Raw genomic sequence first — 115343 nt, 5'->3', positions numbered from 1 at the left:
GCCGGGATCGTCCGTCGCGACCGCCCGCCGGGCCTGGAGGGGACCGAGGGAGGTCGAAGGGGGCCGAACCCGTTGTGAACGGGGGACACGCCGTCGTACGTGTGGTCTTGTTGAGAGGTGAACCGTTCGACGGTTGAGAGGTGGCGGAGGCTGTGGCTCACGGCATGCGGATGGACACCCGTTCCGGACAGGCGGACGGCGGCGGGGACTGGCGGGACACCGCCGCGCGGTACGCGCTGCTGCCGCTGCGCGTCTTCCTCGGCGTCACCTTCATCTACGCGGGGCTGGACAAGCTCACCGACAGCGCGTTCATGTCCGACGCCGGGGCGGGCTCGATCGGCGACGTGATGCGTGCGGTCCGTGACTCCTCGGCCGTTCCCGCCCTCGTCGACCTGTCCATCGAGAACCCCGTCGGCTTCGGCTACGCCATGGCGCTGGGCGAACTCGCGGTGGGCATCGGTGCCCTGATCGGCCTGCTGACCCGCCTCGCCGCGTTCGGCGGGGCCCTGATCTCCCTCAGCCTCTGGCTGACGATGAGCTGGGCCGCGGACCCGTACTACTACGGCAACGACCTCCCCTACCTCTTCTGCTGGGTACCCCTCATGCTGGCCGGGGCCTCCACGTTCTCGGTGGACGCCCTGCTCAGGAAGCGGCGGCGACACCTTTAGGCGGCACTTTGAATCATGGTGTCCGCCGGGAACATGTTTTCCGTCGGACAAGTGGGTCATGAAAGCGGAGCCATTCGTTTCCGAATTCGACGGCGCACGGGTGGTCACTTGAACGCGTGGCCCATTTGAACGCATGGCCCACTTGAACGCTTTTCCCCCTTCTTCGTCCTGCATTAGCATCCTCGTGACGAACAGTCGAACATCTGGAACAGAGCCTTCGACCGCTTATCGATATGAGGATGCGATGACGCCACTGGGCGCAATGAACACACTGCCGGAGGACGCCGAAGTCCTGGCGAAAAAAGACCGGTCCCGGCTGATTCACCCGCACCTGCCCGGTGGCGTCACCGACCGCGTCATCATGGTCGAGGGCGCCGGCTGCCGATTACGCGATGCGCACGGCCGCGAGTACCTGGACGCCACCGGCGGGCTCCTGCTCGGGCACGTCGGGCACGGACGGCGCGAACTCGCCGAGATCGCGGCCGGACAGATGGGGAAACTGGAGTACTACAGCAGCTTCCACGAGTTCAGCAACGCACCCTCGATCGAACTCGCCGACCGCCTCGTCGGCCTGGCACCCGCCCCGATGGAGCGGGTGTACTTCACCAGCGGCGGCGGGGAAGCGGTCGACGCCGCGCTGCGGATGGCCCGGCTCTACCACCACCGGCGGGGCGAGCCGGAGCGCACCTGGGTCCTCGCCCGCAACTTCGGCTACCACGGAGTCTCCTACGGCGGCGCCGCGGCGACCGGTCTGCCCATGTTCCACCAGGGCTTCGGTCCCATGCTGCCCCATGTCCGGCACCTGACCCCGCCGATGCCCTTCCACCCGGAGCTGTACGGGGGAGAGGACCCGACCGAGTTCTGCCTGCGGGAACTGCGGGAGACGATCCACGAGATCGGCGCGGACCGGATCGCGGTCATGATCGGCGAGCCCGTCCTCGGCGTGGCCGGTGTGATCGAACCGCCCGCCGACTACTGGCCGCGGGTGTGCGCACTCCTGGCGGAGCACGGGATCCTGCTCATCCTCGACGAGGTCATCACCGCGTTCGGCAGGACCGGGCACTGGTTCGCCGCCGGGCGGATGGGCGTCACGCCCGACTTCATCGTCACCGCCAAGGGGCTGACCTCGGGCTACTTCCCGATGGGCGCGCTGCTGGTGGCCGACCACGTGGCCGACGTCCTCGCCCGTGACGAGGGATTCGTCGGCGGGTACACCTACGGCGGGCACGCGACCGGCTGCGCGGTGGCGCTGGCCAACCTCGACATCCTGGAGCGGGAGAACCTGCTCGGGGCCGCCGTCGAGATCGGCGGCCACCTCGGCGACCGGCTGCGCCGGCTGGAGGAACTGCCCGGCGTCGGACAGGTACGGCAGGTCGGCCTCATGATCGGTATCGAGCTGACACAGGACCCGGACACCGGGAAGCCGCTGTCGGCCGACCGGGTGCCGCCCCTGGTCCGGGAGCGCCACGGGATCATCATCCGCAACAACCCGAACACCGTACTGATCAGTCCGCCGCTGGTGATGAGCCGCGAGGAGGCGGACCGGGTGGCGGCGGCCGTGACCGAGGTGCTCACCGAGTACACCGCCGGGTCCCGGAAGGGGGCGGCCGTGCCGACGGCCTCTCCGTCGTCTGTCCAGTCGTCGGTCCAGTCGCCGGTGCTCGACGCGCCGTGGGAACTGCCGCCGTCGATGCCGGAACTGCTCGCCGCCACCATGGAATGGCATTTCCACCCGAAAACCGGTTCCCGTTTCTGGCTGGAGCGAGCCAAAAGGCTGGATTTCGATCCGCGCAAGGACATCCGCACCGAAGCCGATCTGGCACTTTTCCCGAACGTCGTCGACGAATTGCGTGATGTCCGTGTGGAAGACCTGATCCCCCGCGGATACGGAGACGAACGCATTCCACTGGACATCTACGAGAGCGGTGGGACGACCGGTGCGCCCAAACGCATTGTCTGGCTGCCCGATCTGCACGAACAATTGACCTCGTGGCACTCCGGGGTCCTGGACGCCCGCGGTGTCGCCCGCGGGGTGAACTGGCTGATGATCGGCCCGAGCGGACCGCACATGTTCACCCCCATGGGCCGGGCGCTGGCGCACCGCCGCGGCGGTGTCCCGTTCACCGTGGACCTCGATCCGCGGTGGGCCAAGAAGTGCGCCGCGCAGGGCAGGCACGAGGACGCGAAGCGATACCTGGAGCACGTGCTCGACCAGGTCGGGGAGATTCTGCGCAGCCAGGACGTCGGCGTCGTCTTCACCACGCCGCCGCTGCTGGAGGCCCTGGCCGACCAGGAGGAACTGGCCGAGCTCATCGGCCGGAAGGTCCGCACCATCATCTGGGGCGGCGCCTCGATGGACCTCGACACCCGCGGTCTCTTCCGTCACCAGGTGTTCCCCGAGACCCGGCTGCTCGGCTTCTACGGCAGCACCATGGTCGGCGCCGGGATGTACGAGCGGGAGGGGCTCACCGACGACGAACCGTCCACCTTCGACCCGCCGTACCCGTTCATCAGCATGAGGGTCGTCGACCCGGACACCGGGCGGACGGTGCCCTACGGCGAGCGCGGCCAGGTGATCATGAACCATCTGAGTCGCAGCATGCTGATACCCAACAACCTGGAACGGGACACCGCGATCCGACTGGCGCCCGCCGCGGGCCTGACGGGCGATGCGGTAGCCGACATCAAGCCGGTCGTGACGTTCGGCGGCACCAAGGTCGTCGAGGGGGTGTACTAGACGATGTCCGGTTCTCCGGAACGGATCCACCTCGACGCCCTCGGCCCCGACGGGCCCTACCGGACGCAAGAGCGGGAGGTCGTCCCCGACGTCACCGGCCGGGCGGCCGTGGAGCTGAGCATGGTGCCGCGGCTGTACGCCCGCCGCTCCCTGGCGGCGCTGCGGCGGGCGGGGACGCTGCCGCCGGACGAGCGGACGGCCGCCCTGGCCGAGGCCGGCCGGCTGTTCGCCACCGCCACCCTCGGCGGCCTGTCCGTCGAGCGGTACCAGCACGCCGTCGCCCGGGTCAGCGGCCTGCCCGTCTCCCTGGTGCGGGAGGCCACCGGGGTCACCGGGGCCGACCTGGCCGGCGCGTACGGCTTCGCCGGCCAGGCCCGGCCGCGCGGCAGCCGCGACGCGCCGCACGGCACCGGCAACGCGGTGTGGATCAGGCGCGGCGATGTGCTCGCCGCGCTCACCGCCGGCAACCACCCCGGACTCCACGGGCAGTGGGCACAGGCGCTGGCGCTCGGCTACCGGGTCGCGGTACGGCCCTCGCGACGCGAGCCGCTGAGCGCCCACCGGCTGGTCACCGCCCTGCACGAGGCCGGGTTCGGCACGGACCGGGTCGTGCTGCTGCCCACCGACCACGGCGTCGCCGACATCCTGGTCGAGGGCGCCGACCTGGCCATGGTCTACGGCGGTGACGACGTGGTGGACAGGTACCGGGGCAGGACGACCGTACTGCCGCACGGGCCGGGCCGCGCCAAGATCCTGATCACCTCGGACACCGACGGCACCCGGCATCTCGACACGATCGTCGACTCGGTCGCCCGGCAGGCCGGCGCGGCGTGCGTGAACACCACGGCCGTCTTCGTCGAAGGGGACCCGGCGCCGGTGGCCGAGGCCATCGCCGGGAGGCTGGCCGGTCTTCCCTCGCTGCCGCCGCAGGACGACGGGGCGGTGCTGCCGGTCTGCCGGGTGGACACCGCACGGCACCTGGAGAAGTTCGTGCACGCCGCGGCCGACGGTGCCAGGGGCTGGCTCGGCGGTGACACGATCGTCGCCGAACTCGGCGACGGCTCGGCGGTGCTGCGCCCGGCGGTGTTCCAGCTGGACCGCGCCGACGCACCGCAGGCGCGCCTGGAGATGCCGTTCCCCTGCGTATGGGTCGCGCCGTGGAGCCGGGCCGACGGACTGGCCCCGTTGCGCGACACGCTCGTGCTCACCGCTCTCACCTCGGATCAGGAGCTGATCGGCCGTCTGCTCGACGCCCCGGCCATCCGGAACCTCCATGTCGGGGACCACCGGACCGACGTACTGGTCCCCGGCCTGCCGGCGGACGGCTACCTCGGGGAGTTCCTGATGCGGAGCAAGACGTTCACGAACGGGGCGCCGAGGGGGTTGGCGGCATCGACGGCGTGACGGCGTCGACGGCGTGACGGCGTGACGGCGTCGGCAGCGTGGCGGTGTCGATGGTGTGACGGTGTGGGGCGTCGACGGTTTGATGGTGTGGCGGCCTCGACGGTGTGACGGCGTCGCTCGTCCGAGGGTGGGCATCCGGATCGTCGAACGAGCCGTCCCCGGATACCGGCCCGGGGCCCCGCATCGCCCCGACCGGCCGCAAAGCCACCACCGGCATCGACGCCCTCGCGCCTCCGACCCTTCCAGCCCTTCCAGCCCCTCCAGCCCTTCGACGGTCCCACCCGACCGCGAACCGAACGGCCTTGACGACAGGGCCTAGCCCGGGGCGCCCGTGCTCTCCCGCGCAGGCGCCTCGCGGCGGCGGTGGCGGCGTATCCCGCGGGCCAGACCGCCCGCCACGGCGGCCCCGCACAGGCCCCCGACGACGAGCGGGACCACCGCGAACCACGGGGTCTCCCACAGGCCGCCCGCATCGCCGGCGTAGACGGCACCCGTCAGGGCGATGAAGAAGCCCCCGACGAGCCGGCCGGGCTGGAATTCATGACGTAGCACGGGTGACCTCCGCCTGTCCTACGCCGACCTCAAGTGTGAGGTCGAGCGTGCCGCCGTTCCTGCTGCCCTTCACGGGCACGAGGGTCAGTTCCTTGCGCTTGCCCGGAGCCACGTCCACGTCCTGTTTGTCGTCGCCCGGCAACTGGACGTCGCCGACTCCCACTTCGACGAGCAGTTTCACCGTCGCGTCCCTCGGCACGATCACCTTGAGCTGTCCCAGACCCACCTCGGCGTTGGTCGTCACGGTCTGTCTCCTGCCGAGGTCGAGCCGGCTGAGGTCGAGCGTGCCAACGCCCGCGCCGAGGTCGTACTGCTCCCGCACGGCGGCCGCCGTGCCCGGTATCCAGTCCGTACGCTCCCAGCGGGTGCCGATGTCCTTCGGCAGGACCGTCGCGCACACCAGCAGGCCCGCCGTGACGATGGCGAGGAAGACCGATCCCGCTCCCGTACGCCCGAGGAACGCGCTGACCGCCATGCCCAGCCCCAGGACGACGAGCGCACAGGCCAGGCCGGTCTGCAGGCTGGTGCCGAGCGTGTGGTCGTCCCAGGTCAGCCTCGTACCGAGCACGCCCACGACGAGGGCGAGCGAGAACACCCGGCCGCCGATCCCGCGGGGGCCGCGCGACCTGGTCTCCCGCGTCCGTATGTCCCGGCCTGCTCCGGTGCCACCGCCGCGCGCGATGGTGACCGCAGCCGCGATGTCGCGGTCCCGTGTGCTCCTGGGGCCCCACAGATAACCGGTGCCCCCCACATACGTCCCGTCCTTGACGATGGGCTCGCGCCACCAGGAGGGGAAGGCGGTGGGCACGGGGGGCGCCTGCGCCTCCGGCGGGGCGTCCGCGACGGCCTGCACGGCGATGGGGTTCCCCCGGCTCGACCGCGGCCGGGAGCGGGGGAGCGGGTCGGGGACGTCGGTGCCGCGCTGCCGCGACCAGTAGCCTGCGCCCGCGAGGAGCAGCGAGAGCGTCGCCGCGAAGGTCAGCACGCCGCCGTTGTTCAGCATGGAGAGGAAGACGCCGCAGCCCACCAGGGCGAACAGCACGCCCGCCAGGGCCTGGCCGTCGACGCGGCCGGTGAGGAGCTTGCGCACCTCGTTCTCCTCCTCCTCGTCGTACGGGACGAAGAGCCAGGCGAAGCCGTAGAAGATGAGGCCGAGGCCGCCCGTCGCCGAGAGCACCGCGAGCACGATCCGGAAGATCACCGGGTCCATGTCGCACTGCCGCCCGAGTCCTGCGCAGATACCACCCAGCATCTTTTGCCGCCGGTCGCGCCGGAATCCGCGCGGCACCTCGGGCGCCGACGGCTCCCCGGGCGCTGGCGGCTCCCCGGACGCGCCGGTCGGTCCCGGTGTGCGCGGTTCCCCGCCCGCCGGCGTCCGGGCACCGGTCGCGGGCACGGAGTCCCGCGGTGCGGCGCCCGGACCGGGCGCCGCACCCGTCGCGGCGTGCTGCTGATCGCTCATGCGTCCATGGTGACGGCCGCGGGGCCCCGGCGGCAGTCGGAACGACCCTGGCCGAACCCTGAATTCGATCCCGGAGCCGACCCTCATGCCGGACGCGAGGACCGGACTCGGAGGCGCGAGGACCGGGGCGCAAGGACCGGCCGTGAAGATCAGGGGAGTCTCGGGGGCCGACCCTGATGCCCGGCGGCGCCGCGCGTGTGAATATCGATGGCATGCCGGACGCCGCCACTCTGACCGTCGAGGACCCGCGGCCTCCGCGCAAGCTCTACCGCAGCAGCGACGGACGCTGGCTCGGGGGAGTGGCGCGGGGGCTCGCAGGGCATCTCGGCCTGCCCGTGACCTGGGTGCGGCTGGTCTTCGCGGGCCTGTTCATGGCGGACGGCCTGGGGGCGTTGCTGTACGCGTCGTTCTGGTTCTTCGTCCCGCTCGGCGTCGGGGGCGTGGACGCCGAGCGGCCTCCCGCGCTCGCCACCGAGACCGCCCCGGACGGCCGCCGCAGACTGGTGGCCCGCAAGCCCGACAAGGGGCAGATCGTCGCGCTGCTCGCGATGGTCGTCGTGGCCATGATCTTCGTGGGGAACGTCGATCTGAGCAGTGGCGCCAAGGCGTACCTCTGGCCCACCGTCCTCGTCGGTGCGGGCGTGGCGCTGGTCTGGCGGCAGGCGGACAACGCGCGACGGGCCCGCTGGATGGAGGTCGGCCGCCGCAAGCGCACGATCACGCTGTTCCGCTCCGCGGCCGGGGTGCTGCTCGTCGCCGCGGGCGTCTCGGGGATATTCGTGCTGCAGGGCTCCGCCGCCCACCTCGGTTCGGTCCTGCAGGCCGCGCTCGCCGTCCTCGTCGGGATAGCGCTGCTGGCCGGTCCCTATCTGGTGCGGATGACCCAGGACCTCTCCGAGGAACGCCTGATGCGCATCCGCGCGCAGGAGCGGGCCGAGGTCGCCGCACACGTCCACGACTCGGTGCTGCACACACTGACGCTGATACAGCGCAACGCGGAGAACGCGAGCGAGGTCCGACGCCTCGCCCGCGCCCAGGAGCGCGATCTGCGCAACTGGCTCTACAAGCCGGAGGGCACCGGCAAGGACGAGGCGGAGGAGCCCGACACCCTCGCCGAGGCCGTCAAGCGCAACGCGGCGGAGGTCGAGGACAAGCACGGGGTCCCCATAGAGGTCGTGGTCGTCGGTGACTGCCCGCTCGACGACAGGACCGGCGCCCAGATGCAGGCCGCGAGGGAAGCCATGGTGAACGCGGCCAAGTACGGTGGCGAGGGCGGCGCGGTGCAGGTCTTCGCCGAGGTCGAGGGGAGGACCGTCTTCGTGTCGGTCCGGGACCGGGGCCCCGGCTTCGACCTGGACTCGATACCCGCCGACCGCATGGGCGTCAGAGAATCGATCATCGGCCGCATGGAGCGCAACGGCGGTACGGCCCGGCTGCGGGCGGTACCGGACGGCGGCACGGAGGTCGAGCTGCAGATGGAGAGGGCGGAGACATGAGCGACGCGAGCGAACCGACCGGAGCGGCCGGAGCGGGTGCGACCGGCACCGGCGGGGCCGGGGACCCGACGGGGGCCGGGCCCGGACGGCGGGTGCGCGTGGTGCTCGTCGACGACCACCGCATGTTCCGTACGGGAGTTCGGGCGGAGATCGGCCAGACCGAGCGGACCGGCGTCGAAGTGGTCGGCGAGGCCGCGGACGTCGACCAGGCGGTCACGGTCATCACGGCGACCCGCCCCGAGGTGGTCCTCCTGGACGTGCACCTGCCGGGCGGCGGCGGGGTCGAAGTGCTGCGCCGCTGCTCGCCTTTGATGGCAGACGCCGAGCAGCCGGTCCGGTTCCTCGCACTGTCCGTGTCGGACGCGGCGGAGGACGTGATCGGTGTGATCCGGGGCGGCGCCCGCGGCTACGTCACGAAGACGATCACCGGTACGGACCTCGTCGACTCCGTCTTCCGGGTCCAGGACGGCGACGCCGTCTTCTCCCCCCGCCTGGCCGGCTTCGTCCTCGACGCCTTCGCCTCGACCGACGCCCCGCCCGTCGACGAGGACCTCGACCGCCTGACCCAGCGTGAGCGCGAGGTCCTGCGCCTCATCGCGCGCGGGTACGCGTACAAGGAGATCGCCAAGCAGCTCTTCATCTCCGTCAAGACGGTCGAGTCCCACGTCTCGGCGGTTCTGCGCAAACTGCAGCTGTCCAACAGGCACGAGCTGACGAGATGGGCGACGGCACGCAGGCTGGTGTGACCGGACGGCAGGACGGCAGGGCGACCGGTGTGACGGCTCGGCAGGTCCTCGCCCGGCGCGGCGCACATCCGTGACCCGTGACCCGGGACCTGCGACCCGCGATCCGCGATCCGCGACCAAACGCAGTGCGTGAAGCTCCCGCTCACGCCACCCGCGTCGCTCCCGCGAACGGCATCTCGCCGATCGGGGCCACCCGGACCGAAGCCGACGAATTGGGGGCGTGGATCATCCGGCCGTTGCCCACGTACAGGCCCACATGACTGATGCCCGAGTAGAAGAACACCAGCTCGCCGGGGCGGAGTTCGGACCGTGCGACGCGTCGGCCCGCGTCGATCTGCGCGTACGTCGTACGGGGCAGCGAGACGCCCGCGGCGCGGTACGCGGCCTGTGTCAGTCCCGAGCAGTCGAAGGCGTCGGGACCGGTGGCGCCCCATACGTACGGGCTGCCCAGCTTCCTGTAGGCGTACGAGACCGCGATCGCCGCACGGGAGGAGGGGGCCGTCACGGGGGAGCCCGCCACGAGAGCGCGTGGGGCGGTGGAGCGCGAGGCGCGGGCGGTGTCCGGGTCATCCGCGCCGGTGTGGGCCCGGTCCTCGTCCGGCAGCCGCGACAGCAGCCGGCGTGCCTCGTCCAGCTTCCCGGTGACCGTCCTCCTGTGCCGCTTCAGGTCCGCCTGCCGCTCCCTGAGCGTGGCCAGTTCGACGCGCGCGGCGCCGCGCAACTGCTCGATCTCCCGCAGCCGGTTGCGTACACGCGACACCGTCGCGGCCTGCCTGCTGCCCGCCCGCTCGGCGAACGCGGCCCCGTCCAGGTACTGATCGGGGTCCGCGGACAGCAGCAGCCCCAGCGAGGGGTCGACACCTCCGTCCCGGTACTGGGCGGTCGCCAGCGAACCGAGTGCCTCCCGTTCGGAGTTGAGCCGTTCCGTGCCGCGCGCGGTCCGGTCCTGGAGGGTGTCGATCCGATCGGCCGCCTTCGTGGACCTCTCCTCGGCCCCGTTGTACTTCTCGGTGGCGACCTCCGCCTCCCGGTACAGCCTGTCGGCCTCGGCCCGCACCCGCGCCGCCGTCGGGTCGGGCGCGGCGACCCCCGTCCCGGCCAAGCCTGTCGCACTCGCCGCGCCGGCGAGCGCGACGGTGAGGGCGGTGCGGGCCGTACCGCGGCCGAGCGAACGCCGTCCGGGCTTGCGGTGCGCTGCCACGTGCGATCCACGTTCCTTCCGGTTGCACGTCCGGCGGCGGCCCGCACAGGGGGAGCGGACCGCCGCCGGACCTTTCTGGCGGAGGTGCCGACCGCCGCCCCTGGCCCGGGCGGATGTGGTGGGGAGCCGGTCACCTGGGGAAGGACGCTAGACCTGACGCTGCGCCGACGGTAACGCCATGTACGGAAATGATGGCATCCGTCCATGGAGCGACCGGGTGCGACCGTGATCCGGGCGCGGCGCCACCGACCTGGCGTGGTGGAGCGACCGATGCCCGGGTTGCGGGGGAACGAGAGGCCGGGCAGTGCTATGGGCCGCGGGAGGGGCGGGGGTCAGCGTGGTTGGCGCAGTCCCGCCACGAGGAGCTCGACCATGCGGCGGGCGTCGTACCGGGCGTCGCTGTCGGCGCCGATGCAGAGATTGCCGACGCCGCGCATGAGCTGGTAGGCGCTGAGGTCGGAGCAGATCTCGCCGGAGGCGGTGGCGGCGTCGAGGAGCTGGGTGCACACCGGCAGGAGACGGTCGAGGAAGTAGGCGTGCAACGTCTCGAAGCCGGCGTTGTCGGTCTGCAGCGCGGCCGCGAGCCCGTGCTTGGTGACCAGGAAGTCGACGAAGAGGTCGACCCACTGCCGCAGGGCGGCGTGCGGCGTCGGGGCGGTCGCCAGCAGGGCCGGGCCTGCCTCGGCGCAGGCGTCGACCTGGTGCCGGTAGACGGCGATGACCAGATCGGCCCGCGTCGGGAAGTGCCGGTAGATCGTGCCCAGACCGACGCCCGCCCTGGCCGCGATGTCACGTACCGGCGCTTCCACGCCCGACGTGACGAAGACCGCGGCGGCCGCGTCGAGCAACGTCTCCTTGTTCCGCCGGGCGTCCTTGCGCTTGGACTGCGCCGCGGGCGCCGTGTCACGGCCGCCGTCGTTCACGCCCTCGTGCACGCTGTCGTTCGTCACGCCACTGCCTCCGCCGTCATCGGGCTTGCCGCCGCCCGGCTCGTCGCCCGACGTGTCACCACCGGGACGACACCTTAGGGCCTGCAAAATGGAACGGAGTTCCGATTGTCCATGATGGCAGAGCCGTGTCGCGAGGACGGCAGAGCCGTGTCACGAGCGGTGTTCTAGGCGGGCCGCACCACGCTGTGGACCGGCATGTAGTAGATCGACTCCTCGTGGACGTACGCACCCGGCCTGGGCGCGTGGATCATCATGCCGTCGCCGATGTAGATGCCGACGTGGCTGATGTCGTCGTGGAAGAAGACGAGATCACCGGGCTGGGCGCTGTCCACCGGGACCGTCGTGCCGGCTCCGGCCTGGTCCCATGTCGTCCGCGGAAGGGTGACCCCGGCGGCCTTCCAGGCGGCCAGGGTGAGCCCGGAGCAGTCGTACGAACCGGGGCCGCTCGCACCCCAGACGTACGGCCTGCCGATCTGGGCGCGGGCGAAAGCGAGCGCCTTGGCCGCCTTCGCGGTGGCAGTGGCAGCAGCAGTGGCGACGGTGGCGGGGTCGGAGCCCGGCACGCCCCCTGTGGCGGTGACCGTGCCGACGGCGGTGTCCGTGCTCCGCCGGGGCTGTGCCGCCGCCTGCCGCCGTGCCGGCTCGTCCGCCGTGCGCAGGGCCTCCTGCTGCTTCTCCCGCTCGATTGCGGCGAGCCGGGCCTGCTCCTCGGCGGTCAGCTTCGAGAGCAGAGCGCGTGCCTCGGCGAGCTTGCGCTGCACGTCCCGCTTGGACGTCTTCAGCGTGTCCTGCGTCGTGGTGGGCGTCTCCAGGCCCTCGGGTGCCTCCTGCCGCTTCCTCGTCTCGGCGGCACGCTGCGTCGCGTGGTCGTCGACGGCCTGCTTCTGGCGGGCGGTCAGCCGGTCCATCAGCCGGTTCATCAGCTGGGTCTGGTCGAAGTAGTCCTGCGCGTTGTCCGCGAGGAGCAGGGCGGCGGTGTCGGGGGCGGAGGCTCCCGCGCGGTACTGCGCGGAGGCGAAGGCTCCGAGCGCCCCGCGGGCGCTGCTCAGCTTCTCCGTGCGCTTCGCCACATCGTCCAGGAGGGTGCCGACGCGCTTGCGCTGCCTGTCCGTCCTCTCCCTGGCCGCGTCGTACTTCTCGGTGGCCGTACCCGCCTGCTGGTAGAAGTCTTCGATCTTCTTCCGGACTTCGTCCGTGCTCGGCGTGGACTCCGGGGCGGGTGCGGCCTCCGCCGTCTGGGAGAGCAGGGCCACCGAGGTCAGGGCCGCGGTGGCGAGAGCCGGCGTCCGCAATCCCCTGGAACCCGAGGACCGCGACTTGCGGTGTGGCGCCACGAAGGCGTCTCCTTCCGTCATCCGCCTACCGGGTTAGCTGTCGGGTTCGGGCGGGTGCTTCGGAAGGTTTGCCCTACGGCCCTGGTCCCGCGAGGGAGTCGGGCCGATTCACCCCAGGATCGGTGGGTCCCCGGTTCCGGCGGCCACGGGGGCACGCAGGATTCGGCGGAGTCCGCTCGGCCCGGCGTTGTTCGCCGGTGCGGGTCGAGCGGGCTACTCGAAAGTTAGCCAATTCGTGTGGCTCTTGTGAAGTTTGATGTGCGATATGCCCGATACATTTTCGTGACCTGGGTTTCGAGGGCTGTTCGGCGGCGTCATTTGTGCGTGATGTGACCGAATTGTCCGGAGTGGGATGTCATGGTGACAGCGCGTACCCGAGTCGTGGTCGTGAGTGAGGGGCCGATCCGGAGAGGGGGACGGATTCCGGCGGAGTTCCCCGGGCGGCCGCGGGGTGTCGGTGCGGGCGCCTAGACTCGGAGGGCGATGAGCAGCCTCTTTGATGACAGTTTCCTGGCGGACCTCGGGCCCCCGCGGGCCCCCGAGGAAGAGCCCCCGCCGCCCGAGGACGACGCGCCGGACCCGGTTCCGGACGATCTGTTCGGCGGGCGGTTCGACGCGCCCGCGAGCAGGGACAGCCACTACCGCGACGGCGCCCCCCGGCCGCCCGTGGACCCGGCGGCGCTCCTGGACGGGCTGAACGAGAACCAGCGCGCGGCGGTGGTCCACCACGGATCGCCGCTGCTCATCGTGGCCGGCGCCGGTTCCGGCAAGACCCGTGTGCTCACGCACCGGATCGCCCACCTGCTGGGCGAGCGCGGGGTGCATCCCGGCCAGATCCTCGCGATCACCTTCACGAACAAGGCCGCGGGCGAGATGAAGGAGCGCGTCGAGCAGCTCGTCGGCCCGCGGGCCAACGCGATGTGGGTGATGACCTTCCACAGCGCCTGCGTGCGGATCCTGCGCCGCGAGAGCAGGAAGCTCGGCTTCACGTCGTCCTTCTCGATCTACGACGCCGCCGACAGCAAGCGCCTCATGGCCCTGGTCTGCCGCGATCTGGACCTCGACCCCAAGCGCTTCCCGCCGAAGTCCTTCAGCGCCAAGATCTCGAACCTGAAGAACGAGCTGATCGACGAGGAGGACTTCGCGGCCCAGGCCGCCGACGGTTTCGAGAAGACCCTCGCCCAGGCCTACGCGATGTACCAGTCGCGGCTGCGCGAGGCGAACGCGCTGGACTTCGACGACCTGATCATGACGACGGTCAACCTCCTGCGCGCCTTCCCCGACGTCGCCGAGCACTACCGCCGCCGCTTCCGCCACGTCCTCGTCGACGAGTACCAGGACACGAACCACGCGCAGTACTCCCTCGTCCGGGAACTCGTCGGCACCGCCGCGGACCCGGCGGCGGACCCCGCCGCGCACCCCGGGGGCGTACCGGGGGACGTGCCGCCGGGAGAGGGTGACCTGCCGCCCGCCGAGCTCTGCGTCGTCGGTGACGCGGACCAGTCGATCTACGCCTTCCGCGGCGCGACGATCCGCAACATCCTCCAGTTCGAGGAGGACTACCCGAACGCGACGACGATCCTGCTGGAGCAGAACTACCGCTCCACGCAGACCATTCTGACCGCCGCCAACGCGGTCATCGAGCGCAACGAGTCGCGCCGCCCCAAGAACCTGTGGACCAACGCGGGCGCGGGCGCGCGCATCACGGGTTACGTCGCCGACACCGAGCACGACGAGGCGCAGTTCGTCGCCGACGAGATCGACCGCCTCACCGACGCGGGCGACGCGAAGGCCGGCGACGTCGCCGTCTTCTACCGTACGAACGCCCAGTCCCGTGTCTTCGAGGAAGTCTTCATCCGGGTCGGTCTGCCCTACAAGGTCGTCGGCGGCGTCCGCTTCTACGAGCGCAAGGAGGTCCGGGACGTCCTCGCGTACCTGCGGGTGCTCGCGAACCCCGAGGACTCCGTACCGCTGCGCCGCATCCTGAACGTGCCCAAGCGCGGCATCGGCGACCGCGCCGAGGCGATGATCGACGCGCTCGCGCAGCGCGAGAGGATCAGTTTTCCGCAGGCGCTGCGCCGCGTCGACGAGGCGTACGGCATGGCGGCCCGCTCGACCAACGCCGTCAAGCGGTTCAACACGCTGATGGAGGACCTCCGTACGATCGTCGAGTCCGGCGCGGGCCCGGCGACCGTCGTACAGGCGATCCTCGAACGCACCGGCTACCTCGCCGAGTTGCAGAACTCCACCGACCCGCAGGACGAGACCCGCATCGAGAACCTCCAGGAGCTCGCCTCGGTGGCCCTGGAGTTCGAGCAGGAGGAGGCCGGCGGCGAGGGCGACGGCGGCGAGGGCGAGGGCGACGAGGGCGGCGGCGGGACGCCCGTCGGGCTCGCGGCCTTCCTGGAGCGGGTGGCCCTGGTCGCCGACTCCGACCAGATCCCCGACGAGGACGAGGACGGCTCCGGCGTCATCACGCTGATGACCCTGCACACCGCCAAGGGCCTCGAATTCCCGGTCGTCTTCCTGACCGGCATGGAGGACGGCGTCTTCCCGCACATGCGCGCCCTCGGCCAGACCAAGGAGCTGGAGGAGGAGCGGCGGCTCGCGTACGTCGGCATCACGCGCGCGCGGGAGCGGCTGTACCTGACGCGGTCGTCGATGCGCAGCGCGTGGGGGCAGCCTTCGTACAACCCGCCGTCCCGTTTCCTGGAGGAGATCCCGGAAGCGCACCTGGACTGGAAGCGCAGGGGATCCATGGGGGCCGTGGCCTCCGGTCCCGCCGCCGGTGTGGCGGCGTCCCTGTCCTCCACCCGCTCCCGCTCGGCGGCCTCGGGCGCGTCCGGGTTCGCGACGCGGCGCGGCTCCGCGGAGAAGCCGGTGGTGTCACTGGCGGTCGGTGACCGGGTCACCCACGATCAGTTCGGCCTCGGCACGGTGGTCGGTGTGAAGGGCACGGGGGCCACCTCCGAGGCGACGGTCGACTTCGGCGGAGAGAAGCCGAAGCGCCTGCTGCTGCGGTACGCACCGGTCGAGAAGTTGTAGACGGATCTGCAGCTGTCTGCATCTGTTGCAGACAGTTGTAGACAGATGCAGAGGGGGACGTCGACTTCGCGGAGGGGGGCGGTCGGCTACGAGGGGTCCACACCGTGGCTGCGCAGCCACGAGAGCGGGTCGATCGCCAAACCGCCGCCGGGGCGCACCTCGAAGTGGAGGTGCGGGCCGGTGGAGTTGCCGGAGTTGCCGGAGTAGGCGATCGGGTCGCCGGCCTTCACGACGGCCCCCGAGGCGACCTTGTACGTGGAGAGGTGGCAGTACCAGGTCTCCGTGCCGTCCTTGGCCGTCACGACGATCATGTTCCCGTAGGCGCTGTTCCACTGCGTACGGACGGTCCCGTCGGTCGCGGCCATCACCGTCGTGCCGTACGAGACCGGGAAGTCGATACCGGTGTGCACGGACATCCAGTTGACGCCGGCCTGGCCGTACTGGGCGCTGAGCCCGTGCTGCAGGACGGGCAGGGCGAACTTCGGACGCAACCGCTCCTTGCGGGCCGCGTCCGCCAGCGCCTTCTGCTTCTCGGCGGCCTGCTGCGCCTTCAGATCGATACGTTCCTGCGTACGGCTCGCCCGGTCGGCGAAGTCGTCCGCGTCCGCGGAGAGGTTCTCGAGCTGGGTGTCCAGCTTGTTGTTCGCGACCGCCGGCTGCACGGTCCCCGCGTCGGGCGCGGCGGCTGTCGTGCGGACCTCGTCACCGCTCTCGCCACCGGTCACGGACGCGGCGGCGATACCGGCGACGCCCATCACGCACGCCGACGGCACGGCGATGGTCAGCAGTGCGGAACGCTTGGGCGCGGAGCGGCGGCGCGACCGCGAAGCGGCACGCCCCGCCGCGCGGGACGCGGCACGGGAGCCGGGGGCGACGGGAGTGATCTCCTCGACACCGTCGAGCAGCACGGGCTCGTCGTGAGCGTGGGAGTGGGCCTGGGTGTGGGCGTGCGTCTCGGTGTCCGCTTCGGCGATGTCACCGGTATCGGTGTCGGCATCGTCCACGTAGCCGAACTCGCCGTGTGCGGTGGCCTGTTCCTCGAAGGGAACCTGCTCGAACGTGCTGGTCGCCTGCTGGTCGTACGACTCGTACTCGGCCTGCGGCTGCGGGTGCTGCTGGGGGTGGAGCCGGGTCTGGGTCCGGGTCTGCGCCTGGTGGTGCTCGCCACCGTCCGAGTTCCACGCGGTGGCGTCGAACGTGCCCGTCTCGAAGGTCTGTGCCGTCCACTGCTGGGTGGGGTCGGCCTGGTCGGCCTGACGCCAGGCGTCGGCGTCCCACTGCCCGGTGCCGTCGGGGTGCGCGGCCTGCGCCGGGAGTTCACTGAGCTGCTGGTAACCGGCGTCCGGCCAGACACCGCTCGTGTCGTAGCTGCCGGTCTCGTAGGCGGCGTGGTGCTGGGCCGCGTACGGATCGTGGTTCAGCGTCCGGTGATCCGTCCGGTGACTGCCGGTGGAATCCACCCAGTCACCGCCGGAAGTGGCTCCGGTCGCGGCGTCGTACGAACCCGTCGTGCCGCCGCTTCCGTCGGTTCCGCTTCCGTTGCCGGGCAGATTGCCGAAGAGCGGGTCGGTGGCGAACGTGCTCGTCACGTAGGTGCCCGTCGTGTCGTAATCGGTCGTCGTTCCGTACGAATCGGTCGTGGCCGTTTCAAAACCGGTGGCGGGGTACCCGTCGTACATGGTGAAGTCGCCGTACTGGGGCGCCTGTCCGCCATGGGACGCGTGATGCGCCGAGGCGGCCTCAGGGGCCGGAGCCGGGGGAATCAGAGTCCCCGACGGGTGACGGTCGTTCACCAACTTCTCTTTCGCCTCGACGACAGGGGCTGGTAGAGCAGTGCGGCGACTGTACCCGGCGGTATGAGGGCGCGACAATCTTCAGCAGGTTTCCTCCTTGCCGGAAACGGGCATTCGGCCGCCTTTCGGCGGTGGATGGGCAGAGCTTTGGCCTGGCGTTCGATGACTGTTCGAAGAAACGGCGCCTCTGAAGTCGAATGGGGCTTCCGCTTACGGGGCCTCCCGTCGTTCCCCGTCGTTCATCTTCGTCCTGGTTCGGTCCGGATCGCAGTAGGACACCCTGTTCCGGCCGCATCCTTCCGGTTGATGCCGTTCCGCCGATTGAAGCCGTTCCGGTCACGCCACCGTGAGGGCGGCGGTGCGGGCGGTTCCTTCCTCGGCGTCCAGGGCCCGACGTATGCCGGCCACGACCGCCGGGTGCACCGGCAGGGCGAGATGCCCGATTCCGCTCACCCGTACGTTCTGCACGAGCAGGTCCGGGTGTTCGATGCGCGCTGTCTCCAGCGGGACCATCAGCTGGTCGAGGTCGCTCCAGAAGCTCACGAACCGCGTGCGGCAGTGCGGGGCCGGCTCGCACAGCTCCTTGAGCACGTCGGAACCCGGGCGCATCTGGCGGACGACCGGGTGCGCGTCCATCAAGGGCGCGACCCGGGTGCCCGTGTGCGGGGTGCCCAGGGTGACCAGTGTCCGGACGCGGACGTCGCCGCCCAGACGCTGTACGTAGTAGCGCGCGATCAGCCCGCCGAGACTGTGCCCGACGATGTCCACCTCCTGGTGGCCGGTGCGCTCGCAGATCTCCTCCAGGTGCCGGCCGAGCAGCTCGGCGGCGGTCCGGATGTCGCAGGTCAGCGGGGAGTGGTTGAGCGACTCGATCCGCTGCCGGCCGTGCTGGGCCAGGGAGCGGCGCAGCAGCACGAAGACCGAGCGGTTGTCTACGAACCCGTGCAGCAGGACGACCGGAGGACCGGTTGGTACGGGCAGCCGGGCGGCGTCCGCGGCATCCACGGCGCCGGCCGAGTCGGGGCCGGCGGTCGTGTCCGGGCCCGCGCCGGGGGACGGGCCGAGGTCCGCGGCCGAGGGCGGGCCGAGGTCCGTGTCGGGCAGGCTCGGCGAGGACCGCGCCGGGACCGGGGCCGGGGCCGGGCGGCGCTCCGGGGTGATGCCGGACGGGTAGAGGAGCAGATGGCCGGCCAGGATCGCGATCTCCAGGGCCGTCGCCTTCAGCAGGGTCGGGGAGAGTACGGCCGGCCTGGTGGGCAGCAGGCGCCGACAGAGCGGAAGAAGGGGCGGCAACGCCCTGGTGACCCTCATGGCCGACCTCCTGTCGGCGCACGGCGGGAGCCCTTCCGTCCCCCGTGTGCCCTCGTGGGAAGCCGGTGTGTGAGGACGGCGACGGTGCACGTGCGGTGCGGGTGACACCGGTGGGGCGACGGGCTGTCCGTCGTCGTGCGGTCGCCGATGCGCCGCACCACCCCGTCGCGCGGCTGACGGCGCGGAGGTGCGGTGATCCCGTAGCGGTCTCCCTCGCGCTCCTTCCGCCCGCGAGCCGTGTGCCGCGGTGTGCGGGGTCGGTGCGCTGCGAACTTGTCCCACTGTGTGATTTCCCCCTCGCTCTCCACCGTGAAACGGCCGGCTGCGGGATGCTGGAGATAACGTTCGTTCACCAGCGGCAGATCTCTGCAGATCGGGTGCAGTCGGTTCATGGAGGCAGTGATGGGTGTGGCAGCCGGTCCGATCCGCGTGGTGGTGGCCAAACCGGGCCTCGACGGGCACGACCGCGGGGCGAAGGTGATCGCGCGGGCGCTGCGGGACGCGGGCATGGAGGTCATCTACACCGGTCTCCACCAGACGCCCGAACAGATCGTGGGTACGGCGATCCAGGAGGACGCCGACGCGATCGGTCTCTCCATCCTGTCGGGCGCGCACAACACGTTGTTCGCCGCGGTGATCGAGCTCCTGAAGGAGCGGGACGCGGCGGACATCAAGGTGTTCGGGGGCGGGATCATCCCCGAGGCGGACATCGCACCGCTCAAGGAGAAGGGTGTCGCCGAGATCTTCACGCCCGGGGCGACAACCACGTCGATCGTGGACTGGGTGCGGGCGAATGTGCGGCAGCCGGCGTAAGGGTGCCGGGCGTCCGGCGGGGCGCGCGGGTCCCCGCGCCCTCGGGCGGGGGCGCGGCCGGGTCACGGGGCCGTGAACTCGCTCTGCATGGTGGCTCGCAGGCGCAGTGTGGTCAGCAGGCGCTGGAAGGATTCCGCCCAGTAGCTTCCGGCGCCCGGGGCCGCGTCCTCCGATTCGTCGGGGACGGCGGTCAGGGCTTCCAGGCGGACGGCCTCCGCCGGGTCCAGACAGCGTTCGGCCAGTCCCATGACGCCGCTGAAACTCCATGGATAACTCCCCGCGTCGCGCGCGATGTTCAGCGCGTCCACCACGGCCCGGCCCAGCGGGTCGGCCCAGGGCACCGTGCAGACCCCGAGCAGCTGGAACGCCTCGGACAGCCCGTGCACCGCTATGAACCCCGCCACCCATCCGGCCCGCTCCGTGGCCTCCAGTGTGCCGAGCAGCTTGGCCCGCTCGGCGAGGGACACCGCTCCGGGCCCGCCCGCCTCCGGCGCCGCCGGTGTCCCCAGCAGCGCTCTGGACCAGGAAGGGTCGCGCTGGCGTACCGCCGCCCGGCACCACGCGGCATGCAGCTCGTCCCGCCAGTCGTCGGCCACGGGCAACGCCACGATCTCCTCCGGCGTACGCCCCCCGAGCCGCCGTGACCACGTGCCGAGCGGCGCCGCCTCCACCAGCTGGCCCAGCCACCAGGAACGTTCGCCCCGCCCTGTCGGGGCCTTGGGCACCACGCCGTCCCGCTCCATGCCGGCGTCGCACTCGTGCGGCGCCTCCACCACTATCGCCGGCGTGTTCCGCGTGTGGTCGATCGCGACGCAGGATCCCGCCCGCTGCGCCATCCGCCCGGCGAGCGCCGAGGCGGGCAGTGCGGACAGCAGCTCCGCCGCCGTGGCCCGCACATTGCGGCTCCGGTCCGCCAGCGCCTGCTCCAGGAACGGCTCGTCCGCCCCGCACAGCCCCGTCCGCAGTGAGTCGAGGAACATCAGCCGGTCCTCGGCCCGCTCCGACGCCCACGTCGTGGCGAGCAGGTCCCGCGCGCCCGCCGCGTCCCGTGCCCGTACCGCGGACAGAAGGGCGACCCGCTCGGCGAACAGCCCCTCCTCCCACAACCGCCGGATCCGCTCCGGCTCCCCGGGGCCGGGCAGGGCCGCGCCGCCGCCCGGCGCCGACCGCAGCGCGAACCGCCAGTCCGCGTTCAGCCGGGCCAGCCACAGTGCGCGCGGACCCGCGAACGCCAGCACCGCCGGCCGGAGGTCCGTACGCCCGCGGGCCGCGTCCAGCAGGGCGGGCAGGGCCTGGGGAGGAGCCGCGTAACCGTGCCGGTTCGCCGTGGCGAGCCATTGCGGCAGCAGCTCCATGAGATCGGGGGCCGTGCCCCGGCGGCCGCCGCTTCCCGTCCCCGGCCGGTCGGCCAGCAGCATCGTCAGTCTGCGTGCCGCCGTCGGCGGCAGCGCGGGACGGGGATCCTCCGCCGCGGGTTCGAGCCGGGCCGCCGCGCGTCCCGGCCGCATTCCGGCCCGTCTGCGCACGGTCTCCACCGCCGCCGCGTCCAGCAGCGCCGTCGGTGCGTCCCGTCCGGCCGCCACTCCCGACGGCGCACGCCGCGCGGTCCCCAGCAGGGCCGCGGTCACGAGCTCCTCCCAGTGACCTCCACCGGAGGGCTGCGGGGAAGCGGGGGTACTGGTCATGAGCATCCCTTCCACGGGCTCCGTGGCCTCTGTGTCCCCTGTGGGATCTGTGTCCTCTGTGGGGTCTGTGGACTCTGTCGGTTCTGTGGAGAGGCGGGCCGGGCCGTCAGCACAGGGTCACCGCCTCACCCGGGCCCTCCGGCCAGGCGGTGAGGGGGGAGAAGCCGAGGTGGCCGCACTCCCCGAAGACCGTCACCGGCGCGCCGCCGGAGAGGGCGACCAGGCGCCACAGACCGGAGCGGGAGCGGGCGGACGGGGTGAGGGGCAGGGCGAGTTCCCCGTCGGCGTCCGCCAGCTGCCAGCCGTCGCCGTCCGGGACCGGTACGACGCGGCCGAGCGTCACCGGGCGGGACTCCAGCCACGGGTCGTCGCGGAGCGCCACGCCGTACTGGGCCACGGCCCGCGCCACGTCCACCCCCGGCGGCCGGAACTCCGTGGGTTCCGCGGGAGCGAACCGCTCGCCCAGCGCCACCCGCAGCTGCCCCGCACCCGGATACGCGGACACCTCGGCGTCGAGCGTCAGCCCGACGGGCAGGGCCAGCTCCGGGGCGCGCCCGGCGGCGCCGTAGGAGAGAAGCAGCGCCGTGCGCCCCGATCCGGTCCCGTGGAGCCAGATGCGGCGGGTCGTGAGGCGGCTGTCCGCGGTGTCGTACTGGGCCAGGACCAGCCACCGGTCGCGCACCGGCGGACCGTCCGCCGCGCCGGGCAGCCCGATCCGGGAACGGACCGTCGCCGCCAGACCGTCGGGCAGCCGCTCACGGCGCAGCCACCCCTGGTCGAGGAGGTGGAGCAGTGCGCACTCCTCCAGCAGCCGCACCGGCCAGCCGGGGCCGGACGACGGTATCGCCCCCAGCTCCCGCACCCGTGCGGCAAGACCCGGTGCCTGCGCGTCGACCATGCGGGCCGCGGTCTCCTCCCACAGCCCGTACCCCGCCTGCTCCGCCGAGGCCAGACCTCCCCGCAGCAGGTCCGTCAGCCGCTGCTCCAGCTCCGCCGCGCCCGCCGTGATCCACTCGGCCCGCCGCTCCGCCCTGCGCCGTGCCGCCTCCGGATCACCCGAGGGAGGGGAGCCGGAGGCGTCCGCCGCGCGTTTGTCGTCCGCGCGCTTCCTCCTGCCCTCGATCCACTCCCGCGCCCAGTCCGGAGCCTCCCCCCGCGGCACCGCCCCGTCCTCGCCCGCCCAGAGCAGCAGCAGCCCCAGCGCGTGCTTGCAGGGGAACTTCCGGCTCGGGCAACTGCACTTGTACGCGGGCCCCGTGGAATCCGCGGTGTCGATCACCGTCCGGTACGGCTTGCTGCCGCTTCCCTTGCACAGGCCCCACACCGTCCCCTCGTCCGAACTGCCCGCCTCCGACCACGGCCCGGCCACGCCGAGCTTGCTGCCCGCCTTGCGCGACGCGGTGTCGGGCGCCAGTGCCAGCACCTGATCCGCGGTCCAGCGCACCCCCTGCCGCACCCCCTGCTGAGTCATGCAAACGACGGTAGATCCCCCCACTGACAATCGGCTGCGGCGACCATATCCGTGCAGGTCAGAGACGATTGTCAGTGGCGTGGTGCACGGTGGAACCAGATCCGAACCGGCCGAGCCGCAAGGGGGACCGCTCCATGTCCGTGTCCGTCGACCCGACGTCCGTCGAGCCGAGCCAGCACCAGTCCGCGCCCGCACCCGCAGCCGGGGGCGAGGAGCTGCGGCCGCACGCCGAGGACGCGTTCGCCGCCGAGCTCGCCGCGCTGGCCGCGCAGGACGACCGCCCGCGCCCCGCCCGCTGGCGGATGTCGCCGTGGGCCGTGGCGACGTACCTGCTCGGCGGCACGCTCCCGGACGGCACGGTGATCACACCGAAGTACGTGGGACCGCGCCGCATCGTCGAGGTCGCCGTCACCACGCTCGCCACCGACCGGGCCCTGCTCCTGCTCGGCGTGCCCGGCACGGCGAAGACGTGGGTGTCCGAGCACCTGGCCGCGGCGGTCAGCGGGGACTCCACCCTTCTCGTGCAGGGCACGGCCGGCACACCGGAGGAGGCGATCCGGTACGGCTGGAACTACGCGCAGCTGCTCGCGCACGGTCCGAGCCGGGACGCCCTGGTGCCCAGCCCGGTCATGCGGGCCATGGCGCAGGGCATGACCGCCCGGGTCGAAGAGCTGACCCGCATCCCCGCCGACGTGCAGGACACGCTCATCACGATCCTGTCGGAGAAGACCCTGCCGATACCGGAGCTGGGCTCGGAGGTGCAGGCCGTGCGGGGCTTCAACCTCATCGCCACGGCCAACGACCGGGACCGCGGGGTCAACGACCTGTCCAGCGCCCTGCGCCGCCGCTTCAACACGGTGGTCCTGCCCCTGCCGGAGAGCGCCGACGCGGAGGTCGAGATCGTCTCGCGCCGGGTCGACCAGATCGGGCGCTCCCTGGACCTGCCCGCCGTGCCGGACGGCATCGACGAGATCCGCCGCGTGGTCACCGTCTTCCGCGAGCTGCGCGACGGCATCACCGCCGACGGCCGTACGAAGCTCAAGTCGCCCAGCGGCACGCTGTCCACCGCCGAGGCGATCTCCGTCGTCACCAACGGCCTCGCGCTGGCCGCCCACTTCGGGGACGGCGTCCTGCGAGCGGGCGACGTGGCCGCAGGAATCCTCGGCGCCGTCGTCCGCGATCCGGCGGCCGACCGGGTCATCTGGCAGGAGTACCTGGAGGCGGTCGTCCGCGAGCGCGACGGATGGAAGGACTTCTACCGGGCGTGCCGGGAGGTGAGCGCGTGAGCGAGCACGGCACGCAGGGCGGAGACGGCACGGGGGGCGGAGACGGCGCGGGGGGCGGAGACGGCGCGGGGAGCACGGCCCGCCGGGCGCCCGGGCCGCTGCTGCTCGGGGTGCGCCACCACGGCCCCGGCTCGGCGCGGGCCGTGCGGGCGGCGCTCGACCGGGCGGACCCGCGCGTGGTGCTCCTCGAAGGACCGCCCGAGGCCGACGGGCTGATCGCGCTCGCCGCCGACGAGGACATGCGTCCGCCCGTGGCGCTCCTCGCGCATGTGGTGGACGAGCCGGGGCGGTCGGCGTTCTGGCCGTTCGCCGAGTTCTCCCCGGAGTGGGTGGCCATCCGCTGGGCGCTGCAGCACGGGGTGCCGGCCCGTTTCATCGACCTCCCGGCCACGCACACGCTCGCGTGGGGATGCGAGGAGCCGGAGAACGAGAACGACGACGAGAACGAGGGGAACGAAAAAGAGGCAGCAGAGAAAGAGGAGAAGGGAGAGGCGGAGAAAGGGGAGCCGGACGGGCAGCGCTCCGAGCGCGCCCAGGACGTACGCATCGACCCGCTCGCCGTCCTCGCCGAGATCGCCGGGTACGACGACCCCGAGCGGTGGTGGGAGGACGTGATCGAGCACCGGGGGACGCTGGGGGAGGACGCGTTCGCGCCGTTCGACGTGCTCGGCGAGGCCATGGAGGCACTGCGCGAGGTCCACGGGGCGGGCGGCCACGAGCGGGACCTCGTCCGCGAGGCATACATGCGCCTCCAGGTGCGGGCGGCCCAGCGGGAGTTCGGGGACGACGTGGCCGTGGTGTGCGGGGCCTGGCACGTGCCCGCGCTGCGGCAGCGGACGACCGTCACCGCCGACCGGGCCCTGCTCAGGGGACTGCCCAAGGTGAAGGCCGACATGACCTGGGTGCCCTGGACCCACCGGCGCCTCTCCCGGACGAGCGGGTACGGCGCGGGCATCGACTCGCCCGGCTGGTACGGGCACCTGTTCGCCTCCGCCGACCGTCCCGTCGAGCGCTGGATGACGAAGGTGGCCGGGCTGCTGCGCGACGAGGACCGGCTCGTCTCGTCCGCGCACGTCATCGAGGCGGTCCGGCTGGCCGACACGCTCGCGGCGATGCGGGGCCGGCCGCTGCCGGGCCTGACCGAGACGACCGACGCCGTGCGGGCCGTCATGTGCGAGGGCTCGGACGTCCCGCTCGCGCTCGTGCACGACCGGCTGGTCGTCGGTGACATCTTGGGCGAGGTGCCCGAGGCGGCGCCCGCGGTCCCGCTGCAGCGCGACCTCGCCCGGCTCCAGCGACGGCTGCGGCTCAAGCCGGAGGCCCAGGAGCGCGAGCTGGAGCTCGACCTGCGCAAGGAGACCGACGGCGGACGCAGCAGACTGCTGCACCGGCTGCGCCTCCTCGGCATCGGATGGGGGGAACCGGTCGCGTCACGCGGCAGCACGGGTACGTTCCGGGAGACCTGGCGGCTGCGCTGGGAGCCGGAGCTCGCGGTGCGGGTCGCCGAGGCCGGGGTGTGGGGCACGACCGTGATCGCCGCCGCGACCGCGAAGGCCGAGGCGGACGCCGCCGGCGCACGGTCCCTGGCCGATGTCACGGGTCTCGCCGAGCGCTGCCTCCTCGCCGAGCTCCCGGACGCCCTCCCGGTGGTCATGCGGATCCTCGCCGACCGCGCCGCGCTGGACGCCGACGTGGGCCACCTCGCCCAGGCACTGCCCGCCCTCGTCCGCTCCCTGCGCTACGGCGATGTACGCGGCACGGGCACCCACGCCCTGGCCGGGGTCGCCGCAGGACTCGCCGAGCGTGTCTTCGTCGGGCTGCCCCCGGCTTGCGCCGCCCTCGACGCGGACGCCGCGGACGAGATGCGGGGGCACGTCGACGCGGTGCACGGCGCGGTGGGGCTGCTGACCGAAGGGGGCGAGGACGACTCCCGTGCCGGTATACGCGGCCGGTGGCACTCCGTGCTGGGCACGCTCTCCGCCCGGGACACCGTTCCGGGCGTCGTCCGGGGGCGGGCCGTCCGGCTGCTGCTGGACGACGGGGCACTGGGACAGGAGGAGGCGGCCCGGCTCATGGGGCTCGTCCTGTCACCGGGGACCGCGCCCGGTGACGCGGCGGCGTGGATCGAGGGGTTCGTCGGCGGGGGAGCCGGGGGCGGCATGCTCCTCGTGCACGACGAGCGGCTGCTCGGGCTGGTCGACTCCTGGCTGACCGGGGTGCCGGCGGACGCGTTCACCGACGTACTGCCGCTGCTGCGCCGTACCTTCTCGGCGTACGAGCCCGGGGTGCGCCGCACCCTCGGCGAGCTGGTCCGGCGCGGACCGCGGCCGCGCGGGAGCGTGGCCGCCGCCGTCTCCGGACCACCCGGTTTCGCGCCCGACCTCGACATGGACCGCGCCGACGCCGTACTGCCGGTGCTGCGTCTGCTGCTGGGGCCGGACGAGACCGAGCGCGCCGACAGAGCGGACAGCGCCGACAGCGCCGACAGCGCCGACAGCAGAGTTGCCGACGGCAGAACCGGCGGCAGAACCGACGACAACGACTTCGCGGGGGCGGGCCGATGAGTGCAGGAACGGCCGACCGGGCAGGTGGGCCCGATCAGACCGGGGCCGGCGATGAGCGGCTTCGGCGCTGGCGGCTCGTGCTCGGCGGGGAGGACGCGGACGGCACCGGTTGCACACTGACCGGGCGGGACGCGGCGATGGACGGGACGCTCGGCGCGCTGTACGGGAACGGGAAGAACGGCAGGGCGCGGGCGGGGCAGGATCGTGCGGCCGGGCTCGGCGGGTCAGCGCCGTCCGTCGCCCGCTGGCTGGGCGACATCCGGACGTACTTCCCGTCGTCCGTCGTCCAGGTCATGCAGCGGGACGCCATCGACCGCCTCGGTCTGTCCACGCTGCTCCTGGAGCCCGAGATGCTGGAGGCCGTGGAGGCGGACGTCCACCTGGTCGGCACCCTGCTGTCACTGAACAAGGCCATGCCCGAGACGACCAAGGAGACGGCGCGTGCCGTCGTGCGCAAGGTGGTCGAGGACCTGGAGAAGCGGCTCGCGACACGGACCCGGGCGACCCTCACGGGAGCCCTGGACCGCAGTGCGCGGATCAGCCGGCCGCGCCACCACGACATCGACTGGAACCGCACCATCGCGGCCAACCTCAAGCACTACCTGCCGGAGTACCGCACGATCGTGCCCGAACGGCTCATCGGCTACGGACGCGCCTCGCAGTCCGTGAAGAAGGAGGTCGTCCTCTGTATCGACCAGTCGGGTTCGATGGCGGCGTCGGTCGTGTACGCGTCGGTGTTCGGCGCGGTCCTGGCCTCGATGCGGTCGATCGACACCCGGCTCGTCGTCTTCGACACGGCTGTCGTGGACCTCACCGACCAGCTCGACGACCCGGTCGACGTCCTGTTCGGCACGCAGCTCGGCGGCGGCACGGACATCAACAGGGCGCTCGCGTACTGCCAGTCGCAGATCACGCGCCCCGCCGACACCGTGGTCGTGCTCATCAGCGACCTCTACGAGGGGGGCATCCGGAACGAGATGCTGAAGCGGGTCGCCGCGATGAAGGCGTCCGGGGTGCAGTTCGTGACGCTGCTGGCGCTGTCCGACGAGGGGGCTCCCGCGTACGACCGTGAGCACGCGGCGGCGCTCGCGGGGCTGGGCGCACCGGCGTTCGCCTGTACGCCCGACCTGTTCCCGGAGGTGATGGCGGCGGCGATCGAGAAGCGCCCGCTGCCGATACCGGACACGGGGAGCCCGGGGCAGTAGAGGCGTCAGTGGGGGAGCGGGCGGTGGGGCGGCGGAAAAAGCGGACACGCGTATCCATCGGTAACAGGGGACTTGCGCAACCTCCGGAGTCCCGTGCGAGGATCGGCGCGCCTGCGGGGGCGCGCAGCCTTTCGGCCGCGCCCCTGTTCGCCTCGACCCTTCGCCTTGACCTTTCGCCTTGACCCTTCGCTTCGACCCTTCGACCCGCTCCTTCGCACGGGAGGCCCCGCCGTGGCCCTGTCGGCCGCATCGTCCGGTGACGCTCCGCGTGGGACACGCGCAGTGTCGGGACGGCGTGTGCTGCAACTGGTGCTGCTGGTGGGCGGGTTGTTCGTGCTGGGGCTGCTCTGCGGGGAGCAGGCCCGCGCGGCGGACGGTGGCGCGGCGGCCCCGAAGCCGTCGTCCGCACCTGTCCCGTCCTTCGCCTCCGCGTTCTCCTCCGCCTCCGCGTTCTCCTCCGCCTCCGTGTCCGAGTCACCCTCCGGCTCCGGACAGGCCGGGCTCTCCGGACAGGCCGGGCTCTCCGGGCTGGTCGCGCCCGTGGCCGACGAGGTCCGGCGCGTCGTGCGGCCGGTCACCGAGCAGGTTCTACGGCCCGTCGGCGATCCGGTGGACCAGATCGCCGACGGGATCGCCGAGCGGCCGGACCCGCCGCAGTGGTGGCCGTCGCCGCCGGAATCGCCCACGCTGCCGGAGGTTCCCGGTGTCCCGGAGACGCCGGGGCTCCCGGACGTCCCCGGACTTCCGGACACGCCGGGACTGCCCCTCCCCCTGCCGCTGCCTCTGGTGCCCGACCAGACGTTGCCCGCCGGTACGCCGGCACCGGAGCAGCCGCAGGGCGGGACGACGGACCGGCACCCGGCCGCCGACCCGCACCAGACCGCCGACCCGCGGTCGGACGGGAAGCAGTCCGGTGCGAGGCGGTCGGGCGTTCGCAGCGCGGTGGTGGAGTACGGACCGCGGTTCGACGCCGACCCCGCCGTGGCCGACGACGTGCGCCGACCCGCGCGCACCCGGGTCGCCGGGGTCATACCGGCCGAGCGGGCGCCCGCGCCCCGGGTTCCCGGCAGTGAGCCCACGGATGCGGCGGCGCGGCACTCCGCGGCCGACAACGGTTCGCCGAGGCACGGTGACGCGCAGGCCGTCACGTCGAACGAGAGGCTCCGGCCGACGCTGGTGCCCGGTGCCGCCGCGGCCGTCACCGCGGCCGGGACCCGGGACCGTCACCGGGACGTTCCGGCGTCCCCCGGCTAGGTCCGGCTCTGCGCTGCCGGGTTCCGTTCGCCGTCCTGCTCGCCGTCCTGTTCGCCGTCCTGCCCGTCGTTCTGTTTCTTCGAGGGCTTCGTAACGGGTGACATTCAGCCGTTCGTGTGAGCCGTGGCCGACGTGGCCGGGGCCGTGACGCGGCCCGGCTGTCCGCCGTCCCGCCGACGGTCCTCGACTGTTCTCCACGGTCCTCGACAGCTCAGGCCTCAGACATCCGACGTACGGCGCCCGATGCCCGACGTCCGTCATGCGACTGCGTACGGCGTATGCCGTACGACCTGTCCCGTCCTGTCCTGTCCGTCCTCCGTCCCCGACCTCTCGAGACTCCGCAGGGCGCAGGCCCCGTACGGCCGAAAGCCGTTCGGCCGGTGCGGCCGAGACCCTGCGGTCGGGTCGGCCGGTCCTCATTGGGGTGAGGGCCGGCCGGTCCACGCCCCTCAGGTCGGTTTCAGGGGCTGATCGCGGGGCCTCACCAGGCAAACCCCAGCCTGGTGAGGCCCTTTCGGCTGGCATTCTGTGACCGTAATCACCGCCCAGGTGTGATCTGCGATTTACGGCCCCACCGCCTGCGGGGATAACCTGCGAGACGGACATGCCGCGTGTCGGCCACCGTGCTCACGCCCTCCTTGTGACCGCGCAGTCACGTTGCCCTCGCGGCACGCCCACGCAGACAACGAACCGCGAATTACCTGATAGGGACGGACGCGCGTGGACCTGTTCGAGTACCAGGCGAGGGACCTCTTCGCCAAGCACGGTGTACCGGTGCTGGCCGGTGAAGTCATCGACACGCCTGAAGGGGCGCGCGCGGCGACCGAGCGACTTGGCGGCAAGTCCGTCGTCAAGGCGCAGGTCAAGGTCGGTGGCCGCGGTAAGGCCGGCGGCGTGAAGCTGGCCGGCACCCCGGACGAGGCCGTCGCTCGCGCGACGGACATCCTCGGCATGGACATCAAGGGCCACACGGTCCACAAGGTGATGATCGCCGAGACGGCTCCGGAGATTCTTGAGGAGTACTACGTCTCCTACCTCCTCGACCGCACGAACCGCACCTTCCTCGCCATGGCCTCCGTACAGGGCGGCATGGACATCGAGGAGGTCGCGGAGAAGACCCCCGAGGCCCTCGCGAAGGTCCCGGTCGACGCCGTCGAGGGCGTCTCGATCGAGAAGGCGCGCGAGATCGTGGCGCTGGCGAAGTTCCCGGAGGAGGTGGCCGAGAAGGTCGCCGAGGTCCTCGTGACCCTGTGGGACACCTTCGTCGCCGAGGACGCGCTCCTCGTCGAGGTCAACCCGCTCGCCAAGGTCGCCTCCGGTGACGTCCTGGCGCTGGACGGCAAGGTCTCCCTGGACGAGAACGCCGAGTTCCGCCAGGCGGACCACGCGGCCCTGGAGGACAAGGCCGCGGCCAACCCGCTGGAGGCCGCCGCCAAGGAGAAGAACCTCAACTACGTCAAGCTCGACGGCGAGGTCGGCATCATCGGCAACGGCGCGGGTCTCGTCATGAGCACCCTCGACGTCGTCGCGTACGCAGGCGAGAACCACGGTGGCGTGAAGCCCGCCAACTTCCTCGACATCGGCGGCGGCGCCTCCGCCGCGGTCATGGCGAACGGCCTGGAGATCATCCTCGGCGACCCGGACGTCAGGTCCGTCTTCGTCAACGTCTTCGGCGGCATCACCGCCTGTGACGAGGTCGCCAACGGCATCGTCCAGGCGCTGCAGCTGCTCGCCGACAAGGGTGAGGAGGTCAGCAAGCCGCTGGTCGTCCGCCTCGACGGCAACAACGCCGAGCTGGGTCGCAAGATCCTCTCCGACGCCAACCACCCGCTGGTGCAGCGCGTGGACACCATGGACGGCGCGGCCGACAAGGCCGCCGAGCTCGCGGCCGCGAAGTAAGGGACGAGGGAAAGAACAGCCATGGCTATCTTCCTCAACAAGGACAGCAAGGTCATCGTCCAGGGCATGACCGGTGCCACGGGCATGAAGCACACCAAGCTCATGCTCGCCGACGGCACGAACATCGTCGGCGGTGTGAACCCGCGCAAGGCCGGCACCTCGGTCGACGTCGACGGCACCGAGATCCCCGTCTTCGGCACGGTCGCCGAGGCCATCGAGAAGACGGGCGCCAACGTGTCCGTCCTCTTCGTGCCGCCGGCCTTCTCCAAGGCCGCAGTCGTCGAGGCCATCGACGCCGAGATCCCCCTCGCGGTCGTCATCACCGAGGGCATCGCCGTCCACGACTCCGCCGCCTTCTGGGCGTACGCGAAGTCGAAGGGCAACAAGACCCGCATCATCGGCCCGAACTGCCCCGGTCTCATCACCCCGGGCCAGTCCAACGCCGGCATCATCCCGGGCGACATCACGAAGCCGGGCCGCATCGGCCTGGTCTCGAAGTCCGGCACGCTGACGTACCAGATGATGTACGAGCTCCGGGACATCGGCTTCTCGTCGGCCGTCGGCATCGGTGGCGACCCGGTCATCGGTACGACGCACATCGACGCGCTCGCCGCGTTCGAGGCCGACCCCGACACCGACCTGATCGTCATGATCGGTGAGATCGGCGGCGACGCCGAGGAGCGTGCGGCGGACTTCATCAAGGAGAACGTGACCAAGCCGGTCGTGGGCTACGTCGCGGGCTTCACCGCGCCCGAGGGCAAGACCATGGGCCACGCCGGCGCCATCGTCTCCGGCTCCTCCGGCACGGCCGCCGCGAAGAAGGAGGCCCTGGAGGCCGCCGGCGTCAAGGTCGGCAAGACGCCGACCGAGACGGCGAAGCTGGCCCGCGCCATCCTGGCCGGCTGACCCGGGACGTCCCGGTCGGCCGGTCGATGTGCCGACATGTCGACGGGCCCGCATCCCCACCGGGGTGCGGGCCCGTCGGCGTCCGGCGGACCGGGCGTCCTCAGCGGAGCTGCGGCAGGAGTTTCTGCGGGCCCTCGCCGAACATGGCCCGGAGCCTGGCGCGCAACTGCACGTCCTCCGTCGACAGCTGGAGGGGACCGGAGCGCGGGGGAACGCCCGGCACCGTCTTGGCCGGGGCCTGCGGGGCCTCGTAGTGGTCGGGGGCCGTGTGGAGCGTGAACGCGGTGGAACCGATGACCAGCACCGTGAGGGCGACGGCCGCACGGGTCCAGTGGCGGGCCCGGCGTTCGCCGCCGGTACGGACGGCGGCGGCTTCCGGGGCGGTCCGCAGCCGTTCCGTGTCACCGAGCTCCTTGAGCCGCCGCCGCAGTTCGTCCGTCTCCGCCAGCTCCGGAAGACGTGCGGCGACGGTCGCGCGCGCGTACATCAGGCGGTTCGCCGCCGCCGCGGTGCTCGCCTCCGTCTCGGCCGCGGTCTCCGGCAGCCCGAGTCCGAGCCCGTCGTGCAGGAGCAGGGTGCGCCGGTAGGCGGGTGGCAGACCCCGCAGTACGGACAGCAGCCGGCGGTCGTCCAGCGCGGCGGGCGGCGGCTCCGGCAGTCGCAGGCGCAGCCGCAGCCGGTGCCAGGGGGACATCGCGTACTCGTACGCCGCCGCCCGCACCCAGCCCGCCGGGTCCCGGTCGACCGCCACCTCGGGCCAGCGCTGCCACGCCAGCTGGAAGGCCCGCTCCACGGACTCCCGCGCCAGCTCACGCCGCCCGGTGAGCAGGTACGTCTGCCGTACGAGGGCGGGGGCGGCGAAGGCGTAGAGGACGTCGAAGGCCTGAGCGGGCGTCAGGGCGTCACCGGTCGCGGGGCCGTCGGCGGTCGCGAGGTCGGCGGCGGCAGGGACAGTGCTCTCCATCACCGGTCACCCCTTCGTACGTAAAAGCACATAAACGTATATTGAGCGACACATCCGAGGTTCGCCTGTTACGACGGGAAAGCGCGTGTCGTTGGGAGCATGACGGGCGTGACCCAGATGACCGATCGCAACCCGGACGGAAGTCCGGAGGGAAGTCCGCGCCGCCATCCGGACGGGAGGCCGTACCGCGGCCCGTCGCCGTCGATGTCGCCCTCGCTCGTCCGGCTGCGGGAGCGGCCGGGCGGACTGGCCGCCGGCCTGGTGGGAGGTGCGCTCGCGGCGGGGCTCGGGCTGGGGGCGTCCGCCGTACTGGTGATGGTCGTGTGGATCAGTTCGCCCTACCCGGACAGCGGTCCCCACGGGGCACTGCACGTGGCCGCCACGCTGTGGCTGCTGGCGCACGGCGCCGAACTGGTCCGCACGGACACATTGTCCGGCGTACCCGCACCCATCGGGGTGACCCCGCTGCTGCTGGTCGCCCTGCCTGCGTGGCTGCTGTACCGCGCGGGGCGCGACGCGGCGGACGGCGGGGACGCGTCCGGGCCGGTCTCCGCCCGCACGGCATGGGCCGGTGCCGTCGTGGGATACCTGACGGTCGGCGCCGCCGCCGCGGTGTACGCCTCGGGCGGCGAACCGCGCCCGTCGTGGCCGTCCGTCGCCCTGTGGCCGCCGCTGCTCGCGATGACCGCGGTGGGGGTGGGGGTCCGGGCGAGCCTCGGGCGACCGCTCGGACCGCTGCCGCTCCCGTCGCTGTTGCTGTCGCTGCGCCGGACCTCCGGCGGTCCGCCCGCCCCTTCTGCCGCTCCCTCCGCCGCCGGGTCCCGGCTGCCGGTCGCCGCGCGTGCCGCGGCCGCCGGTGTCGCGGCGCTCGTGGGGGGCGGGGCCGTGCTCGTCGCGGTCTCGCTGATGTGGCACGGAGGCCCGGCGCGGCAGTCGTTCCTGCAACTCACGGAGAGCTGGTCGGGCCGGTGCGCGGTGCTGCTGCTGGCGCTGGCCCTCGTCCCGAACGCCGCGGTGTGGGGAGCCGCGTACGCCCTCGGCCCCGGATTCGCGCTCGGGGCCGGGCACGCGGTGTCGCCGTTCCTCTCGGACCCCGGCCGGCGGCTGCCGCCCTTCCCCCTGCTGGCGGCCGTTCCGGACGCCGGGCCCGGTACTCCCCTGAACTGGGCGGCCGGAGCCGTGCCCCTGGTGGCCGGGGTCGTGGTGGCCTGGTTCACGGTCGGGGCGACCGGGGCGACCGGGGGAAGGAGCGCGGCCTCCGCGGCCTCCCGGCGCGCCGCCGCCTGGTCCTGCCGGCGGATCGCCGAGACGCTGGCGCTCGCGGCACTCCTGTGCGGCTCCGCCCTGGCGGTGCTCGTCGCACTGGCGGGCGGGCCCCTCGGGGTGGCCGCCCTGTCCGACTTCGGCCCGGTCTGGTGGTGGACGGGGTCGGCCGCGGCGGGCTGGATCGCGGGGGTGGGACTGCCGACGGGGCTGGCCCTGCGCGCGTGGCGGCTGCGCGGACCCGGACGTGGGCGCCGCGTGTACGGCCTCCCGACGCACCTGCGCTCCGGTGCTGGGACAGGGGCAAGGACAGGGACAGGGAAAGGGACAGGGATCAGGACCGGGCCCGGAACCGGAACCGGACCCGTGGGAAGCGGCCGGTTGGGGAGACGGCGCCCGGGAAAGCGGCCTCCGGGGCACGGGGATTCCGGGTGCGGGGACTCCTGACCCGGTGGGTGGCACCGGACCGGGCTGCCGCCCCCGCGGACCCGCTCGACCGCCCGGACCGACGGCAGCCCGGACCGACGTGACAGCCGGACCGACGTGACAGCCGGGCGGGCCGGGAAGCAGCCGGCGCGAGAAGGGATCAGCCGCGCGTCCCCAGCAGCCCCTGCAACTCGTCCGGGAGCAGGTCGTCGCAGGACTTCTTCGCCGTGTTGGTGAGGGAGTCGTTCACGCAGGTGTAGTAGTCGCGGTACACCAGCTGGGCCGTGAAGGTCATCGCCACCATGGTGAGCGCCAGGGACGCCGTGACCAGGCCGCTGATCGCCGCGGTGGTCTGGGGCCTCGCGCCCTGGGTCGGCGGGGCCGGGGCGTCCGGGGCCGCCGGGCGCGGCTTGTCACGCAGGGCGCTGATCGCCCAGTAGAGGGCCAGGGCGCCGAGCAGCAGTGCCACGTAAGACCAGCTGAAGAGGGCGAAGAAGAACGCCCACATGCCGCCGAGCAGTGCGTACCGGGCGCGTCGCTGCGCGGGGTCGGCCGGGTCCCAGCGCGTGCCGGAACCGGGACCGCCGGACCCCTGCGGACCGCCCTGACCGCCGCCGGGGCCGCCCGGGGAGCCGGAACCGGGCTTGTCGCCGAAACGGCCGCCCTGCGCGCGCCCCGGCTGCCGGTCGCTCCACTGGCTGCCCCACGGGGAGCTGCCGTCGTCCTGGCCGGGGCCGCCGTCCTGGCCGCCCGCGGGGCGCCGGGGCTGCCAAGGCCGGTCGGGGGTGCCCTCGGGGGGCGGGGCGAAGGGGTTGTCGTCCGAGGAGCCGCTCGGCGCCCGGGACGGCTCGGGCCGCTGCCCGGAAGCCGGCGCACCGGACCCCTGGCCACCCGCGGACCCCTGGTCACCCGGAGATCCCTGGCCGCCCGCGGAGCCCTGGTCACCCGCGGAGCCCGGCCCGCCCTCGGGCACGTCGTCGCCCTCCCGCGGTGGAACGGGGGAGGGGCGCCGCTCGCGCAGCAGGAGCGGGAGGCGTCGGAGGCGTCGGTCCGGCATCAGGTGTGCGTCTTCCCCTTGGCGGTGTTCGGCTTGGCGGTGTTCGACTCGGCGGTGCTCGGCGGGCGGTGTGTCCGGCGGTGGCGTCCGTCGGGCGGTGGTGTCGGCGGGCCGCTGTCCACGGAGCCGGTCACGCGTCCGGGGCCCGCTTCCCGGACATGCGTACCTGTGCCTGGTCAACGTCCCGTACGCGAAAGGCGTTCCCCCGCGCGGACCGTCTTCCCCGGGCGGTTCCTCCCCAGACGCTACCTTCCGGCCGTGCCCCCGTCCCCAGGGGGCCGTCCGGTGTGCCGGTATCGTTGCTGCCGGTCGGCCGCTTCGTAGACTTCCCCGTATCCCAGGGCGCGAAGCATTCGTACGACCGTACAAAGGCACTCCCCGAGAAAGGGCCCCGCCGTGGCCAAGGCCAAGCGCCTCGTCGTGCTGGTCTCCGGATCAGGTACGAATCTGCAGGCCCTCCTCGACGCGGTCGCGTCGCAGGGGCCGGACGCCTACGGGGCGGAGATCGTCGCGGTCGGCGCGGACCGCGACGGCATCGCCGGCCTGGAGCGCGCCGAGCGCGCCGGGCTGCCGACCTTCGTCCGCCGGGTCAAGGACTACGGGACCCGTGAGGAGTGGGACGCGGCGCTGGCCGGGGCCACCGGCGCGTACGCGCCGGACCTCGTCGTCTCGGCCGGCTTCATGAAGATCGTGGGCAAGGAGTTCCTGGCCCGCTTCGGCGGCCGGTTCGTCAACACCCACCCCGCTCTGCTGCCCAGTTTCCCGGGGGCGCACGGCGTCCGTGACGCCCTCGCCTACGGCGCGAAGGTCACCGGGTGCACCGTCCACTTCGTCGACGACGGTGTCGACACCGGCCCGATCATCGCCCAGGGCGTGGTCGAGGTCCGCAACGAGGACTACGAGGACGAGGGTGCGGCTCTCCATGAGCGCATCAAGGAAGTCGAGCGAAAGCTGCTCGTCGATGTCGTGGGGCGGCTCGCCCGCAACGGCTATCGCATCGAGGGACGAAAGGTAGTTATCCAGTGACAGCCGAGAGCACAGGCAGCGCAGGCACCACAGACAGCACAGGTACGGCCGAGGGCACCAAGCGGGTCATCCGGCGCGCGCTCGTCAGCGTGTACGACAAGACCGGACTCGAAGAGCTCGCCCGCGGCCTGCACGCGGCCGGTGTCGAGCTGGTCTCCACCGGCTCCACCGCGGCGAGGATCGCCGCCGCCGGGGTCCCGGTCACCAAGGTCGAGGAACTCACCGGCTTCCCCGAATGCCTGGACGGCCGGGTCAAGACGCTGCACCCGCGCGTGCACGCGGGCATCCTCGCCGACCTGCGGCTGGAGTCGCACCGGGAGCAGCTCGGCGAGCTGGGCGTCGAGCCGTTCCAGCTGGTCGTCGTGAACCTCTACCCGTTCCGGGAGACCGTCGCCTCCGGCGCCACCCCCGACGAGTGCGTCGAGCAGATCGACATCGGCGGTCCCTCGATGGTCCGCGCCGCCGCCAAGAACCACCCGTCCGTCTCCGTGGTCACCAGCCCCGCGCGCTACGCCGACGTGCTGTCCGCGGTCCGCGACGGCGGCTTCGACCTGCACGCCCGCAAGCGGCTCGCGGCCGAGGCGTTCCAGCACACCGCCGCGTACGACGTGGCCGTCGCCTCCTGGTTCGCGGGCGAGTACGCGCCCGCCGACGATTCGGGCTTCCCCGCGTTCGTCGGCTCGACGTTCGAGAAGCGCAGCACCCTGCGCTACGGCGAGAACCCGCACCAGGGCGCCGCGCTGTACGTGGACGGGTCGGGCGGCGGCCTGGCCGACGCCGAGCAGCTGCACGGCAAGGAGATGTCGTACAACAACTACACGGACACGGACGCCGCGCGCCGTGCCGCGTACGACCACGCCGACCCGTGCGTCGCCATCATCAAGCACGCCAACCCGTGCGGCATCGCGATCGGCGCGGACGTCGCCGAGGCGCACCGCAAGGCGCACGCCTGCGATCCGCTGTCGGCGTTCGGCGGCGTCATCGCCGTCAACCGCCCCGTCTCCAGGGAGATGGCGGAGCAGGTCGCCGAGATCTTCACCGAGGTCATCGTCGCGCCCGGCTACGAGGACGGCGCGCTGGAGGCCCTCGCCAAGAAGAAGAACATCCGCGTGCTGTGCGCCCCCGAGGGCCCGGCCACGCAGGTCGAGGTGAAGCAGATCGACGGCGGCCGGCTCCTCCAGGCCGCCGACCGTCTCCAGGCCGGGGGCGACGACCCGTCCTCCTGGACCCTCGCGACCGGCGAGCCCCTTCCGCAGGAGGAGCTGGACCAACTGGCCTTCGCCTGGCGGGCCTGCCGGGCCGTCAAGTCCAACGCGATCCTGCTCGCCAAGGACGGCGCCTCCGTCGGCGTCGGCATGGGCCAGGTCAACCGCGTCGACTCCGCCAAGCTCGCGGTCGAGCGCGCGGGCGCCGAGCGCGCCCGGGGCTCCTTCGCCGCCTCGGACGCCTTCTTCCCCTTCCCCGACGGCCTGGAGATCCTGACCGCGGCCGGTGTCCGGGCCGTGGTCCAGCCCGGTGGCTCGGTCCGCGACGAGCTGGTGGTGGAGGCGGCGGAGAAGGCCGGCGTGACCATGTACTTCACGGGGACACGGCACTTCTTCCACTAGCCGGCCCGGCGTACCGGCGTACGGCGGGTTCCGGCCCTCCCCCGAGGGGGCCGGAGCCTCGCCGTACGCCCGTACGCCTTCGTTCCGTGTGCCTTCGTTACGCCTTCGTTCCGTGCGCTGTGCCCAGCCTGCCCGCCCGTGCCCGCGCGGGGTACCTCGGAACTCTCAGGGTCACTTCTTCCCCGGGGGCGTGTATTCCTTGAGGTGGTGGGCGACGCGGTCGGCGTAGACGCGGTACTTCGGGGGCACTCCGCCCGCGCCGTTCACCTTCGCGTAGGACGTCCGGTAGGCGGCGGCGATCAGTGTCCGGCGGTCGCCCGGCAGGTCGGCGTCCAGCCGGGGCGCGATCCAGCACAGGTACCGGCCCATCGCCGGGATGGACTCGGCGGGCGGGAAGGGCGGCTCGGGCACCGACTCCGCGGGGGTGCCGTCGTCGTGCATCCACCAGCGCAGCACCCGGGGCGTCCAGCGGGCGATGCCGTACTCGTCCTTGGCGGGGTCGGCGAGGTCCGGGTCGAAGTCGCTCTCCACCTTCAGCATGGCGGCGATCAGGGCCGGTGTGACGTCCTTCTGGTCGCAGTCGTGCGCCGTCTCCACGATCAGCAGGCGGTACGCGGAGGGGATGCCGCGGTCGGTACGGAGGTCGGCCGCCCCGTACGGAGCGGCCGTGACGTTCCCGGTTCCGGCGCCCTCCCCGGCGCCGTCCGCCCAGGTGCTGACGCCGTACCCGAGCGCCGACACGGCGAGGGCGGCGGCCGCGGCGCCGAGGGCCGTCGCCGTCCGGCGTCCGCGCCGTGAACGGACCCCGCGCGGACGGATCCTCTGTGGACGGACCTTCTGCGGACGGAACCTCCGCGGGCGGACCTCCCCCGGACGGGGGGAGCGGGCCGTGCCGACCGCCGCCTCCACCCGCCGCAGCAGCTCCGCGGCGGAGATCCGCTCCGGGTGCGTACGCGCCAGGCAGGCCCGCACGATGTCCCGCCAGGCGTCCGGGAGCGCGGGGGACAGGCGCAGCTCGTCCGTGCCGCGCGCGTGGCGCACCGCCGCGTCCCGGCGCGCCGAAGGGCTGCCGCCCGGCAGCGGGAACGTGTCCGTCAGGACGAGGTGCGCGAGGACGCCGAAGGCCCATATGTCGGCCGAGGGTCTGGTCTGCCGCCCGCGTTCGCCGATCTCGGACCAGAGCAGTTCCGGCGGTGTGTAGTCGGACGTGGAGAACGCGGGCGTGTAGGCGTGCGTGCCCTCCAGCTCCGCGGCCATGTTGAAGTCCGCGAGACGGACCGAACCGTCCGCCATCAGCAGGACGTTGGCGGGCTTGAGGTCACCGTGCACCCAGCCCGCGCCGTGCAGCTGGACCAGCCCTTCGCAGACCTGCGCGAGCAGGGCGGGACCGGGTGCCGGCCGCGGGGAACGGGCCAGCAGCGCCGCCAGGGAGCTCTCGGCGCGTTCCAGCACGAGGACGGTGGCGCCGTCCAGCTCGGGGTGGTCCGGGTCGTCGACCGTGCGCGTCTCGTACAGCCGGATCAGCCGGGGGCGGCTGAGCCGGCGGTGCAGTGCCAGCTCACGCTCGGTGAGTTCGCGCAGATGGGCCAGTTGACGGGGCGTGCCCGTGCCGGTGGGCATGAACTTCAGCGCCACCGACCGCGGCAGGCCCTCGCGGGCCCGGTCGCCGCGGGCCTCGTACACGCTGCCGAACGCCCCCGTGGCGATGGGCTCCCGTACTTCCCAGGGGCCGACCCGGTACCCCTTCGGCACCGCCACCGCGTACGCCTCCGTCACCGGACCGCCCGTCCCGCCGGTGCCGCCAGGACGGCCAGGTCGTCCTCCCGCACCAGGTCGAACCGGAGCGCCAGGGAGACCAGGGACTCCTTCTTCCCGTTGAGGCGCGGGCCGGTGTCCGCCGTCTCGGGGCCCGGCTTGAGGCGGAGCTTCACGGCCAGGTAGTCGATGTTCCACTGCACCGAGGTGCGGGACGCGGTCGGCCAGGTGGGGCGCAGCCGCTCGACGACCCGGTCGACCGTGGGCAGCGGGGCGTGCGGCTCACCGCGCAGGCGGGGTTCGCAGAGGGCGGCGAGGACCGCGAAGTAGCGCTTCGTACGGTCGACGGAGAAGGCGGGCGCGGTCGTCGCGCCGTCCAGGCCGCGCGGGGAGCGCAGGTAGTCGTGGCGGGGCGCCCACACCTCGACGGACAGCAGGTCGCCCGCGGCGGGGAGGACGATCCGCGAGAACTCGAAGGGGACCGGCGCCTCCAGGCGGCCGGGTCCCACCTTGATGTGCTCGCCCGCGCCCTCGGGGTTCTCCACGACGTAGGTCTGGTGGGACGAGAGGTTGCTCAGGGTCCAGAAGGTGCCCTGCGCGGTGATCTCACCGGCCCTGCGGGACACGCCCTCGTGCGCGATGGAGAGACCGCCACCGCCCGTACTGCCGTCGGGCGAATGGGCGTCGGGCGAATGGGCGTCGGGTGTACGGGCGTCGGGTGTACGGTCGCCGACCGCGCGGCCGAAAGGCAGCCGTTCGCCGGGCGCGAGCCGGATCCGGGAATCGGTGCGACCGCCGCCGGGCTCGTCCGCCGCGACGGCAGGAGGTACCACGATGATGCTGTACAAGGCCGTTCTCCCCGTCCCGCTTCCCGTCCTGTACGCGACTACGGGATCAGGGTAGGACGACGCACCGGGGCCGTGTCCCCTCCCGGCGGAGTGGAACACGGCCCCGGGCGTGAATGGCGCGAATGTGTCGCCACCGGAGAGCCGGGGGCTTCTGGGACGGTACGTTCGACGGCTGCCATCCGGACGGTCCGTGGACACCGCGGACACCGCGGACGTCATGGGTGGGACGCCGTGGGCGTCAGCCCTTGACGACCACCGAGCTGCACACCTTGTCGGCGAACGTCTGCTTCTTGGAGTCCCACAGCGGCCACAGCCAGCCGAGGTAGCAGGCGATGCTGTCGAGGAAGTGCGCGAGGCGGCGGACGAACGCCATGCCGACGCCGAGCGGCTGCCCGTCGCTCTCCCGCAGCAGGCGGATGCCGAGCGCCTTCTTGCCGATCGTCTGGCCGGTCCTGCCCTCCTGGACCAGCATCCAGATGGCCACGCCGACGATGGCGACGAAGGTGATGAGACCGAGGATCGCCGCCGCGGAGTCATTGCCTATGGCCGCCCCGACCACGAGCGGGAGGTAGGCGACCATGAGGACGAGCCCGTCCACGAGCGTCGCGAGGAACCGCTGGCCCCAGTGGGCGTACGGGGGCATGCCGCCGTACGTCTGCTGGTGGGGGGCGGGGTACCCGGGGTACTGCTGGCCGGGGTAGTGCTGGCCGGGCTGCTGCGGGTAACCGTAGCCGGGCTGCGGCGGGACACCCTGCGGGGGCTGCTGCGGGTAGCCGTAGCCGGGCTGGCCCTGCGGCTGCTGCGGGTAGCCGTACGGCTGCCCTCCCTGCGGGGGCTGTTGCCCGTAGGGGTTGTTCGGGTCGCCGAAGCTCATGACGGTTCCTCCGTTGATGGTGCGGGACGACGCGGTCGTACGGAGGAAAAGCACGAGTGGTCTGCGGTCCGTCCCCCTGCACTGCCCGCGGCACTGCGCGGCTTATGCTCTAAAAGCCCGGCCTCGTTGTCCAGCCGCGGCCTGCAGGAGTTGTGCAAGCGCAACATCGCTGATCACGCGCGGCACCGGTGCGGTCGGTCGATCGGGAAGGCAGTCGGGAAAGCGGTCGGGAAGGCGATCCGGAAAGCGATCGGACGGCGATCGGGCGGTCGATCGGAGGACGGTCGGGCGGTCGATCGGAGGGCGGATTGGAACCTGGCCCCGCTCATCCGCGAGGATGGGTCCATGACCGCCCAGATTCTCGATGGCAAGGCCACCGCAGCCGCGATCAAGTCCGATCTGACCGTCCGCGTGGCGGCCCTGAGGGAGAAGGGCATCACGCCCGGACTCGGCACCGTCCTGGTGGGGGACGACCCCGGCAGCCAGAAGTACGTCGCGGGCAAGCACCGCGACTGCGCCCAGGTCGGTATCGCCTCCATCCAGCGCGAACTGCCCGCGACCGCCACGCAGGAGGAGATCGAGGCGGTCGTCCGCGAACTCAACGAGGACCCGGCCTGCACCGGGTACATCGTCCAGCTGCCGCTGCCCAAGGGCATCGACGAGAACCGCGTCCTCGAACTGATGGACCCGGACAAGGACGCGGACGGCCTCCACCCGATGAACCTCGGCCGTCTCGTCCTGAACGAGCCGGCCCCGCTGCCCTGCACCCCGAACGGCGTCCTCACCCTGCTGCGTCAGTACGGGGTGGAGATCAAGGGCGCCGAGGTCGTGGTCGTCGGCCGCGGCGTGACGATCGGCCGTTCCATGCCGCTGCTGCTCACGCGGCGCTCGGAGAACGCGACGGTGACGCAGTGCCACACCGGTACGCGTGACCTGGCCGCGCATCTGCGCCGGGCCGACATCATCGTCGCCGCGGCGGGCTCCGCGCACCTGATCCGCCCCGAGGACGTCAAGCCGGGGGCGGCCGTCCTCGACGTCGGCGTCTCCCGCAACGCGGAAGGCAAGATCGTCGGCGACGTCCACCCCGGTGTGGCCGAGGTCGCCGCGTGGATCTCGCCGAACCCGGGCGGGGTGGGCCCGATGACCCGCGCCCAGCTCCTCGTCAACGTGGTCGAGGCGGCGGAACGCAGTGCCGGCTGAGCGGGACGCGGAGGCCGCGGCGCCCCGGAACGGAACACCGACCGAGTCCGGGGTCCCGGCCGACCCCGTGTCCTCGGAGCAGGGGAACGCCTCCGGGCAGGGGAACGCCTCCGGGCGGGAGTCCGTCTCGGACGCGAAGGGTGGTTCGGGGGCCGGGCCCGACTCCGGGGCGGCGTCCGGCGTGGAGGCGCAGGCCGCCGGTCCGGGCGCAGGCGCCGACCCGGAGCCGGAACGTGCCTCCGGGACCGATCCCGATGCGGAGGCCGAGCCTGACGCGGAGGCCGCGTCAGGTGCGGAGGCCGGAGGCGAGGGCGACGACACCGGTGGGATCGTCGTGCAGGACGGAGAGCTCACCGTCCGTGACGCCGTCAGCGCGCCCGGACCCGACGGGCAGCCCCGGCGGGTCACCCGGCGCTTCCCGCTCTTCACACGGGACACCGCGCCGCCCGAGGGCGGCGGCAGGGCGGCCCCCCGCGACGCGCCCGCACCCGTGCGGCAGTGGCCCATCCTCGCGGTCACCGGCCTGGTCGGGCTCGGTCTGCTGCTGACCGCGCTGGACGCCTTCAAGGTCGGCACCCTGCTGATCGGCCTCGCGCTGCTCGTGGGCGCCGCCATGCGCTGGATGCTGCCCGACGTGGGCATGCTCGCCGTCCGCTCCCGCTTCACGGACCTCGTCACGTACGGCGTCCTGGGCGTGACCATCGCGCTGCTCGCGATGATGGCGCAGCCCAATCCCTGGCTGGAGCTGCCGTTCCTGGACGACACGCTGCACTTCACCATCCGCACGTGAGCGCTCCGCGGCAGGGCGGGGCCGGGCGATGGCGGCGGCGCCCGTCCACTCCCCCGAACGCGGAGGGGCGCCGCCTGACCTCCAGGGTCATGGACGTGCCAACGGGCCTTCAATAGCCGTCAGGCCCCTGTGGCACGAAGGTGACGGTTCCGGGACGTCCCGCACGCAGCCCGCACGCGGCCCGCACGCGCACCGTGCACCCCACGCACCCCATGGCGAGCCGTCCTCCGGAACGGGAACGGGGGACCGACCGGGCCGAGCCGGGCCGACCGGAGAGTGCGGCTCCGCCGGCACCGGTCGTGCCGGACGCCGTACGCGCCGCCGCCGCGATCGATAACCTGGCGGACCGGCCGCGGCCGTCGCTTCACCTCCGGACCGTCGGCGATCCGGGTGACCGGGGTGCTCCAGGCGGTATCAGGAGTACCGGGTGTACCAAGTGGACCGGGTGTATCGGGCATCCGCCGGACCTTCCCGTCAGCCGGGAGGCAAGTCGGTGGGACACTGGACCGCAGACCAGCGGGCGTGCGACGGTGCATGCCCACAGGCCCGAATGCTCCCGTGCGCCCCCACCCCGGGAACTGAGATCCTGGCTGGGCGCATCCCTGTGAGTAGCCGGAACGGTGGCTCGGCAGAGGGCTTCAGGCGGGAAGAGACCAGCACGTACGGGGGGAAAGAGGGGGTACTCATGCCTCGTTGGAAAGCCTTGCCGGATGAGCTCGATCCGCAGGTCAGGGAGTTCGCCAGCCAGTTGCGCCGACTGGTCGACCGGAGCGGACTGAGCGTCGCCGCCGTGGCCGACCGCACCGGGTACAGCAAGACGTCCTGGGAGCGGTATCTGAACGGCCGACTGCTCGCGCCCAAGGGCGCGATCGTGGCGCTGGCCGAGGTGACCGGGACCAACCCCGTCCATCTGACGACGATGTGGGAGCTGGCCGAGCGCGCCTGGAGCCGTTCGGAGATGCGCCACGACATGACCATGGAGGCGATCCGGATCTCCCAGGCGCGTGCGGCGCTCGGAGAGTTCGGGCCGACCCCCGCCAAGGGGGAGAAGGACGGGAAGCAGGCGCGCGCCGGGGGAAGCAGGACGGCCGCGCCCAAGCCCGGCGTCGCGGGTCCCGCCGGGGTGGCGCCCACGGTGCCGCCGCGCGGCCCGGCGCAGGAGGACGAACGCAGACCGCCGTACGGAGCCGGTGCCGGGGCCCGTCCCGGGACCGGTGCGGGGGCCCGTTCCGGGACCGGTGCGGGGGTCGGCTCCGGTGGCGAGAGCGCGGGGGCGGCCACCGGTGCGCGGGGTGGCAGTTGGGGAGTCGTCCCGCCTCCCGGCATGTCCGGCGCCGCCGGGTACAGGGGTCCCGGTCCGTCCGGTGCCGCCGGCCCCGGTCCGTCGGACGGCTACGGGCCGGCCGTTCCCGCGGGACCGAACGGTCACGCGAACCGGTCCGGCGCGGCCGCCGGCCCGCCCCGGGACGCGCGGCCGCGGTCCGGCGGTTCGCCCGACGGGCAGCGGCGCAAACGGCGGCTCACCATGTTCCTCGCGGGAGTCGGGTGCGCGCTCGTGGTGATAGCCGGGGCCGTGTTCCTCTCCGGCTCCGGTGACGGGAAGGGCGACGAGGCCAAGCCGTCCCCGAGCCCGACGGCGACCAAGAAACTGCCGCCCGGTGTCGAGTGCAACGGCTCGGACTGCGCGGGCGAGGACCCGGAGAACATGGGCTGCGGCGGGACGCTGGCGCGGACCGTGGAGCAGGCCGTCGTCGGCACCGCCCAGGTCGAGGTCCGCTACAGCGAGACGTGCGGCGCCGCGTGGGCCCGTATCACGGCGGCCGGAGCCGGTGACTCGGTGCGGATATCGGCGGGCTCGGCCGCCGCGCAGACCGCCGAGGTCGGGGCGGACACCGACGCCTACACGCCGATGGTCGCGGTGAAGAGCGCCACCGGCGCCAAGGCATGCGCGACCCTGCAGTCGGGCCTGGAGGGCTGCACGGAGTAGACGGGTGCGCCACGGACCGGCCCCCCGAGGGCATCGCGGCGTCGGGGCATCGGGGCATCGGGGCATCGGGGCGCCTGGAACGCCCGGGACGTCGGGCGGCAAGCCACGGCGGGACGGATCGGCATGATCGCGGTGCGTAGATGATCGATCACCGAGAGTGGGAATGCCTTCCGCGGTTCGGGGCAGGCGCACCGTACCCCCACGGGACTCCGGCGCCGCGCCGGGAGGACGCAGGGCCTCCCGGCGGCCGGCACCCCCGTTCGACGGCCGTCGGCCCACTCTCCCGGATCGGCGGCCGTCCCCCATGGCATGACCCGACGCGGCACGACGTGGCGCGGCACGACGCAGCGCGGCATGACACGACACCACACGACACGACACGACACAGCGTGACCCTGTGGGGTGGGCCACAGCGGACCCGGCCGTCCGGGCTCCCGGATGCGCGATAGCCTGACCGCCGGATCTCTCTTGACGCCAAGAGACCGGTCGTCACCACCGATGATCGATCATCACGGCGGCAGGACCGGGATTCCGTACCCCGGGGGCAGGGACGCCCCACCGTCAGCTGTCATACGGAGAACGCCATGACCCGCACTCCCGTGAACGTCACCGTCACCGGCGCGGCCGGCCAGATCGGTTACGCCCTGCTCTTCCGCATCGCCTCCGGCCAGCTGCTCGGCGCGGACGTGCCGGTCAAGCTGCGTCTCCTGGAGATCACGCCGGCGCTCAAGGCCGCCGAGGGCACCGCCATGGAGCTCGACGACTGCGCCTTCCCGCTCCTCCAGGGCATCGACATCACCGACGACCCGAACGTCGCCTTCGACGGCACGAACGTCGGTCTGCTCGTCGGCGCCCGCCCCCGCACCAAGGGCATGGAGCGCGGCGACCTCCTGGAGGCCAACGGCGGCATCTTCAAGCCGCAGGGCAAGGCCATCAACGACAACGCCGCGGACGACGTCAAGATCCTCGTCGTCGGCAACCCGGCCAACACCAACGCCCTCATCGCCCAGGCCGCCGCCCCGGACGTACCGGCCGAGCGCTTCACGGCGATGACCCGTCTGGACCACAACCGCGCGCTCACGCAGCTCGCGAAGAAGACGGGTTCGACGGTCGCGGACATCAAGCGCCTCACCATCTGGGGCAACCACTCCGCCACCCAGTACCCCGACATCTTCCACGCCACGGTCGCCGGCAAGAACGCCGCCGAGACCGTGAACGACGAGAAGTGGCTGGCCGACGAGTTCATCCCGACCGTCGCCAAGCGCGGCGCGGCCATCATCGAGGCCCGCGGCGCCTCCTCGGCCGCCTCGGCCGCGAACGCCGCCGTCGACCACGTGTACACCTGGGTCAACGGCACGGCGGACGGCGACTGGACCTCGATGGGCATCCCGTCCGACGGTTCGTACGGCGTCCCGGAGGGTCTCATCTCCTCCTTCCCCGTCACCACGAAGGACGGCTCGTACGAGATCGTCCAGGGCCTGGACGTCAACGAGTTCTCCCGCGCCCGCATCGACGCGTCGGTGAAGGAGCTGGAGGAGGAGCGCGAGGCGGTCCGCGCCCTCGGCCTCATCTAGGAGCTCGTCCCGCTCCGCTCCGTCCTGTTCCCTCTGGTCCCTCTGTTCCATGGCCTTCCGTTCCGCCGATCCCCGGGCGACCGCCCGGGGATCGTTGCGTTCCGTCCCCCCGGCAGGCCGTCCCTCCGGCAGGCCGGCTGACGGGGGGACCGGTGGGCAAGGACTTCTCGAACCAGTGGCCGGCGTGCGGGTTGTCGCCGTACGCCGGGATCTCCGTGTAGCCGCCCGTCCGGTACAGGGCCGCCGCCTCCTTGAGCGCCGTGTGCGTGTCGAGGCGTACGGTCCGGTGCCCGCGCCCGGCGGCCGTGTGCTCCAGCTCGGTCAGCAGCCGTCGGCCGAGACCCAGTCCGCGGGCGTCCAGGTGCACCCAGAGGTGTTTGATCTCCGCCGTGTCGGTGTCCGGCGCGCACAGCGCTCCACAGCCGACGGGGCGCTCCTCCTCGTACGCGACGAGCAGGACGGCGATCCGCTCCGGCGGTACGAGGTCGGTCACGGCGTACCCCTCGGGGAACCGTTCGTCGAGCTCGGCGGCGTAGGCGGTCAGGCAGGCACGTGCGTCGGGCGAGGCGGGTCCGGCGGGACGTACCGTGATCGAGGCCAGCCGCAGCAGCCGCTCGGTGACCGCGACGGCCTCCGTCAGCCGGTCCCGCTGGCTCCCGCTCAGTCCGCGCAGCAGCCCCTCGGCGAGAGCGTCCGCGCGCCGGTTCTGCTCCGCCAGCTCGTCGCGGCCGGCCGGGGTGGGTGCCACGAGGCGCAGCCTGCTGTCCGTCGGGTGGACGGTGACCCGCACGAGCCCTTGCCCTTCCAGCGCGCGCACCATCCGGCTCAGGTATCCGGCGTCCAGGCCGAGCCGGGTCCGCAGTTCCCGCAAGGAGGCGCCGGACCCGATCTCGTACAGCAGCCGGGCCTCGTTGAGCGGTCGGTCCCGCCCGAGGTAGTGCTCGTCGAGCGCACCGATCCGACGCGTGAAGTACCGGTTGAAGCGGCGCAAGGTGGTCACGTGCGCCATGGGCACCGACGATGACGTGGATTCCATACTCTTTGACTTTAGTCAGAGGGAGTGGAGCGGTCCATGTGCGAGTGGTCTGTGACCCGGCGCACTTCGGTGACCGGCTGTGCATGACACGCGGAGCGGGGGGCAGGTGCCCCCGACCCCCGGGAGCGGCACGCGGGGGACGGGCGCGGGTGACAACGGGGTACGGACGAGGAACGGAAGGCGGCACCGGATGTCGGGACACCAGGAGCAGCGGACGATCCACGTGGGCGGGGAGTGGCGTGCGGCCGTCTCGGGGACCGTGCGGGACATCGTCGACCCGGCGGACGGCAAGGCGTTCGCGGTGGTCTCCGAGGGAGGCGTGCCGGACGCGGACGCCGCCGTCGAGGCCGCCCGGCTCGCCTTCGACCACGGGGCCTGGCCCCGGACCCCCGTCAAGGAGCGTGCCGCCCTCCTGCGCCGGGTCGCCGACCTCCTCGTCCGCGACCGCGAGCGGCTCGGGCTCCTGGAGAGCCGGGACGCGGGCAAGACGCTGGAGGAAGGGCGGGTCGACATCGACTGCGTCGCCGACGCCTTCCGGTACTTCGCCGATCTCGTCGTCGCGGAGGGGAACGGACGGGTCGTCGACGCCGGCTCGGACGACATCCACAGTGTCGTCGTACACGAGCCCCTCGGCGTCTGCGCGATGATCACGCCCTGGAACTACCCGCTGCTCCAGGCCAGTTGGAAGATCGCGCCCGCTCTCGCCGCGGGGAACACCTTCGTGGTCAAGCCCAGCGAGATCACCCCGCTGACCACGGCCGCCCTCATCGAACTGCTCGTCGAGGCCGGGCTGCCCGCCGGGGTCGCCAACCTCGTCACCGGTCCCGGGCACAGCGTCGGCGCGCGCCTCGCCGAGCACCCGGACGTCGACCTCGTCTCCTTCACCGGCGGTCTCGTCAGCGGCACGAAGGTCGCGCAGGCCGCCGCCGCCACCGTAAAGAAGGTCGCCCTCGAACTCGGCGGCAAGAACCCCAACGTCGTCTTCGCCGACGCCTGCGCCACCGAGGAGGGCTTCGACACGGCCGTCGACCAGGCGCTGAACGCCGCGTTCATCCACAGCGGCCAGGTCTGCTCGGCGGGCTCCCGGCTCATCGTCGAGGAGTCGGTGCGCGACCGCTTCGTCGACGAACTGGTCCGGCGGGCCGGGCGCATCCGGCTCGGCCGCGGCACCGAGCCGGGGGTCGAGTGCGGGCCGCTCGTCTCCGCCGAACAGCGGGAGAGGACCGAGGACTACGTCGCCGCCGCCCTGGCGGAGGGCGCGGTGCTGCGGACCGGCGGGGCCCGCCCCGACCCGTCGCCGGAGCGCCCCGCCACCGGCTACTTCTACGAGCCGACCGTCCTCGACCAGTGCCACCGCGAGATGCGCGTCGTACGGGAGGAGGTGTTCGGGCCGGTCCTGACGGTGGAGACCTTCCGCACGGAGGACGAGGCCGTCGCGCTCGCCAACGACACGGAGTACGGGCTCGCGGGGGGCGTCTGGACCGCCGACGCGGGGCGCGCCCGGCGGGTGGCCGGACGGCTGCGGCACGGCACCGTCTGGATCAACGACTTCCACCCCTACCTTCCGCAGGCGGAGTGGGGCGGCTTCGGCAGGAGCGGGGTCGGCCGCGAGCTCGGGCCCGCGGGGCTCGCCGAGTACCGCGAGACGAAGCACGTGTACCAGAACCTGGCACCGAAGCCGGTGCGCTGGTTCGCGGGCTGACCGCGCCTACGCCGTCGCCGGTTCGCGGGCCGACCCCGCCCACGCCGTCGCCGCCACCGTCACTTGTACTGGCCGGGCGTGTAGTGCCCGGGCGACAGACGGCAGGTCACCCCGAACCGGTTCCACGCGTTGATCACCGTGATCGTGGCGATCAGCTGGGACAGCTCGGTCTCGTCGAAGTGCCGGGCGGCGGTCTCGAACACCTCGTCCGGGACGAAACCGTCGGTGAGGACCGTCACCGCCTCGGTCAGCGCGATCGCCGCGAGCTCCTTCTCCGTGTAGAAGTGCCGCGACTCCTCCCAGGCGCTGAGCTGCACGATCCGCTCGACGCTCTCGCCCGCCGCGAGCGCGTCCTTCGTGTGCATGTCGAGGCAGAACGCGCAGTGGTTGAGCTGGGACGCCCGGATCTTGACCAGCTCCGCCAGCACCGGGTCGACGCCCCGCTCGGCCGCCGCGTTGAGCCGGACCATGGCCTTGTAGACGTCGGGTGCGAGCTTGGCCCACTGGAGCCGGGGCGTCTCCTCGGCGGCGGTCCGCGACCCCGTGTCCGTACCTGTCTTCGTGTCCGTCGTGTTCGTCGTCATGTCCTCGACCCTACGGACGAAGCTGCCCAGGGGTATGGTCCATTTCCATGGCTGAATCCTGGGCCACTTTCGGAGTGGACCTGCACCTCGACATGGCGCGGACCGGCTCCGGCCTGCGCAGGGGCCTGACGGACGCGCTGCGGGAGGCGGTACGCGGCGGACGCCTCGCGCCGGGCACCCGGCTGCCGTCGTCCCGGTCCCTCGCCGCCGACCTCGGCATCGCCCGCAACACCGTCGCCGACGCGTACGCCGACCTCGTCGCGGAGGGCTGGCTCACCGCGCGCCAGGGCTCGGGCACACGGGTGGCACGGCGGGCGGTGCCGGTCCCGGCCCCCGCCGCACGCGTGCCCCGCTCGCCCCGGGGCCCCGCCCACAACCTCGTCCCGGGCACCCCGGACCTCGCCTCGTTCCCGCGCGCCGAGTGGCTCAGGGCGTCCCGCCGGGCCCTCGCGGCGGCCCCGAACGACGCGCTCGGTTACGGGGACCCGCGCGGCCGTGTCGAACTGCGCACCGCCCTGGCGGGCTACCTCGCCCGGGCCCGCGGCGTACGCGCGGACCCCGACCACATCCTGGTCTGCTCGGGGTTCGTCCACGGGCTGATGCTGCTGGGAGCGGTGCTGCGGCAGCGGGGGACGCGGACGCTGGCGGTGGAGTCGTACGGGCTCGACGTGCACCGGGAGCTGATCGAACGGGCCGGGCTCGGCTCGGTCCCGCTGCCGTTCGACGAACTGGGGACGCGAACGGCCGAGCTGGACGAGCCGGCCGAGTCGGGCAAGTCGGCCGAATCCGCCGGGTCGGCCGGGGAGAAGGGGAGCGGAGCCGTCGGGGCGGTGCTGCTGACCCCCGCCCACCAGTTCCCCATGGGCGTGCCGCTGCATCCCGACCGCCGGGCCGCCGTCGTCGACTGGGCGCGGCGCACGGGCGGGCTGATCCTGGAGGACGACTACGACGGCGAGTTCCGTTACGACCGGCAGCCCGTGGGCGCGCTCCAGGGCCTCGACCCGGACCGCGTGGTGTACTTCGGCACCGCCAGCAAGGCACTCGCCCCCGGGCTGCGCCTCGGCTGGCTGGTCCTGCCGCCGGCGCTGGCACCGGAGATCGCCGCGGCCAAGGGCGACGTGGACTGGTCGTGCGGGGTCCTGGACCAGCTGACGCTGGCGGAGTTCATCGCCTCGGGCGCGTACGACCGTCATGTGCGCGCCTCCCGGCTCCGGTACCGGCGCCGACGCGACCAGCTCGTCTCGGCCCTGGCCGACCGCGCCCCGTCGGTCACGGCCACCGGCATCGCGGCGGGGTTCCACGCGGTGCTCCGGCTGCCGCCCGGCACCGAGCGGGCGGCGGTCCGCGCGGCGGCCTGGCACGGCCTCGCCGTCCACGGCCTGGCCGACTTCCGCCACCCGGCCGCCACCCCCGCCCCGCTGGACGCCCTGGTCGTCGGCTACGGGACCCCGTCGGACAGCGGCTGGCCGGGCGCCCTGGACGCACTGTGCGGGGCCCTGGCCTAGCGTGCCTCCCCGCGCGCACGCACCCGGGCGGGTGCGTCACGCCGTCGCTCGCATGGTGGACGGGGGAGCCCGTCCACCGGGACCGCCCGGTACGCTCGTGCCCGGGCCGTGACTGGCGCGCTGGGATGGGATCGACCATCGGGGAGCGGCCCGGGAACCGTGTGCCGTGCGCCTGGGCCGAACCGTGAACGCCGAACGCCACGTCCGGAGGCCGTCATGTCAGCATCCCCCGCATCCTCTGCGTCCCCCTCACCTCTCTCCACCGAGTCCACCGCCTTCCGCAGCGCCCTCGAAGTGATCCGCGCCGTCGAGCCCCGGGTCGCCGACGCCATCGGGCAGGAGGTCACCGACCAGCGCGAGATGCTCAAGCTGATCGCCTCCGAGAACTACGCCTCGCCGGCCACGCTGCTCGCGATGGGCAACTGGTTCAGCGACAAGTACGCCGAGGGCACCGTCGGCCGCCGCTTCTACGCCGGCTGCCGCAACGTGGACACCGTCGAGGCCCTCGCCGCCGAGCACGCCCGCGAGCTCTTCGGCGCCGAGCACGCCTACGCCCAGCCGCACTCCGGCATCGACGCCAACCTCGTCGCCTTCTGGGCGGTCCTCGGACAGCGCGTCGAGGTCCCCGCCCTGGAGAAGGCGGGCGTCCGCAACGTCAACGACCTCTCCGAGGCCGACTGGGCCGAGCTGCGCCGGGCCTTCGGCAACCAGCGCATGCTCGGCATGTCCCTGGACGCGGGCGGCCACCTCACCCACGGCTTCCGCCCGAACATCTCCGGCAAGATGTTCGACCAGCGCTCCTACGGCACCGACCCCGCCACCGGCCTCATCGACTACGAGGCCCTGCGCGCCTCCGCCCGCGAGTTCAAGCCGCTGATCATCGTGGCCGGCTACTCGGCGTACCCCCGCCTGGTGAACTTCCGGATCATGCGCGAGATCGCCGACGAGGTCGGCGCCACGCTCATGGTGGACATGGCGCACTTCGCCGGTCTCGTCGCGGGCAAGGTCCTGACCGGGGACTTCGACCCGGTGCCGCACGCCCAGATCGTCACCACGACCACCCACAAGTCGCTGCGCGGCCCGCGCGGCGGCATGGTCCTGTGCGACGAGTCGCTGGCCGAGCAGGTCGACCGCGGCTGCCCGATGGTCCTCGGCGGCCCCCTCCCGCACGTGATGGCCGCCAAGGCGGTCGCCCTCGCCGAGGCGCGCCGCCCCGAGTTCCGCGACTACGCCCGCGCCGTCGTCGACAACGCCCGCGCCCTCGCCGAGGGACTGACGCGGCGCGGCGCCACGCTGGTCACCGGCGGCACCGACAACCACCTCAACCTCATCGACGTCGCCTCCTCCTACGGCCTCACCGGCCGGCAGGCCGAGTCCGCGCTGCTCGACTCGGGCATCGTCACCAACCGCAACGCGATCCCCGCCGACCCGAACGGCGCCTGGTACACCTCGGGCATCCGGATCGGCACGCCCGCCCTGACCACGCGGGGCCTCGGGGCCACCGAGATGGACGAGATCGCGGGACTGATCGACCGCGTCCTCAGCACCACGGAGCCGGGCACCACCAAGAAGGGCGCCCCCTCCAAGGCCCAGCACGTCCTCGACCCGAAGGTCGCGGACGAGATCTCCCACCGCGCGACCGACCTCCTGACCGGCTTCCCCCTCTACCCGGAGATCGACCTCGGCTGACCCGGCCGACCCGGCCGGCCCCGCGAGAGCCGCGGGGCCGGCGCCCGTCCGTGTCACATCTGTGCCCGACCAGTTCCGGACCGGCCCCCGAGACCTGAGAGAATGCTGAGCATGGCCAACGATCGTCCCCGTGTGCTCTCCGGAATCCAGCCCACCGCCGGCTCGTTCCACCTCGGCAACTACCTCGGCGCCGTCCGCCAGTGGGTGGCCCTCCAGGAGTCCCACGACGCGTTCTACATGGTCGTGGACCTGCACGCGATCACCCTGCCGCAGGACCCCGCGGACCTGCGCGCCAACACCCGGCTCGCCGCCGCCCAGCTGCTGGCCGCCGGGCTCGACCCCGGGCGCTGCACGCTCTTCGTCCAGAGCCACGTCCCCGAGCACGCCCAGCTCGCGTGGGTCATGAACTGCCTCACCGGCTTCGGCGAGGCGTCCCGCATGACCCAGTTCAAGGACAAGTCCGCCCGGCAGGGCGCCGAGAGCGCCTCGGTCGGCCTCTTCACGTACCCGATCCTCCAGGTCGCGGACATCCTGCTGTACCAGGCCAACGAGGTTCCCGTCGGCGAGGACCAGCGCCAGCACATCGAGCTGACGCGTGACCTGGCCGAGCGGTTCAACGGCCGCTTCGGGCAGACCTTCACCGTGCCGAAGCCGTACATCCTCAAGGAGACGGCGAAGATCTTCGATCTCCAGGACCCGACGGCCAAGATGAGCAAGTCGGCGTCGACGCCTAAGGGGCTCATCAACCTCCTCGACGAGCCGAAGGCCACCGCCAAGAAGGTCAGGAGCGCGGTCACCGACACGGACACGGTGATCAGGTTCGACGTCGAGAACAAGCCGGGCGTCAGCAACCTGCTGGGCATCTACTCCACCCTCACCGGGACCGGTGTCGCGGAACTGGAGGAGAAGTACGCCGGCAAGGGCTACGGTGCGCTGAAGACGGACCTGGCGGAGGTCGTGGTCGACTTCGTGACGCCCTTCCGGGAGCGCACCCGGCAGTACCTGGACGACCCGGAGACGCTCGACTCGATCCTGGCGGAGGGCGCGGAGAAGGCCCGTACGGTCGCCGCGGAGACGCTCTCCCGGACGTACGACCGGGTGGGGTTCCTGCCCGCCAAGCACTGACGGCCGCGGCACCGCGGCCCGTACGAGACCAGGACAACACCGGCACGGCGTCCGGAACGGGGCCGCGCCGCCGTACAGTCGACAGTCGGCACCGGCTTCCGCCTGCCGGCGGTACGAGCACGAGACCAGTACGACGGAACTCCGGACACCGGTACGACGACCGGGACACCGGCACGACGACAGGAGACGACGTGGGGACCGTAACGATCGGCGTGTCGATCGCGGTCCCGGAGCCACACGGCAGCCTGCTCCAGGAGCGGCGCGCGGGCTTCGGCGACCCCGCGGCTTCCGGCATTCCCACGCACGTCACACTGCTGCCGCCGACCGAGGTCGAGCGGTCGGCACTGCCCGCGATCGAGACGCACCTCGTCGAGGTCGCGGCCGCCGGCCGCCCCTTCCCGATGCGGCTGCGGGGGACGGGCACGTTCCGTCCGCTGTCGCCCGTCGTGTTCGTGCAGGTGGTCGAGGGGGCCGAGGCATGCACCTGGCTGCAGAAGCAGGTCCGGGACGCCTCGGGACCCGTGGCACGTGAACTGCAGTTCCCGTACCACCCCCATGTGACGGTGGCGCACGGCATCGACGACGAGGCGATGGACCGGGCCTTCGAGGAGCTCGCGGAGTACGAGGCGCACTGGTCCTGCACCGGCTTCGCGCTCTACGAGCAGGGGACCGACGGCGTGTGGCGCAGGCTGCGCGACTACGTGTTCGGTGGCCCGGTGGTCCCCCCGCAGGCGTCCCACAGCGAACGGGGCCCGCTCCCGGCCCGCTGACCGCGTACCGCGCCTGCAAAGGCAGGAGCGGGATACAGGAGCAGGAGCAGGGGCAGGAGCGGGAGCAGGGGCGAAGGCAGGGGCTACAGGGGCAGGCGGCGGAACACCCCGCGCGGTACGTGGCGCAGGGCCGACATGACCACGCGCAGCGCCCCCGGCACCCACACCACCTCCGAGCGGCGGCGCAGGCCCGTCTCGATGGCGGTGGCCACCGCTTCGGGGGTCGTCGCGAGCGGGGCCTCCTCCAGGCCCTCCGTCATCCTCGAACGGACGAACCCGGGGCGTACGACCATCACATGGACGCCCGTGCCGTACAGCGCGTCCCCCAGGCCCTGGGTGAACGCGTCGAGGCCCGCCTTGCTGGACCCGTAGATAAAGTTGGCGCGGCGGGCCCGCTCGCCCGCCACCGAGGAGAGCACCACCAGGGAGCCGTGGCCCTGCGTCTGGAGCGCCCGCGCGCACACCAGTCCCGACGACACCGCGCCCGTGTAGTTGGTCTGCGCGACCCGGACCGCGGCGCCCGGCTCGTTCTCGTCGCGCGACTGGTCGCCCAGGACGCCGAACGCGAGCAGCACCATGTCGATGTCGCCCTCGGCGAACACCTTGCCGAGGACCGCCTCGTGGGCGTCGGGGTCGAGCGCGTCGAAGCCGACGGTACGGACCTCCGCGCCCAGTCCGCGCAGTTCCGCGGCGGCCGACTCCAGGCCGGGCGAGGGACGGCCCGCGAGCCACACCGTGCGGGTGCGGCGGGTGATCAGCCGCCGCGCGGTGGCGAGGCCGATCCCGGACGTGCCGCCGAGGACGAGCAGGGACTGCGGGATGCCGAAGGCGTCCTTCATGGGACCGAACTCCTGGGGGAGGGTGGGTGGACCGGCGGGCGGCACGGGTCAGAGGCCGAGGCGGCGGGAGAGGTCGGAGGTGAAGACGGACCGCGGGTCCAGCTCCCCGCGCAGCGCCCGGAACTCGTCGAGCCGCGGGTACATCGCCGCGAGCAGTTCGGGCCGCAGCCGGGAGTCCTTGGCGAGGTAGACCCGCCCGCCGGCCGCGGCCACCTCCCCGTCCAGTTCGTCGAGGAAGCCGCCGAGCCCCGGCAGGTCGGCGGGGATGTCCAGGGCGAGGGTCCAGCCGGGCATCGGGAAGGACAGCCAGCCCGGGTCGCCCTCGCCGAACCGCTTCAGGACGGCGAGGAAGGACGGGCAGCGCCGTTGCGAGAGGCGCTGCACGATCCGGTGCAGGGCCTCCTCGTGGCCGTGTCCGACGACGAACTGGTACTGCACGAAACCGCCGCGGCCGTAGACGCGGTTCCAGTGCGGCACGCCGTCCAGGGGGTGGAAGAAGGCCGGGATCCGCTGGAGTTCGCCGGTGCGGGCGCGGGGTGCCTTCCGGTACCACAGCTCGTTGAAGAGACCGACCGTCGTGGGGCCCAGCAGGCCCTCGGGGACGAAGGACGGAGCGGCGGGCAGGCGCCCGGGGCGGAACTCCAGCGGGGCCCTGCGCGCCCGCCCGGCCTCCGCCAGCGCCTCCAGGGGCGCGTGGTCGCCGCGGGTCAGCACCGAGCGGCCCAGGGCGGCGCCGCGGGCCAGCAGGTCGACCCAGGCGACCGAGTAGCGGTAGCGGTGGTCGGTGGCCGTGAGGCGGGCCAGCAGGTCGTCCAGGTCCGTGGCGCGCTCCGTGTCGACGGACATCAGCGACGTCTCGACGGGCTGCAGCCGTACGGTGGCCGTCAGGATGACGCCGGTCAGGCCCATGCCGCCCGCCGTGGCGTCGAAGAGGGGCGTGCCGTGGGCCACCGTGCGGATCCCGCCGTCCGCGGTCAGCAGCTCGAAGGACAGGACGTGCCGCGCGAACGAGCCGGACACGTGGTGGTTCTTGCCGTGGATGTCCGCGCCGATCGCCCCGCCGACCGTCACGTAGCGGGTCCCGGGCGTCACCGGCACGAACCAGCCCAGCGGCAGCAGGACCTCCATGAGGCGGTGCAGCGAGACACCGGCGCCGCACAGCACCGTCCCGCCGTCCGCGTCGATCGCGTGGATCCGGTCCAGGCCGGTCATGTCGAACACGGACCCGCCCGCGTTCTGCGCCGCGTCCCCGTACGCGCGTCCCAGGCCCCGGGCGATGCCCCCACGGGCTCCGCACTCCCGGACGGCCGTGACGGCCTCCTCGTAACTGCGGGGGCGCACCAGGCGGGCGGCGGTGGGAGCGGTGCGGCCCCACCCGGTGACGGAAACCGTGTCGATGGACATGCCAGTGACCGTAGCGATCGAAAGTTCTCGATCGGTTAAGCAACATCCCTTTTCCGATGCATTTCTCCCCGAAATGGGTGATTAATGGGATGTCGCTCAATATTGCCGGAGCTCCGGTGCCGACGGCGTGAACAGTGGGTCCACATGGACCACCACGACGAGCGCCCCGATCTGGACCACCGGATCCTGTCGGCCCTCCACGCCCGCGCCGCCGCCCCGCGGGTCGCCGCCGCCGCGCGGACCCTGTCCCTGGTCGGCGAGCACGGCGCGCTGTGGCTCACGGCCGGCCTCGCGGGGGCGGCCCTCGACCGGGAGCGGCGCGGCGCCTGGCTGCGCGGCACCGCCCTGACCGCGGGCGCGCACCTCGCCAGCACGGTCCTGAAACGGGTCGTGCGCCGTCCGCGCCCCGGTCACGTCGAGCCGCTGGTCCGCACCGTCGGCCGGCACTCCTTCCCCAGCTCGCACGCCACCTCCGCGGCGGCCGCCGCGGTGGCCTTCGGCGCGCTCGGCGCGCGCGTGGTGCCCCCGCTGGCCGCCGCGATGTGCCTGTCGCGCCTCGTCGCCGGCGTCCACTACCCCTCGGACGTCGCGGCGGGCGCCGCCCTCGGCGCGGTGACGGCCCGGCTCGGGGCCCGCTGGATGACGGGAGGGCGCGACCATGGCTGAGACGGCCCTCCTGGACAGGACACCGGCGGAACAGAGCGCCCCGCGCGGGGGCGGCCTCCTGAAAGGGCTCCTCAGGACGGCCCGCCCCAAGCAGTGGGTGAAGAACGTCCTCGTCGTCGCCGCCCCCGCCGCGGCGGGCGAACTCTTCTCACGCCACGCGCTCGTCCAGATCGGGCTCGTCTTCGTGCTGTTCACGGCCTGCGCCGCGAGCGTCTACCTGGTCAACGACGCGCGGGACGCCGACGCCGACCGCGCCCACCCGGTCAAGCGCCACCGGCCGGTCGCCGCCGGACAGGTGCCCGTACCGGCCGCCTACTGCGCGGGGACCGTCCTCGCCGTCGCGGCGCCGGCCGCCGCCGCCCTCCTGTGCTCACCGCTCACCTGCGGGCTCCTGACCGCCTACCTGGTCCTGCAGTTCGCGTACTGCCTGAGCCTCAAGCACGTCCTGGTCCTCGACCTCGCCGTCGTCACCACCGGGTTCCTGATGCGGGCCATGATCGGAGGGCTCGCGCTCGGCATCCCGCTGTCACGCTGGTTCCTGATCACGACNTGATCGGAGGGCTCGCGCTCGGCATCCCGCTGTCACGCTGGTTCCTGATCACGACCGGCTTCGGCGCGCTGTTCATGGTGTCCGCCAAGCGCTACTCCGAGGCCGTCCAGCTGGCCGGCGCGGCGGGCTCCACCCGCGCGCTGCTCACCGAGTACACCGTCGGCTACCTGCGCTTCGTCTGGCAGCTCGCCGCCGGGGTCGCCGTCCTCGGCTACTGCCTGTGGGCCCTGGAGGAGGGCGGGGTGCCGCACACCAGCGTGCTGCCCTGGCGGCAGCTGTCGATGGTCGCCTTCATCCTCGCCGTCCTGCGGTACGCCGTCTTCGCCGACCGGGGCACCGCCGGCGAACCGGAGGACGTGGTCCTGCGCGACCGCGCGCTCGCCCTGATCGGCGTGGTCTGGCTCGCGATGTACGGCCTGGCGGTGGCCGACTGGTGAGCCAGGCGCCGCCCCCGCCCGTCCGCCCGCCGCGCCGCCGGGAACTGCTCGGCTTCGCCGCCGCCGGACTCCTCGCGTACGCCGCCGACCTCGCCCTCTTCCTCTGGCTGCGCGGCCCGGCCGGCCTGGACCCGCTGACCGCCAAGGCCCTGTCGTTCGTGGCCGGCTGCTCGGTCGCGTACGCCGGCAACGCGCTCGGCACGTACCGCCACGCGCCCCGGAGCCCGCGCCGCTACGCGGTCTTCCTCGCCGTGAACGCCGCCGGCGCCCTCGTCCAGCTGCTGTGCCTCCTGATCAGCCACCACGGCCTCGGATACACCTCGCCGCGCGCCGACACCGTGTCGGGCGCGGGAATCGGCATGGCACTGGCTACCGTCCTGCGCTTCTGGGGTACCCGGACATGGGTTTTCCGAGGGGAGGGCAGAGTCGGACCATGGACTGGCTGAAAAAGCTCCCCGGTGTGGGCCCGTGGATCGCGCGCCTCATGATCACGCACGCCTGGCGCTCGTACGAACGGCTCGACCGGGTGAAGTGGACCCAGCTCGCCGCGGCGATGACCTTCATCAGTTTCGTCGCCCTCTTCCCGCTGATCACCGTGGCCGCCGCGGTCGCCGCCGCGACCCTCGACGAGAAGGGGCAGCGGACGCTGGAGGACAAGATCGCCGAGCAGGTGCCCGGTATCTCCGCGCAGCTCGACATCGGCGGCCTCGTCGAGAACGCCGGCACGGTCGGGCTCATCGCGGGCGCGCTGCTGCTGTTCACCGGCATCGGCTGGGTCGGCTCGATGCGCGAGTGCCTGCGCGGGGTCTGGGAGCTGCCGGACGACGAGGAGAACCCGTTCCTGCGCAAGCTCAAGGACGGCGGCGTGCTCCTGGGCCTCGGCGGCGCCGCGCTCGTCACCATCGCCGCCTCCACCCTCGCGTCGACCGCGGTGGGCTGGACGACCCGGCACCTCGGCATCGAGGAGGACGGCTGGGGCGGGGTGCTGCTGAGGACGGCCGCCTTCGGTGTGGCCGTCCTGTCCGCCTTCCTGCTGCTCCTGTACCTCCTGACGCTGCTCCCCGGGGTCCAGCCGGCGCGGCGCCGGCTGATCGTCGCCGCGCTCATCGGCGCCGCCGGGTTCGAGCTGCTGAAACTGCTGCTCAGCGGCTACATCCAGGGAGTCGCGTCGAAGAACATGTACGGGGCGTTCGGCGTGCCCGTCGCCCTGCTGCTGTGGATCAACCTCACGTCCAAGCTGCTGCTCTTCTGCGCCGCCTGGACGGCGACCCCGCACAAGGACCCGGCCGGGCACACGGCGGCGGACGACTCCGCGGCGGACGGCCCGGCGGACCTCAGTGGCGGCGGCGCATCAGTTCCGGCAGCGGCCAGCGGCGGTTGATCACGAACACCCCGGCGGCGAGGAGGACGAGGACCCCGCCGGCGATCCCCAGGGCGACACCGGCACCGCTCGAACCGTCCGTGCGCGCCGAGGCCGCCACGGGCTTCGAGGAACCCGACGAGCCCGCCACGGCGGCGCCGTCGCCCGAACCACCCGCCTCGCCGGAGGCGTTGGCACCCGGCTGCGCGCCCGTGTCCGCGCTCCTCGGCGGTACCAGCTCGCCCACCGGGGAGACCTTGCCCGCGGCCTGGAAGCCCCAGTCGAGGAGCTTCGCGGTCTCCTTGTAGACCCGGTCGTGCTCCTCCTTCTCCGGGTTCATGACCGTGACGAGCAGCACCTTGCCGTTCCGCTCGGCGACCCCCGTGAAGGTCGAGCCCGCGTTCGTGGTGTTGCCGTTCTTCACACCCGCGATGCCCTGGTAGGGCTCCAGGCCGTAGTCACCGGTCAGCAGCCGGTTGGTGTTCTGGATCTCGAAGGACTTGCGGGTCGTCCTCCCCTTCCTGTTCTTCTTCGTCTCCCCCGGGAACTGCGCGCGGACCGTCGAGCAGTACTCCCGGAAGTCCGGTTTCTGCAGGCCGGAGCGGGCGATCAGGGTCAGGTCGTACGCCGACGACACCTGGCCCTTCTCGTCGTAGCCGTCCGGGCTGACCGCGTACGTGTCGAGGGCCTGGAGCTCCTCGGCGCGCGCGTTCATGTCCGCGACGGTCCGGTCGATGCCCCCGTTCATCGCGGACAGGACGCGCACGGCGTCGTTGCCGGAGCGAAGGAAGACACCGAGCCACAGGTCGTGGACCGAGTAGGTCTCGTCCTCCTTGATGCCCACCGTGCTGGAGCCGACGCCCATGCCCGCCAGGTCGGACGGCACCACCTTGTGCTTCTGCGTCCTGGGGAACTTCGGCAGCAGCGTGTCGGCGAACAGCATCTTCAGGGTGCTCGCCGGGGGCAGCCGCCAGTGCGCGTTGTGCGAGGCCAGCACGTCGCCGGACTCGGCATCCGCGACGATCCAGGAGCGGGCGCTCAGATCCTTCGGCAGGACCGGCGCGCCGGTGCCGAGGTTCGCCTGGGTCCCGGGCCGGCCGAGCTGGGCGCCGCCCACGGTCGACATGCCCGCCGGGGGAGTGGCGGACAGGCTCGCCGACGGACTCTTCGAGTTCTTCGAGGGGCTGCTCGAAGGGTTGTTCGAGGGTGATCCCGAAGCCGACGGTGAGGCCGCTCCCGGCGGGGTCGGCGAGGGACTCGCGGACGGACTCGGAGCCGGCCGGCCCGCCGCCGCGGTGGCGGGCGCGGTGGCGGTCGCCGTGAGTGCGAGCGAGAACGACAACAGGGTGGCGGAAGTGACCAGCAAGGACGGCTTGGTGGTCTTTTTCATGGCGGGCACGGTCGAGAACGTACAGGGCGTCGCCCGGGAAGTCGCGGGGGCCTCCTGGCCCTTGTCCTCGTCGACAGCAGCTTTTGCGCCACGGTGCCGTGCGCCGCGCTCCTGCCCACCCCGGGCGTCGGCCCCACCCCGGGCGTCGGCCCCACCCCGGGCGTCGGCCCCGTTCGGGGGCGGCGATACTGAACCCATGAAGCTCAGCCGTCCCGTCTCCTGGTTCCTGCTCGCCTTCGGGGTGTGGAGCTGGGTCATCTGGATCACTTTCGTCAAGAACCTGTGGGCGGACGGCAGCGGGCTCGCCTTCGACGACGCGGGCGATCCGACCGGGTACTTCTGGGTGCACCTGACGCTCGCCGTCGTCTCCTTCGTCCTGGGGACGGTTGTCGGGGGCATCGGGTTGCGCGGTGTCCGGGCCCTGCGCCCGGACCCGTCCCCCTGACGGCACAGCGTCACAGCGTCATAACGGGAGAGTCGCCGCGTGGTCATCGTGTTCCTGGTCCTGGTCCTGGCCGTCCTCGGCGGACTGCACTGGTACGTGTGGCGCCGGATGGTGCGCGACACGACGGCGCGGCCCGGGACGGCCAGGCGGGTCGGCACGGCCGTGTTCGTGGCCGGATCGCTGCTCATGCTCACGGCCCTGGCGGCCGGGCGCACCGGTGTGCCGTTCCGGCTCCAGCAGGTGCTGGCCTGGCCCGGCTTCCTGTGGATGGTGCTGTCGATGTACCTCCTGCTGGGACTGCTGGTCGGCGAGGCGGTACGGCCGCTGCTGCGCAGGTTCCTGGAACGGCGGTCGGCGTCCGGACCGGCGGAGGTGCGTGAGGCCGAGCCCGTAACGGCGGGGGCGCCGGCGCGGGAGGCCGCGCGTCCCTCCGACGCCGAGCGCCCCTCCGACGCCGAGCGCCCCTCCGAAGGAACGGGCTCCCCCGAGGGGGCGGGCTCCTCCGAAGGGGCGGGTTCTTCCGAACCGGCGGGGCACTCCGGGGTCGGAGCCGGGACCAAGGCCGAGGTAGGGACCCAGGTGGGGACCGAGGTGGAGACCCAGGTGGGAGCGGCGCCCGCGCCCGCGGCCCCCGCCCCCGCGCCCACCGGCCCCTCCCGCCGCCTCTTCGTCTCGCGTGTCGTGGGCGGGGCCGCCGCGGCCGCCGCCGTGGGCACCGTGGGGTTCGGGACGTACGGCGTCCTGAACGGGCCCGCCGTGAAGCGGGTCACGGTGCCGCTCGCCAAGCTCCCGCGGTCCGCCCACGGGTACCGGATCGCCGTCGTCAGCGACATACACCTCGGGCCCGTGCTGGGGCGCGGCTTCGCCCAGAAGGTCGTCGACACCATCAACTCGACGCAGCCCGACCTGATCGCGGTCGTGGGCGACCTGGTCGACGGCAGCGTGAAGGACCTCGGTCCCGCCGCCGCGCCGCTCGCCCAGCTGAAGGCCCGGCACGGGTCGTTCTTCGTCACCGGCAACCACGAGTACTTCTCCGGCGCCGAGGAGTGGGTCGCGCGCGTACGGGACCTGGGGCTGCACCCGCTGGAGAACGCCCGCACCGAGCTGGCCGGCTTCGACCTCGCCGGCGTCAACGACGTGGCCGGCGAGGAGGAGGGGCAGGGCCCCGACTACCAGAAGGCCCTCGGGGACCGGGACCGCAGCAGGGCGTGCGTCCTGCTCGCCCACCAGCCGGTGCAGATCCACGACGCGGTGGACCACGGGGTCGACCTCCAGCTCTCCGGGCACACCCACGGCGGGCAGCTGTGGCCCGGCAACCTCGTCGCGGACCTCGCCAACCCCACCCTCGCCGGCCTGGAGCGCTACGGGGACACGCAGTTGTACGTGTCCCGGGGCGCCGGTGCCTGGGGGCCGCCCACGCGGGTGGGGGCGCCGTCCGACATCACCGTCGTGGAGCTGGCCTCCAGGCAGGCGTGAAGCACGCCTGAAGCAGGTCCGGGCGCGGCGGGGCCGGGTATCGGGCCCCGCCCGCGGCGTACCGCCGGCCAGCGGGTTCCGGACAGTCGCCGGCACGTCCGGTGGGACCGTACGGCGGGCGACCCGCACACGGTCCGGGGCACGGGCGCGGCACAGGGCACCGCCGGCCCGCCGCGCCCGTGCGGGAACCACGCGCTGAGCAGCGGGGACGCGCATGCGCGGGGCGCCTCCCGGACGGCACGGCGGTCTCCGCTCGTGGAGCCGCGCGGGGAGTCGCCGATTCCGGGCCTGACGCGTTCACGCTGGGCCGCAATTGCACGGGTGACGTGCCGGGTGCCGACCACGCAGCATGGTGTGACGGAAGCGTGCGCGGGGTGAGGAGCAGACGTGTTGAGACGCAACTCGTTCCGGCTGCCCCGGCATCCGGCGTCCGTCGCGGTCGCCCGGCGCCGGGTGCGCGACCACCTGTCGGACTGGGGGCACAGCGCGGGTGAACCGGCGTTCGAGGACGTGGTGCTGCTGGTGTCCGAGCTGGTGACGAACGCGGTACGGCACGCGCCGCTGCCGGAGCGGGAGTTCGAGGTGGCGGTGACCACCCTCGCGGACGGTTCCTGCCTGATAGAGGTCTCCGACGACAGCTCCGTACCGCCCCGGCTGCGGCAGAACGGACACCACGAGGAGGAGTCGGGGCGGGGCCTGAGACTGGTCGAGTCCCTCACGACCGCCTGGGGGGTGTGGAGCGGAGGCAGACACGGCAAGACGATCTGGGCCCTGGTCCCGGCCCCGAGCGTCCCGTGACCCCGGCGGGAGTGGCCGCCCCGTGAGGGGCGCGGGGAACTGCGCGCCCGCCCCCCACCGCCCCGCAGAGCACCACACGCGCACAACCCCCACGCCCTCCCAACCCTCCGTCACCCCTCCCCGCACACCCGCGCGGGCAGCGCGACCGTCACCGCCAGCCCCTCGCCGGGCGACGTCCGCACCGTCACCTCGCCCCCGTGCGCCACGGCCACCCCCTGCACGATGGCCATCCCCAGACCACTCCCCGCACCCCCGCCCGCCCGGAAGAACCGGTCGAAGATGCGCGCGGCGTCCTCCTCGGCCAGCCCCGGCCCCTCGTCGGCGACACGCAGCCGCACGACCCCGCCGGTCCGTGACAGATCGAGGGCGACCGGCACCTCGGCCGGTGTGTGCGTGCGCACGTTCGCCATGAGGTTGCCCAGTATCTGGCGCAGTCCCGACTCGTCCGCGCGGACGAGGAGGGCTCCCTCGGCCCGCACCGACACTGGCCGCCCCGGCTGCTGCGCCCGCAGGTCCTCCGCCGCGTCCCGCACCAGCCGGCTCAGGTCGACGTTCCTGAACCGCAGCTCGGGCTGCTGGTCGAGGCGGGCCAGCGTGAGCAGTTCGTCGACCAGACGGCCCATCCGGTCGGCCTCCCCGGTCATCCGGTCCCAGGCGCGCCTGCGCTCGGCCGGCTCCCGCAGCATGCCCTTCTCGTACAGCTGGAGGTAGCCGCGTATCGCCGACAGCGGTGTGCGCAGCTCGTGCGAGGCGTCCGCGACGAAGCGGCGCAGCTGGGCCGCGCTCCGCTCCCGGGTGCGGTACGCCGACTCGACCTGGTGGAGCATCGAGTTGAGGGCGAGCCGCAGCTGCTCGACCTCCTGGGTGGGGTGGTGGCTGGACGGCACCCGGCGGGCCAGGTCCCCCTCGGCGATCGCCGACGAGGTCTCCACCATGTCCTCCAGGGGCCGCAGCCGCCGCCGCACGTTGAGCATCGTCAGGACGGCGAGCAGCCCCAGCAGCAGGACACCGAAGAACAGGTCGAGCTTGAGCGCCCTGGCCATGCCCGTGTGCAGCGCGTCGGTCGAACCGGCGATCAGGACGACGGTGCCGTCCGGCAGGGACGCGCCGACGACCCGGAACGGGGAGCCGTCCACCGTCACGTCCCGGGGGTCCGCGTCGCCGGTGACCGTCCCGGGATCGCCCACCGCGGCGGCGAGGGCACGCTGGTTGGAGGTCGGTTCGAAGGAGCGGAGCGTCATGGGCCTGCCGTCCGCGTCGACCACCGCGAAGAGGGAGTCCGCGTCCGGCGGGCCCTGCGCCTGCGGCACCTTCCCGTCGCGGATGAAGGCCAGCGCGCTCAGCGAGTCGATCTCCCGTGCGGTCAGCCGCGTACTGCCCAGCGAGTCCCGCATCCCCAGCAGTTCCGAGTCCACCTGGTCGAGCAGGTAGTACCGCATGCCCATCAGGCTCACCGCCGTCGCCATGACGATGCCCAGCGCCAGCAGCGCCACGTTGGCCAGGGTCAGCTGGCCGCGCAGCGAGTGGAGGCCGTGACCGTGGCCGTGACTGCGGCCGGGGATACGGATGGGGCCGGGGCCGCGCCGGAAGATCATGCGAGCCCGTACCCGACGCCCCGGCGTGTCGTGATCACCGGTGCGCCGAGGGTGTCGAGCTTGCGCCGCAGATAGCTGATGTACGTCTCCACGACGGTCGACTCCGCCGGGTGCTCGTACTGCCAGACGTGCCGCAGGAGCTGCTCCTTGGGCACGATCCGCCCGCCGTTGCGCACCAGGAAGCGCAGCAGGGCGTACTCGGTGGGGGTCAGCTCGACCGTGCGGCCCGCGCGGTGCACCGAGTACGTCGTCTCGTCCAGCTCCAGGTCGCCGTAGCGCAGCGGCGGACGCTGGGGCAGGACGTCGGCCGGGCGGGTGCGGCGCAGGACGGCGGTGATCCGGGCGATCACCTCGTCGATGTTGAACGGCTTGGTGATGTAGTCGTCGCCGAAGGCGAGCGCGCCGACGACCTCCGCGGGCGCGTCCCGCGCGGTGAGGAACACCAGGGCCAGGTCGGGCCGGGTCGCGCGCAGTTCGCGGCCCAGCGCCCGGCCGTCGCCGTCCGGGAGCATCACGTCGAGGAGCGCCGCGTCCGGGCGGGTGCGCTCGGCCAGCGTCAGGGCCCGGCGGACGGTACCGGCCGTCATCACCTCGAAGCGGTGGTAGCGCAGGGCGATGGCCAGGACGTCGGCGATGCTCGGCTCGTCCTCGACGACCAGCACGGTCGCCCCCTCGTGAGCGGTCATGGCCCCAGTATCGGCGCGGGCACCGACAACGGGACCGGCTCTCCCCTTGGAGTTCCTTGAGAGTCATGGCCGGATCGTGTCCAGGGACCGCGCCGCGCCCGATGCTGAGCCGCAGGACCCGGGGGACGGACCGACAACCGACGTACTACTAGGGGGCGTTGAGGCGTGACGACATTGGCACGGTGGTGCTACCGGCACCGGTCGGTGGTCCTGCTCCTCTGGGTGGGGGCGCTGCTGGGACTGGGCTTCGCGGGCTCCGCCGCGGGCACGAACTACGCGGACACCTTCACCCTTCCGAACACGGACTCCACGCGCGCGTACGACCTGATGGAGAAGGCGTTCCCGGAGCGGTCGGGCGACACCGACACGGTGGTGTGGAAGGTCGACGAGGGGACGGTGCGGGACGCCTCCGTACGCTCCCGGATCGAGCCCGCCCTCCAGGAGATCGGCCGGATGGAGGGCGTCGGCGAGGTCGCCGGCCCGTACGCCGGGCAGGGGGCCGCGCAGATCAGCGGGAACGGGCGGATCGCGTACGCCCAGGTCACCTTCACCGAGCAGGCCAACGGGGTCCCGAAGGCGCTCGTCCAGGACGTCGTCGACACGGCGCGGGACGCCGAACGCGCCGGGCTCCGGGTGGAGCTGGGCGGTCAGGCGATCACCCGGATCCAGGAACCGCCCACCGGCCTCGCCGAGATGGTCGGCATCCTGGCCGCCGCGGTCGTCCTCTTCCTGGCCTTCGGCTCGGTCCTCTCCATGCTCCTGCCGCTCGTCGTCGCGGTCGCGGCCCTCGGCACCGGCCTGATGGCGACCTCACTGCTCAGCCATGTCACCGACGTGCCCGAGGTGGCGCCGCTGCTCGGCTCGCTGATCGGCCTCGGCGTCGGCATCGACTACGCCCTGTTCATCGTCACACGGCACCGCCGGGGCGTCCTGCGCGGCATGGAGCCCGAGGAGTCCGCCGTCACGGCCCTCGACACCTCGGGCCGCGCCGTGCTGTTCGCCGGCGGCACCGTGTGCATCGCGCTCGCCGGGATGCTGGTGATGAACATGCGCTTCCTGGACGGCGTGGTCGTCGCCACCTCGCTGACGGTCGTGCTGAGCGTGCTGGCCGCGGTCACCCTGCTGCCCGCGCTCCTCGGGCTGCTCGGCATGCGCGTGCTCAGCCGCGGGCAGCGCCGCCGGCTCGCCGCCGCGGGACCGGAGCCGGAGGAGGCGAGCGGACTCGCCGCCCGCTGGTCCGGGTACGTGCAGCGGCGGCCGCGGTCCGTCGCGGCCGGGGCCCTGCTCGTCATGACGGTCCTGGCGCTGCCCGTCCTGTCGCTCCGGCTCGGCGCCACCGACCAGGGCAACCACCAGGACTCCACGACCACCCGGCAGGCGTACGACCTGCTGGCCGAGGGCTTCGGCCCCGGCTTCAACGGCCCGCTCCAGGTGGTCGTGGACGGCGGGACGGGTGGGGTCGGCGGGACCGGTGGATCCACCGGAGCCGGTGGTGGGTCCGGTGGCGGCGTGGACGCGCTCGTCTCCGCCATCCGCTCGACCGAGGGGGTCGCGCGGGTCGCCGCCGCGCCGCCCGCCCGGGACATCACGGTCATCCAGGTCGTGCCCACCACGTCACCGCAGTCCGAGGAGACGGACCGGCTGATCGACCGGCTGCGGGACGACGTGATCCCCGCGTCCGGGACCGAGGCCCACGTGGGCGGGGTGACCGCCGTCTTCAAGGACTTCGCGGCCGTCACGGGGGACCGGCTGCCCTACTTCGTCGCGGCGATCATCACCCTCGGCTTCCTGCTGCTGATGGTGGCCTTCCGCTCCCTGGTGGTGCCGCTGACGGCCGCCCTGATGAACCTGGTCGCGGCCGCCGCCTCCTTCGGGGTGCTCGTCGCGATCTTCCAGTGGGGCTGGGGCACGGAACTCCTCGGCGTCGGCAAGGAGGGGCCGATCACCGCCTTCCTGCCGGTCATCATGCTGTCGCTGCTCTTCGGGCTCTCGATGGACTACCAGGTGTTCCTGGTGAGCCGCATGCACGAGGAGTGGGTGCACACGAAGGACAACGCGCGCGCGGTCCGCGTCGGCCTCGCCGAGACCGGCCGGGTCATCAACTGCGCGGCCCTGATCATGATCTGCGTGTTCTCCGCGTTCGTGCTCAGCGGCGACATGGAGGGCGCGATGGCGGGCATCGGGCTCGCGGCGGCGGTCGCGCTGGACGCGTTCATCCTGCGGACGGCCCTGGTACCGGCCGCGATGCACCTCCTGGGGAACGCCAACTGGTGGCTGCCCGCGGCGATGGACAAGCGGCTGCCGCACCTGGCGGTGGAGCCCCGCGAGGAGGCGGCCGCCGGGACCTCCGCGCGCGTGCCGGCCCTCGCCGTGCCCGCCCGCGCCGGTGGTTCCACCGTCGTCCACGGCTTCGTCCGTACCCCGGACGGCGCGCCCGTCGAGGGCGCCGCGCTGACGCTGCTCTCCGAGGACGGCGGCCGTCTCGACCGGGTGACGTCCCTGGCCGACGGCTCGTACATCGTCTCGGTCCCGCTCCCGGGCCGGTACCTGCTGGCCGTGACGGCCGGGGACCGCCCGTCCAGGACCCGCCGCGTCCTGGTGGCCCGGGAACCGCTGGTGTACGACGTGGAGCTGGCGGAGGACGAGCTGGACCCGGTGAACTGACCGCGCCGGACAGGCACCGCCGAAGGGGTCGAAGGGGTGCTACTTCGCGGACTTCCCGGCGGACCCCCCGGCGGGCTCCGCGGCGGACTTCCTGGCGGGGTCGGGCAGCGCGCCCGTCATCCCCGGCAGGAAGTCCGTGAACAGTTCGTGCACCTCGCGCACCAGGGGGCGCAGTACACGGAAGCGGGCCAGCGAGACACCGAGCGAGGTGAGGCGGGCGCCGCGTTCGGCGAGGCGGTAGCTGCGCTCGCGGTCCTCCGTCCGGTCGAAGATCCAGTACAGGACCAGGCCCATCTGGGAGAGCCACAGCAACTCGGGCAGCACCTCCCGCAGCTCCTCCGGCACCTTCGCCCTCGACCCGGCGAGCACCTCGCGGCAGACGGCGATCTCCTCCACGCGCGCGTGCTCCGACTCCGCGGAGAACGGGCTGAGCGGGCTGTCCGGATCGGCGGCGTTCTTGAAGAACTGCACCGCGAACTCGTGGTACGGCGCCGCCACGTCCAGCCAGGTCTTCAGGACCCCGGCGATCCGCGCCTCCAGGTCCCTCTCGTGGTCCAGGACCTCGCGGACCGCCACCCGGTGCTCGGCGGCGAGCCGGTCGTAGAAGCCCTGGATCAGGTGTTCCTTGCCGGCGAAGTAGTAGTACGCGTTGCCGACCGAGACCCCGGCCTCCTGGGCGATGGCCCGCATCGTCGTCTTCTCGTAGCCCCGCTCCTGGAAGAGGCGCATCGCCGTCTCCAGGATCAGGGCGCGGGTCTGCTCGCTCTTGGCGGGCGTACGCGAAGGGCCGGAGCGGCCGGAGCCCGTGGGCGCCGCGGGACCGCCCGGCGCCGCGGGACCCTCCGGCGCCGCGGGACCGTCCGGGCTGGGGGCACTGTCGTTCGCTGGGGGCACGGTACAGAGCCTAACGAGGCGGACAGGTGCCGCCGTCGCAGGCGGGCGGGTCGTAGGTCCAGCCCGCGGCCCGGTCGTACCTCCACCCGTCGGCGGCGGTGTACGTCCGTCCGCCCCACGCGCCCTCCCGGCGCGCCCGCTGCCCCTCGCGCCACCTGGCGGCGGCGAGCACCGCGCCCCGTGCCAGGCGGGCCCCGGCCGGGGTGCTGAGGCGGTGGGCCGTCGGGCGGTGGTCGGCGAGCGCCCACAGGGTGACGACCCAGGCGGCCGCGCCCCGGTAGACCTGGCCCGCGTCACCGACGACGGTGATCTCTTCGAGGGTCGCGGCGTGGTCGAGCCCGGGGAAGCGCCGCCCGGCCTCCGCCGACCCGGCGGCGACCAGCTCCAGGGGCACCAGCTGCCGCTGCCGTACGAGCCAGTCGCGCAGGAAGGCGCAGAGCGAGCACTGCGCGTCGTACAGGACGGTGAGCCCGCGGACCGGGACGCGTGCGGCGTCCCGGTCCGGTCCGGCGGCGGTGGTCACCGCGCTCACGCGCCGGCCGTCGGCGCGACCCAGCCCTGCGGTGGCACGGGCGGCAGCTGCTCGCGCTCCATGATCCCGCGGCGCCGGATCCTGTTGAGCACGTACACGTTGCCCAGGTGCATGGCGCCCAGCACCAGGAGCACCACACCGAGCTTCGTCGACAGGGCCTCGAACACCCCGCGGGCGTCGGCGACGCTGTCGTCCTGGTTCAGGTAGAGCGCCACGAAGCCGAGGTTCACCAGGTAGAAGCCCACCACCAGGAGGTGGTTGACGGCGTCCGCGAGCTTCTCGTTCCCGTGCAGCACATCGGCGAGGAAGACCCGGCCGTGGTGACTGAGCGTTCGCGCCACCCAGACCGTCAGCGCCACACTGACCAGCAGGTATATGACGTACGCGACGACCGTGAGGTCCATGTCCCCACCCTTTCCCGATTTCTTGAACGCGTTCAAAACGCGCTGTCGAGAGAGAATGTAGACCTGTTTTTGAACACGTTCAAGTTGCCCGTGGGGGGTGCGGATGTGATGTGCGGCTCAGGCGGTGCGGGCCAGTTCCGGCCGCTTGGTGTAGTCGGTGAACCCGATGACGTTGCCCCAGGGGTCGGCGACCTCGACGGTCCAGCCGGTGGCCACGGAGAGGGGCGCGTCGAGGGGCTGGACGCCCGCGGCGGCGAGGGTGTCGGCCGTTCCCCGCGCGTCCCGCACCTCCAGCCACACCCGGGGCGTCGCCCAGGCCGGCGGCCGGTGGTGGAGCCCTTCCTCCAGGCGCAGCAGCACACCGGGTGTCTCCTTGCCGACCTTCAGGACGGCGATCCCGGCCTCGTCGAGCCGCACCCCGAGCTCGAACCCGGCCCGCCGGTAGAAGTCCACGGCCTCGCCGAGATCGCCGACGGGGAGGAGGACGTTGTCGAAACCGAGCAGTTCGTACGACTCGTAGTCTGACATGTCGTCAGATTAGGTCTTCGGGGGCGGTCCGCTGGGGAGGCGGCGGGACAGTCACCCGTGTGGCGGCTTCCGCCCCGGTCACTCGTTCGGCTGGGTCCACCGTCATTGCCCCTGGGTACGCTGAACCCGCGAGATCGACCTGCCGGCTGCCGGCTGCCGACCGGCGTCGGGCGCATCGGGGGACGTGACGCGGAACCGAACGGAGGAACACCTCCACCTCCGGCTGGCCGGCATGGACTGCCTGCCGTACGAGGGGGACCACACCCTCGCCGTGATCCTCAGCAAGGCGATGATCCCGGCCCAGGACACGAAGATCACGGACCCGACGATCCTCAGCCGGCTGCAGCCGTACGGCTCGTACGCGCCGACGGGCGGTTGCGGCTCGGCGTGTGGGACGGCAGCCCGTACGCACCACCGCGTTGACCGGGACCCGTGACCGCACCGGAACCCGACGCCGAGAGCGGGCGCGGGCTCCTGCCGGCGCGGGCATGTGCCGACGACTGGGGCCACTGCCTCCTGGTCAACGGCCGCCGTAATGGCGGCGGCAAGGAGGTCTGGACGGAATGGCGCACCCCGGGCGCATGGCCCTGTCAGGCGCGCCTGCATCTCCCGCCCCACGGTGATCCTCCCCTCGATCCGAATCACGTGGTCCGCCCTCGGCTTACGGTGGCTGTGGCTGTGGCTGTGGCTGTGGCTGTGGCTGTGGCGGAAGGATTGACGAGTGCAGTGGAGATGAGCCGCGTGGAGGCGGTCGCGCTCGTGCAGCGCGTCATGGACGCGGGCTGTGCCTCCGACGACGAGGTGGCCGGTTGGCTGGACACGCTCGGCAGAGCCCTGGGATGTCCCGCCGGTCACATCGGTGACTTGATCTTCTGGCCGCCGCAGGGAGACCTTTCGGCCGATGAGGTGGTCGATCGGGCGCTGGCGTACCGGCCGATCGTTCCGTGAGGGTGAGGCCGGGAACCGGCCCCTGGTCTTCCAGGGGCCGGACCGTCCTGACGGACACGTCCTGGCCGGACGGCCGGATCGCAGCGAACCGTGGGCTCATGGCGGGACCGAGGTGCTCGACAAGGCCGTATCCGGGCCGGCCCGGCCACGGCAGACCGAAGAGGAACGCGGTGGTGATCACCCGGGCCACTTCGGGGTCACCGAGCCGGAACTGCTCCTCCAGGAATCGCAGGGTGACCCGCCAGTCCGTCCCGTCCCCTTCGAGGAACGACGTGACGGTCTCCTGAACGACATCCCGGAAGAAGAGGTCGGGCAGGACACCGTCCTCGTTGAAGACGTGCGCTTCGAACAGGTCCTCGAAGCCGGGCACAGCCGCCACCAAGTCCCGCACCAGCTGGACATCGCGCTCCATCGACACCCTTTCCCCAGGCGCTCGGAATGGATCCACTCCCACATCGGCCATGACCGGCCGGACAGGTCCTAGTGAGCGAGGCCGTGCTTCACGATCCGCTGGGCCACCGTCCTGCTCGCGGCCGCCAGTTCCGTGCTGATCCGGGACTCCGTACCGGCGTCCGGCGTCACGGCCGCGGACAGGGGCGGGCCGGTCAGCAGGCAGGTGCGGCGCAGGTGGGTCGGCGGGTGGGTCGCGTCGACGCTGTGGCCCCGCAGGGCCGCCACCCGGCGCTGCCGTTCGTACTCGGTCTCCGGGATGGAGGCCATGTGCGCGCGGAGGCGTTCCCACAGGCCCTGCCAGGGCTCCCGGTCCGCCGTGCCGCGCCGACCGCGGCCGACCTGCTGCGCGTTGGCCTCGCGCCGCAGCATGGTCTCGGCCGAGTCGAGGACGAGGAAGCGGTTCATGACGGACGCGGCCGCCTCGGTGGACCCGGCCCGGGCGGCCATCGAGTCGGCGAGGTACTCGGCACGCTGCGTGGCCCGCAGGGTCAGCCGGTCGAGCAGCGCCAACAGCCCCTGGAGCAGGGAACGCGGCACGAGGTACACCAGGTTGACGAACGCCTCCACGAGCGTCGGGTCCGGTGTCGGGGCGACGAAGTAGCGCCAGATGGACAGGGAGCGCAGCGCGTTGCCGATGATCAGCCCGTGCCGGGTGTCCCCGTTGCTGTAGTGGCCGAGCTCATGACCGAGCACGGCGATCCGCTCCTGCGGAGTCAGGATCTCCCAGAGCGGGAGCCCAAGTGTCAGCAGCCTGCGCCCGCGTATCCCGTAGGTCGTCACGCTCGCGTTGAGTTCGGCGCTGACGGCGACCGTGTCCACCCCTCTCGTGCCCACCACGGCGGCGACCTCGTCGATCAGACCGAAGAGCGCGGGCGCGTCGGCGCGGCCGAGCAGGGGCCGGTCGTCCGGCAGTTCGGAGAACCGCGGCCGCAGCGTCCACGCCAGGACCGCGAGGAAGACGCCCAGGACCACCCCCGCGCCGCCCCACCCCGTCACCAGGAACCACACCGCGCCGACGGCCAGCGCCACGGTGACACCGTGCACCGCGAGCGCCAGCAGGTGCGCCGCGATCCCCGCGGCGTCGCGGCGCGGTCGCAGCGTCTCCCCGGCGGCCACTTCGCCGAGCAGTCTCTCACCGTGACGGCGGGTGAGTCTTCGCCGCCGTCTTTCCAGCTTCCCGTGCTCCGCGACGGGTTGTCCGGGATCCACGTTCCAGTCGCAGCCTGCGCACCAGACGGTGAACCGGCCGTCCGCGCGGATCTCGGCCCCGCACTGCGGACATGGCTGCGTGGTCTCCCCGACGGCCCCGACGGCCCCGGCGCTGGTGCTCATGCGGCGGTCTCCCTTCCCCCGGCCCCTCCCCGGAGGCCGCCCGATGCTCGGTGTTCGATCTGCCGCAGTTGATCATTTCGTTCGGGCCACGTAAAGCCCGGATAAGTTCTGGGATCCTGAGGTGCAGTGCCTGCCACGGACGTGGTCCCGACCGCGGCCCACACCGAACCGGCTTCTCCGGTACGGGGTTTCTGCTGCAAGATGACCTGAACTGATTCTTTTCCCACACCGTCCCCTCCCCAGGAGCAGTCACCGTGAGCGAGCAGCCGCAGCAGCCACCGAACCAGCCGCCCGGCTACGGCCAGCCCGGTTACGGTCAGCCGAACTCCGGTGCCACTCCGCCCGGTTACGGCTATCCGGGTTCCGGTCCGTACCAGCAGCCGGGGCAGCCCGGTCAGCCGCCGTACGGGTACCCGCAGTCCGGTTACCAGCAGCCCGGTTACCAGCAGCCCGGCGGCTACCCCCCGCCCGGCGCGGTGCCGCCCGGTACCTACACCGGCGACCCCAACGCCCCGTACGGCTACGACCCCTACGGGCGCCCGTACTCGGAGAAGTCGAAGATCGTCGCGGGCATCCTCCAGATCTGCCTCGGTACCTTCGGCGTCGGGCGCTTCTACATCGGCAGCGTCGGCATCGGGGTCGCCCAGCTCCTCACCTGCGGCGGCTTCGGCATCTGGGCGCTGATCGACGGGATCATGCTGCTGACGGGCAACGACGCCACGGACTCCCAGGGCCGGCCCCTGCGTGGCTGAGCCGGGCACCGCGCGCGAAGGCGTGCGTGAGGGTGTGCGCGGAGGTGCGGGTGGAGGCGTGCTGCGGCATCCGGCGGCGGCGCCTCTCGCGGTGCTCGTCGCCGGGACGGCCGGCGCCGCCTGGCTGTACGTCACCGACCCGCACGAGCCGGGGCACTTCCTGCCCCGCTGCCCGTTCCATTACCTCACCGGTCTGCTCTGCCCGGCCTGCGGCGGCACCCGCATGGTGTACGACCTGATGCACGGCCAGCTCGCCGCGGCCTGGCTCGACAACCGGGCGCTGCTGCTCGCCGCCCCGTTCGCCCTCGCGCTGCTCGCGCGCTGGATCGTGGCGGGCCTGCGCGGACGCCGTTGGCGCCCCGAACCGAGCCCACGCGTCCAGGGGTTGGTGGTGACGGCGGCGGTGCTGTGGACCGTGCTCCGCAATGTCCGGAGCTGAATGTCCGGAGCTGAATGTTCGGGGCTGAATGTCCGGGGCCGACGACCGGCATACTTGATCACGGGATGGGAACGATAGAAGGTTTGCCCTCCCCGTCACCCCATGGTGCTCCGTACGCTCACACGGCACAGGGGGGATGACGTGTACGCGGTAACGCGTGCGCGGTCGTCGGCGTTCCGCGCGGTTTCCGGCGGTCCGCCCGGTTCTCGGCGGTCTTCGCCACGGATCCCCTCCGGCATCTCCGGAGCGGGTCCGCTCCGGATTCGTTCAGTCATCCAGGAGCACGTTTCATGACCGTCCCTCCCGCAACCCAGTACGGCGTCGACCCCCAGGGCCGTCCCTACTCCGACAAGTCGAAGATCGTCGCGGGCATCCTCCAGATCTTCCTGGGCACCCTCGGCATCGGACGCTTCTACGTCGGCTCCGTCGGCGTGGGTGTCGCGCAGCTCCTCACCTGCGGTGGCCTCGGCTTCTGGGCGCTGATCGACGGCATCCTGTTCCTCACCAGCAACGACCGCACCGACAAGCACGGCCGCGTGCTGCGCGGCTGAGGCCGGTCGGCAGGCGTAACCGAAGAGGACCCCGCTCCGGCCGGAGCGGGGTCCTCTTCGGTTACGCGGCAGGAGCTCAGAAGCGGCGCGTGATCAGCGCCCGCTTCACCTCCTGGATCGCCTTCGTGACCTCGATGCCACGCGGGCAGGCGTCCGTGCAGTTGAACGTCGTGCGGCAGCGCCACACACCGTCCTTGTCGTTCAGGATCTCCAGCCGCTGCTCCCCGGCGTCGTCGCGCGAGTCGAAGATGAAGCGGTGGGCGTTCACGATGGCGGCCGGACCGAAGTACTGGCCGTCGTTCCAGAACACCGGGCAGGAGGAGGTGCAGGCGGCGCAGAGGATGCACTTCGTCGTGTCGTCGAAGCGCTCCCGGTCCTCCGCCGTCTGCAGCCGCTCGCGCGTCGGCTCGTTCGTCTCCTTCGTGATGAGGAACGGCATCACGTCGCGGTACGCCTGGAAGAACGGCTCCATGTCCACGACCAGGTCCTTCAGCACGGTGAGGCCCTTGATGGGCTCGACCGTGATGGGCTTGGCCGGGTTGATGTCCTTGATCAGGGTCTTGCAGGCCAGCCGGTTCTTGCCGTTGATCCGCATGGCGTCCGAGCCGCAGATGCCGTGCGCGCAGGACCGGCGGAAGGTCAGGGTGCCGTCGTGGTCCCACTTGATCTTGTGCAGCGCGTCGAGGACGCGCTCCTTGGGATCGATCTCCAGCTGGAAGTCCTCCCACACCGCTTCCGCCGAGACCTCGGGGTTGAAGCGGCGGATGCGGAAGGTGGCCGTGATGTACGGGGAGTCGGCGAAGCCGGGCTCGGGGGTGCCGGCCGCGTCCGCCTTGTCCAGAGTGGGGGTTGCCATCAGTACTTACGCTCCATCGGCTGGTAGCGGGTCTGGACGACCGGCTTGTAGTCGAGACGGATGGACTCGGTGCCGTCGTCGCCGACCTCGCGGTACGCCATGGTGTGGCGCATGAAGTTCACGTCGTCCCGGTTGGGGTAGTCCTCGCGGTAGTGACCGCCGCGGGACTCCTTGCGGGCGAGCGCGGACACGGCCATGACCTCGGCCAGGTCGAGCAGGTTGCCCAGCTCGACGGCCTCCAGGAGGTCGGTGTTGAACCGCTTGCCCTTGTCCTGGACGGACACGTTCAGATAGCGCTCGCGCAGCTCGGCGATCTTCTCGACGGCCGTCTTGATCGTCTGCTCGGTGCGGAACACCATGACGTTGGCGTCCATGGTCTCCTGGAGCTCGCGGCGGATGTCCGCCACGCGCTCGCCGCCCGTGGACGACCGCAGCCGCTCGATCTGCGAGACGACCAGCGAGGCCGGGTCCTCGGGCAGTTCGACGTGGTCGACCGTGGCCGAGTACTGCGCCGCGGCGATGCCCGCGCGACGTCCGAAGACGTTGATGTCGAGCAGCGAGTTCGTGCCCAGGCGGTTGGCGCCGTGGACCGAGACACAGGCGACCTCGCCGGCCGCGTACAGGCCCGGGACGACCGTGGTGTTGTCCGCGAGGACCTCGCCCTGGACGTTCGTCGGGATGCCGCCCATGGCGTAGTGCGCGGTGGGCTGGATCGGGATCGGGTCCGTGTACGGCTCGATGCCGAGGTAGGTACGGGCGAACTCCGTGATGTCGGGCAGCTTGGCGTCGAGCTGCTCCGGCGGCAGGTGCGTGAGGTCGAGGTAGACGTGGTCGCCCTCGGGACCGCAGCCGCGGCCCTCGCGGATCTCCGTGTAGATGGAGCGCGAGACGACGTCACGGGACGCGAGGTCCTTCATGACCGGCGCGTACTTCTCCATGAAGCGCTCGCCGTCCTTGTTGCGCAGGATGCCGCCCTCACCGCGGGCGCCCTCCGTCAGCAGGATGCCCATGCGCCAGATGCCGGTCGGGTGGAACTGGAAGAACTCCATGTCCTCCAGCGGCAGCCCGCGCCGGTAGACCGCCGCCTGGCCGTCGCCCGTCAGGGTGTGCGCGTTGGACGTCACCTTGAAGAACTTGCCGGTGCCGCCGGACGCGTAGATCACGGCCTTCGCCTGGAAGACGTGGATCTCCCCGGTCGCCAGTTCGTAGGCGACGACGCCGGCCGACGTCTTGACGCCGTCGACCTCGGTGATCAGCTGGTCGAGGACGTAGAACTCGTTGAAGAACTCCACGCCCTCCTTGACGCAGTTCTGGTACAGCGTCTGGAGGATCATGTGGCCGGTGCGGTCCGCCGCGTAGCAGGACCGGCGGACCGGGGCCTCGCCGTGGTTGCGCGAGTGGCCGCCGAAGCGGCGCTGGTCGATGGTGCCGTCCGGGGTCCGGTTGAACGGCAGGCCCATCTTCTCCAGGTCGAGGACCGCGTCGATGGCCTCCTTCGCCAGGATCTCGGCGGCGTCCTGGTCGACCAGGTAGTCACCGCCCTTGATCGTGTCGAAGGTGTGCCACTCCCAGTTGTCCTCCTCCACGTTGGCGAGCGCGGCGGCCATGCCGCCCTGCGCGGCGCCCGTGTGGGAGCGGGTGGGGTAGAGCTTCGTCAGCACGGCGGTGCGGCTGCGCTTCGTCGACTCGATGGCGGCGCGCATGCCGGCGCCGCCGGCGCCGACGATGACGGTGTCGTACTTGTGGATCTTCATGATTCTCGCAGCCCCGTGCCTAGCGGATGTTCGGGTCGAAGGTGAAGATCACCAGCGTGCCCAGCAGGATGGTGAACACCGTGGCGGTGTAGAGCAGGCCCTTGAGCCACAGCCGGGTGTTCGCGCGCTCCGCGTAGTCGTTGATGACCGTGCGCAGGCCGTTGGCGCCGTGCAGCATCGCGAGCCAGAGCATCAGCAGGTCCCAGACCTGCCAGAACGGGGAGGCCCAGCGGCCCGCCACGAAGGCGAAGCCGATCTTGGAGACGCCGCCGTCGAGGACGAGCTGGATGAGCAGGTGACCGATGACCAGGACGACCAGGACGATGCCCGACAGGCGCATGAAGAGCCAGGCGTGCATCTCGAAGTTGCCGCGGGTGGACTTCGGGGACTTCTTGGTCCGCTTGCGCGGGGGCTCGATCAGGGGCGCCGGGTTGTCGACGTCGTAGAGGGACGCGCCCTCGACGGGACCGATGCCGGATGCGGTCTTCTCGGTGGTGACTGTGTTGTCTGCCATCTTGCGCGTCAGCTCCCGAAGACTTCACGAGCGGCGTGGCCGAGGACGGGGTAGAGGGCCCCGGCCATCAGCACGACCCAGATGCCGACCACGGTCCAGAGCATCTGCTTCTGGAAGCGGGCGCCCTTCGACCAGAAGTCGACGGCGATCACGCGGAGACCGTTGAGCGCGTGGAAGAGGACTGCGGCGACGAGGCCGTACTCCAGCAGCGCCACGATCGGCGTCTTGTAGGTGGCTACGACCCTGTCGTAGTCCTCGGGGGAGACACGCACGAGAGCGGTGTCCAGGACGTGTACGAACAGGAAGAAGAAGATGAGGACGCCGGTGACTCGATGAGCCACCCAGGACCACATTCCTTCCCGGCCGCGGTACAGCGTTCCAGCCGGCACGGAAGAACCCTCCGAAAGCGGGGATTGGGGCCGCGCCGGCTTCGGTGTCGGTCGGGCCCGGCCGGGTACGGTCCACCGGCCCTGGCCATCGTAGCGACGTATTGTCGGAACGTTTACGGCGGGCCTACCGATGTGATCGAACTGGTAGGCAAACAGGCACGTACGGGCTATTACGGGCGGGCCCGGATTTCGGAGCCCGCGCCCCTGGAGGCCGTTCCCCCGAAGGCCGCGCCCCTAAAGACAGGAGGACTGGGCCGTCCCCCTGGCTCCCAGGAGCAGCCTGGTCAGGCGGCCCTTCGCCAGGCGGCGCAGTTCCTCCGCCGTGCGGGTCCGCTCCTCGTCCGGGTCGTTCGCCAGGCGGGCGCGGATCTCGGCCAGGACCAGGTCGGGGGACTCCTCCGGGGCCGTGTCGTCCAGGCAGATCACGAAGACGTGACCGAAGCGGCTCTCGTACGCCGCGTGGGCCGCGCCCAGGGCCATGTGCGCGGCGGAGTACGCGCCCTCGGGCAGGAGCGTGAGGGACTCGCAGGCCAGGGCCTCGGAGATGTCGCCGCACGTCAGGTCGTACGACGCCTCGTCGGACGCGGCCAGCAGGGAGTCCAGGTCGGGGTAGGGACGGTGTTCGGCGACGCGGCGGGCCCAGCGGTGGCTGCCGCAGCAGGAGAGCAGGGCGCGCTCGGCCTCGTCGGCGGGCAGGGCGTTGAACCGCTCCAGGCCGGTGGGGCGGGAGGGACGGTGCGCGGGCAGCGTGGGTTCCTCGGCGGTTCGGCGGCGCCCGGTCAGGCGCCACGCGTGGTTCGGCAGGGGATGGAGTGAGACATGTGTCGTCACGCTATCGAGGCTTGACGGAAGCTGTCCGGCAGATGCCCGAACTTCACCCGTAAGGGAGAGTTTCGACACAGGAGGTGGACGGCGGCAGGGGGTGGAGGGGCTTAGGTTCACCACGGAGACACATGGAGATACGGCGTACGAGAACGGCCCCGGAGAGTGAGCGGAGAGTGAGTGGTCTGTGGCGAGCGGGCGTAGGCGCAGGGAACCGGCACCGGCATCGGTCCGCAGGAAGCCCCTGCTGGTCGGCGCGGGCGTCGCGGCGGTCGTGGCGGGTGCCGCGCTGACCGTGGGTCTCTGGCCGGGCGGCGACCAGGACGCGCCGTCGGGCGGGCGGTCCTCCGGCGGGGGGAACGCCCTGGCGCCGGCGGCCTCCCCGACGCCGTCACCCGACCGGACGTATCCGATGTCGAAGACCCCCCGGACGATCCCGGCCGTGCGCGAGCACACCCCGGCCCGCGGCCCGGGCTGGCGTCCCGCGAAGGGCGGACGCGTGGTCGTCGGCGCCGCCGGGCTCGCCGACGAGGGGCGGCTGCTCGCGAAGGAGCTGGGACTGGCCTACGCGGGGAAGGGCGAGCCGCGCACCGGGGACGTCGGCCTGTACCTCACCGACGAGGACGCGAACGCGGAGTCCTACACGCTGGCCGTCGAGGACGGGCGGGTGCGGATCAGCGGCACGGAGGAGGCGGGCGTCTTCTACGGCACGCGCACGCTCAAGCAGGAGGTCCACGGGAACGCCACGGCGCCCGAGGGGGTCGTACGGGACTCGCCGGCGAAGCCGCAGCGCGGGTTCATGCTGGACATCGCGCGCAAGCACTTCACCGCCGGGTGGATCGAGGACCGGATCCGTGAGCTGGGCGACCTGAAGTACAACCAGCTCGGCCTGCACTTCTCCGACGACCAGGGCTTCCGGATCGCCTCCGGCTCGCACCCCGAGATCGTGTCGAAGGAGCACCTGACCAAGGCGGAGGTGCGGCGCATCGTCAAGCTCGCGGCGAGCCGGCACATCTCCGTCGTGCCCGAGATCGACTCGCCGGGTCACCTGGGCGCGGTGATCGCCGCGCACCCGGACCTCCAGCTGCGCAACACGCGGGGCGTCGCCTCGCGGGGCGCGATCGACATCTCGAAACCGGCCGCGGCGAAGATCGTGGACGAGCTGCTGGACGAGTACGCCGGCCTCTTCCCCGGCCGGTACTGGCACCTCGGCGCCGACGAGTACCAGGCGCTGACGGTGGCGGACCCGGCGGCCTCCTATCCGCAGCTGGCCGCCGCCGCGCGGAAGGCGTACGGCCCGGGCGCCGGGATCGAGGACCTGGCGACGGGCTGGCTCAACGGCCGGGCGAAGGTGATGCGCGGGCACGACCGGACGCTGCGCGCCTGGAACGACGGGTTCTTCGCCGGGAGCACCGTCGAGGCCGACGACGACGTGCAGGTCGCGTACTGGACCGGCAAGGAGATCGGCGCACGGCAGCCGGACGAGTACCTGCGGGCCGGGCGCCAGGTGGTCAACTACAACGACGAGTACCTCTACTACGTCCTCGGGCAGCCCAACGCCTTCGTCTACCCGACCGGGCGTCGCATCTACGAGCAGTGGACCCCCCTCGTCGTCCGCGGCACCTCGCCGGTGTCGAAGGAGTACGACGAACAGATCCTCGGCGCGTCCTTCGCCGTCTGGTGCGACCTCTCGGGCTCCCGGACCCAGGACCAGGTGGCCGCCGGGATCCGGATGCCGCTGCGGGCACTGACCCAGAAGCTGTGGGACCCGCGCAGGCCCGCGGCGTCGTGGGCCGACTTCAAGGGGCTGGCGGGGAAGCTGGGCTGAGACGGCGCGGGCGGGCCGGCCCGCCCGCACCGCCCGGCGGACTGCCCGGCGGCCCGCCCGGCGGTGCGGTGGTGCTGCGGGGCGGTGGCGGCGGCTTGACCGTTCCGGTGGCGAACGGCCGTGCGTATGTGGTGTATTCGGCCTGGCTGAACCGATACAGGGGGAGCGGCATGGGCTACTGGGGGTACTTCGTCGTCGGCAGGAGCGGGCGGCCGCTCGCGGAGTTCGACGCGTTGTCGGAGGCGTCGGGCCTGACACTGCACGAGACGGCGGACGACGGCTGGCAGGTGTGGGAGTACCCGAACGCGCCCGACGACGGCGCCGGCGACGTCGGGAACATGAACGACCTGGCCGGGGAGACGGGCGCGCCCGCCCTCTTCGGCTACGTCATGGACAGCGACTGCGTGGTCGTCGAGGCGGCCTCGCCCGGCGGCGGCACCTGGACGACCTGTCTGGGCAGGGAGGCGATGGCCGGACACCTGGGCGGGAACGAGGACGGCCTGGCCGTCGACGACTTCTTCCTGGAACCGCGCGACGCCGTCGAGCGGGCCCTCGCCTGGGCCGCCGAATCGGGCCGCGAGGCGTCCGAGGAACGTCTCCTCGACGTGCTCACCTCCGCCGCGGACCCCTCGGCCGAGATGCTTTTCTTCCGGTTCCTGGACCGCCTCGGGGTCGTTCCCTTGTAGATTTCGGCCATCTCGCAGTGTGACGTTCCAGCCACTGTGCGCGCAGTAAGGGGAAGTGCGGGCTCCGTGACCGGCGGCGGCCCCACCGAGGGAGGCGTGATGAGCCTGGTGGAACTGATCGCCCGGGCCGACGGGCGGGGGCTGGCGGCCGGTGCTCTGGCGTGCCTGGACAGGTGCGTGCCCCTGCTGGGCGGTGACGACGAGGTCCTGCGGCCTCTGTGGGCGGTCCTCGCCGACTCCGGGGAGGCCGAGGGGGCCGGGGGGCCCGGGGAGCCCGGGGAAGCGGACCGTGACTGGGGTGGGTGCGTCGAGCAGGTGCGCGCCAAGTTGTACCTCTCCGCGACCGCGGAGGGTGGCGCGTCCGCGGAGGGTGGCGCGTCCGCGGAGGGTGGCGCGTCCGCGGAGGGTGGCGCGTCCGCCGAGGGGGGAGCCGTCGCGCTGGCGCACCGCATGCTCGGCGCCGCCCCCGTCGAAAGGAACGCCGCCGGCCTGCGGGAATGGGCCGACACCTGCTCGGTCGCCGCGCTGCGGATCCACCGCCTCCTCGACGGCTCGGCTGCTGCGGCTGACACGGCGGAGACGACTGACACGGCGTCCGCTGCCGTGTCCTGGCGCGAGGGCGTCACGGAGGACATGTCGCCCCTCGTCGCCGCCGAACTGCGCCGTCAGATCACCGTCCTGGAACTGCTGGCGGCCCACGGCCCCGCGGGACTGCGCCAGGCGCGGGAACTCACCACCGAGGGCCGGCGCGTACTGCGCGCGGTCGTGTCCAGGCGCGCCCGCGGACGCGCCTGAGCGGTCCCGGCACGCGGGGGCACGCGGGCGTACTTCAGGTACGGGCTACGGGCTACGGGTTACGGGTTACGGGTTACGGGTTACGGGTTACGGGTTACGGACTACGGGGTCAGGACCGAGCCGGTGTCGAGGGCCCGGGTCCGCATCCGGGCGGTGCCGTCGAGGTCCGTACCGGCGCCGGTACGCGCCGTCGCTCCGCATCGTGAGTTCGTGCGCCCGCACGGGCCGCTCGTCCCACCTCCGGAAAGCCTCGCGGGTGTGCGGTCTTCATCGCAGACCGGGCAAGGAGGCTGGCCGAGGCGGATGGTTGTGCAGATTCCTGGAGTTTTAAATGTGATCTTTGTCACTGTGGAGACATGTGATGTTCGGACCACCCTCCTCGCTTGGTGTTGCGGACCGCCCATGGCTGTGGCGGGACGGACGTGACCGGACAAGGGGGCGCGAACGATGGGAAGGGCGAGGACAGGACCAGGATCAGGGATGGGGTCGGGGCCGGGGACGGGGCCAGGGCCGGGGGAGCGCCCGCGTGCCCCCCGGAGACTGTCGGCAGACCTGCGGATGCGGCAGCACGCGGCGCGGTTCGTGCGCGACGTCACGGCACGCAGCAGGCTGCCGCTGGACTACTCCGTCGCGAGCCTGCGCGTCGTCGACTTCATCGTCGACGGACTGCGCAAGAGCGGCCGGGACCGTGCGGCGGTGGGGCAGGTGCTGTTCGGACTCGGGGTGTACGCCGGGGAGGTGCTGGTGCGGCGGGCCGGTGCCGCGTGGATCGAGTTCGACCAGGGGCAGCGGGAGCTGTTCGGCCAGGCCGTGGGCATAAGGATGCCGGACGGACGGGTGTGGAACCCGGTGGGCAAGGTCGTGAAGCGCTTCGAGGCGGGGGAGCGGGAGTCGCTGAGCACGTTCTACCTGCAACTGCACGGGCGGGCGCGGTCCGGTTCTCCCGGGTGTGCGCGGAGCGGGCGGCGCGTCTGACAGGCTGTGCCTCTGCGTCTACGGACCGTGGCGACCGTGCCCACGGGCTGTGACGTCTCCGTGTCGTCCGGCGTGGACGGCGTGGACGGTGCGGACGGTGCGGACGACCTGGGAGTGGGCGATCACGGTGATCCGTGCCGAGGGGTGCGGACGCGGTACGGACTCGGTGCGAACGAGGACAGTGTTGGGCCAGGGAGGGGAATTCCGCCGCGTGCGGTCGTCCGAGGGGGAGTTGGGCGCTGCCGTCGCGCGGGCGCAGCAGGGGGACGAGGCCGCCTTCGCGGTCGCGTACCGGATCGTGCAGCCCGGACTGCTCGGGTATCTGCGCGGACTGGTCGGCGCCGAGGCGGAGGACGTGGCGTCCGACGCGTGGCTGGAGATCGCCCGGGATCTCGGGCGGTTCCGCGGCGACGCGGCGGGGTTCCGCGGCTGGACCGCGACCATCGCCCGGCACCGGGCGCTCGACCACCTGCGGCGGCAGAAGGTGCGGCCACGGGCGTCCGAGGTCGAACAGGACCTGCTCGACCTGCCGGCCGCGCACAGCACGGACGGCCAGGTGCTGGAGTCCCTCGGGACGCAGTACGCCCTGGAACTGCTCTCGACCCTGCCGCGCGACCAGGCCGAGGCCGTGCTGCTGCGGGTCGTCGTCGGCCTCGACGGCCCCGCGGCCGCGCGCGTCCTCGGCAAGCGCCCCGGCGCGGTACGCACCGCCGCGCACCGGGGCCTGAAACGTCTGGCCCGCCGGCTCGGTGCCGAGGGTGTGACGGATGACGGCCCCCGGGCGCTGGGAGGGTCGGAGTGAACGACAGGCGGTCCCTGGGCGGCGAGGACGGATGCGGCATGGGTGAACGAGAGGGCGGCGATACCCGCCCGGAGCCGGCGGCCCCGGGTTCCCCCGGGGACCGGCCCGACCTCGGTGCGGCTCTCGCCGCCGCCCTGCGGGACGGAGCGGTGGACCCGGAGGCCGAGGAGCGGGCTCTCGCCGCGTTCCGGGAGGTACGGGCCGGGGGAGCGCTCGACGGAGCGCGCACCCGGCGGCAGGACGACTGGCGGCCGGCGGACGGGCGGCGGCGCGGTCGGCCCCTGCGCGAGGTGCTGATCGCACTGGCCGCGAGCGTGACGCTGGGCGGGGTGGCGGTCGCGGCCATCGGTTCGGCCGTGGGGGCGCGCGACGACGGGGACGGGCGGGACGGGCTCCGGCCGTCGAGCAGCGCCCCGACCGCCACCGCCACCGCCACCGCGGACGACGCCGACCCCGGACTGCCCGGTCCGTCCGGCCCGTTCGCCTCGCCCGGTCCGTCCGGTCCGTCCGGCCGGTCCTCCGCCGCTCAGGACCTCCTGGCCCACTGCCGCGCGTACGACTCGGTGCAGAGGCAGGGCAAGGCGCTCGACTCGGCGGCCTGGCAGCGGCTTGTCCGGGCCGCGGGCGGCCAGGACGACGTCGAGGCGTACTGCGCGGCGCAGTCGACCGGGTCCGAGGAGAAGAAGGAGAACAAGGAGAAGAAGGAGAACAAGGAGAACAAGGAGAAGAAGGAGAACAAGGAGAAGAAGGAGAAGAAGGAGAAGGCTGACAGGAAGTCCGACGAGGCCGATCCGGGCAAACCGGCCAAGACGCCGAAGACCCCTGGCAAGGACGCGAAGAGCACGAAAGAAGCCAAGAACACCAAGGCCGAGAAGAGCAAGGCGAACAAGGACAGCAAGGACAGCAAGAACAATGAGAAGGACGACGGCGGTTGATGTCGGGGAGCGCGCCCGCGTGCTGCCGATGGCAACGACCGGGGCCGCCACCCCCCACAGGAGAGGCCCCGGCCGTCGCGCGGCACGGACCGCGCGGCGGTCCGTACTTTCCTCAGCGTCGACGGTGCGTTTTGTGTCACACCCCGTCCGGCAACGAGTTAGTTGCAAGTTGTACGGGCGTGGACGTGCCCCGGATTCAAGCCGTAACGTGCATTTCGCGCCGGATGCGGAGCAGGACCGCAGCCATCCGGCGACAGACCACGACGGAGAGGGCCCGGCCCGCGAGAGCGGCGCCGGCCGGGCGCAATAAGGGGCGCGGTGCTGGGGGACGACGCGGAGCTGACCGCCGCGGTGCTTGCCGCACAGTACGGGGACGAGACCGCGTTCCGGACTGTGTACCGAGCCGTGCACCCACGGCTCCTGGGATACGTACGGACGCTGGTCGGCGACGTGGACGCCGAGGACGTGACGTCCGAGGCATGGCTGCAGATCGCCCGGGACCTGGAGCGGTTCAGCGGTGACGCCGACCGGTTCCGCGGCTGGGCGGCCCGGATAGCCCGCAACCGCGCGCTCGACCACATACGCATGCGGGGCCGGCGCCCCGCGACCGTCGGCGACGAGACCGAACTCACCGGCAGGGCGGCCGAGTCCGACACCGCCGGTGAGGCCATCGAGGCCCTCGCCACGGACCGCACCCTCTCCCTCATCGCCAGGCTGCCGCAGGACCAGGCGGAAGCCGTCGTGCTGCGCGTCGTGGTCGGCCTCGACGCGAAGACCGCGGCCGAGACGCTGGGCAAACGGCCGGGCGCCGTCCGCACGGCGGCGCACCGCGGTCTCAAACGCCTCGCGGAACTGCTCGGCACGGAGCCCGGGACAGCGGACGTGGGTTCCGGGAACGGGGCCGTGGCTCCCGGCGCGGCGGCGGATGCGGAATCGGCGGGTTCCCTGAGTTCGGTTCCTCCGCAGAGGCCCCCGCGCACCGAGCCGCGTACCCGCGCGGTGACGTCCGCCGGTGTGACGCATACGCCGTCGCGGACGCAGAAAGACATGTGATGGCCGACGAACGCTGTGTTACCCCGGGGGACGGCTCCCGGGCCTCCGGCCGGTGGCTGGACCGCGACGCGGCGGACCGTCTGCTGCGCGGGGAGCCGCTCGACACCGCCGACGGCGAGGTCCGCGACCAGGCCGACCGGCTCGCCGAGGCGCTCGGAGCGTTGGGCGCGAGCGCCGTCGGCACCGCACCGACCAGCACCGAACTTCCCGGAGAGGCCGCCGCGTTGGCTGCCTTCCGCAGTGCGCGCGCCGACCGCGACGGTGCGGAGGCGAGCCTCCGCCCGTCCGCCCGTACGCACTCCGCGGCCCCCTCCTCGTCGCCGGGCACCTCCCTGGACGCGGGCCTCGTCCACCTCGGCCGCGCCGCCGCGGAGCGCCGTACGCCCTTCCCCCGCTGGATCCGCCCGGTGCGCCACGGGCTCGCCGCCGTGCTGGCCGCCGGGATGCTCGGCGGGATCGCCCTGGCCGCGACCACCGGTGTACCGGCCTTCGGCGGCGGGGACGAACCGGAACCCGGCGCCTCCGCGACGGTCACCGCCGCTCCGGACCGCCCGCTCCGGACGCCGTCCCCCGACAGGCCCCCCGGAAGCCTCGACAGGCCGCGGCCCGGAAGCAGCACCGGCGCCCCGGCCGGTGCAGGCTCCGTCCCGCGGGGCGAGGCGGGCGGGGACACGGGTACGGGTCCGGGCGCACGGCCCGGCTCCGACGGCGAGGGGCGCGGGAACCGCCCGGCGCAGCGGTGGACGGGGCTGGCCTCGGCCTGCCGCGACCACCGCGAAGGCAAGGACCTCGACCCGGGGCGCAGACGCACCCTGGAGGACGCGGCGCACGGCGCCGGGCAGGTGCGGAAGTACTGCGAGGGCGTCCTCGGGAACCGGGACCGCCGCGGCGACGCGGACCAAGGCGGCAACGGCAAGAGCGGCGGCGGCAAGAGCGGCAACGGCAAAAGCGGCGACGGCAAAAGCGGCGACGGCAAGAGCGGTGACAGCCAAGGCCACAACGGCAAGAGCGGCGAGGGCAGGAGTGGTGACGAAGGCGGCGGTCGCGACGGCCGCAGCGGTGGCCATCACGGTGACGGCCAGGACCGCGACGGCGGAGCCGGGGACGGCAGGGGCGGGGACGGCGGCGGTCGTGGCCACACCGGGCCGGGCGCCTTCCAGGGTGACGAGAGCGCGGCCGGCCGCGGCAACGCCGACCCCTCGGCGTCCTCGTCTCACGTCTGACCTGCTGGTTCGTTCCCCTTACACGTTTCCATCGCCCCGGTGTGACATTTTCGGCCGCCCCGGCGCAGTAGTAGGTGAGCCGACTGGTCATCGGCTGCCGCACTGAGCCGGGGTTCCCCCCGTACCCACGGCTCGGTGCACACAGGCGCGGGCGGGACTCGTTCCCCCGGTCCCGCCCGCGCCCTCCCACTCTCCGCGCCGTCGGGTCCTCACCAGTAGATGACGACCTTGTCGCCGTTCCTCACCTGCGAGAACAGTGCGGCGATCTTCGTCTCGTCCCGTACGTTCACGCAGCCGTGCGAACCGCCGTAGTAACCCGTCGCCGCGAAGTTCTCGGAGTAGTGGACCGCCTGGCCGCCGCTGAAGAACATCGCGTACGGCATGGGCGAGTCGTAGATCGTCGACACGTGGTGGCGCGACTTGAAGTAGACGGTGAAGACGCCTTCGCGGGTGGGCGTGTACTGCGAGCCGAAGCGCACCTCCGTCGTGGAGAGCGTACGGCCGTCGATCATCCAGCGCAGGGTGCGGCTGGTCTTGCTGATGCACAGCACCCGGCCCGTCATGCAGCGTGGGTCCGGTGCCGCGGCCGGCTGGCCGCCCGACGCGTACAGGTCCCACTTGCCCGGCTCGTGCGTCATCCCCAGCAGCCGCTGCCAGGTCACCGAGTCCGTCGTCCCGGTCATCGGCAGGCCCCGCTTGCGCTGGAAGCCCCGTACCGCTTCGGCCGTCGCGGTGTCGTACGTGCCCGTCGGCCCCTCGTAGAGCCACAGGACCTCGCGCAGCCGGGCCTGCAACTCCCGTACCTCCCCGCCCCGGTCGCCCGGCGACCAGAGGACCTTCGGCGCGGGCTGTCCGGCGGGGACCCGGGGCTTCGCGTCGTCGGCGGAGCGGTCGGCCGGTACCGGCGCACCGGCCGTCGGCCCGCCCGGCGCCGGTGTGCCCGTCACCGGCTTGCCCGTCTTCGGGTCGACGGTCTGGACGGTGCATCCGCTCACCGCTGCGAGCACGGCCGCCGCCGTGACCGTCACCGCCGCCGCGGCGACCGGACCCCGCCTGCCCGTTGTACGCATCCGAACCCCTCGCTGCTCACCGGACCGGATCCCGCTGTGCGGTCGACGACATCGACAATGCGCTCTGGTGCCACCTGAGATGGTGCCCCGCGTGCCCGATCCGGAACTAGGGGGCGTCGTGTCGTACCCGGGTGCGACACTGCCTCTCATGCTTGGTGTGACCGATCTCCCCACCTATCTCGTGGGACTTGTGCTGATTGTGCTGCTGCCGGGACCGAACTCGCTCTACGTGCTGTCCGTGGCCGCGCGGCGAGGGGTCCGCAACGGCTATCGGGCCGCCGCCGGCGTCTGGTGCGGCGACGCCGTGCTGATGACGCTCTCGGCCGCCGGTGTCGCGTCGTTGCTGCAGGCCAACGCGCTGCTGTTCTCGATCGTGAAGTACGCGGGCGCCGGATATCTGAGCTGGCTGGCGTTCGGGATGCTGCGGGCCGCGTGGGCGATGTGGCGGACGCGGCAGGAGCGGAGGGGAGCCGAGGAGGCCGCCCCGCCGGTCACCGAGGAGCGGCCCTACCGACGGGCGCTCGTCATCAGCCTGTTCAACCCCAAGGCGATCCTGTTCTTCGTGGCCTTCTTCGTTCAGTTCGTGGACGCGGCGTACGCGTATCCGGCCGTCTCCTTCGTCGTGCTGGGCGCCTTCGCCCAGCTGGCGAGCTTCCTCTACCTCAGCGCGCTGATATTCGGCGGGACGAGGCTCGCGGCGGCCTTCCGGCAGCGCAGGCGGCTCTCCGCGGGAGCGACCTCCGCCGCCGGGGCGCTCTTCCTGGGCTTCGCCGTCAAGCTGTCCCTGGCCAGTTCCGTCTAGGAAGGGCGGGAAGGGCGGGAGAGACGGGAAGGGTAGGAGGGACGGGAGGGGCGGGACTCCGGGGCGAGGCCCACGAGCGCCGCGTACTCCTCCAGTCCCCGTGCCGGCCCTCGTGCCGGCTCCCGTACCGGCCCCTGTGCCGACTCGCCCGCCCAGCCCACGTGGCCGTCGGGGCGGATCAGGAACACGCCGGTCCCGTACGCCTCGTACGCGGGGACGCGGACCGTGCGGACGCCGGGGAGGCCCGGCACGCCGGCGTCCGTGCCGACCGTGAGCAGCGTCCAGTGCGGGCCCCGGAAGGCGTCGAAGAGGCGGACGCCGCCCCGGATGCCGTCCGGTGCGCGGTCGCCCGCGTGCAGGGCGTCCTCGGGCAGATCCGCGCGGGTCTCGACCGCGAGCGCCGAGCCCCTGTATCCGAGGCCGAGCTGCTGGGTGGCCGCGCCGCGCCGGACCTGGCCGCGGTGGACGCCGGTGGACAGGCCCAGCATCTGCGCGGCGACGGGACGCCGCTCCTCCTCGTACGAGTCGAGGAGGGCGGCCGGGGCGCCGCGGCGCAGTACGGCCGCGAGTTTCCAGCCCAGGTTGTAGGCGTCCTGGACGCTGGTGTTGAGGCCCTGGCCGCCCGCGGGCGAGTGGACGTGCGCCGCGTCGCCCGCCAGGAGGACCCGGCCCTGCCGGAAGCGGTCCGCCAGCGCGGCGCGCGGCCGGAATACGGAGGCCCAGCGGACCTCGGTCACGTCGTCCGGGGAGAGGTGCGTCCGGGTGGCGACCAGGGTGCGGATGCCGTCGGGGGAAAGGTCGGGCCCGGCGGAGGCGTCCGCGAAGCCCGCCATCAGCTGGAAGTCCTCGGTGTGCGGCAGGGGGCAGAGGGCCAGGATGTCTTCCTTGCCGTCGACGGGCGGGAAGAAGTGCCAGTTGTCGCGGTCGAGCCCGGTGACACGCACGTCCGCGACGAGGGCGGGCGCCGGGTCGACCGTCTCGCCCGTCATGCCGACACCGAGTGCGCGGCGCACGGCCGAGCGGCCGCCGTCCGCGGCGACGGCGTAACGGGCGCGCACGGGGGCGCCGGAGGCGAAGCCCGCCGTCACGCCGTCGGTGTCCTGGACCAGGCCCGCCAGTTCCCGGCCGAAGGCGATGCTCCCGCCCAGCTCCTCCAGGCGTGCGCGCAGGATCTCCTGGGTGCGCCACTGCGGCACCATCCAGGCGTCGCCCGCGTACGGCTCGGCCTCCGTCGGCTCCGTCTCGTCGGACATCCGGTGCTCGCCCTGCCGCCGTCCGTCCCGCCAGATCATCCCGACGGGGTACCTGCCGCCCCCCGCCCGGATCGCGTCCAGCACGCCGAGGTCGTCGAAGACCTCCAGGGTGCGGGGCTGGATCCCCTTGCCCCGCGAGCCGGGGAAGAGGGCGGCGGCCTGCTCCACGACGAGCGCGCGCACGCCGTGCCGGGCGAGGTCGAGCGCGAGTGCGAGGCCGGTGGGCCCGGCACCGACGACCAGGACGTCGGTGGACTCGGTGGACTCGGTGGATTTGGTGGGCACGACAGATTCGGCGGACATGTCCTTAACGCTGTTAAGTTCCATGGGGTGAGGGTCTCCTTAACGATGTTAAGTTGTCAAGGGGAAGCCGCCGGATAGGGTGCGACCGTGGCTGTGGGGAAGATCGACCGAGCGCTGGTGGCCGACACGGCGCTGCGTCTGCTGAACGACGTCGGCCTCGACGGGCTGAGCCTGCGCGCCATCGCCAAGGAGCTGGACGTCAAGGCGCCCGCGCTCTACTGGCACTTCAAGGACAAGCAGGCACTGCTGGACGAGATGGCGACGGAGATGTTCCGGCGGATGGTCGCCGGTACGCGGATCCCGCCCGGTGCGCGGTGGCGCGAGCGGCTCCTCGTCACGAGCCGCGGCCTGCGCACGGCGTTGCTCGGCTACCGGGACGGGGCCAAGGTCTTCAGCGGCTCCCGGTTCACCGAGACCGTGCACGCGGTGCAGATGGAGGAGAACCTTCGCGCCTTCGTGGACGCGGGGTTCACGCTTCGCCAGGCGGTACGCGCCACCAACACCGCGTACCTGTTCACGCTGGGCTTCGTCACGGAGGAGCAGGGCGTCCACCCCCTGCCGGGGGAGCGCCGCGAGGGGTACGACATGGCGGCCCGCGCCGAACTGCTGGCCGGCTTCCCCCTGTCGGCGGCGGCGGGTGAGGTGATCTTCGAAGGCTACGACGAGGCATTCGAGGAAGGGCTGGCGCTACTGCTGAAGGGGATCGAGGCGGAAAGTGGAATCAACTGACCGCCCCGGACCGGTGGGCGGGCTGTCCGCCGGACCGGAACCGGACGGAACCGCAGCGCCCGAGGACCCGTCCACGCCGCCGCAGACCGCCCCGGCCGCGAGCGGGCCGGGGATCGCGCCGCCGGTCGGCCCGCTCGGCGATTTCGTCGTCGACCCCGCCGCCCGGGCCGAGCTGGCCCGCCGGACGGCCGAGATCGCGGAGCTCCTCGACGAGGCCGGTGACGCGCTCGGCGGGATCCTCGCAGAAATGCAGCGAGAGGCGCGGCGAGAAGTGCAGCGAGAGGCGCGGCGAAAGGCGTAGCGCGAGCCTCAGCGCGGGCGCGACAGCGCCGAGCGCAGCCGCGGGGCCGACCGGTCCTCCACGTAGCGGTTCAGCAGCCACGCCAGGACCAGCATCGTCGCGACCGTCAGCGGCATCGTCGCGTACGACGGGATGCCCAGGCTCTGGTGGTAGGCGCGGATGGCGACCCAGCCCAGGTGCTCGTGGACCAGGTAGAAGGGGTACGTCAGCGCCCCGGCCACCGTCAGCCACGGCCAGTTCGCCCGGTTCAGCCAGCCCAGGGCGATCGCGGCGACCGCCACGAAGCCGAGGGTGACGACCAGGATGATCCCGGTGGAGGTCCGGTACGAGAAGTGCGCCGGATCGGGCGCGTGCCACAGCTCCGCCACCGCGTAGTGCTGGCCGATCAGCCAGCTCACCCCCACGATGCCCCAGGCGTACGCGTCACGCCGGTCGCGGTGGACGAGGTACAGGCCGATGCCGCCGACGAAGAACGGCGCGTACTCGGGCATCAGGACCAGGTCCAGCAGCGGTTCCCGCGCGGCCTGCGCGATCGCCGCGGCGAGCGTCCAGCCGGCGCAGAACAGGATCACGCGCTGCCGGGTCGCCCCCGGCAGGACGACGCACAGCGCGAACAGCGCGTAGAAGCGGATCTCCGCCCAGAGCGTCCAGCAGACCCCGAGCACCCGGTCGGCGCCCAGCGGCTGCTGCATGAGGGTGAGGTTCACCAGCGCGTCGCTCGGCGAGACGGCCTCGTACGCGACCACCGGCAGCGCGAACACGGCCGTGACGAGGACGACCGCCGCCCAGTACGACGGCAGCAGCCGGGAGGCCCGCGAGGCGAAGAACGAGCGCAGGCTCCGTCCCCAGCCGCTCATGCAGATCACGAAGCCGCTGATCACGAAGAAGACCTGCACGCCCAGGCAGCCGTACGCGAACCACGTGTGCAGCGTGGGGAACTGGAGCTGCGGCGAGGTGCCCCAGGCCTGGCCCACCTCGCCGTCCCGGCCGCCGTAGTGGTACGCGGCGACCATCAGCGCGGCGATCAGCCGGAGCCCGTCGAGCGCGCGCAGCCGCGGCACGCGCTTCTCCGGAACTATCCGGGACGGTACGGACGCCGCGGGCACGGCAGCGGTGCGGTCGCCCGCCTCGGCCCCGGGAGAGGACGCCGAAACGGGCGACGGGTTCATGGTGCTCATCCCAGCGTGGCCCTCTTCAGGGATCGGGCGCGCTTGGCCACACGGCGTACGGTCGCGTTGCGCGGAATGAAGGCGAGCTGGGCGGGCACCGCGCCGGGCAGCCCCAGCGCGGTGAGGCGCCGCCGCTTGAAGTAGCGCCAGGTGTGCGTGTCCAGGTGCCGCGCCAGGTACCGCTCGGCGTCCGGCCGCGTGCTCGGGTAGATCTTCGGCTGCATGGCGTAGCTCACGGCCCGCACCAGCTCACCCAGTTCGTCCGCCGCCAGGCCCGTGCGCTGCCCGGTGACCGCCGCGTGGTCCGTCAGCTCCGGCAGCAGGGCGTCCACGATGGTGACCGGGATCCGGTTGCTGTTCTCGTACGGGGTGAGGCGGTCGAGGAGCGGTCCGGTGCCGATGCGGGCGACGGGGAGGCCGTACAGCGCGGAGGCGGTGAGCAGCGCGGTGGAGAAGCAGCCGACGACCAGCGCGGGACGCATCCGCTGGTACAGCACCTCGGCGAGGACCGGCGTGTCGAGCACCGTGAGGTCGGCGCCGATCCGCTCGGCCTCCTTCTCCAGGGCGCGCGACCAGCGGGCCGGCGCGCTGGGATGCGGCTTGAACACCACGCGCTCGTGGCCGAGTGCGACGGCGCCCCTGAGCATCCGTACGTGCAGGTCCTCCTCCTCCTCGGCGGTGAGGATGCCGAGGGCGGAGAGGTACTGGCCGAGCAGCAGGGCCGGCGCGTCGACGGCGGGCAGTTCGTCGCCGGTCTTCACGAGTTCGGCGAGGACCCCGGTGAAGGCGGCGGTCGGCACGATCTCCGGCCCGACACCGAACTCCGTGAGCAGCTGGGGCGTGAGGCCCGGCACCAGGTCCAGGTGGAGGAGGCGGTCGATACGGGTGCCGACCAGCGGGTCGATCTTGCTGCGGGTCGGGCCGTAGCTCATCAGGCCGTCCGCGTAGACGGTGACGGGGGCGCCGGTGAAGATCTGGGTGACGCTGAGCGCGGGGTTCACCTGGATCGACTCGACGGTCAGTTCCACGTCGTCGTCGCCGAGCCCCCAGGCGAGCCGCAGGTGCCGCTCCCACAGCGGTACGTCGTCGGACCGCGGGGCCCAGCCGCCGGGGTGGAACGGGAAGATGGTCTCGTTCCACGAGATCACGTCGTCGAACCGGCCGCGCAGCTGCGCGAACCCCGGCATCTCGTCGACGCCGGGTGTCGTCTCGGGCGTCGCCGAGTTGTTGGAGACGAGCAGGATGCGGCGGTCCGCGGGGCGGAAGCACCCGGAGTCGACGGCGGCGGCGAGCGTCGCCGTGCCGTACAGCGTCGACGCCATGAAGATCTGGGTGGTCACGCGGACACCCCCGCGGCGGCCGGACGGCGGCGCAGCCGACGCAGCCGCGTCGCGCGCAGCATGTCCATGGAGTCGAGTGCGTCGTCGAGGACGTCCTGCGGCATGCGCCGCAGGGCGACCGCACTCATCGACTTCAGTTTCCGTGCCACGGCCGGCTCGAACCTTTCGACGGATCCCAGGTGATGGGAAATAATCGCACAGTAGGTACGGACGGCTTTCGGCAGGAGTTTGTCCGCCTCCCGGTCCTGGGCCGTCTCGCTTATCACCTGGTCGAATGCGCGAATGAAATCCAGCTGCCGTACGTCACCGATCTGGGTCAGCGAGGAGGCGACACCGCGCCGGTAGAACACGCCGAGCAGCCCCACCGTGGCGAACGACTCCGCCTCCCGGTGCAGCTTCCAGATCCACGGCCGGTCCTCCGCCGTGCGCAGCCCGTCGGTGAAGTGCAGCAGGCCCCGGTCGGCCAGCCGGCGGTGGTAGATGCCGGCCCACGCGTACGCGTAGTCGACGGAGGTGGAGCGGTCGGCGGGCAGGATCGCCTCGCGCGGATCCAGTACGACACCGCGCCTGCCGTACGGCACGCGGTGGATGCTGCGGGCCCGCGCGGTGCACTGGACGTGGTCCGTGCGGACGAAGTCGCAGCCCAGGTTCTCGATGGTGGCGAGCAGTTGCTCGTAGTAACCGGGGGCGAGCCAGTCGTCCCCGTCCAGGAACGTGAGGTACTCGCCGCGCGCCGCGTCGATGCCCGTGTTGCGCGCGGTGGCCAGTCCTCCGTTCTGCTCGTGTCGGACATGCACCGCGCCCGGGAGCTCGCGCTCCGCGCGCGCGAGGATGTCCGGTGTCTCGTCGCGGGAGCAGTCGTCGACGAGGATGAACTCGAAGTCGTCGCGTGCGTTCGCACGCAGACTCTTCAAGGTGTCGGGCGCATATTGCTGCACGTTGTAGAACGGCACGATGACGGAGAGCTTGACCACCCACGTGACGTTAGGCGGCGGCCCGGCATTCGTCTTGACCGTTGGTGGGATACCAGGTGAACGACGCGTGGCGGAATGGTGAACCAGGCTTTATAGGGCGCGGATCGGGGGCCGGGTCGCCATTCGGCGATGTGCTGTTAACCCTTTGTTGTATTCCGGTTGGGCCGGTGATCGGAATCGCTTCCTAGCGTCTCCGGTGTGCCAGCAAGTACCACGAAGCCCCTGCGAGCAGCCGTACTCGCCGATTCCGACACCCGGTGGAAATGGGGCGCGCTCACCGCGAACCGTATCGCACCGGCCGATTCGGACATCAGGCTCGACGGCTACCTCCTGAGGGGCCGTGCGACCCCCACCGCCCGTCAGCTCGAAGAGGTCGGCGTCCGCGCGGACTCCCTGCGGGAGGTCACCGCCGCGGAGTTCCTGCGGGAGATGGCCCGCGAGGACGCCGCGTACGACGTCCTCGTGCTGTCCCTCGTCGGCGGCGGCGTCCAGGCGATGCTGCACGGGCTCTCCCACCAGTGGCGGGAGCGCGCGGCGACGGGGAGCACGCGGCGGCCCGTGGTCGTCACCGGCTATGTCGGCGTCGTCTACGAGAAGCTCGCCGACGGGCTGCTGCTGCGGCACGGCGCGGACCTCGTCCTCGCCAACTCCCGCCAGGACGCGGAGCGTTTCCGCGCCGTGTACGAGGGGGTGGGCGCCGACGCCTCCTCGGTGACCGAGGTCGCGCTGCCGTTCCTCGGCGGCGCCCCGTACGAGAAGCACGACCCGTACACGGTCGTCTTCGCCGCGCAGCCCTCCGTGCCGGAGAGCCGCAAGGACCGTACGTACCTGCTGAACCGGCTGGTCCGGCACGCCCGGCTGCACCCGGACCGCGAGGTCCTGCTGAAGCTGCGGTCCAAGCCGGGCGAGCACACCACGCACATCGAGGAGCAGCCCTACCAGCGCCTCGCGGAGCGGGTCCCGGGCGGCCTGCCCGCCAACCTCCGCCTCGTGTACGGGCACATGGGCGAGGTCCTCGACCGTACGGACCTGCTGGTCACCGTCAGCTCGACGGCGGCCCTGGAGTCCCTGCACCGCCGGATCCCCACCGTGGTCCTCACCGACCTCGGGGTGCGCGAGTCGCTCGGCAACCACCACTTCGTCGGCTCCGGGTGCCTGGCCTCCTGGGACCAGCTCGACGACGGGCACGTCCCGTCGCCCGACGAGCGCTGGGTCGCCCGGCAGGGCGTGGGCGCCGACGGCTCGTACGAGAACGCCTTCGACGCGGCCCGCGAACGCATCGCCGGGCTGCTCGCGGGCGGACCGCTGCCCGCCCTCGCCCCCTACTACACGCCCGTCACCGCGCCCGGCTACCTGCCCGGCATCCTCGCCCGCCACCACCTCGCGCCGGACGGCAGCCCGCTGCCGGGCGCGCCCGACGCCGACCGGGAGCCGGGGCCCGTGCGGCAGATCGTGCGGCGGGCCGCGCGCGGTGCCTACCGGCACGGGGTGCAGCGGGTGGCCCCGGTCATCCGGCGGATGGGGGAGCTGTGAGCTTCCCCTCGCCGGGGACCCGGCGACCCACCGCCGCCCTGCGCCCGCGGATCCGTCGTGGCTGGTCGCGCAGTTCCCCGCGCCCCTTTCGGGGCGCCATACGGCAGCCCTTCATCAAGGAGTACAGCGAATGACCAACTCGGAAGCGGGGCGGCTCGCGGCCGTGCCGCGTGTGCTCGCGGTGATTCCCGCGCGGGGCGGGTCCAAGGGCGTTCCCGCCAAGAACCTGCTCCCCGTCGGCGGCGTGCCGCTGGTCGCCCGCGCGGTGCGCGAGTGCCGGGCGGCCCGGCTCGTCACGGACGTCGTGGTCTCCACCGACGACCAGGCGATCGCCGCCGCGGCCCGCGAGGCCGGCGCCGAGGTCGTGCTGCGGCCCGCCGCCATCGCCGGTGACACGGCGACCTCCGAGGCGGCCGTCCTGCACGCCATGGACGCCCACGAGACGCTGCACGGCTCCGCCGTGGACGCCGTGCTCCTCGTGCAGTGCACCAGCCCGTTCATCGTCCGCGAGGACATAGACGCGGTGGCGGGCGCGGTCGTGCGGAACGGCGCGGACACCGCACTGACGGTGGCCCCCTTCCACGGGTTCATCTGGCGGGACGAGGACGAGGCGTTCGCCGCGGCGGACGGCGGCCACGCCGCCCCCGCGCCCTCCGCCGCCGCCGGCGGTTACGGCGTCAACCACGACAAGTCCTTCCGGCCGCGCCGCCAGGACCGGCCCCAGGACCTGCTGGAGACCGGCGCCGCGTACTGCATGGACGCGGCCGGCCTGCGCGAGCACAAGCACCGCTTCTTCGGGCGGACCGAGCTCGTGCGGACCGACCCCGCGCGGGTCCTGGAGATCGACGACCCGCACGACCTCGCCCGCGCCCGGGCCCTCGCGCCGCTCTTCGACGCGAACCGGCCCGGCGCCCTCCCGACCGCCGAGGACATCGACGCGGTCGTCCTCGACTTCGACGGCACCCAGACCGACGACAGGGTGCTGATCGACTCCGACGGAAAGGAGTTCGTCTCCGTGCACCGCGGGGACGGACTCGGCATCGCGGCCCTCCGCAGGAGCGGCCTGACGATGCTGATCCTCTCCACGGAGCAGAACCCGGTCGTCGCCGCCCGCGCACGGAAGCTCAAGATCCCCGTGCTGCACGGCATCGACCGGAAAGACCTCGCGCTGAAGCAGTGGTGCGAGGAACAGGGCATCGCGCCCGAGCGCGTGCTCTACGTCGGCAACGACGTCAACGACCTCCCGTGCTTCGCCCTCGTGGGCTGGCCCGTGGCGGTCGCGAGCGCCCACGACGTCGTACGCGGCGCCGCACGCGCGGTCACCACCGTCCCCGGCGGCGACGGCGCGATCCGAGAGATCGCCAGCTGGATCCTCGGCCCTTCTCTCGACTCCCTCGACAAGTAAGGAACTTCTCCACCATGAGCACCAACTCCCGCCTGCGCAAGTTCGGTTCCAAGACCGCCGGCCCCGGCCACCCCGTCTACGTCGTCGGCGAGATCGGCATCAACCACAACGGTGAGCTGGAGAACGCCTTCAAGCTGATCGACGCGGCCGCCGAGGCCGGCTGCGACGCCGTGAAGTTCCAGAAGCGCACCCCGGAGATCTGCACCCCGCGCGACCAGTGGGACATCGAGCGCGACACCCCCTGGGGCCGCATGACCTACATCGACTACCGCCACCGCGTGGAGTTCGGCGAGGACGAGTACCGCCAGATCGACGAGTACGCCAAGTCGAAGAACATCGACTGGTTCGCCTCCCCGTGGGACACCGAGGCCGTCGCCTTCCTGGAGAAGTTCGACGTCCCGGCCCACAAGGTCGCCTCCGCCTCCCTCACCGACGACGAGCTGCTGCGCGCCCTGCGCGCCACCGGCCGCACGGTCATCCTCTCCACCGGCATGTCGACGCCGAAGCAGATCCGCCACGCGGTCGAGGTCCTCGGCAGCGACAACATCCTGATGTGCCACGCCACCTCGACGTACCCGGCGCAGGCCGAGGAGCTCAACCTCCGCGTCATCAACACCCTCCAGGCCGAGTACCCGAACGTCCCGATCGGCTACTCCGGCCACGAGACCGGCCTGCAGACCACGCTCGCCGCGGTCGCCCTCGGCGCCACCTTCGTCGAGCGCCACATCACCCTGGACCGCGCGATGTGGGGCTCCGACCAGGCCGCCTCCGTCGAGCCGCAGGGCCTGACCCGTCTGGTGCGCGACATCCGCACCATCGAGGCGTCCCTCGGCGACGGCGTCAAGAAGGTCTACGAGTCCGAGCTGGGCCCGATGAAGAAGCTGCGCCGCGTCCCGGGCGTCGTCGCCGAGTCCGAGATCGCCGCGGCCGCCGGCGAGCCCGTCTCGGTCTGAGCCACTCCCACCCCTCCGGAATCCAGGGAAGCGACGGTCGTACGTCGATGAGTCCCCGCGCCGGGTCCACCGGCCCCCAGTCACCCGCCACGCTGGCTTTCGTGGAGAGCCCGGTGCAGCTCCTGAACGTCCTGGAGTGGGCGCACGCGCACGGCCGGCGGGCAGCCCGCCGGCCGACGGGCGAGACCTCCGGGCCCCCGGGCCCGGAGCCGGGGGCCGGTGGGGCCGGCGAGCCCGCCGGAGTCGGCACGACCGGCCTTTCCGGCACGACCGGCGGGTCCGGTGAAACCGGCGGGCCCGGCGGTTTTGGCGAGTCCGACCGTTCCGGCGCGACCGGTGGGACCGACCGTTCCGGCGCGACCGGTCATGCCGGTGGGACCGGTGGACCCGGTGGGTCCGGCGAAACCGGCGGGACCGGCCGTTCCGGCGGAACCGACGGAACTGGCCGTTCCGGCGCAACCGGCCTGCCCGGCGCGTCCTCCGGGCCGGGCGCCTCCGGCCCCGGGGCCCCGGGGACCGACGGCGGGCTCACCCTCGTCGTCCTGTCCCCCACCGACCCGATGACCCGCGGACAGCTGCGGCGCATGGCCGAGCTGGCCCGCAACGAGGGCTACGACGTGCGCTGGGAGGAGGCGAGGGGCGGCACCTCCGCGCCGTTCCACACGGTCGGCGGGCTCGCCCCGCTGCTGCGCCGGGCACGGCGCATCGTGATGGGCGACCCCTTCTCGCGGTACGTGCAGCTGCTGCTGACCATCACCCGCGCCCGCGACCTCGTCGTCGTGGACGACGGGACCGCGACCATGGAGTTCGTCTCCCAGCTCGCGCGGGGCGAGCGCCTGGTGCGGTGGCACCGGCGCGGCGGGCGCCCCGGGGCCCGGGACCTGGTCTTCGCACCGGTCTCGGCCCGGGCCCGCCGCCGGCTCACCCCCGGAGCGGGCCGGCGGGTGGAGGTCTTCTCCTCCATGCCGATCACCGAGACGCCCGAGGGCGTCGACATCACGGTCAACGACTTCGCCTGGACCCGTGCCCGGTTCGGCCCGCCCCGCATCACGAAGGGCGCCGACCTGGTCGGCACCTCCCTGGTGGAGACGGGCGTCGTGGACCCCGACCGCTATCTGGAAGCGGTGAGGGGCCTGGCCGTCGCCCACGGGGCCACCCGGTACTTCGCGCACCGCAGGGAGGGCTCCGAGAAGCTGCACCGGCTGGCCGTCGAGACCGGTCTGGAGATCGTCCGCCCGGACCTGCCCCTCGAACTGATCGCCCGTCGCGGCCCCATCGGCCGTACGATCCTGAGCTTCCCGTCGACGGTGGTGCACACCCTGCCGCTCGCCCTGGCCGGCACGGAGGTCAGGGTCGCCGTCCTGGACATAGACCCGGCCTGGCTCACCGAGAGCGCCTCCCCCCGGGCCCAGGGCTTCCTGTCGGGGGTCACCGGCACGGCGCGCGACGTCCACCGGCTGTCGGCCGTGAGCGCCGGCTGAGACACGGGACGGGCACCGGCGCGGTTGTGTCCGGCAGTTGAACAGAATCGTTCAGGGGCTTGTATGCGTGGTATGCGTAGACAGCCGGTGGGCTGGGCAGGCGAAGGACCAACCGCCCGGAAAGCCGGGCGAGTGTACCCAACCCAGTCGATACCTATGCGTCGCGCGGTCGGCTTTTCTTCCCGAACGGGTTGAAATTTTGTTGATCGTAGCTCCGTCGGCCGTCGCGTCGCCCTACCCTTCAGAGGGTGAACCAACTGATGTCCCAAGAGTCCGAGGCCGATCCGTCCGGGGAAACGTCGCTTCCCGGCACGCTGTCCGAGGCGCTGCGCGCCGAACTCGTCGCGTTCCGGCGTGACCTCCACATGCACCCGGAGCTGGGCAACCAGGAGTTCCGCACCACCGCGGCGATCAAGGAGAGGCTGGAGCGCGCCGGTCTGCGGCCCCGTGTGCTCGACACGGGGACCGGGCTCATCTGTGACGTCGGCGTACCGGACCCCGCGCTTCCGATGCTGGCCCTGCGCGCGGACATCGACGGGCTGCCCATTCCGGACATGAAGACCGGATGCGCGTACCGGTCGACGGTGCCCGACCGGGCCCACGCCTGCGGACACGACGTGCACACGACCATCGTCCTGGGCGCCGCCCTCGTCCTCGCGGACCTGTACGCCAGGGGCCTCCTCGACCGGGCCGTGCGCCTGATCTTCCAGCCCGCCGAGGAAGTGCTCCCCGGCGGCGCCACCGAGGTCATCAAGTGCGGCGGCCTGGACGGGGTCGGGCGGATCGTCGCCGTCCACTGCGACCCGAGGGTCGACGCCGGGCGCGTCGGCCTGCGGTACGGGCCCATCACCTCCGCCTGCGACCGTGTCGAGGTCCGGCTGGACGGCCCCGGCGGGCACACCGCGCGACCGCACCTCACCACCGATCTCGTCACCGCCGCCGCCCGGGTCGCCGTCGACGTGCCGGCGGTCGTCGCCCGGCGGGTCGACGTCCGCGCCGGACTCTCCCTGACCTGGGGACGCATCGAGTCGGGCCACGCCTGCAACGTGATCCCGCAGCGCGCCGAGCTCTCCGGGACCGTACGGTGCCTGGACCTCGACGCCTGGCGGAACGCACCCGACCTGGTGCACGCCGCCGTCGACGAGGTCGCCGCGCTGCACCGGGCCAAGTCCCAGATCACCTACGTGCGCGGGGTGCCGCCGGTCGTCAACGACCCGGGCGTGACCGACCTGCTGCGGGGGGCGATGACCGCCCGGCTCGGGTCCGACTCCGTCGAGGGCACCGAACAGAGCATGGGCGGGGAGGACTTCTCCTGGTACCTGGAGCACGTGCCCGGCGCCATGGCCCGCCTCGGCGTGCGCCCGCCGGGCGAGCGGACCGTACGGGACCTGCACCAGGGGAACTTCGACGTCGACGAGTCGGCCATCACGGTGGGCGTCGAGCTCTTCACCGCGGCCGCCCTCCTGGACGCGCGGGGCTGACGCACGGAGGCCGGGGCGGCCGGCGGACGGAAGGGGCGCCGAGGGGGCGTCCCTTCCGTCCGCCGCACCCCCTTCGTCCACCCGCGTCACCCGGACGTAACCGGCGGCGGACGTTCGTAACAGGCCGTCGGCACGAATCGGTAACGGCCGTGAGGAACCCCGTTCCCCTCCCCTTCTACGCGCGTTACGGTTCGCCGCAGTCAGCGTCGGCGACGGCGCCGTTGGGGAAGGTAAGGAGTGCTCTCTCATGCGTCGGAATTCTCGGATCGCCCGGAGGACAAGGCTCTCGCAGGCCGTTGCCGCCGCCGCGGTCGTAGTCCTCGCGGCCGCCGGCTGCGGTGAGACCAGCAACGAGTCGTCGGGCGGCGACAGCGACTCCGGCCCGGACTCCGGCTACCAGGGCAAGGGCATCGGTCTCGCCTACGACATCGGCGGCCGGGGCGACCAGTCCTTCAACGACGCCGCCTACTCCGGGTTCGAGAAGGCCCGCAAGGAATTCAAGATCGGCGGCAACGACATCGAGCCGAGCGACGGCGAGGCGGACGCCGACAAGGTGCAGCGTCTGACCCAGATGGCGAAGGCCGGCTACAACCCCATCATCGGCGTCGGCTACATCTACGCCCCCGCGGTGAAGGAGGTCTCCGCCAAGTACCCGGACCTCACCTTCGCCGTCATCGACGACGCCCAGGTCAAGGCGGACAACGTCGCCGACATGGTGTTCGCCGAGGAGCAGGCTTCCTACCTCGCCGGTGTCGCCGCCGCCGAGACCAGCAAGAAGAAGCACGTCGGCTTCATCGGCGGGGTGGACATCCCGCTGATCCACAAGTTCGAGGCGGGCTTCGTCCAGGGCGTCGCGTCGGTGGACCCGAAGATCAAGGTCGAGAAGCGGTACCTCACCGAGAAGCCCGAGGACGGCGGCTTCGCCAACCCGAGCATGGGCAAGGAGGCCGCCGGCGGCCAGATAGAGGCCGGCGCGGACGTGATCTACCACGCGGCGGGCCTGTCCGGCCAGGGCGTCATCCAGGAGGCCGCGGCCGAGAAGGTCTGGGCGATCGGCGTCGACTCGGACCAGTACAAGCAGAAGGCCCTCGCCGCGTCCAGGGACTGGATCCTCGGCTCGGCCCTCAAGGACGTCGGCGGCGCCGTCTACGAGGTCACCAAGTCCGTCGTCGAGGGGAAGCCGCTCTCCGGTGAGCACCGGGGCGACCTGAAGTCGGGCGGCGTGGGCTTCGCCGACTCCAACCCGAAGTACCGGGCCATGACCGATGTCGTCGCGGCCGTCGCCAAGGCCGAGGAGGACATCGTCAGCGGCAAGGTCACGGTCAAGACCGAGTAGGCACCCGAGGCCGCCCGGCCGGCCCGCGGGGGGGCACGGGCGGGCCCGGGTCGGCCGTCGGCCGGCGGGGGCCGGCCGCGCGGTTCCCCGCGCCCCCGGAGGGCGGACGTACCGGCCGGTAGCCCCGGTGGCGGACACCTTCGCAGGTCGTACGCCCCTCGCCTCCCGCAAGGGGCGTACGACGTTCCGTAGTCTGTACGGCATCTGTGGCCACAGCTCGGTAACGGACCGGACAGAAGGGGTTTTCCGTCTGGTCTACGCGCGTTACGCTGCGGCGGAACCAGCGCCTGTACAGGCGCATGCACTAAGGAGTCACGCACCATGCGCCGGGTGTCCCGAATCGCTGTCGCGGGCGTTGCGACCGCTACCCTCACCGCCGCCCTCGCCGCCTGCGGCGGCACCTCCAACGACGCCTCCGACGGTGGTGACGGCAAGGCCAAGGGCCTCGCCATCGCGTACGACGTCGGCGGCAAGGGCGACCAGTCCTTCAACGACGCCGCGACCGCCGGCATGGAGAAGGCCGCCGCGGAGTTCAAGTACGGCTCCAAGGCCGTCGAGCCGACCGACGGCGAGTCGGACGCCGACAAGGTGCAGCGCCTGGAGACGCTGGCCAAGGCGGGCTACAACCCGGTGATCGGCGTCGGCTACGCCTACGCCCCGGCCGTCGCCGAGGCCGCGGACAAGTTCCCGAAGACGACCTTCGGCATCGTCGACGACGAGACGATCGACAAGAAGAACGTCGCCGACATGGTCTTCCACGAGGAGCAGGCATCCTACCTCGCGGGCGTCACGGCGGCCCTGACCACCAAGTCCAGGACCGTCGGCTTCGTCGGCGGCGTGGACATCCCGCTGATCCACAAGTTCGAGGCGGGCTACAAGCAGGGCGTCGCGGACACGGACCCGAAGGTCAAGGTCGTCTCGCAGTTCCTGACCGAGAAGGCCGAGGACGGCGGCTTCGCCAGCCCCGACAAGGGCAAGACCGCCGCCGAGGGCCAGATCGAGGACGGCGCCGACGTGGTCTACCACGCCGCGGGCCTGTCCGGCCAGGGTGTCATCGAGGCCGCCGCCGCCGCGAAGGTGTACGCGATCGGCGTCGACTCCGACCAGTACAACCAGAACGCGCTGAAGGCGTACAAGCAGTACATCCTCACCTCGGCCACCAAGGACGTCGCGGGCGCGGTCTACAACCTCGCCAAGTCGGTCCAGGACGGCAAGCCCGCGACCGGTGTCGTGCGCGCCTCCCTCAAGACGGGCGGCGTGGGCCTCGCGGACTCGAACCCCGTGTTCAAGGACGACACCGAGCTGCAGGAGGCCCTGAAGAAGGCCACCGACGGCATCAACGACGGCAGCATCAAGGTCAAGACCTCGTAGGCGGCGCAGGCGGCCGTTCGTGGTAAGCATGGTCGACCGGGCGCTGTAACGGCGGCGCCGAGGTCGCGCAGACGGGGTGCGGGAAGGATGGTCTTCCCGCGCCCCGTTCGCGCGGAGGATGGTCCGGTTCCGTCCGGGAAGTGGGTGTGTGCCCGGAACGCCCGGCCTCCGCAGTAGTAGTCGAAGCAGGGGCGCTACGCGCGTAGATGGCCCCTTTTCCAAGGAGTGCGCCATCGACGCGTCCAGCAGCCCCCCGCTCGCCGCACGGTCACAGCCACCGTCGACCGTCTCGGTCGAGCTGGCGGGGATCACCAAGCGGTTCCCCGGTGTCGTCGCCAACCACGACATCCACCTGTCCGTCCGCAAGGGCACCGTGCACGCCCTCGTCGGCGAGAACGGCGCCGGCAAGTCGACCCTGATGAAGATCCTCTACGGCATGCAGAAGCCGGACGAGGGCACCATCGCGGTCGACGGCGAGCAGGTGGCCTTCGCCAGCCCCGCCGACGCCATCGCGCGCGGCATCGGCATGGTCCACCAGCACTTCATGCTGGCCGACTACCTCACCGTCCTGGAGAACGTCGTCCTGGGCAGCGAGAAGCTGCACGGCATCGGCGCCGCCGCCCGCGCCAGGATCAAGGAGATCTCCGACCGGTACGGCCTCGGGGTGCGCCCGGACGCCCTCGTCGAGGACCTCGGCGTCGCCGACCGCCAGCGCGTGGAGATCCTCAAGGTCCTCTACCGCGGCGCCCGCATCCTCATCCTGGACGAGCCCACCGCCGTCCTGGTCCCGCAGGAGGTCGACGCGCTCTTCGACAACCTCCGCGAGCTCAAGGCCGAGGGCCTGTCCGTCATCTTCATCTCCCACAAGCTGGGCGAGGTCCTGTCGGTCGCCGACGAGATCACCGTCATCCGCCGCGGCACGACGGTCGGCACGGCCGTCCCCGCGGAGATCACCTCCCGGCAGCTGGCCGAGATGATGGTCGGCAGCGAGCTGCCCACCCCGGAGACCGCCGAGTCGACGGTCACCGACAAGCCCGTCCTCCAGGTCGAGGGCCTGACCGTGTACGCGGCGGGCGGCGCCTCGCTCGGCGAGACCGGAACCGTCGGCGAGGCCCCGGCCGCCGGATCCCTCGCGGGCGACGCGGCCGGCGGCGACGCCAAGCGCGTCCTGGACGACGTCACCTTCACCATCCACGCCGGCGAGGTCATGGGCATCGCCGGCGTCGAGGGCAACGGCCAGACCGAACTGGTCGACGCCCTGATCGGCCTCAGGCACGCCGACTCGGGCACCATCCGCTTCCTCGGCGAGGAGATCACCTCCTGGCCCACCCGCAGGCGCCGCGAGCGGGGCGTCGGCCACATCCCCGAGGACCGCCACCGCCACGGCCTGCTCCTGGAAGCCCCGCTGTGGGAGAACCGCATCCTGGGCCACGTCACCGAGAAGCCCAACTCCAAGGGCTTCTGGCTGGACCCCAAGGGTGCCCAGGACGACACCCGCCGCATCGTCGAGGAGTACGACGTCCGGACGCCCGGCATCGACGTCACCGCGGCCTCCCTGTCCGGCGGCAACCAGCAGAAGCTGATCGTCGGCCGCGAGATGAGCCACAAGCCGCGCTTCCTGATCGCCGCCCACCCCACCCGCGGGGTGGACGTCGGCGCCCAGGCCGCCATCTGGGACCAGATCCGCGAGGCCCGCCGCGAGGGCCTGGCCGTGCTGCTGATCTCCGCCGACCTGGACGAGCTGATCGGCCTCTCCGACACCCTCCGGGTGATCTACGACGGCAGACTGGTCGCGGACGCCGACCCGGCGGCCGTCACCCCGGAGGAGCTCGGCTCGGCCATGACCGGCGCCGCCTCCGGACACCTGGAGCACGTCGAGCACGGGCACGGGTCCGAAGAGCGGACAGAGCGCGCGGAGCGCGGGCCCGCAGCGCCCGCAGCGCACACAGAGGCAGCCCCGGAGGACGAGGCCCGATGAAGAAGTTCGACAAGGAGCGCGTGCTCCTCGCGGTGGCCGGACCGGTCATCGCGCTCGTGGCGGCCGTGGTGCTGACCTCGTTCGTACTGATCGCCTCGGGCAAGAACCCGATCGAGCCGTACACCCTGATGTTCGAGCAGGCCGGGTTCGCCGACGTCCAGGTCCTGATCATCAACCAGGCCGGCGTCTACTACCTCGCCGCCCTCGCGGTCGCCGTCGGCTTCCGCATGAACCTCTTCAACATCGGCGTCGACGGCCAGTACCGCCTCGCCGCCATGATGACCGCGGTCGTCGGCGCGCACGTCTCGCTGCCCGCCGCCCTGCAGATCCCGTTCCTGATGCTGGTGGCCGTGCTCACCGGCGCCTTCTGGGCCGGTATCGCGGGCGTCCTCAAGGTGACCCGCGGAGTGAGCGAGGTCGTCGCGACGATCATGCTCAACGCCATCGCCACCAGCCTCATCGGCTACCTCACCCTCACCGAGGTCTGGGGCCAGCCGCTCGGCAACAACCAGACCACCGGCGTGATGAAGGAGTCCGGCTGGTTCCCCGGCCTCGACATGGGCGACGCGGGCGAGATCTACGGCTTCACCGTGATCGCCGTCCTCGCGGGCGTCCTGTACTGGCTGGTCCTCAACCGCACCCGCTTCGGCTTCGACCTGCGCGCCACCGGCGCCTCCGAGACCGCGGCGGCCGCCTCCGGCGTGGACGCCAAACGCATGGTCCTCACGGCCATGCTGATCTCCGGCGGCGTGGCCGGCCTCGCGGGCCTGCCGATCCTCCTCGGCGACGCCCACACCTACAGCCTGTCCTTCCCGACCGGCCTCGGCTTCACCGGCATCACCATCGCGCTGCTCGGCCGCAACAACCCGGTCGGCATCGCCTTCGCCGCCCTGCTGGTCGCCTTCCTCGACAAGGCATCGCCCGCCCTGGACTACGCCACCCCGGTGGCGTACGACAAGGAGATCGCGGTGATCATGCAGGGTCTCATCGTGATCGCGGTCGTCGTCTCCTACGAGGCCGTACGCGTCTGGGGCCTGCGCCGCCAGCAGCGGCGCGTCGGCGCCGAACTGGCCGCGGCCGCCGCCAACGACAACTCCCAGAAGGAGGTGGCTGCCCGATGAGCACCTCGACCGCCGCCAAGCCGCAGGCGCCGAAGCCCGCCCGGGGCCGCCGCCGTATCTCGCTCCCGGTCCTGCTCCTGGCCATCGCGGGCCTGCTGGTCCTCGTCTCCGTCGTCCGGCTGATCACGGACGCCAACGGCATCACCTCGACCGGCCAGATGTCCACCGCCCTGCGGCTGGCCGTGCCGATCGGCCTCGCCGGTCTCGGCGGACTGTGGGCCGAGCGCGCGGGCGTCGTCAACATCGGCCTCGAAGGCATGATGATCCTCGGCACCTGGTTCGGCGCCTGGGCCGGCTTCCAGTGGGGCCCCTGGACCGGTGTCGCCTTCGGCATCATCGGCGGCGCCCTCGGCGGCCTGCTGCACGCCGTCGTGACCGTCACCTTCAACGTCAACCACATCGTCTCCGGTGTGGCCATCAACATCCTGGCCCTCGGCGCCACCCGCTACCTGTCGACCTTCGCCTTCGAGGGCGAGGACGGTGGCACGTCCAAGCAGTCGCCGCCCGTCGACTCGCTCGGCACCTTCGACATCCCGGGCCTGTCGGACTGGCTCCAGACCCTCAACGGCAAGCACTGGTTCCTGGTCTCCGACCTCGCCGGCCTGATCGGCGGCGTCTTCACCGGCCTGTCCCCGCTCACCGTGGTCGCCGTCGCGCTCGTCCCGGTCACCTGGTGGGTCCTGTGGCGGACCTCCTTCGGCCTGCGCCTGCGCTCCTGCGGCGAGAACCCGGTGGCGGCCGAGTCGCTCGGCGTCAACGTCTACAAGTACAAGTACCTGGCGGTCGTCATCTCCGGCGGTTTCGCGGGCCTCGGCGGCGCCTTCCTCTCCCTGGTGGCCTCCAACATCTACCTGGAGGGCCAGACCGGCGGCCGCGGCTACATCGGCCTCGCCGCGATGATCTTCGGCAACTGGATGCCGGGCGGTCTCGCCCTGGGCGCCGGCCTCTTCGGCTACACCGACAGCCTCAAGCTGCGCGGCGGCGGCACCAACGTGCACGCGCTGCTGCTCCTGCTGGCCCTGCTGCTGGTCATCGGCGCGGCGTACTTCGTGTGGAAGAAGAAGTACGTCCACGCGGCGGTCACCACACTGATCGGCGTGCTGGTCTTCCTCTGGTACACCACCACCAACGAGGTCCCGAACCAGGTCGTCACCGCCACCCCGTACGTCGTCACGCTCCTCGTCCTCGCCCTCTCCGCGCAGCGCCTGCGGATGCCGAAGGCCGACGGCATGCCCTACCGACGGGGGCAGGGAAAGTGACGGCCGCGCAGGCCGGGAACCCGGCCACCCCGGACGTCGACTGGGAGGCGCTGCGCCGGACGGCCCGCGAGGCCATGTCCCGCGCCTACGTCCCGTACTCGAACTACCCGGTCGGCGTCGCGGCCCTGGTCGACGACGGCCGCACGGTCTCCGGGTGCAACGTGGAGAACGCCTCGTACGGGCTCGGCCTGTGCGCGGAGTGCGGCCTGGTCTCGCAGCTCCAGAACACCGGGGGCGGCCGGCTCACGCACTTCACCTGCGTGGACGGCCACGGCGAGATCCTCGTCCCGTGCGGCCGCTGCCGCCAGCTGCTGTACGAGTTCGGCGGCCCCGAGCTGATCCTGGAGACCCCGGCCGGTCTCCTGCCGCTCTCCGAGATGCTGCCGCAGGCCTTCGGGCCCGAGCACCTCACCAGGTAATCCACGGCGGCCCCCGGAGGACTTCCGGGGGCCGCTGCACTACTGAAGGGAAGCCATGACCTCGTTGTCGATGGACGCCATCTCCGTCATCCGCACCAAGCGGGACCGCGGCGAGTTCACTGACGAGCAGATCGACTGGGTCATCGACGCGTACACGCGCGGTGAGGTCGCCGACTACCAGATGGCCGCCCTCAACATGGCGATCCTGCTCAACGGCATGAACCGCCGGGAGATCTCCACCTGGACGGCCGCGATGATCGCCTCCGGCGAGCGCATGGACTTCTCGTCCCTGTCCCGCCCGACGGTCGACAAGCACTCCACGGGCGGCGTCGGCGACAAGATCACACTCCCGCTGGCCCCGCTGGTCGCGGCCTGCGGCGCGGCGGTCCCGCAGCTGTCGGGCCGGGGCCTGGGCCACACCGGCGGCACCCTCGACAAGCTGGAGTCGATCCCCGGCTGGCGTGCCCTGCTCTCGAACGAGGAGATGCTCTCCGTCCTCGACTCGGTCGGCGCGGTGATCTGCGCTGCGGGCGACGGCCTCGCGCCCGCGGACAAGAAGCTCTACGCGCTGCGGGACGTCACCGGCACGGTCGAGGCGATCCCGCTGATCGCCTCCTCCATCATGTCGAAGAAGATCGCGGAGGGCACGGGCTCGCTCGTGCTGGACGTGAAGGTCGGCTCCGGCGCCTTCATGAAGACGATCGAGGACGCCCGCGAACTGGCCGCCACGATGGTCGGCCTGGGCACGGACCACGGGGTGCGGACGGTCGCCCTCCTCACGGACATGTCCACCCCGCTCGGCCTGACCGCGGGCAACGCCCTGGAGGTCCGCGAGTCCGTCGAGGTCCTGGCGGGCGGCGGCCCGGCCGACGTCGTCGAGCTGACCCTCGCGCTGGCCCGCGAGATGCTCGACGCGGCGGGCGTGAAGGACGCCGACCCGGCGAAGGCGCTGGCCGACGGCTCGGCGATGGACGCCTGGCGCCGCATGATCGCGGCCCAGGGCGGCGACCCGGACGCCCCGCTGCCCACGTCGCGGGAACAGCACGTGGTGAAGGCGGCGGCCTCGGGCGTCCTGACCCGCCTGGACGCGTACGACGTCGGCGTCGCCGCCTGGCGCCTGGGCGCGGGCCGCGCCCGCAAGGAGGACCCGGTGCAGGCCGCCGCGGGCGTCGAGCTCCACGCCAAGCCGGGCGACACGGTGACCGAGGGCCAGCCCCTCCTCACCCTCCACACGGACACCCCGGACCGCTTCGCGTACGCCCTGGAGGCGGTGGAGGGCTCGTACGACGTGGCGGTCCCCGGGACGCCCTTCACGACGGCACCGGTGGTACGGGAACGCATCGCCTGACGCGTCGCTTGACCTGGGGTTTCCTCATCCGGGAGAACGGGACCGGTGGACCGCCGCCGGTCCCGTTCGGCATGCTGTGATCGGTGACGCAGCGAATGGAGACCGCCATGAGCGCACTCACCGTCTACCACGAGCCCGAGCGGAGCTGGGACGACCTCGTCCGGTTCCGGGAGGAGACGCAGTGGCCTGAGGGCGGCAAGGTGGAGATCATCGAGGGGGTCGTCACCGTGTCGCCCACTCCCGCGAACCAGCACAACCTGATCGCTGATGCCGTTCAGCGTCGCCTGTGTTCAGCGATCCCCGAGGACCGGGGGATCTTCCAGACCCTCTCCATCGCGGTGCCCTCCCGTCTCGGGATGTCCATCCCGGACCTCGTGGTGGTACCCACGGCGGAGGTCGACGGCCCCGGCACCTACATCCCGGCCGCCGCGGCCGAGCTCGTCGTCGAAGTCACCTCGAAGTCCGACGCTCAGCACGACCGCATCGGCAAGCCCGCCGCCTACGCGGCCGCGGGCATCCCCCTCTACCTGCTCATCGACCGCTGGGCGCCGGGCGGTCCCACGGTCACGCTGTACGGCGAGCCCAGGGGTGACGTCTACCGGGTTCTGCACGCCGGTAAGCTCGGCGAGCAGATCGTGCTGCCGGACCCCTTCGGCCTGAAGCTCGACACGAGCGTCTTTCCCGTCCACTGAGTGTTGGCCGGGGGCGTCATCCCAGCAGCGCCGCGACCACCACCAGCACCGGCACCGCCAGCACCGTCGACAGCAGGATCGACTCCCGGGCCAGCACCTCGCCGACCCGGTAGCGCGAGGCGTACGTGAAGAGGTTCTGCGCGGCCGGCAGGGCCGAGGTGACGACCACGTCGAGCAGGGGCTCGCCCCGCAGGCCGAAGACCCCCGCCGCCAGTGCCCAGGCGGCCAGCGGCTGGCCCACCGACTTCAGGGCGACGGACAGCAGCACGGGCGCCCGGTCGGCCCCGCGGCCCGGCATCGTGCTGCCGCACAGGGAGATGCCGAAGGCGAGGAGCACGGCCGGCACGGACATGTTCCCGATCAGGGTCAGCGGGTCCATGACCGGCCCGGGGACGCTCAGCCCGGTCGCCGAGACGGCCACCCCGGACAGCGAACCGATGGCGATGGGGTTGCGGACGGGAACGGTCACCCGCCGCCAGACCGACTGCTTCTCGCCCGGACCCGACAGGTCGAGGACCGTCAGGGCGACCGGCGTCATCACGATCTGCTGGAACAGCAGGACCGGCGCCACCAGCGAGGCGTCCCCCAGGACGTACACCGCGATCGGGATACCGAGATTGCCTGCGTTGACGTAACTGGAGCACAGCGCGCCGATCGTCGTGCGGCCCACACCCCACCGGCGTACGGCACCGACCGCGACGAAGATCCCGGCCACCGCGAACGTGCTGATCGCCGTCACCAGCAGCCGGTTCGACAGGATCACCGACAGGTCCGCCCGCGCGAGGGTGGTGAACAGCAGCGCGGGCGTGGCGACGTGGAACGCGAGCTTGGTCAGCACCTCCCGGCCGTTGTCGCCCAGGTACCCCCGGCGTCCGATCAGGTAGCCGACACCGATGACGACGGCGATGACCGCGAACCCGTTCAGCACCCCCTGCACGGCACCTCCCGCGATGCCCGGGGCCGGCCGGGGAGGGAGAGGCCGCGGGGATCCGCCTCAGGTACGTGTGGTGCGGCTGGCACGGATTCGTGGGGCATACACCCAACCCTCCGGGCTGAACTGTCCCCAGGTCAATGTGACCTTGCACGAACCCTTCGGGAAGCGGCGACCAGCCCCTTCAGGGGCGCGGGGAACCGCGCGACCAGCCCTCACCGGCCGGCAGCCGAGGACAGGCCGACCTCACGCGGACCACTCAGACCGCGCAGCCCGAGCGGAGCGCAACCGCTCCGCGATGAGTTCCCCGCCCCCGCCCGGTCTACCGCACGTGGACGCCCTGACACCCGACGTACTCGTACTGCCCGGCCCCGTCACGCGAGACGAGGTGCCGAGGCTGTGCGAGGCCGTGCGCGCAAGGCTGCGACACACCGCGGCCCATGTCGTGGTCTGCGACGTCGCCGGTCTCGGGCCACCGGGCCTGACGACCGTCGACGCGCTGGCCAGGATGCAGCTCACCGCCCGCCGCGCCGGGGGCCGGATCAGACTGCGCGGCCCGGACCCCGCCCTGACCGCGTTACTCGCCCTGGTCGGCCTCCGCTTCGAGGTGGAGGGGGAGCCCGAACAGCGGGAACCACCGCTCCGTGTCGAGGAAGCAGTGGAACCCGGTGATCCGCCCCTCTGAGATCTCCAGCACCTGCACGGCCCACGCCGTACGGCCCCCGGTCGCGGGGTCCGGCTTGTACTGGGCGAAG

The 115343-nt window shown here is 72.4% G+C and carries 99 protein-coding genes, 3 pseudogenes and 2 riboswitches (1 of these 104 only partly in view); of the genes and pseudogenes, 64 read left to right on the top strand and 38 right to left on the bottom strand.

Going from position 1 to position 115343, the window contains the following annotated elements; all coding sequences use genetic code 11:
• Positions 1-152: 152 nt before the first annotated feature.
• The 3 genes from KM933_RS01260 (at position 153) to KM933_RS01245 (ending at position 4809) form a co-directional block, all read left to right on the top strand.
• Complete coding sequence (locus tag KM933_RS01260) at positions 153-668, top strand: DoxX family protein (RefSeq protein WP_221347844.1); 516 nt, start codon at positions 153-155, stop codon at positions 666-668.
• Positions 669-930: 262 nt separating this feature from the next.
• The gene (locus KM933_RS40175; protein WP_308013198.1) at positions 931-3405 is read left to right on the top strand and encodes an aminotransferase class III-fold pyridoxal phosphate-dependent enzyme; all 2475 of its coding nucleotides are present in this window, start codon (positions 931-933) and stop codon (positions 3403-3405) included.
• A 3-nt stretch (positions 3406-3408) separates the two neighbouring features.
• Complete coding sequence (locus KM933_RS01245; RefSeq protein ID WP_221347843.1) at positions 3409-4809, top strand: aldehyde dehydrogenase family protein; 1401 nt, start codon at positions 3409-3411, stop codon at positions 4807-4809.
• Positions 4810-5124: 315 nt separating this feature from the next.
• Here the strand turns inward: KM933_RS01245 and KM933_RS01240 are convergent, their stop codons facing one another.
• Both KM933_RS01240 and KM933_RS01235 read right to left on the bottom strand, forming a co-directional pair.
• Complete coding sequence (locus KM933_RS01240) at positions 5125-5361, bottom strand: hypothetical protein (protein WP_221347842.1); 237 nt, start codon at positions 5359-5361, stop codon at positions 5125-5127.
• Positions 5348-6823 carry a PspC domain-containing protein gene (locus KM933_RS01235; protein WP_221347841.1) on the bottom strand — a complete coding sequence of 492 codons (1476 nt, stop codon included), beginning with the start codon at positions 6821-6823 and terminating at the stop codon, positions 5348-5350. The genes KM933_RS01240 and KM933_RS01235 overlap by 14 nt, the downstream gene beginning before the upstream one ends.
• Positions 6824-7035: 212 nt before the next feature.
• Between KM933_RS01235 and KM933_RS01230 the strand changes: the two genes are divergently transcribed.
• Complete coding sequence (locus tag KM933_RS01230; RefSeq protein ID WP_221347840.1) at positions 7036-8319, top strand: ATP-binding protein; 1284 nt, start codon at positions 7036-7038, stop codon at positions 8317-8319.
• Positions 8316-9065 carry a LuxR C-terminal-related transcriptional regulator gene (locus tag KM933_RS01225; RefSeq protein ID WP_221347839.1) on the top strand — a complete coding sequence of 250 codons (750 nt, stop codon included), beginning with the start codon at positions 8316-8318 and terminating at the stop codon, positions 9063-9065. The genes KM933_RS01230 and KM933_RS01225 overlap by 4 nt, the downstream gene beginning before the upstream one ends.
• Positions 9066-9207: 142 nt before the next feature.
• On the opposite strand, the gene KM933_RS01220 is transcribed toward KM933_RS01225, so the two are convergent.
• The 3 genes from KM933_RS01220 to KM933_RS01210 form a co-directional block, all read right to left on the bottom strand.
• A complete protein-coding gene (locus tag KM933_RS01220) occupies positions 9208-10266 on the bottom strand; it encodes a C40 family peptidase (protein WP_221347838.1) in 1059 nt (352 codons plus the stop codon).
• A gap of 332 nt (positions 10267-10598) precedes the next feature.
• Positions 10599-11216, bottom strand: coding sequence for a TetR/AcrR family transcriptional regulator (locus tag KM933_RS01215; RefSeq protein WP_430727259.1), 618 nt, complete (start codon positions 11214-11216; stop codon positions 10599-10601).
• 164 nt (positions 11217-11380) lie between these two features.
• Complete coding sequence (locus KM933_RS01210; RefSeq protein WP_221347837.1) at positions 11381-12550, bottom strand: C40 family peptidase; 1170 nt, start codon at positions 12548-12550, stop codon at positions 11381-11383.
• 7 nt (positions 12551-12557) lie between these two features.
• Positions 12558-12728: riboswitch (cyclic di-AMP (ydaO/yuaA leader) on the bottom strand.
• A gap of 305 nt (positions 12729-13033) precedes the next feature.
• On the opposite strand from KM933_RS01210, the gene pcrA reads away from it, so the two are divergent.
• Positions 13034-15595, top strand: coding sequence for a DNA helicase PcrA (gene pcrA / locus KM933_RS01205; protein WP_221347836.1), 2562 nt, complete (start codon positions 13034-13036; stop codon positions 15593-15595).
• An 86-nt stretch (positions 15596-15681) separates the two neighbouring features.
• On the opposite strand, the gene KM933_RS01200 is transcribed toward pcrA, so the two are convergent.
• Together KM933_RS01200 and KM933_RS01195 are read right to left on the bottom strand one after the other, a co-directional pair.
• Positions 15682-17388, bottom strand: a complete 1707-nt coding sequence (locus KM933_RS01200) for a M23 family metallopeptidase (RefSeq protein WP_221347835.1) — start codon at positions 17386-17388, stop codon at positions 15682-15684.
• A gap of 336 nt (positions 17389-17724) precedes the next feature.
• Positions 17725-18699 carry a lipase family alpha/beta hydrolase gene (locus tag KM933_RS01195; RefSeq protein WP_221347834.1) on the bottom strand — a complete coding sequence of 325 codons (975 nt, stop codon included), beginning with the start codon at positions 18697-18699 and terminating at the stop codon, positions 17725-17727.
• A 402-nt stretch (positions 18700-19101) separates the two neighbouring features.
• On the opposite strand from KM933_RS01195, the gene icmB reads away from it, so the two are divergent.
• Positions 19102-19512, top strand: a complete 411-nt coding sequence (gene icmB / locus KM933_RS01190; RefSeq protein ID WP_221347833.1) for a coenzyme B12-dependent isobutyryl CoA mutase small subunit — start codon at positions 19102-19104, stop codon at positions 19510-19512.
• A gap of 62 nt (positions 19513-19574) precedes the next feature.
• Here the strand turns inward: icmB and KM933_RS01185 are convergent, their stop codons facing one another.
• Positions 19575-21197 (bottom strand): DUF5691 domain-containing protein, encoded by a 1623-nt coding sequence (locus KM933_RS01185; RefSeq protein WP_430727258.1) that lies wholly within the window; start codon positions 21195-21197, stop codon positions 19575-19577.
• Positions 21198-21303: 106 nt separating this feature from the next.
• The gene (locus KM933_RS01180) at positions 21304-22668 is read right to left on the bottom strand and encodes an SWIM zinc finger family protein (RefSeq protein ID WP_221347831.1); all 1365 of its coding nucleotides are present in this window, start codon (positions 22666-22668) and stop codon (positions 21304-21306) included.
• Positions 22669-22802: 134 nt separating this feature from the next.
• Between KM933_RS01180 and KM933_RS01175 the strand changes: the two genes are divergently transcribed.
• The 6 genes from KM933_RS01175 (at position 22803) to sucD (ending at position 31782) form a co-directional block, all read left to right on the top strand.
• Positions 22803-23954 carry an ATP-binding protein gene (locus KM933_RS01175; RefSeq protein WP_221347830.1) on the top strand — a complete coding sequence of 384 codons (1152 nt, stop codon included), beginning with the start codon at positions 22803-22805 and terminating at the stop codon, positions 23952-23954.
• On the top strand, positions 23912-26518 hold the full coding sequence (locus KM933_RS01170) for a DUF5682 family protein (RefSeq protein WP_221347829.1): 2607 nt from the start codon (positions 23912-23914) through the stop codon (positions 26516-26518). Before KM933_RS01175 ends, KM933_RS01170 begins: the two co-directional genes overlap by 43 nt.
• Complete coding sequence (locus KM933_RS01165; RefSeq protein ID WP_221347828.1) at positions 26515-27723, top strand: vWA domain-containing protein; 1209 nt, start codon at positions 26515-26517, stop codon at positions 27721-27723. Before KM933_RS01170 ends, KM933_RS01165 begins: the two co-directional genes overlap by 4 nt.
• Before the next feature lie 297 nt (positions 27724-28020).
• A complete protein-coding gene (locus KM933_RS01160) occupies positions 28021-28977 on the top strand; it encodes a hypothetical protein (protein ID WP_221347827.1) in 957 nt (318 codons plus the stop codon).
• Positions 28978-29697: 720 nt separating this feature from the next.
• Complete coding sequence (sucC, locus tag KM933_RS01155) at positions 29698-30876, top strand: ADP-forming succinate--CoA ligase subunit beta (RefSeq protein ID WP_221347826.1); 1179 nt, start codon at positions 29698-29700, stop codon at positions 30874-30876.
• A 21-nt stretch (positions 30877-30897) separates the two neighbouring features.
• A complete protein-coding gene (gene sucD, locus KM933_RS01150; protein ID WP_221347825.1) occupies positions 30898-31782 on the top strand; it encodes a succinate--CoA ligase subunit alpha in 885 nt (294 codons plus the stop codon).
• A gap of 100 nt (positions 31783-31882) precedes the next feature.
• Here the strand turns inward: sucD and KM933_RS01145 are convergent.
• Positions 31883-32737: pseudogene (locus tag KM933_RS01145) on the bottom strand (sigma factor-like helix-turn-helix DNA-binding protein); the annotation flags it as partial.
• Between the two features lie 213 nt (positions 32738-32950).
• Here KM933_RS01145 and KM933_RS01140 point away from each other — a divergent pair.
• Positions 32951-34456: a cell division protein PerM gene (locus KM933_RS01140; RefSeq protein ID WP_260332893.1), complete on the top strand. Its 1506-nt coding sequence runs from the start codon at positions 32951-32953 to the stop codon at positions 34454-34456.
• A 139-nt stretch (positions 34457-34595) separates the two neighbouring features.
• On the opposite strand, the gene KM933_RS01135 is transcribed toward KM933_RS01140, so the two are convergent.
• Positions 34596-35492, bottom strand: coding sequence for a hypothetical protein (locus KM933_RS01135; protein ID WP_221347823.1), 897 nt, complete (start codon positions 35490-35492; stop codon positions 34596-34598).
• A 396-nt stretch (positions 35493-35888) separates the two neighbouring features.
• Between KM933_RS01135 and purN the strand changes: the two genes are divergently transcribed.
• Together purN and purH are read left to right on the top strand one after the other, a co-directional pair.
• On the top strand, positions 35889-36518 hold the full coding sequence (purN, locus tag KM933_RS01130) for a phosphoribosylglycinamide formyltransferase (protein ID WP_221347822.1): 630 nt from the start codon (positions 35889-35891) through the stop codon (positions 36516-36518).
• Positions 36515-38125 (top strand): bifunctional phosphoribosylaminoimidazolecarboxamide formyltransferase/IMP cyclohydrolase, encoded by a 1611-nt coding sequence (gene purH, locus KM933_RS01125; RefSeq protein WP_221347821.1) that lies wholly within the window; start codon positions 36515-36517, stop codon positions 38123-38125. Before purN ends, purH begins: the two co-directional genes overlap by 4 nt.
• A gap of 171 nt (positions 38126-38296) precedes the next feature.
• On the opposite strand, the gene KM933_RS01120 is transcribed toward purH, so the two are convergent.
• The 3 genes from KM933_RS01120 to KM933_RS01110 form a co-directional block, all read right to left on the bottom strand.
• Positions 38297-39901, bottom strand: a complete 1605-nt coding sequence (locus tag KM933_RS01120) for a serine/threonine protein kinase (RefSeq protein WP_221347820.1) — start codon at positions 39899-39901, stop codon at positions 38297-38299.
• Positions 39898-40728 carry an FHA domain-containing protein gene (locus KM933_RS01115; protein ID WP_221347819.1) on the bottom strand — a complete coding sequence of 277 codons (831 nt, stop codon included), beginning with the start codon at positions 40726-40728 and terminating at the stop codon, positions 39898-39900. The genes KM933_RS01120 and KM933_RS01115 overlap by 4 nt, the downstream gene beginning before the upstream one ends.
• A gap of 238 nt (positions 40729-40966) precedes the next feature.
• Complete coding sequence (locus tag KM933_RS01110; RefSeq protein WP_221347818.1) at positions 40967-41602, bottom strand: RDD family protein; 636 nt, start codon at positions 41600-41602, stop codon at positions 40967-40969.
• 345 nt (positions 41603-41947) lie between these two features.
• On the opposite strand from KM933_RS01110, the gene KM933_RS01105 reads away from it, so the two are divergent.
• The 4 genes from KM933_RS01105 (at position 41948) to KM933_RS01090 (ending at position 47153) form a co-directional block, all read left to right on the top strand.
• On the top strand, positions 41948-42802 hold the full coding sequence (locus KM933_RS01105) for a bifunctional methylenetetrahydrofolate dehydrogenase/methenyltetrahydrofolate cyclohydrolase (RefSeq protein ID WP_173894377.1): 855 nt from the start codon (positions 41948-41950) through the stop codon (positions 42800-42802).
• 328 nt (positions 42803-43130) lie between these two features.
• A complete protein-coding gene (locus tag KM933_RS01100) occupies positions 43131-43592 on the top strand; it encodes a DUF3017 domain-containing protein (protein WP_430727261.1) in 462 nt (153 codons plus the stop codon).
• A 685-nt stretch (positions 43593-44277) separates the two neighbouring features.
• Complete coding sequence (locus tag KM933_RS01095) at positions 44278-45579, top strand: helix-turn-helix domain-containing protein (protein WP_221347817.1); 1302 nt, start codon at positions 44278-44280, stop codon at positions 45577-45579.
• A gap of 584 nt (positions 45580-46163) precedes the next feature.
• Positions 46164-47153: a malate dehydrogenase gene (locus KM933_RS01090; RefSeq protein WP_221347816.1), complete on the top strand. Its 990-nt coding sequence runs from the start codon at positions 46164-46166 to the stop codon at positions 47151-47153.
• Between the two features lie 148 nt (positions 47154-47301).
• On the opposite strand, the pseudogene KM933_RS01085 reads toward KM933_RS01090, so the two are convergent.
• Positions 47302-48189 (bottom strand): annotated as a pseudogene (locus KM933_RS01085) (GNAT family N-acetyltransferase); the annotation flags it as partial.
• 190 nt (positions 48190-48379) lie between these two features.
• On the opposite strand from KM933_RS01085, the gene KM933_RS01080 reads away from it, so the two are divergent.
• Entirely contained in the window at positions 48380-49891 is a 1512-nt protein-coding gene (locus KM933_RS01080) for an aldehyde dehydrogenase family protein (RefSeq protein ID WP_221347815.1), read from the top strand.
• 59 nt (positions 49892-49950) lie between these two features.
• Here KM933_RS01080 and KM933_RS01075 read toward each other — a convergent pair whose 3' ends face one another.
• Positions 49951-50475, bottom strand: coding sequence for a carboxymuconolactone decarboxylase family protein (locus tag KM933_RS01075; protein ID WP_221347814.1), 525 nt, complete (start codon positions 50473-50475; stop codon positions 49951-49953).
• 47 nt (positions 50476-50522) lie between these two features.
• On the opposite strand from KM933_RS01075, the gene pdxR reads away from it, so the two are divergent.
• The 4 genes from pdxR to KM933_RS01055 all read left to right on the top strand — a co-directional run bounded on the left by pdxR (position 50523) and on the right by KM933_RS01055 (position 55564).
• The gene (gene pdxR / locus KM933_RS01070) at positions 50523-51980 is read left to right on the top strand and encodes a MocR-like pyridoxine biosynthesis transcription factor PdxR (protein ID WP_221347813.1); all 1458 of its coding nucleotides are present in this window, start codon (positions 50523-50525) and stop codon (positions 51978-51980) included.
• A gap of 98 nt (positions 51981-52078) precedes the next feature.
• Positions 52079-52165, top strand: a riboswitch (ZMP/ZTP riboswitch).
• A 31-nt stretch (positions 52166-52196) separates the two neighbouring features.
• Positions 52197-53669 (top strand): glycine hydroxymethyltransferase, encoded by a 1473-nt coding sequence (locus tag KM933_RS01065; RefSeq protein WP_221347812.1) that lies wholly within the window; start codon positions 52197-52199, stop codon positions 53667-53669.
• A gap of 111 nt (positions 53670-53780) precedes the next feature.
• Positions 53781-54794, top strand: a complete 1014-nt coding sequence (gene trpS / locus KM933_RS01060) for a tryptophan--tRNA ligase (protein WP_221347811.1) — start codon at positions 53781-53783, stop codon at positions 54792-54794.
• 191 nt (positions 54795-54985) lie between these two features.
• Positions 54986-55564 (top strand): 2'-5' RNA ligase family protein, encoded by a 579-nt coding sequence (locus KM933_RS01055; RefSeq protein WP_221347810.1) that lies wholly within the window; start codon positions 54986-54988, stop codon positions 55562-55564.
• Between the two features lie 83 nt (positions 55565-55647).
• Here KM933_RS01055 and dprE2 read toward each other — a convergent pair whose 3' ends face one another.
• Both dprE2 and dprE1 read right to left on the bottom strand, forming a co-directional pair.
• Positions 55648-56403 (bottom strand): decaprenylphospho-beta-D-erythro-pentofuranosid-2-ulose 2-reductase, encoded by a 756-nt coding sequence (dprE2, locus tag KM933_RS01050; RefSeq protein ID WP_221347809.1) that lies wholly within the window; start codon positions 56401-56403, stop codon positions 55648-55650.
• A gap of 48 nt (positions 56404-56451) precedes the next feature.
• Entirely contained in the window at positions 56452-57807 is a 1356-nt protein-coding gene (gene dprE1, locus KM933_RS01045) for a decaprenylphosphoryl-beta-D-ribose oxidase (RefSeq protein WP_221347808.1), read from the bottom strand.
• Between the two features lie 144 nt (positions 57808-57951).
• Between dprE1 and KM933_RS01040 the strand changes: the two genes are divergently transcribed.
• The 4 genes and pseudogenes from KM933_RS01040 (at position 57952) to KM933_RS01025 (ending at position 60841) form a co-directional block, all read left to right on the top strand.
• Positions 57952-58473 carry a phosphatase PAP2 family protein gene (locus tag KM933_RS01040; protein ID WP_221347807.1) on the top strand — a complete coding sequence of 174 codons (522 nt, stop codon included), beginning with the start codon at positions 57952-57954 and terminating at the stop codon, positions 58471-58473.
• A pseudogene (locus tag KM933_RS01035) lies at positions 58466-59460 on the top strand (decaprenyl-phosphate phosphoribosyltransferase). The gene KM933_RS01040 and the pseudogene KM933_RS01035 overlap by 8 nt, the downstream one beginning before the upstream one ends.
• The gene (locus KM933_RS01030; protein ID WP_221347806.1) at positions 59457-59906 is read left to right on the top strand and encodes a GtrA family protein; all 450 of its coding nucleotides are present in this window, start codon (positions 59457-59459) and stop codon (positions 59904-59906) included. The pseudogene KM933_RS01035 and the gene KM933_RS01030 overlap by 4 nt, the downstream one beginning before the upstream one ends.
• A complete protein-coding gene (locus tag KM933_RS01025) occupies positions 59894-60841 on the top strand; it encodes a YihY/virulence factor BrkB family protein (protein ID WP_221347805.1) in 948 nt (315 codons plus the stop codon). Before KM933_RS01030 ends, KM933_RS01025 begins: the two co-directional genes overlap by 13 nt.
• On the opposite strand, the gene KM933_RS01020 is transcribed toward KM933_RS01025, so the two are convergent.
• Positions 60795-62219 carry a D-alanyl-D-alanine carboxypeptidase family protein gene (locus KM933_RS01020; protein WP_347355166.1) on the bottom strand — a complete coding sequence of 475 codons (1425 nt, stop codon included), beginning with the start codon at positions 62217-62219 and terminating at the stop codon, positions 60795-60797. The two genes, KM933_RS01025 and KM933_RS01020, sit on opposite strands and share 47 nt — an antisense overlap.
• Before the next feature lie 187 nt (positions 62220-62406).
• Here KM933_RS01020 and KM933_RS38925 point away from each other — a divergent pair, with 187 nt between their 5' ends.
• The 3 genes from KM933_RS38925 (at position 62407) to KM933_RS01010 (ending at position 64929) form a co-directional block, all read left to right on the top strand.
• Positions 62407-62655, top strand: coding sequence for an SCO4848 family membrane protein (locus KM933_RS38925; RefSeq protein ID WP_260332847.1), 249 nt, complete (start codon positions 62407-62409; stop codon positions 62653-62655).
• Positions 62656-62751: 96 nt separating this feature from the next.
• The gene (locus KM933_RS01015; RefSeq protein ID WP_430727260.1) at positions 62752-64131 is read left to right on the top strand and encodes a metallophosphoesterase; all 1380 of its coding nucleotides are present in this window, start codon (positions 62752-62754) and stop codon (positions 64129-64131) included.
• Positions 64132-64518: 387 nt separating this feature from the next.
• Positions 64519-64929: an ATP-binding protein gene (locus KM933_RS01010; protein ID WP_221347802.1), complete on the top strand. Its 411-nt coding sequence runs from the start codon at positions 64519-64521 to the stop codon at positions 64927-64929.
• A 110-nt stretch (positions 64930-65039) separates the two neighbouring features.
• Here KM933_RS01010 and KM933_RS01005 read toward each other — a convergent pair whose 3' ends face one another.
• Positions 65040-66524: a sensor histidine kinase gene (locus KM933_RS01005; RefSeq protein ID WP_221347801.1), complete on the bottom strand. Its 1485-nt coding sequence runs from the start codon at positions 66522-66524 to the stop codon at positions 65040-65042.
• Positions 66521-67210, bottom strand: coding sequence for a response regulator transcription factor (locus KM933_RS01000; RefSeq protein ID WP_221347800.1), 690 nt, complete (start codon positions 67208-67210; stop codon positions 66521-66523). The genes KM933_RS01005 and KM933_RS01000 overlap by 4 nt, the downstream gene beginning before the upstream one ends.
• 174 nt (positions 67211-67384) lie before the next feature.
• Here KM933_RS01000 and KM933_RS00995 point away from each other — a divergent pair, with 174 nt between their 5' ends.
• Positions 67385-69874 carry an MMPL family transporter gene (locus tag KM933_RS00995; protein WP_221347891.1) on the top strand — a complete coding sequence of 830 codons (2490 nt, stop codon included), beginning with the start codon at positions 67385-67387 and terminating at the stop codon, positions 69872-69874.
• Between the two features lie 39 nt (positions 69875-69913).
• On the opposite strand, the gene KM933_RS00990 is transcribed toward KM933_RS00995, so the two are convergent.
• The 4 genes from KM933_RS00990 to KM933_RS00975 all read right to left on the bottom strand — a co-directional run bounded on the left by KM933_RS00990 (position 69914) and on the right by KM933_RS00975 (position 72232).
• Positions 69914-70621 carry a TetR family transcriptional regulator gene (locus KM933_RS00990; protein WP_260332888.1) on the bottom strand — a complete coding sequence of 236 codons (708 nt, stop codon included), beginning with the start codon at positions 70619-70621 and terminating at the stop codon, positions 69914-69916.
• Between the two features lie 157 nt (positions 70622-70778).
• Complete coding sequence (locus KM933_RS00985) at positions 70779-71300, bottom strand: thiol-disulfide oxidoreductase DCC family protein (protein ID WP_221347799.1); 522 nt, start codon at positions 71298-71300, stop codon at positions 70779-70781.
• Positions 71297-71704 carry a hypothetical protein gene (locus KM933_RS00980; protein ID WP_221347798.1) on the bottom strand — a complete coding sequence of 136 codons (408 nt, stop codon included), beginning with the start codon at positions 71702-71704 and terminating at the stop codon, positions 71297-71299. The genes KM933_RS00985 and KM933_RS00980 overlap by 4 nt, the downstream gene beginning before the upstream one ends.
• 117 nt (positions 71705-71821) lie before the next feature.
• Entirely contained in the window at positions 71822-72232 is a 411-nt protein-coding gene (locus KM933_RS00975) for a VOC family protein (protein ID WP_221347797.1), read from the bottom strand.
• Positions 72233-72416: 184 nt separating this feature from the next.
• Between KM933_RS00975 and KM933_RS00970 the strand changes: the two genes are divergently transcribed.
• The 3 genes from KM933_RS00970 to KM933_RS00960 all read left to right on the top strand — a co-directional run bounded on the left by KM933_RS00970 (position 72417) and on the right by KM933_RS00960 (position 73664).
• The gene (locus tag KM933_RS00970; protein WP_221347796.1) at positions 72417-72668 is read left to right on the top strand and encodes a DUF7737 domain-containing protein; all 252 of its coding nucleotides are present in this window, start codon (positions 72417-72419) and stop codon (positions 72666-72668) included.
• A 296-nt stretch (positions 72669-72964) separates the two neighbouring features.
• The gene (locus KM933_RS00965; protein WP_221347889.1) at positions 72965-73180 is read left to right on the top strand and encodes a bacteriocin immunity protein; all 216 of its coding nucleotides are present in this window, start codon (positions 72965-72967) and stop codon (positions 73178-73180) included.
• A complete protein-coding gene (locus KM933_RS00960) occupies positions 73134-73664 on the top strand; it encodes a hypothetical protein (RefSeq protein WP_221347795.1) in 531 nt (176 codons plus the stop codon). Before KM933_RS00965 ends, KM933_RS00960 begins: the two co-directional genes overlap by 47 nt.
• Here the strand turns inward: KM933_RS00960 and KM933_RS00955 are convergent.
• Positions 73661-74965 carry a M48 family metallopeptidase gene (locus KM933_RS00955; protein ID WP_221347794.1) on the bottom strand — a complete coding sequence of 435 codons (1305 nt, stop codon included), beginning with the start codon at positions 74963-74965 and terminating at the stop codon, positions 73661-73663. The two genes, KM933_RS00960 and KM933_RS00955, sit on opposite strands and share 4 nt — an antisense overlap.
• A gap of 254 nt (positions 74966-75219) precedes the next feature.
• Between KM933_RS00955 and KM933_RS00950 the strand changes: the two genes are divergently transcribed.
• The 3 genes from KM933_RS00950 (at position 75220) to KM933_RS00940 (ending at position 76707) form a co-directional block, all read left to right on the top strand.
• Positions 75220-75717, top strand: a complete 498-nt coding sequence (locus tag KM933_RS00950) for a TM2 domain-containing protein (protein ID WP_221347793.1) — start codon at positions 75220-75222, stop codon at positions 75715-75717.
• Positions 75718-75775: 58 nt separating this feature from the next.
• The gene (locus KM933_RS00945; RefSeq protein WP_308013194.1) at positions 75776-76156 is read left to right on the top strand and encodes a DUF2752 domain-containing protein; all 381 of its coding nucleotides are present in this window, start codon (positions 75776-75778) and stop codon (positions 76154-76156) included.
• 290 nt (positions 76157-76446) lie between these two features.
• A complete protein-coding gene (locus tag KM933_RS00940) occupies positions 76447-76707 on the top strand; it encodes a TM2 domain-containing protein (protein ID WP_221347792.1) in 261 nt (86 codons plus the stop codon).
• A gap of 76 nt (positions 76708-76783) precedes the next feature.
• Here KM933_RS00940 and KM933_RS00935 read toward each other — a convergent pair whose 3' ends face one another.
• From KM933_RS00935 to KM933_RS00915, 5 genes are all read right to left on the bottom strand, one after another.
• Positions 76784-77563, bottom strand: coding sequence for a succinate dehydrogenase iron-sulfur subunit (locus KM933_RS00935; RefSeq protein ID WP_221347791.1), 780 nt, complete (start codon positions 77561-77563; stop codon positions 76784-76786).
• Entirely contained in the window at positions 77563-79317 is a 1755-nt protein-coding gene (gene sdhA, locus KM933_RS00930; protein WP_221347790.1) for a succinate dehydrogenase flavoprotein subunit, read from the bottom strand. Before sdhA ends, KM933_RS00935 begins: the two co-directional genes overlap by 1 nt.
• Before the next feature lie 19 nt (positions 79318-79336).
• A complete protein-coding gene (locus KM933_RS00925) occupies positions 79337-79831 on the bottom strand; it encodes a succinate dehydrogenase hydrophobic membrane anchor subunit (RefSeq protein WP_221347789.1) in 495 nt (164 codons plus the stop codon).
• An 8-nt stretch (positions 79832-79839) separates the two neighbouring features.
• Entirely contained in the window at positions 79840-80220 is a 381-nt protein-coding gene (sdhC, locus tag KM933_RS00920) for a succinate dehydrogenase, cytochrome b556 subunit (protein ID WP_221347788.1), read from the bottom strand.
• A gap of 234 nt (positions 80221-80454) precedes the next feature.
• The gene (locus KM933_RS00915; protein WP_260332884.1) at positions 80455-80967 is read right to left on the bottom strand and encodes a 2-oxo-4-hydroxy-4-carboxy-5-ureidoimidazoline decarboxylase; all 513 of its coding nucleotides are present in this window, start codon (positions 80965-80967) and stop codon (positions 80455-80457) included.
• 262 nt (positions 80968-81229) lie between these two features.
• Here KM933_RS00915 and KM933_RS00910 point away from each other — a divergent pair, with 262 nt between their 5' ends.
• The 8 genes from KM933_RS00910 to KM933_RS00875 all read left to right on the top strand — a co-directional run bounded on the left by KM933_RS00910 (position 81230) and on the right by KM933_RS00875 (position 89339).
• Positions 81230-82870 carry a beta-N-acetylhexosaminidase gene (locus tag KM933_RS00910; protein WP_308013193.1) on the top strand — a complete coding sequence of 547 codons (1641 nt, stop codon included), beginning with the start codon at positions 81230-81232 and terminating at the stop codon, positions 82868-82870.
• Positions 82871-83040: 170 nt separating this feature from the next.
• Positions 83041-83556 (top strand): hypothetical protein, encoded by a 516-nt coding sequence (locus tag KM933_RS00905; protein WP_221347787.1) that lies wholly within the window; start codon positions 83041-83043, stop codon positions 83554-83556.
• 99 nt (positions 83557-83655) lie between these two features.
• Complete coding sequence (locus KM933_RS00900; RefSeq protein ID WP_221347786.1) at positions 83656-84351, top strand: hypothetical protein; 696 nt, start codon at positions 83656-83658, stop codon at positions 84349-84351.
• A gap of 558 nt (positions 84352-84909) precedes the next feature.
• A complete protein-coding gene (locus KM933_RS00895) occupies positions 84910-85326 on the top strand; it encodes a hypothetical protein (protein WP_221347785.1) in 417 nt (138 codons plus the stop codon).
• Positions 85327-85510: 184 nt separating this feature from the next.
• On the top strand, positions 85511-86128 hold the full coding sequence (locus tag KM933_RS00890; protein WP_221347784.1) for an RNA polymerase sigma factor: 618 nt from the start codon (positions 85511-85513) through the stop codon (positions 86126-86128).
• A 38-nt stretch (positions 86129-86166) separates the two neighbouring features.
• Complete coding sequence (locus tag KM933_RS00885; RefSeq protein ID WP_221347783.1) at positions 86167-87063, top strand: hypothetical protein; 897 nt, start codon at positions 86167-86169, stop codon at positions 87061-87063.
• A gap of 318 nt (positions 87064-87381) precedes the next feature.
• On the top strand, positions 87382-88116 hold the full coding sequence (locus tag KM933_RS00880) for an RNA polymerase sigma factor (RefSeq protein WP_221347782.1): 735 nt from the start codon (positions 87382-87384) through the stop codon (positions 88114-88116).
• A complete protein-coding gene (locus tag KM933_RS00875; protein ID WP_221347781.1) occupies positions 88116-89339 on the top strand; it encodes a hypothetical protein in 1224 nt (407 codons plus the stop codon). Before KM933_RS00880 ends, KM933_RS00875 begins: the two co-directional genes overlap by 1 nt.
• A 209-nt stretch (positions 89340-89548) precedes the next feature.
• Here KM933_RS00875 and KM933_RS00870 read toward each other — a convergent pair whose 3' ends face one another.
• Positions 89549-90409: a L,D-transpeptidase family protein gene (locus tag KM933_RS00870; protein ID WP_221347780.1), complete on the bottom strand. Its 861-nt coding sequence runs from the start codon at positions 90407-90409 to the stop codon at positions 89549-89551.
• A 148-nt stretch (positions 90410-90557) separates the two neighbouring features.
• Between KM933_RS00870 and leuE the strand changes: the two genes are divergently transcribed.
• Entirely contained in the window at positions 90558-91211 is a 654-nt protein-coding gene (gene leuE / locus KM933_RS00865) for a leucine efflux protein LeuE (RefSeq protein WP_221347779.1), read from the top strand.
• On the opposite strand, the gene KM933_RS00860 is transcribed toward leuE, so the two are convergent.
• Positions 91208-92767, bottom strand: a complete 1560-nt coding sequence (locus KM933_RS00860; protein ID WP_221347778.1) for an FAD-dependent oxidoreductase — start codon at positions 92765-92767, stop codon at positions 91208-91210. The genes leuE and KM933_RS00860 overlap by 4 nt on opposite strands.
• An 87-nt stretch (positions 92768-92854) precedes the next feature.
• Here KM933_RS00860 and KM933_RS00855 point away from each other — a divergent pair, with 87 nt between their 5' ends.
• Positions 92855-93496, top strand: a complete 642-nt coding sequence (locus tag KM933_RS00855; RefSeq protein ID WP_221347777.1) for a TetR/AcrR family transcriptional regulator C-terminal domain-containing protein — start codon at positions 92855-92857, stop codon at positions 93494-93496.
• The gene (locus KM933_RS00850; protein ID WP_221347776.1) at positions 93483-93797 is read left to right on the top strand and encodes a hypothetical protein; all 315 of its coding nucleotides are present in this window, start codon (positions 93483-93485) and stop codon (positions 93795-93797) included. The genes KM933_RS00855 and KM933_RS00850 overlap by 14 nt, the downstream gene beginning before the upstream one ends.
• 8 nt (positions 93798-93805) lie before the next feature.
• Here the strand turns inward: KM933_RS00850 and KM933_RS00845 are convergent, their stop codons facing one another.
• From KM933_RS00845 to KM933_RS00835, 3 genes are read right to left on the bottom strand one after another with little or no spacing between them, the layout of a single operon-like run.
• Positions 93806-94975 carry an acyltransferase family protein gene (locus tag KM933_RS00845; protein ID WP_221347775.1) on the bottom strand — a complete coding sequence of 390 codons (1170 nt, stop codon included), beginning with the start codon at positions 94973-94975 and terminating at the stop codon, positions 93806-93808.
• Positions 94972-96306: an alpha-2,8-polysialyltransferase family protein gene (locus KM933_RS00840; RefSeq protein WP_221347774.1), complete on the bottom strand. Its 1335-nt coding sequence runs from the start codon at positions 96304-96306 to the stop codon at positions 94972-94974. Before KM933_RS00840 ends, KM933_RS00845 begins: the two co-directional genes overlap by 4 nt.
• Complete coding sequence (locus KM933_RS00835; RefSeq protein ID WP_221347773.1) at positions 96303-97280, bottom strand: glycosyltransferase family 2 protein; 978 nt, start codon at positions 97278-97280, stop codon at positions 96303-96305. The genes KM933_RS00840 and KM933_RS00835 overlap by 4 nt, the downstream gene beginning before the upstream one ends.
• A gap of 198 nt (positions 97281-97478) precedes the next feature.
• Between KM933_RS00835 and KM933_RS00830 the strand changes: the two genes are divergently transcribed.
• The 13 genes from KM933_RS00830 to KM933_RS00770 all read left to right on the top strand — a co-directional run bounded on the left by KM933_RS00830 (position 97479) and on the right by KM933_RS00770 (position 113657).
• A complete protein-coding gene (locus KM933_RS00830) occupies positions 97479-98813 on the top strand; it encodes a DUF6716 putative glycosyltransferase (protein ID WP_221347772.1) in 1335 nt (444 codons plus the stop codon).
• Positions 98814-98943: 130 nt separating this feature from the next.
• Positions 98944-100218 (top strand): N-acylneuraminate cytidylyltransferase, encoded by a 1275-nt coding sequence (locus KM933_RS00825; protein WP_221347771.1) that lies wholly within the window; start codon positions 98944-98946, stop codon positions 100216-100218.
• A 14-nt stretch (positions 100219-100232) separates the two neighbouring features.
• Positions 100233-101171, top strand: coding sequence for an N-acetylneuraminate synthase family protein (locus KM933_RS00820; protein ID WP_221347770.1), 939 nt, complete (start codon positions 100233-100235; stop codon positions 101169-101171).
• A gap of 464 nt (positions 101172-101635) precedes the next feature.
• The gene (locus KM933_RS00815) at positions 101636-102652 is read left to right on the top strand and encodes a hypothetical protein (RefSeq protein ID WP_260332878.1); all 1017 of its coding nucleotides are present in this window, start codon (positions 101636-101638) and stop codon (positions 102650-102652) included.
• A gap of 260 nt (positions 102653-102912) precedes the next feature.
• Positions 102913-104133, top strand: coding sequence for an amidohydrolase (locus KM933_RS00810; protein WP_221347768.1), 1221 nt, complete (start codon positions 102913-102915; stop codon positions 104131-104133).
• Between the two features lie 247 nt (positions 104134-104380).
• A complete protein-coding gene (locus KM933_RS00805; RefSeq protein WP_221347767.1) occupies positions 104381-105469 on the top strand; it encodes a BMP family lipoprotein in 1089 nt (362 codons plus the stop codon).
• Positions 105470-105790: 321 nt separating this feature from the next.
• A complete protein-coding gene (locus KM933_RS00800) occupies positions 105791-106840 on the top strand; it encodes a BMP family lipoprotein (RefSeq protein WP_221347766.1) in 1050 nt (349 codons plus the stop codon).
• 232 nt (positions 106841-107072) lie between these two features.
• Positions 107073-108818 (top strand): ABC transporter ATP-binding protein, encoded by a 1746-nt coding sequence (locus tag KM933_RS00795; protein WP_308013202.1) that lies wholly within the window; start codon positions 107073-107075, stop codon positions 108816-108818.
• The gene (locus KM933_RS00790; protein ID WP_221347765.1) at positions 108815-109939 is read left to right on the top strand and encodes an ABC transporter permease; all 1125 of its coding nucleotides are present in this window, start codon (positions 108815-108817) and stop codon (positions 109937-109939) included. Before KM933_RS00795 ends, KM933_RS00790 begins: the two co-directional genes overlap by 4 nt.
• Positions 109936-111198, top strand: a complete 1263-nt coding sequence (locus KM933_RS00785) for an ABC transporter permease (RefSeq protein WP_221347764.1) — start codon at positions 109936-109938, stop codon at positions 111196-111198. The genes KM933_RS00790 and KM933_RS00785 overlap by 4 nt, the downstream gene beginning before the upstream one ends.
• Complete coding sequence (locus KM933_RS00780) at positions 111195-111617, top strand: cytidine deaminase (RefSeq protein ID WP_221347763.1); 423 nt, start codon at positions 111195-111197, stop codon at positions 111615-111617. Before KM933_RS00785 ends, KM933_RS00780 begins: the two co-directional genes overlap by 4 nt.
• Before the next feature lie 70 nt (positions 111618-111687).
• Entirely contained in the window at positions 111688-112965 is a 1278-nt protein-coding gene (locus KM933_RS00775) for a thymidine phosphorylase (RefSeq protein WP_221347884.1), read from the top strand.
• Positions 112966-113072: 107 nt separating this feature from the next.
• Complete coding sequence (locus tag KM933_RS00770) at positions 113073-113657, top strand: Uma2 family endonuclease (RefSeq protein WP_221347762.1); 585 nt, start codon at positions 113073-113075, stop codon at positions 113655-113657.
• A gap of 16 nt (positions 113658-113673) precedes the next feature.
• On the opposite strand, the gene KM933_RS00765 is transcribed toward KM933_RS00770, so the two are convergent.
• The gene (locus KM933_RS00765) at positions 113674-114594 is read right to left on the bottom strand and encodes an AEC family transporter (RefSeq protein WP_221347761.1); all 921 of its coding nucleotides are present in this window, start codon (positions 114592-114594) and stop codon (positions 113674-113676) included.
• 292 nt (positions 114595-114886) lie between these two features.
• Here KM933_RS00765 and KM933_RS00760 point away from each other — a divergent pair, with 292 nt between their 5' ends.
• Complete coding sequence (locus tag KM933_RS00760; RefSeq protein ID WP_221347760.1) at positions 114887-115273, top strand: STAS domain-containing protein; 387 nt, start codon at positions 114887-114889, stop codon at positions 115271-115273.
• On the opposite strand, the gene KM933_RS00755 is transcribed toward KM933_RS00760, so the two are convergent.
• A protein-coding gene (locus KM933_RS00755; protein ID WP_221347759.1) for a sigma-70 family RNA polymerase sigma factor crosses the window boundary here: on the bottom strand, positions 115166-115343 show its 3' portion. The gene runs 836 nt beyond the window's last position; only the last 178 of its 1014 coding nucleotides appear in the window; its start codon lies off the right edge, out of view; the stop codon is at positions 115166-115168. The genes KM933_RS00760 and KM933_RS00755 overlap by 108 nt on opposite strands.

The sequence above is a fragment of the Streptomyces beigongshangae genome (assembly GCF_019710745.1).
Lineage (GTDB): Bacteria > Actinomycetota > Actinomycetes > Streptomycetales > Streptomycetaceae > Streptomyces > Streptomyces beigongshangae.
Note: the sequence above shows the minus strand (reverse complement) of the source record. Positions and strands in the feature narration are given on the sequence as shown.

Coding starts and splice junctions, on each gene's coding strand:
- KM933_RS40175 (WP_308013198.1), top strand. CDS start 931: ATGAACACACTGCCGGAGGACGCCGAAGTCCTGGCGAAAAAAGACCGG.
- KM933_RS01245 (WP_221347843.1), top strand. CDS start 3,409: ATGTCCGGTTCTCCGGAACGGATCCACCTCGACGCCCTCGGCCCCGAC.
- KM933_RS01235 (WP_221347841.1), bottom strand. CDS start 6,823: ATGAGCGATCAGCAGCACGCCGCGACGGGTGCGGCGCCCGGTCCGGGC.
- KM933_RS01230 (WP_221347840.1), top strand. CDS start 7,036: ATGCCGGACGCCGCCACTCTGACCGTCGAGGACCCGCGGCCTCCGCGC.
- KM933_RS01225 (WP_221347839.1), top strand. CDS start 8,316: ATGAGCGACGCGAGCGAACCGACCGGAGCGGCCGGAGCGGGTGCGACC.
- pcrA (WP_221347836.1), top strand. CDS start 13,034: ATGAGCAGCCTCTTTGATGACAGTTTCCTGGCGGACCTCGGGCCCCCG.
- KM933_RS01195 (WP_221347834.1), bottom strand. CDS start 18,699: ATGAGGGTCACCAGGGCGTTGCCGCCCCTTCTTCCGCTCTGTCGGCGC.
- icmB (WP_221347833.1), top strand. CDS start 19,102: ATGGGTGTGGCAGCCGGTCCGATCCGCGTGGTGGTGGCCAAACCGGGC.
- KM933_RS01185 (WP_430727258.1), bottom strand. CDS start 21,197: ATGACCAGTACCCCCGCTTCCCCGCAGCCCTCCGGTGGAGGTCACTGG.
- KM933_RS01180 (WP_221347831.1), bottom strand. CDS start 22,668: ATGACTCAGCAGGGGGTGCGGCAGGGGGTGCGCTGGACCGCGGATCAG.
- KM933_RS01175 (WP_221347830.1), top strand. CDS start 22,803: ATGTCCGTGTCCGTCGACCCGACGTCCGTCGAGCCGAGCCAGCACCAG.
- KM933_RS01170 (WP_221347829.1), top strand. CDS start 23,912: ATGGAAGGACTTCTACCGGGCGTGCCGGGAGGTGAGCGCGTGAGCGAG.
- KM933_RS01165 (WP_221347828.1), top strand. CDS start 26,515: ATGAGTGCAGGAACGGCCGACCGGGCAGGTGGGCCCGATCAGACCGGG.
- sucD (WP_221347825.1), top strand. CDS start 30,898: ATGGCTATCTTCCTCAACAAGGACAGCAAGGTCATCGTCCAGGGCATG.
- KM933_RS01140 (WP_260332893.1), top strand. CDS start 32,951: ATGTCGCCCTCGCTCGTCCGGCTGCGGGAGCGGCCGGGCGGACTGGCC.
- KM933_RS01135 (WP_221347823.1), bottom strand. CDS start 35,492: ATGCCGGACCGACGCCTCCGACGCCTCCCGCTCCTGCTGCGCGAGCGG.
- KM933_RS01110 (WP_221347818.1), bottom strand. CDS start 41,602: ATGAGCTTCGGCGACCCGAACAACCCCTACGGGCAACAGCCCCCGCAG.
- KM933_RS01105 (WP_173894377.1), top strand. CDS start 41,948: ATGACCGCCCAGATTCTCGATGGCAAGGCCACCGCAGCCGCGATCAAG.
- KM933_RS01095 (WP_221347817.1), top strand. CDS start 44,278: ATGCCTCGTTGGAAAGCCTTGCCGGATGAGCTCGATCCGCAGGTCAGG.
- KM933_RS01090 (WP_221347816.1), top strand. CDS start 46,164: ATGACCCGCACTCCCGTGAACGTCACCGTCACCGGCGCGGCCGGCCAG.
- KM933_RS01080 (WP_221347815.1), top strand. CDS start 48,380: ATGTCGGGACACCAGGAGCAGCGGACGATCCACGTGGGCGGGGAGTGG.
- KM933_RS01075 (WP_221347814.1), bottom strand. CDS start 50,475: ATGACGACGAACACGACGGACACGAAGACAGGTACGGACACGGGGTCG.
- pdxR (WP_221347813.1), top strand. CDS start 50,523: ATGGCTGAATCCTGGGCCACTTTCGGAGTGGACCTGCACCTCGACATG.
- KM933_RS01065 (WP_221347812.1), top strand. CDS start 52,197: ATGTCAGCATCCCCCGCATCCTCTGCGTCCCCCTCACCTCTCTCCACC.
- trpS (WP_221347811.1), top strand. CDS start 53,781: ATGGCCAACGATCGTCCCCGTGTGCTCTCCGGAATCCAGCCCACCGCC.
- dprE2 (WP_221347809.1), bottom strand. CDS start 56,403: ATGAAGGACGCCTTCGGCATCCCGCAGTCCCTGCTCGTCCTCGGCGGC.
- dprE1 (WP_221347808.1), bottom strand. CDS start 57,807: ATGTCCATCGACACGGTTTCCGTCACCGGGTGGGGCCGCACCGCTCCC.
- KM933_RS01040 (WP_221347807.1), top strand. CDS start 57,952: ATGGACCACCACGACGAGCGCCCCGATCTGGACCACCGGATCCTGTCG.
- KM933_RS01025 (WP_221347805.1), top strand. CDS start 59,894: ATGGACTGGCTGAAAAAGCTCCCCGGTGTGGGCCCGTGGATCGCGCGC.
- KM933_RS38925 (WP_260332847.1), top strand. CDS start 62,407: ATGAAGCTCAGCCGTCCCGTCTCCTGGTTCCTGCTCGCCTTCGGGGTG.
- KM933_RS01005 (WP_221347801.1), bottom strand. CDS start 66,524: ATGATCTTCCGGCGCGGCCCCGGCCCCATCCGTATCCCCGGCCGCAGT.
- KM933_RS01000 (WP_221347800.1), bottom strand. CDS start 67,210: ATGACCGCTCACGAGGGGGCGACCGTGCTGGTCGTCGAGGACGAGCCG.
- KM933_RS00980 (WP_221347798.1), bottom strand. CDS start 71,704: ATGGACCTCACGGTCGTCGCGTACGTCATATACCTGCTGGTCAGTGTG.
- KM933_RS00975 (WP_221347797.1), bottom strand. CDS start 72,232: ATGTCAGACTACGAGTCGTACGAACTGCTCGGTTTCGACAACGTCCTC.
- KM933_RS00965 (WP_221347889.1), top strand. CDS start 72,965: ATGAGCCGCGTGGAGGCGGTCGCGCTCGTGCAGCGCGTCATGGACGCG.
- KM933_RS00960 (WP_221347795.1), top strand. CDS start 73,134: ATGAGGTGGTCGATCGGGCGCTGGCGTACCGGCCGATCGTTCCGTGAG.
- KM933_RS00955 (WP_221347794.1), bottom strand. CDS start 74,965: ATGAGCACCAGCGCCGGGGCCGTCGGGGCCGTCGGGGAGACCACGCAG.
- KM933_RS00940 (WP_221347792.1), top strand. CDS start 76,447: ATGACCGTCCCTCCCGCAACCCAGTACGGCGTCGACCCCCAGGGCCGT.
- KM933_RS00935 (WP_221347791.1), bottom strand. CDS start 77,563: ATGGCAACCCCCACTCTGGACAAGGCGGACGCGGCCGGCACCCCCGAG.
- sdhA (WP_221347790.1), bottom strand. CDS start 79,317: ATGAAGATCCACAAGTACGACACCGTCATCGTCGGCGCCGGCGGCGCC.
- KM933_RS00925 (WP_221347789.1), bottom strand. CDS start 79,831: ATGGCAGACAACACAGTCACCACCGAGAAGACCGCATCCGGCATCGGT.
- KM933_RS00905 (WP_221347787.1), top strand. CDS start 83,041: ATGGGCTACTGGGGGTACTTCGTCGTCGGCAGGAGCGGGCGGCCGCTC.
- KM933_RS00900 (WP_221347786.1), top strand. CDS start 83,656: ATGAGCCTGGTGGAACTGATCGCCCGGGCCGACGGGCGGGGGCTGGCG.
- KM933_RS00895 (WP_221347785.1), top strand. CDS start 84,910: ATGCGGCAGCACGCGGCGCGGTTCGTGCGCGACGTCACGGCACGCAGC.
- KM933_RS00885 (WP_221347783.1), top strand. CDS start 86,167: ATGGGTGAACGAGAGGGCGGCGATACCCGCCCGGAGCCGGCGGCCCCG.
- KM933_RS00875 (WP_221347781.1), top strand. CDS start 88,116: ATGGCCGACGAACGCTGTGTTACCCCGGGGGACGGCTCCCGGGCCTCC.
- KM933_RS00870 (WP_221347780.1), bottom strand. CDS start 90,409: ATGCGTACAACGGGCAGGCGGGGTCCGGTCGCCGCGGCGGCGGTGACG.
- leuE (WP_221347779.1), top strand. CDS start 90,558: ATGCTTGGTGTGACCGATCTCCCCACCTATCTCGTGGGACTTGTGCTG.
- KM933_RS00860 (WP_221347778.1), bottom strand. CDS start 92,767: ATGTCCGCCGAATCTGTCGTGCCCACCAAATCCACCGAGTCCACCGAG.
- KM933_RS00845 (WP_221347775.1), bottom strand. CDS start 94,975: ATGAGCACCATGAACCCGTCGCCCGTTTCGGCGTCCTCTCCCGGGGCC.
- KM933_RS00825 (WP_221347771.1), top strand. CDS start 98,944: ATGACCAACTCGGAAGCGGGGCGGCTCGCGGCCGTGCCGCGTGTGCTC.
- KM933_RS00820 (WP_221347770.1), top strand. CDS start 100,233: ATGAGCACCAACTCCCGCCTGCGCAAGTTCGGTTCCAAGACCGCCGGC.
- KM933_RS00810 (WP_221347768.1), top strand. CDS start 102,913: ATGTCCCAAGAGTCCGAGGCCGATCCGTCCGGGGAAACGTCGCTTCCC.
- KM933_RS00805 (WP_221347767.1), top strand. CDS start 104,381: ATGCGTCGGAATTCTCGGATCGCCCGGAGGACAAGGCTCTCGCAGGCC.
- KM933_RS00800 (WP_221347766.1), top strand. CDS start 105,791: ATGCGCCGGGTGTCCCGAATCGCTGTCGCGGGCGTTGCGACCGCTACC.
- KM933_RS00790 (WP_221347765.1), top strand. CDS start 108,815: ATGAAGAAGTTCGACAAGGAGCGCGTGCTCCTCGCGGTGGCCGGACCG.
- KM933_RS00785 (WP_221347764.1), top strand. CDS start 109,936: ATGAGCACCTCGACCGCCGCCAAGCCGCAGGCGCCGAAGCCCGCCCGG.
- KM933_RS00775 (WP_221347884.1), top strand. CDS start 111,688: ATGGACGCCATCTCCGTCATCCGCACCAAGCGGGACCGCGGCGAGTTC.
- KM933_RS00770 (WP_221347762.1), top strand. CDS start 113,073: ATGAGCGCACTCACCGTCTACCACGAGCCCGAGCGGAGCTGGGACGAC.
- KM933_RS00760 (WP_221347760.1), top strand. CDS start 114,887: ATGAGTTCCCCGCCCCCGCCCGGTCTACCGCACGTGGACGCCCTGACA.